Source organism: Peptostreptococcus faecalis, assembly GCF_900240845.1.
Taxonomy (GTDB): domain Bacteria; phylum Bacillota; class Clostridia; order Peptostreptococcales; family Peptostreptococcaceae; genus Peptostreptococcus; species Peptostreptococcus faecalis.
Window position 1 is genome coordinate 1 of record NZ_OERU01000003.1, and the last position, 106,300, is coordinate 106,300.

Sequence of the window (106,300 nt, forward strand, 5' to 3'; positions counted from 1 at the left end):
CTCTCATGCCTTTTTCTATTATCCCAATGAATTCAGAGACACTTTTTCTTCCATCATAAATCATATATTCAGGTATTGAATCTTCAATAAACCTGCAACCTGCATCAACTCTAGTATTTCCTCTAAAATAAAGTTTTCTGGCATCCTGTGTCGCAACACCATCTTGTATGTCTCTATCTATAACACCCGTTAAAACACAATCAAAAATGTCTGAGAATACAGATTCATAGTTCCCCTGCAAGTTTGAGGTTAATATCTGATATCCTTCTGTCCCCTCATTTCCTTTATCTATTACGGTTTTTAGTTTAGTATGTCCAATGACCATTATTCCTATTCCCATTCTATGTATATCGAAGAATAGCTTTTTAATGAGAGAACAGGCTTCTGCTTGTCCTCGCCCAAATCCCCCATATGCTTCATTTATGCTAGAACAAGGTTTTCTACTTTTTCTTTCCCAAGATTCGCAAACTTCTTTTTCCACTATAGGTATAAGTTCATCTACTGTATCTAAACATATCATTTTAACCTTTTTAGCATCTTCGTCCTCAGAAGTTAGCCAATCCATTAATTCTTTCAAGTCATTCCATTCTTGTATGTGAGATGAAAATAGGTTGTTTTGTAGACTATCCCCACTTTCCACTCCTGTTCCTAGATATAAAAATTCTCCTGGATTAGGAGCAACACTCTTCCCAACTCTTATACAAAGGTCTGTTTTTCCCCACTTTTTAACACCTCTGATATAAATTCTTAATTGTGTTATGTCAACTGCAACTTTCTTAATACTTGGTTTAAACGCCATTTAATTCCCCCTTTTTTATTTTAATTTATTAAAATGGTGTATCTTCACCGAAAATATCACGATCATCAAGTTCTGTTAGGTTAGAAGAATCGCTTTTAATTTCCTCTAAAGTAACTTCTTTCGCCCCCGTTATATCTTCTAATGTAAATACCATTTCTTTCGCACCTTCAGAGTAACCTCTTATATTACTTACGAATTTATACTTTTTAACAAACTCCCCTTTACCAATTCCTTTTTCTTTTTTTAATGCATCAAAAGTTGTAAAACCTATATCTATCAACTCTCTGTCTTGTTTACTTAGCATATCTTCGGTAAATTCAACTTCTGGAGACCCATTTATAACTTCAACATTCAACCCAACTAAACCAAGATTGTTTGTCTTTGGTGTGTACTTATCTTTTAATATTTCAAATACTCTATCTGGATTATCACCTAATTCTATCTCAACTGATACATCGCTTGCTTCATACAAATCCTGTCCATTTGGATCTTTTTCTCTTTTTTTAGTTAATGCTTTTCCTGATAAAATTCCTACATTATCTAACTTAAAGAACGAATCTTTTTCTGTATACATTTTTATGCTTGCAAAAGAAGATTCCCTCGGAGGTGTTCCATCCTCATTCATTGGTAGTACTTCTATTTTTTTGAAATTATAATTAGCATATGTTTTTTTGATTCCATCTTTAACATAATTGTTGTAATCTATAGAACCATTTATCTTAACAATATCATTGTTAGTTATAATCCCATCCTGTATTGCCTTGTAAAGGTCTATCATAAAATCGTATTCAGAAACATATCTTTGTTCATTTTCCCTTGTAGACAGCTTGCAATGAAGATGACTTAGCTTATCAACTTCTATTTCTTTTCTTTTTGAGAAAGCAATCTTTCTAGCCTCTTTTTCCTTGTCTACGAAATAAAATACATCCCTTGATTCATCTAACGGTTTGAAGAAAACTTTTTCTAAATTATGAATGTTATATCCACTTTTTAAAGAAAGTTTCATTTTGATCATTTCGCTTTTTGCTGTTTTCTTTTTTTCGACACTAACTTTATTAGTTAAGATTCTTCCAGTGAACACAAAAGTATTAAAGCTGTCAAAACTTGTTTTTTTATCTTCCATTCAATTCTCCTTTTTGTTATTCTATAATAACATAATTTTTTTGTTAAGTTCCAAGATGGACGCAAATATAGATAGTTGTTTTGTTACTATATGTACATTATATCATAATTGTAATGTTATGTCAATGAATTTAGTTGAAAATGTATAATAAAATTCAACTTTCATTATTGCTTTTTCATTTTCATTTTCTTTAAACCCACATCGAAAGCTCTGTCAATTATAATATCTCTCTTTTCTTTGTTTATTTCTCCTGTATGTTTTTCAAGTTCTACTAAGAAACCTGTGGTTTGTGCGACCATCATGTACCAGCTTGAAATTAACAAGATTATTGTTATTATATTTAAAATTATTAATAATGTTAAAGCCATTATCTCACCACCTTCCGTTAATTTCCCACAATCAATTCGTTCGCATATGGCAATGCTCTTATTTCATCCAACAATACACCCCATTCTTTGTCTAATCTGTGGTTCTTTCTTTGATGATAAATGTTTCTAAGTTCTTGATAATTTGTCACTATTGTTCTGGTCTGTAAAAATGATTCTGGTAACAGTTGTTTCGCCGCCCTTAGATATTTTGCATCTTTATTGTTTTCAAAATATTCCTGTTTTGCCATATTGATATCATGTGTTACATCTTTTAATGTATCCTTAATGTCCACATATGAACCATCTAAAAAATAATCTTCAATATAGAAATCATCTAAAGTTATATCTTTATCTTTCTGAAATAATTTATGCATAGTTGAGCAGCTATTCTTTTCAACAAATTTATATGTATCAAATTCACTCCACCAATAGCGTGGCATTGTTATGTCCATCCACACTGTTATAAATCTAAGGAATTTACAGTGTTCTGTCCCTGCTTTAATTAATTGCTGGGCTAACCTTAGATTATCTTCTCCAAAACTAAAATTATAACCTATGATATTCCTACTATCTACATCATATACTGGGTCAAGAGTGCTATCGTCTTTTCTCCAAGAGTTCATCGGATTACGCATACCTTTTATAGCCGGTTCAAATCCAGCCACTTCTAATGTTTCAGCTTTCATATTATTGTATTGTATCATTTATAATTTCCCTTCCTCTAACAACTTTGTCTTTTCTTCGTCTATATCTTCCTCATGTATAAAACAAATCATTGTTTCCTTTGTCTTTTCATTAACTTCAAAAAAAGAATACATTTCACATCCAGAAATAGATAACTTATAAGGTCTTATAATCTTGCCATTTTTTAGAACAACTTTTTCTACATCAGTATATTTGTGATTATACTCTGCTTTTACATTAATTTTCCCATTAATAAGCATTTTATCTTCTAATTGAACTTCTATTGCAGGGACTAATACTCCTAAGCTCCTAGCAAGTCTTGTCCTTTTAAACATAAATACTCCCTTATAACCATCTATACCAAATATCTTTCCATCTTCTACTTCACTGTTATTCTTAATTACCTCTATCTCTTTTTCTGTATACATCTTATACCTCCCTAATCTATTGTTCCTACAAAGCGTCCATCCTCTTGTTCTAAAAGCCAAATATCACTATTTTGTACCACTTTCAATTTTTCAATTAATTGATTTGTTTCTGCAATAGTCTTTAAATCATATAAGTCTATATCCAATTTTTCAGAAGAAAATGAATCATCAAAAGTATGTCCTATGTCGTCAAAGAACATATCGCCAATATCTATAAGTTGATCTTTCACATATATATCGGTTGAAGCCTCACTCCAGTAATCCGACTCTTCCATATCAGCTTTACTTATTGATAACAAACCTTGATTCCTATTTACACATTCTGTGTTTAAATATTTCTTGTCAATTTCTGGATACAACTCCATTAGTTTATCAATATCAGATTGTTTGTCTGTGAGGCCTCCATGGACTATTCTCTTGGAATTTTTAAAATTTGACTTCTCTTTTTTATTATTATGTAGATAATCCAAAGTATCGAGTATAATATCTTGACTACCATCTAAATACTTTAGTAATTTTATGCTCTCTATTATGCCTGGGATAGTAAACCCTTCCCAGTGATAATAAATATTACCCATTCTCTTTTTATCTTCTTTATTTTCATATATATTAATTACTAATCTCTGTCCCATTCTTATTCTCCTTAACCCATAAATTTAATTCTACTTCTTTGTTATTAGGAAACCAATTTTGCCATGGGTCTCTAACAGAAACATTATCATAGTCATAGTAATCTTTACTTTTTTCTTTTAAAGGTGTTAAAATTAGAGGATGTTTAGCTAAACATACAGTTTTATATCTGTGATCATTTAGAAGTAACTTTTTAATCTCTTTTATTTTATCTATCTCAACACCATAACTATATAGTACTCTTGTTATATTTTGATTTTCTCTTTTCATTTCTAGTAATTTTTCGTTAGACTCTAAAACTTCTTTTATAATTTCAGTTTGTTCATATCCCTTTAATGTTTTAATCATATACAGTGTATCTAGTTCCGAAGCTTTAGTAATACTGTTTGATAATCTTACCTCGTCACCTTCAATAATTTCGACATCCAATGTTTCATTATGAAAAACATCAATTGAAATACTTCTATATATCTCTTCTTTATCATTATATGAACAGTCTAAATATGTAGGAACATCCCTTTTTATATTTTCATTAAATATTTTTATGGTTTCATTTTTAGAGAGTTTCCCTCTAAGGTATTTAATCATTAATCCATGTAGTGCATGAATATCTATTAATGAATTTTTATAAATAAATCTCCCATAATCATCATGTTCTCTTAATATCAATGGGTTTTGCAAACTTAATATTTTTGCAAAGTTTTTATCTAGTGGCATTTTACAACTTTTCTTTAATTGTCTTCCGTTTGTTAGCAAAAAATTAAAACATCCCATTTAAATTGTCTCATCTATATTTATCTTAATTTCTTTTTTCCAATCCAACATTTCCTTTGGATCCATCTTGTAACATTCAAATTTTATTTTTGTTATCTCTTCTATTTTCTCAATATTCTCTTTTATTCTTTCGATATTCAAGAAATCTTCTAACTCATATTCCTTTATATGATTTTCTATATAAGAAATATAATCTTCTTTATTTTCCACTTCTAGCTTTAATATTTCTGAAATCAGAACATCACATTCATTTTTTAAGTGCTGAAGATTAAAAATATATTCTGGCAGCCTATCAAATAATAATGCTTGTTCTTTTTCTTCTGCATACGTCCATTCTTTTTTGAACGTTAAATTCATATTTGACATAATTTCACATCTTTCATCTCTTATTGCTTCAATTATTGTTTGTCTTAAATTCATATATTCTCCTTTATTATTTATTTTGATTTTCAATCATATGATTCATAATCTTGCATCTCAAATCTAAAGGAAACTCTTTTAGATTAATAGTTGTTGTAAGGTTATGTTTTTTATCAAACTCCATCATACCTTCTGCTAATTTAAATGCCAATGTATTCTCTCTCACTTCAATTTCATCGACTCTATTATTGGCATGGTAACACTTTTCGCCTAAACTAGCTATCTTTTCCAATAATAACTGGATTTCAAGTCTTCTAAACTTATCGTCCCCAGATATTTCAAATTCTTCGTTTTCTATATCTTCTTGTACATCTCTTGTTAAACCCATATATTCTCCTTTATTTTATTAATTATTTTGCTTTTTACTTGTTTTATTAAGTTTATATCGAATTAAATTTTATTTATTTAAGTGTACTCACAATAAAACATCTCTTTTATTGCACTATATGTTCACTCATTTTTCCACCTTTAAATCGAACATATTTTTTTATTTCATTTCCATTTCTTATCACAAATCCTTCCACGTGTCTATCCTTAGTCTTTATATATTCGCTGTATATTTCGTCTAATTCTGATAAACATGGATAATTTTCTAATTGTGCTACAATAGGAACAACTTCCATAAAGTTTGGTATCTCTTGATTTATAAAAACATATTTGATTAAGCCTAAATCATAATTTAATTTCGAAATCTCATATTCTTCATTTATATTTGCTTTTGCAAAAGGATTAAATCTACAGAATTCTTTTCCATATTTAATTCTTCCCATGGCTATCCATTCTCCAAATACGCAACTCTTTTCATTTATATTATTTCTAAGTTCTTCACCATGTTCTTGCAACCATTCATAAAGACCTTTGTATAATTCTTTATATAAATCTTCGTGTTGTTCCAATCTATCTATGTTATAAATTCTATTTCTTGTAGCAATATGTAATTCTCCATCTAATTTGAAAAACCCTAAGTTAGAACCATCTAATTTTTCTGTTAGAACTATTCCTTTACTTGTTCCTACTCTTTGTGTTTTTGGGTATAAGGACTTCTTTACCCAACCTTTATCTTTTATGTCTTCTCTCATTGTTCCCCTATACTTTCTCTATATCTTCTTTAAATACAAGCATTGCACCATATGTACTTTTAAATTCAATTGTGTAACATTCTGTGTTCATCTCAATATAAGCTTTTGTGATAACTGCTGTCTCACCATATTCACGAATCTTTTCATTGATTAATTTTACTTTATCACCTTTTTTGAATTTCATTCTGTTAATTATTCGATTAATTCTTTCGTTTTCAATTTCCAAATATTCAGCTACTTCTTCTAAACTTTTAAAGTATCTTCCACCATTTCTGTTAACCATTTCTCCCACTTGATTTAATGATCTGTATTTCCCTTTAGTCCAACCATTACCAGTGTTGCCTAATAGGCAAAAAATTGTTTTCTCAGGTTTTTTGTTACTATCATCTATAACTTCTGCTATAGAATAAACACCTGTCATTTCTGGTGTGATTACATACAAACAAAAATCACAAATTTCTCTTTGTTCCCTCTCTTCTTCCATACACTCCTCTGTCCAGTCACCTACAACTGGATTAAAGTAATTAATTGTAAGCATTGGCATTAAATCATCTCTCCATGTACTATTATTGCAAGTACCACCTAAGAATACTTTCATATATTACTCCTTTGTCTTATTATTAAAATATATATTCTTTTTAGTCTTTTCTATAAATTCCTCTGATTTTTTAATATTTTTCTCAAAATCTTCATTAAAAATCTTTTTATTATCTTTTTTAAAATCTTTGATTGCCCATATCATTATTCCAACCATAATTATAAATACTATAAATTGAAAGACTATCCACATTAATGCCACTATCCCTAATTGTTCCATTTATTTCTCCTTACATAAATTTATTTGTTATTAAATTCATTACTTCTGGTAATAGTTGCTCATCTATTGACTCTTCTTGGAATAGGCTTTGTAATGTATACTTAAATCGTTTACCACATTCTATTAAATTTTCTTCACTTAGATAAACTTCTTTTCGTAAACTTTCAGTTTTCGTTGTGGCTATTTTGTAAACATTATATTTTCTTCCACCAATTCTTATCTCAGTTATTTTGACATTTTCCATTTACTTCTCCCTAGATTTCTCAAGTTCTTTTTTTATACTTTTCTCTAATTTACTATAATTATCATCTATACATTCCCCTAACATCTTTATACGTTTGTCTAAACATTCAAGCATGATACCAACACTATATCTAAGTATTAAAATAGATATTATTTGGGTCGTTAAGACAAAGATAAATATTGATAATTTTATAAACACTTCCATTAAGAACTCACTCCAAATTCTCCAATTTTGTCATTTACTCTAATTAAACAGGGTTCTTCCATTGTATTCTGAATTAATATTGAAACTTCTTCATATGGATAAATATTTAAGTTGGATATTTTAATTGGACTAACCGAACATCCTTTAAGCTTAGAACTCACCCAGTGCCCTTCTCCAAAATCTAATATATGTCCTGTTCCACATATTATCGCTTCTAGTGGCTTTAGAATATAATGGTTATCTTTTAAATCAACTATCCTCCCTTTTTTATTTATAATTTTAAATTTTTTTACAAATAAGTCATTCCAACTCTCTGTTTCTTTTTCTTTTTTTGGAAATGTTGCTATATCTTTTATTTTTTTTATCATAATTTACCTCTTTCTATTTATTATTCTATTCTTCTACTCAATAAAAGAGTGATTTTAACCAACTTCTACTTCTTGCCAAAAGGACATTTTAGCAGCCCCTTCAATTAATTCGTCTAACTCTTTTATTTTTTCTTCCGTTTCTTCACAAAAATAATCTGCTAAAACATATAATTTTAAAACATCTGTAGCAAGAGAAAAACTTCTACCCGATAGTCTTGGATTTGGTGCTGTTCTTATCATCTCTTTTACTGCTTCTCTATCTATTACACCATTTTTTATTTTTCCGTCATCTTTCAGTTTTAATAAAATCTGAGCCACTCTATAATCTGGATTAGTCATTATTACTATGTTTTTATCCATTGATCTTTCCCCTCAATAATTCTTCAACTTTTCTAATTTCTTCTAAATACTGACTCTTTAATTTATCTAAATATTCTTCTTTTGTGTAAATAGAAAGTCTATACTCTATGGGTTCATCCCAATCACCATCAGACTCTAATGTAATGGTATTTATATTACCTTTAATGAACTCGAATATCTCCCCTTTTTCTTCTAGCGCCTCATTTTCATCTATGTTGATCCAATCACATATCACTTCTCTTCTGTTATCTTCACAATCACTTATTTTCTCTTTACCATAATTCTCTTCAAAGCTCCCGCCTCTATATTTATTTTCAATCACCAATATTTTTTTGTTCTTCATATCATTCTCCTTATCACAATCACTTAATGAGTTTATTAGATGGAAAAAGACGCTATTATTATAATTATTGTTATATATATCAACCATAGTAGGGATTTTTGAGCCTTGTTATATTCATTGTTTTTATCACTATTAACCTTACCATTATATTTTATGCATTCTAGCATGTTCTCCATATCTACCTTATACATTTTTTTCACTAACTCAAGGTTTTCTTCTCCATGTATTTTTTCTAATTCTTTATATTTTTCATAAACTCCCTTTGTTTGAATTTGTATATATTTTTCTCCTTTTAAGAATTTGTGTGTTTTGAAAATATAGTTTAAAAAAAATATTAAAAACAAAGTAATCACTATTGAATGTAATGGCAACTGATAAATATCAATTATTATATTAAGTCCTCCAAATCTTTGTATTATATTTTCAATAATGAAATTAATAATTATTGAAATACCTAAAAGAATGATAATATGACTTTGTTTCTTTTTTATCAAGTCATTTCTTTTTTCTTCTTCTTTTTTATAAAATTTTTCAATTAAATTATGCAATTCATTCATATATTAATCTCCCACTCCTATATTTCTACTCCTTTTCACAAATATCATATATTTTTATACTATCTAAGACTAAAGGTATAGTGGCTGCGTAGCCATACAAAAGACCGACATAGTAATATGTACTTGTATATTTAATAGATATAAAACTTATTAATATTGCTACTATGGAACTTACAAAAAATAACCTTATCCAGTAAAATCTTTTATAATATTCTTTCAAATAGTCATTTCTTTTTAACCTTGCAACTCTTGGTTTATCTGAATTGCATTTGAGTCTATCCTCATTTTTGTTTAAAGTCCAAAGTCCAAATATATATGCTATTATTAATACGATTCTTTCAAATGTTTCTATATTTCTAAACTCATCTTCTCTGAAATATGCAAGAACCATAAATAATAATGAACCAATTATAAAAGGGTGATATATCCTAATCTTTCTCTTAAACTCTTTTATGTTCACTATTTGTAACCAACTCCTTATTCCACTTTATTTTTTCTTTATTTTTTTACCTCAATAAAATATTGTTTTTAACTAAATTAATAAATACACTGTCATAAATATAGCCGCACCTATCAACAATAGCAATGCTTCTTGCACTTCATTGTATTTGTTATTTTTCATATCATTTATCTTAGCGTTACACTCTATACACTCCAGCATATCATTTATATTTGTTTCACACATATCTTTTGTTGTCTTGACTATATCTAGCTCATTGTACTTTTCTAATTCCTTATAATATCTATTATAGTCGCCACTGTTTATTTGCTTGTATGGATTCTTTCCCATAAAATCTACTGCGTTAAATCCATAGTTCAAAAAAAATGCGAGTTGTATTATCCCAAACAAAAAAACATTGTTACTATATTTAGAAATAATTTCTTTGAAGAAAATATAAGAAAGCACTGTCACTACCAACAAGATAATAATATTAATCTGCTTGTTTTTAATTAACTCTTTTCTCTTTTCATCCTCCTCAATATATAAATTATGGACTATTCTATACAATTCGTTCATTTTATGCTCCCTTACTCATCTATTAACTCAAATCTATATTTTTGTTCTGAATTAGGATATTTCTCTTTATCTACTTCTGACACAAACATATCGTATGGTCTTACATACCAGCCATAATCACCGTATAAGGCTTGATATACTACAAGTGTTTCACCGGTTTCTGTATGTTCAGCTACTGTTAAAACCCTATATTCCTTGTTCTTAAAATGCTTGTAAATTCCACCTTGTTTTATTATTCTCTTAGTCATAATTACTCTCCTATTTTAGTATTTAATAACTTTTTAATTTCTGTTGGTTCTTTGTCTTCTGCTTTAATTTCTTCAAACAAATCACTCCTTACCTCATGTTTTTGATAAAGTTCATATACATATTTTCTCCACTTTCCCTTTTTATAAATAGGTTTTTCATAAAATAATTCTAATTTCCCATTTTTATCTCTTGCAATCCATTTCTCTTGATTCCTAAATACTATAAAGTTTTCTCTTGAATCAAGTAACTCCTGAAATCTTTCAATATTTTTAATCTTTAGCTCTTCCATAACGTTCATTAAATCGTCAGGGTTGGAGTTTTTAATTAAATCTGTCTTATACTCGTCTACTTTTGGATAATAAATCATTTCATCTTTATCTAGTATATAGTCAGTAAAGTTATACCTATAATTATATAGAAGCCCTGTAACCACTCTCAATTTATCTTCAACTACAACAATATCACCTATCATATACTTCGGACGTCTACATGGAATCACATCATTAATTACATCTTCTAATTTTACCCATGTTTTTTTCCAACTCCAACTCATGCTATTAATCTGGGAATACTCCAAAACTCCATCATTTAATCTGAAAGTAGAGTATATTTCATCATTGCTTATACGAAATGGTTCTTTGTTCTTTATTCCGTATAACAGTAATAATTCACTCTCACTCATATTTTTTATTTTCTCTTTTTCCAATCCTAATTTAATCTTCTCTATTTCGTAATCCCTTATTCCAAATCCCATAATTATTCTCCTATTTTAGTTTAAATGTTTCTTTATTCTCTTTACCATCTGTCTTGACTTACCATGTCGCAGGCATATGATATATAACTTAATATGCTTTCTTTTAAGGGAAAGTCTGCTCTATCATTATTAAGTAGACTTTCTATATCAAAACTATCCCAATCATCTTCAAATTTTAGAATAATGTCTCTAGATATTTTTTGGGTTTCAGCAATCGTACTTGTGCATAATCTATCCCAATTCTTAATAATAAATTCTTCCGAGAAGTCTTGTTTCTCTCCCAACTCGTACCAATCTATCTTATCTTCAAATTCATATATGAATTTTTCTCCCATGTTTTGTGTTCTAGACAGTAGTTTCCAATCTAGGATAGATTCGTATTTTCTCATGAATGGTTCAGTTAAATTTACAACTTCATATAAAGTTACTGTTTTCATTTCATCTTCCATTTTAGAAATGAGGCTTAAGAAAAGTTCTTCCGATATCTTAGATTTTATATATTTCAATTCACAACAGTTTACTTTATGAATATATTTTTTTATAAAATCATCTGATAAGTTTTGATGTTTAAAAGCTAAATTTATATCTAAATATTCAATATTCTCTTCTATGAAGTTTTCTTCCAATTCTTCTTCTTTCACTAATCTACACCAATCCACATATTTATTTTTCATTATTTATCTCTCCTAGTCCAATCTTATTATTTTTTTATATACACATACGTGTTTTTCGTCATATTCTAAATCTTTATGGTAGTGTCCAAAGAACCACTTATCATATTTAACATTTATTTTAATATCGTTGAAATAATCTAATAGGTAATTGTCATATGCTCTATTAAATATGCTATTCTCAAAGTCTTTAATAAAGCAATGAGTTAATATATAATCTACTTTATTGTTGCATTCACTAAGACTTTCTAGCCCATTGGTTAATTCCCTGTAATTAGGCAGCTCTTCTTTCCACCAAGATATATTTTCTTTCCTATACACCTTATCTATTGATTCAGCTCCACCCATACAGAAGAAACTCTTTCCTTCTATCTCAAAAATTTCTCCTCTCATAAGGTGTAACACATTATCTCTTATCTTATGTACTTTACCACCTTTAAATTTTGCTATTGGATATTGGTTGAGAAGATTGAAATTTTCGTGGTTTCCATCTATAAATAAAGTAGTAAATGGTTTGTTATTCAACCAATCTAACCAATAATTATCTGCTTTATTACCATTCCAAACTACACCAAAATCACCTAATACTATTAAAAGATCATTTTCATTTAACTTTTCCCTTGTTTTGTTTTTGGAATAAGAAAGCCTAGTTCCTATTCCTTCCCATCCATGTATATCCCCAGTTATATAAATCATTGTTAAATTCGTCTTTCTTTAATGACATCTGGTAATAATGTGTGAGATATAATTTTATCTACATTCATGTGTATTTCAATCTTATCATCTAAAACACTTACTTTATATTTATGTTTTTTTATTTCTTCTAAAACCCCAAAAGAATGTTTTTCCCAATCTGACTGATTCATAACTATTACTAAAGTATATTCTTCCTTATACGAGCCTTCTACTATATATTCAACTTCTACGGACTTTAAATCCCTTAAGACATCCTCTAATACATATTTATGGTATAAATATATTTGATGTTTAGCCATCTTTTCTTGCACATAATTTAATTCACTTTCTAAAAACGCTTTATTCATATGATTGTCTAAAAACATAAAAAATATTATTATAAATAATACAGTGAATGTTACTATTACTCCTGTTTCAAATGACATATTAATCCTCCTTTAAATGAGTCACACTATTCTCCAGTTGTTCTTTAAAAATAATTATATCTTCCGCTGTAAGTCTTGGTACATCTTCACTAACAGCTATTCTTAAAATATCTTGTAATCTATTATTTGCTTTTATGAATAAGTAGATATCATATCCAAGTAAAACAGTTAAGCAACTTATCATAGGGACAAAGCTTTGTTTCCAACCTATGAGATCAAGGAATAACTCAAACCCTACTATAACCAATATACATACTGAATAACTAAAGCTTTTATCTATACACTTCTTCCTCTTTTTGATTATGCCTGTCCCATTTAGTTTTACCATTATCCCTGTTTTAGATATTAATAGTAAACCTTTCATTAAATCTGCTGAAAACTTACACAAGCATAAACCACTTAGGCAAAAGAATATTAAATAATCATAATAATTCTCTCTACTTGGTTGTATTATTAGCGATAGTACAGTTGCCAACAATATACCTAAAAATATTTCCTTATTTTTCTTTATAAACTTCATATATTACCTTTCTTAATTAAAATAAATAATTTATTGTTCCTTTTTTGTCTCAGTCAATATTTCTAAAAATTCTAATATATCGGAAAGATGATTATCATGTTTTATAAACTCCATTTCTTCATGTAGTATTCTATAAAACTTTTCTTTACTTATAAAAGAATCCTCTAAACATCCTTCTGCATCTATTCCATTCATATAAATATTTGCAATCTCTTCTAGATTTTTCTTTAATATTCCTGTGTAAAATCCATTTCCATAATCCTCATGGACATCTATATCTTCTATAATTTCACAAATATCTCTTGAACTATATCTATATTCATACAAAATCCAATCATATCTCAATTTTACATTTTCTATTTTAAACAGTGTATCCAAAGTCCATTCATCATCTCTATATCTTGCATCAGCTATTATGTTGCCTATATCTTCTAGCCTACTCAACTCTATCAATTGTATTATTTCGTCTTCCATTACTTACTCCTTATCATTAAACTAATATTTATAAAACTTATTTGTGCATTTTATCTGTAATGTGTTTTAAATTTCGTGTATATCTTCTAAGGTTCTTTTTTTCACCCTCATATGTTGTTGTCATCCTATCTAAGCGTCCATCCAGAGTCCAAATAGTCAAAGAATAACAACTTGGAGCTACCGATATAAAGTCAATAATTGCACCGAATCTTTCTCTGTTTTTATCTGTCAAATCTCCTGTAATTTCAATTAGATATCCTTTGGTACTCATAGATATATTTATCATCTCTAGTTCGGCATCTGAATACTCATTTAAATGTATTTCAAAACCTCGAGTCTTATCTATATCAATACTTACTGTTTCCGACCTCCTTCTTCTTGCACTCCCAATATTCGTTGCCTCTTTATCAGCATCTATACATGTTACTCTTTTTATCATTTTACTCCTCCTTTTTTTTAACATACCCAAACCCTTGCAATACACCACTTTGTTGACGTCAACAAAATGGGTAATTTAAATAAAATGCTGTTTTTATTCATCATTCCATATTTCTTTCATCTTGTTCCCCTCTTTTTCCTTAACTGATAATAATTCAGTTTCTCCATTTTCTTTTATCCGAATTACTGTTTTGTATTTTTTATCTTTGTCTCCTATCATTGCTGTTAAAATAAGATCTTTCTTATCTTTTGCCTTTTTCATATTAATCCTTTTTTAATAAAAATTACATTTTATGTAATAATACTTTTTCCTTACCATCTTCAACTATCCAAACTGCTTTTAAAAATAAATCTTCAGATGTTATAACTATAGAATGCTTATTTGATAATAAAGATATTTTTTGACAAAGTTCATGAAATATATTATTCGCAACATCCTCGTCTTGTTCGTTATTTACCTTTATCCTTACATTCAATTCATCGCCTTTTTTGTTTTTCAGAAACCACCAAAAAGTATCGCCACGTCCTATGCAAGTTTCCATGTTGAAATCTCCTATATTTTCCATATCAATATTTTCAACATAAGTTCCTTTTTCTCCCATAATTCCATCTACTTCTTCTCCAGCTATTCTATCTATCCATGTTATTCTTTTAATCATTATTTTTTCTCCTTATATGTCACTAATTCATTTTCCATAATATTTATAAGTTCTTTTAATCTTGAAAATTTTCCATAACTATCTTTAATCGCTCTTCTTATTACTAAAGGAATAATATTCTCATTTACACCTATTTCTTCCAGTATTTGAATTGTATGACGATAGCCTGCATTGTTACTATATAATTCAACTAAACCATCTATATCATTTAAATCAACTATACTCCCAATACATCCACCACTATCTCCACAAGTTTCGCATTGTAATTCTTCCCAACTTAATTCTTCACTATCTGTAAAAATCTCTCCGGTACAAGCTTCATATATATAAATCATCTACTTCCCTTTCTTATACTTTTTAATTCATTACCTACAATCCTTATTGTTTTTTTTGCATCTGCTATTTCTTCATATTTATCCCATATACATCTATTCAATATCATAACTATGGTATTTTTAGACACACCTATATTTAATAATTGTTGAAAAGCATTATTGCCACCACCCACAAAACGATAATATAGAGATAACAAATCATCTATGTCATTCAAATCCCTTATTATTCCTATAGGTGTATGACTGTCCCCACAGCCATCACAATCTTTAACCTTCAACTCATCCCAATTTAATTCTTTTTCACTCGTTATAAGTTCGCCAGTGCATTTTTCATATACATAAATCATCTTCTATACCTCTTTTTTTACTAAATTTATCTCTTACACCTCTCAATATAATTGTCATTTTATTGTTTATTATTGAATATTCCGATATTCTTTATATATTTTTTTACATTTTCTCTTCTTATTTCTTTATTTAATCGTTTTTTTTGATTAACTAATATCAATTTTCTATATTTATCAGGTTCTTCTTCCATTAAATATAATAATTTCCAAAATTTCACATTTATATGTCCTTCTCATCTTAATGAAACTAAACTTTCATTGATTTTCTTATTTCTTCTATATCATATAAAAGAGTTCTTTCTATTCCATTCAATAAGATATTAAATTGATTTTTTGTAATATCTAAAAATTTGAAACAGTTAACAATTTTTGCCATAGAACAACGTTCTGTATAATACAACCTATCAAATATTAGTGTTAAATCATTCAAATTATTAACATCATCTATTTGAGCAATAGTATCTCTAGTTTCCTCTAAAGAAAGAGAAATTCTTTCCCAAAATGAATTATAGTTAACAAATCCTTTTTCTCCCGCACTTATTCTTTCCCCTATTTCTATTTCTGGAATTTCTTCTCTTAATATTTGTTCAAACTCTTCATTTGACATATTATCTAATATTTCTTCTATTCTCTCCACTTGCTCTTTCATTGTCTTTTTCATATATCTCTCATTTCCCACTCATCACATTCATTCGGGACTTCTATTTCATATTCAATTTCATCGAAGTCTAATTCTGTTAATTCTTTTGAAATCGTTTTCCCTAATAAATATAATCCTTCACTATCAAGTTCACCATAATCATCTTCATCAACTTCATAGTAACAAGTCATATTTTTATGTATTATTATTTCTCTGCTCATCTACTCTCTTTCTTAAATATTCTCTAATCTCACTATTTTTACTGGTTCACTATTATACCATTGGATAGACTCAAAAGAATTATCTTCTAAAGGTAATTCTTTCTCTAATCCTACACTTTCCCACTCTTCACAATTGCAAGAATCACCACAAGAGGTTTTAGCAGGTTCTTTTTCAAATAAGATTAATGCTTCATTCCTACCTTCTCGTTCATTTTTGGCTATCCAGTTGTATTCTTTATCGATATATTTCATTATCCTTAACTCATCATCGCTACATTTTTGAACTGTTTTAGTCGCTTCGTGGTCTATACAACTATTCCCGACCATTTTGTTATCGCCTACATAATACCAAATTTTATCAAGACAATCTTTAGTTATACTGTTGATGTAATATATTTTGTATCCATGTTTAATATTTCCACAAACAACCTTATCTCTAACTTTATACATTACCTTTCGTTCGTTTTCAATTGAATGATCTATATCTGTTAAGTTCAGGCTTTCACACTCCTCCCAGATTACACCCCTAAGTATAAATAATTCTCCATTAAATATATTGTATTTCTCATTACTTATTCTAAAAATTTGTCCTTCTTCTAAATCGTAATGTTCTTTAATTAATTCTAATATTCTTCCACTTAATTTCATAAGACCTCCTATTCCTTAATAAAATGACTATTTTAACTTGTTTTTATACTCACTTAAAAGATTATATCTTTTTATCGGATTAAATTCTTTATAGTTAAACCTATAATTTAAATATCCTCTAGCGTCCAAATTAAAATTCGGTTCAAAATCTTGAATCCTACTGCTAGGATACGTATATCCTGTTCTTTTATTCACTAATACCATATCGGCTGTATCAGAGCTAATTTTAAATGTTAGTAAGTTCATTAAATATCACTCCTTTTTAATATAATCATACTTTTATCATAAATACGCATTTTATTACATTGCGTACATACCATTACTTAAATCTTTTTTATGCTGTTCTATGAAATCATTAATTTCTTCAAATATTTTTTTATATGATTTATCGCAAACATTACCTTCGATTTTTATACATGGAGTCACAAAATTGATTTTAGACTCATTCTTATATGTCTGATATTGTTTGTAATATCCATTTTCTAATACTATTATCAAAACTTCATCATTAGAATTTATTATTTTGTTCATAATCCTATCAGATATTTTTCTTACATCTTCTATTGTAAAATCTTCCGTAACTTTGAATTTTATTTTTACTGAAATTATCTCCTGTATTGGATTACACATCTGAATATCCAAACATGGTTCAGTATATAATTGTGTTTTTAACTCTCCACCTGAAAAATCATATTTTTCTAAATCATTATGAAACCACAATGTACTTTCTTCTTTCAAACTCTTAATAACCATTTTTTTTATCATATATTCTCCTTTAATTCACCCTATTTTTATATTTTTCTTATATAGTATAATTATGTTTTTTTATTATCCATCTATTAGCAAAGGTTCGATACACCTTTTATAGTAGTCTGGTATATATTCTTTTGTTACATCTAATAAACAAGATGGTTCAACGTCTAAACCCAAGTCGAAGTCTTTAGACATCTGTAATATATATTTCTTATCTTCTTTGTCTTCTCTCATGTAGTCATTCAATTTCTCTATTTCATATTCTGTAATCAATCTATTTGTTTCTATGAAATACATTCGTTCTTTCATAAACATTGACACTTCTAAATCCTCGCCTATCCCTTTCGGGAAAATATCATCAAACATTTCTTTTATAACATCCCTAGGTTCATTCAACAAAGACCCTACTATATCAACCTTTACTTTTTCAATTTCCGTCAATCTGTTGTAATCTAAGTTTATCAAGTCGACACCGATTCTTTCTCCACAGTAACTTAATAATGAGTTTAAATTCTTCCTTAAAATTTCTTGATATTCAAACGCATGAACAACTTTTAAATTACCTATTGCATAATAATATTTTTTCATATTCAATAAAACCTTCCTTTTATTTAAAATACTTCTTTTATTTAATCCTTTCACTCCATTTAAACTTTTTTATATCATCATATCTAATTAATATAGATTCAGAGTAAACCGACTTTAACTTACCACCATACTTAATTTCCACAATTTCTGATTTTACGTTAAATGGTATCATAAACTCAAAAAATGGGTCATTCCCTAAGAAAGATTCTATGCTAAATACTTCATCTAAATCTATTTCCCATATACTCACTGATTCTTCTAAATCTTCTTCTAAATAAAACATTCCTCTAACAAAATAATATTTCATCTCTACATCTAATTCATCTCGGATAGCTCCATATATTTCAACTAAATCATCTGAACGACCCTTTATAAATACTACTCCATCTCTCTCCATTTCATCTTGAAATTCATTAAAATTATATGATAAATCTAGTCCGTTTAATCTTTTCTTCCACTTATTTAATACATTTATTTCTTCTGAACGTTTACGATGTTCATTCTTTATTTCTATTACATCCTCCAGCATCGTTTTCACTTACTTCTCCTTATATGTCTAATAATAATGGTCTAATATGTTTGTCATAGTAGCTCGGATTATCCTCTTTCAACTTATCTAATAAGTATCCTCCGTTTAAATTATCTGGAATATCATCTAACTTCTCACAAAATAACAGTTCCATTTCATCTTCTGTTAATTCTCTATTTACTCCCAATACATATATACCACCACCATATTGTATTTCGATTGTTAAGTTTTCAATATCCATATCTAATTGATTAAAGTATTCTCTAGCTTTCAACTCAAAATAACCTGCATCTTTTGTCTTGTTGAAAATAAAATGAGTTTCTAACAACCTTATTAATTCCATTTCGCTAAGATTTTCTTCGTCTAGAGTATCTAGAGTTATTCCTGTTTTCCTTTCATAAAATTCAAACATTCTAGTTCTACTCATCCCTATTATTGCTTCTATCTCAAATGCTCTTATTAGTTCTTGATTTGTTGTTTTATATAAATATTCTATCATCCACTTCTCCTTCATTATGTAAAATTCACTAGCTTTTATTTGCCAACTTCTGCCGAATTAGTTAAATCCCAACTATTGTAGGAATTATTATAAACAGAATAAAACCGACAATAGCTATTACAATTGTTATATTTAATTTCCTTGATTTATCTTTATATAATGTTTTTTGTTCCTCAATAGTTTCTTTTGAGTAATTATATCGTTCGTATATCTCTAAAATCCTATAGGTTTCATTTTTTTTGATTGTATACTCAAATATAAAGCAAAAATTGAACACCCATGTAATAAATAAGAACGCAATTAGCGGCATAATTCCCCCCCAACTTAGATTTTTCTATAAATCCATAAGAATACCTATCTTTTATTTTCTCCTAATATTACTATTTATTTACTATTTTAAATTTCCCATATTTACCAAATAATTCAAGATCATATCTATGTACTAACTCTTTAATTTCCCTTGGACTGAATTCTGTCACTTCACAATTGAAATTTTGTATGTCTATTAAAGTTATTTTTTCTGAAGTTATATTTTTATTGGCAAACTTGTTATAAGATGTTATTTTAGCTATTCCTATAAAAAATTTATCTCCACGCATATTTTCTACAATATCTCCTGCATAAATATTGTAATATTCTGGTGTAATATTTATTTCCATTTCTACTTCTCCTTCATTATGTAAAATTCACTAGCTTTATTTAATCTACTTCCTTATAAGTTAAATATCCAATCCCTCATACCTCTATAATACTCATCTAACTCTTCAAGTAAGACCTTTTCAGTTGTCATTCTTATACTTATTGCTGAAACTCCGTCTTCTCTTTCTCCACTACATTCTATCCACACTGAATCTTCTTCCCCATTTAAAAATGCTTCTTTGTCGAATACAAAATCTTTGGGATTTGAATAGTAATTCAAGACAAGTTCTCTCATTGTCTCATTGTCTTCGTACTTTTTTAAATTTAACAAGTCACTGACATCATCACCTACTCCATAATGCCTTTTCATTTCAAAAATCTTTTTCATATAATTTCCTCTCAATAAAATAAGAATTTCATTCAATTAAAAACACCAAAATACTAACTTTACTATATATCTATTATAACATAATTTTTTTGTTATGTCAATTATTCTTATATATAGTATTAAATTATTTTTGGTGTCCCTTATAACTGTTTTTTTATTCGATTTTTACACGTAGTTTCGGATACTATGTCTGCATGTAACTATTTTACCTAAAATCACATGGGTAAAGAAGGGAGATTGACTCTCTTTTTTACTTAAAAGCATCTTTTTTGCAAGTTGCATCTATATAAAGTATTATAATATCCTCGCATATTAATATTTCTTGATCCATTTATATTACCTTTCTCTCTGGTAAGTTATCTATTAGAAATTTACACTTATCGACACAATCTTGACATGACAGGTTTTCACTTAATCTAAATCCTATGAATATACCATAATCATTTCCTTCAAATATATCCCAGTCTAATTCTGGTGTATCATCTAAATATTCGGCAAATTCTTTTTTTTCATATATAGAATAATCTTCTATTAGAAACACTACACTTTCATAGTATTTCTTTGAGATATAATCATAGTCTTCACCTTCAAAATATCTAATTCCTTTGTATATTCCTTTTTCAATTAAATTTCTCATTTGTTTATACCTATCTAGAAACTACAAACACTAAACATATTTACAACTCATTATACTTGTCTCAACTTTAAAGTGCTTATCTAGATTCCCCTCTGTATAATATTTTGTAATTTCTTTCATTAGATCATCAAACTCATTGAGACCTTCCCTACTATGTTCTTCAAGCGTTATAATTAAACATCTACCTTCATCCAAATAAATTTTTATTCGATAGCAATTGCTTTCATATGTTTTTTCTAAAAACTGTATTTTATAAAACGGAACTCTGAAAGAAGATTCCTTTCTCCCTATAATTGATGATACTATTAAACATGGATATTCTCCCCTTATTTCTTGCCACATAATTTTTCTCCTTTTTTTATATTAAAAACTTGATTTTATTTACTTTTAAAATAATTCTCTTATCTCTTCTTTAGTCATTTTCTCATATTCTACTTCAACCATTTTGCCACGTTCTTCACTTATTCTTTCAGCTTCTTTAAGTGCATTTACTTTATTTTCTAGATCAATCACTTGTGAAAAGTGATAATCTAAGTCCATATCCACATATACCAATGATTCATTTTCTTTTAATTTAAAATCTTTATCTAAAGTGGTTGAAGGATATTCTTCAATAGGTATATCATATAATAATAGCGATATTACTTCTTCTGCGTAGACTACAGCTTTACCATAAGTACTGGCATATGTTACCATCTCTCTATCTTCAAATGTTGGTAAAGTTACATAAAAAACGTTATCTTCTTTATTTTTTTCAATTACAACTGGATATACGATATTCATATTGTTCTCCTTTTCTTTCCCATTGCCTAATTATTAGAGCATTTCGTTTAAGCTCAACATTAGGATATTTTGCCAATAGTTTCCTTGTGTCAAATCCATGTGGAGTTACAACTGAAAACCCATTTGGGGTCTGATAAATTTCATATAAATCGTCACTCCCTAATATATTAACTAAATCATTTGTAAAGTCATGGCTATAATCATTATTCTTTATGTTATCCAAGTCAAACAGGAACTTCTTTGTAATAGCCATATTAGGTTTTCCTGCAATCTTCTTGATTTTTCTCATAATATTATCTAATCTTGTATCTTCAAAATCTATTAAATGATGGATCAACTCTTTTCGTATTTTTTCACCATCTCTTAAGTCTATGTATTCGTACCACCTAGACATTTCACCATCAACACCTTCTTCTATGAATTTAATCCATTGCTCTTCCAATATTTCCCAGTCTTGCATTGTTGGTATATCTGGCAATAATAGTGTTTTTCCTCTTTCTTTAAACCCCTCAAGTTCTCTATTATCCTTGTTTCTTGACTTGAAAAGTATAAGTTTATAATTATTTTCAAACATTTTATTCCTCCTCAATAAAATAACTATTTTAACTCGTTTTTTGCCTTATCTTCAAGAAAAAGCATGATTGATATTATTATTACTTTATAAATTGCAACACCTGCAAATACCGGTATCCAGTTTTTAAATTCATCCATACTAATCCTCCTCATTGACTTACTTTTTAATTTATGGCATCTTAATAAGACATAAGTATCCCACTTTTCTTATTAACTATAAGCATATTTTAACACAATTTATTCGTTATGTCAATGTCAGTTTATAAAGAAGGATTCTTTATCTCTATTATTTTTTTTTAGAATTATTTTCAATTCTGTCTTGTCTTATTATCGCTGTAATAATCTTACCCATAACCTTGTAGTCTATATGTTCGCTTCCATTGACTACTATGTCTATATATCTATCTTCCGCTGAGTTAGGTCTTAATACAACCTTATCACCATATAGTAAAACACGTCTAATCTCATATACACCTTCTAGTTTGACTAATACTAAATCTTTATTTTGTAATCTATTTACTCTAGAATATTCTTTGTCTATAACAATCCACGAACCATTAGGAATTTCTTTATTCATACTTTCGCTTGTATTTTTCAAGGTGGTTAAAGTTTTCTTTCCACCATATTCATCTAAAAATACATTTGGTAATTTTTTTTCATCAAGTTCTTTATTTTTAGGTATGTTTTCCTCATTAAGTTTTTCATGGAAAGTTTTTGTAGGTGCATTATATTCTAATGTATGTTCATATTCATCAAAAGCCAATAACCAATCCACTTCAACTTTAAATATATCTGAAAGTTTCTTTATTGTGCTTCTTTTCATATTTTCTACTTGTCCAGCCTCATATTTATTTATAGCGGCACGCTGTACCCCAACTATATTTCCTAGTTCTTCTTGAGTTAGTCCTAACTTTAACCTCATTTCCTTTATTCTATTTCCCATTAAATCTGTAGATTTCTTCATAAATACACCCCTTTCTATATTATGTATTGTATCATATTATTTAACATATAGTCAATAATTTTATTTTTTGTAATAAATTTAATACAAATCTCTTGACATATAATCTTAAAAAATATATGATATATGTATCTTAATAAGAACATATTATTTTTATATGTTTATTTTGTAGTACATTTAAGATATATAATAAAAAATAGGAGGTAATTATGCAAGAATTAATTAGGGTAGAAACAAATGAAAACATGGAACCAATTATAAGTGGTAGAGAATTACACGAAAGGTTAGAAGTTAAGAGCAAATATAATGACTGGATCAAAAGGATGTTAGAGTACGGATTTACTGAAGGCGTTGATTTTACACTATTTACTCAAAAAAAAGTAAGTAGTAACGCAAGTGGATTTAAAACAATAACAGACCACATTCTAAAACTAGATATGGCAAAAGAAATTGCGATGATACAAAGAAATGAAAAAGGAAAACAGATTAGAAAATATTTCATTGAGGTAGAAAAAGAGTTTAATAGTCCAGAAAGAATAATACAAAGAGCATTAGTATATGCAAATAATCAGATAGATACTTTGAAATTAGAAAGTAAAATAAAGGATCAGCAAATAGCAGAATTGAAACCTAAAGCTGATTATACTGATATCATATTGAAAAATAAAGGTTTAGTAACAGTCTCACAAATAGCTAAGGATTATGGTATGTCTGGAAATGCTTTGAATAAGATACTAAATGCCTTAAAGATACAATATAAGCAAAGTGGACAATGGTTGTTATACGCAAAATACCAAAATAATGGCTATACTCATTCAGAAACTATTCCATTGCTTGGGGTAAATGGATTTGACATAGTTAGTATGCATACGAAATGGACACAAAAAGGAAGATTATTTCTATATGAATTGCTAAAAGAAAACAATATATTACCAAAAATTGAACAAAACTAAGGAGAAAATAATGAAATCATTTGAAATAACTTACAAGAATGGAATTAAAAATACTATAACACCTTTAAATTTAAGAACTATTCAAGTCGATGGATTCACTTTCATGTTCCATGAACACATAAATCTTTGCCAAGTCTATTTAGGTTATGAATACCTTGAGTTATTAAGAGAATTTACTATATCAGAGTTTGATTTAGTATTTTGCATTAACTATCTTAAAAATTATGTCAATACTGGAATAAGAATGTAATATAAACACAAAAAACTAGCACAATTGTGCTAGTTTTATTTTTTACGCTAAACCATTTATCTCTCTTAACATTTTTTTTGAATTCTCATATACTATATTTATAGAACCATATTTGTATGATATCTCAAATGGCAAATCAGAATCTTTTTCTGAATCCTTTAAAAATAATAATATATGTGACTTAGAACCATATTTTGCTATTCTAAGGCTATATCTATCTGAGTCTAAACCTATTTTATTCATTATGTCTTTATAGTCATTAACTTCATAATCTTCTCCTAAATTTACCTTTATTGATTGGATTTCTCCATCTTCAAAAAAACCAAAAGTATAATCTAAACCATTTTTTTTATAATACAAGTAGTCAATCATCATTGTCCCATCATTTATTTCTTTATAAGGTTTTCCCCATTCCCCATTTTCTGATGTTAGGTCATTTCTTGTCATTGATATATATTCATTAGCATCAATGATTTTTTTATTATTTTCAAAAAATTCAAACAATCCTGCTGTAATAACAAAAAAAATAATTAATATGCAACCAATAGTATATTTAGTATTCTTATTTTTCTTGAGTTTAAATTTTTTATGAGATTTTATTCCTAAAAATTCTTTCTTTTTTAGATCAAATTCTTCTTGTGTGATAATTCCATCATCTAATAACTTCTTTAAATCAATTAAATCATCAGCATTTATTTTCTTCATAACATTCTCCCTTTAAAATTGTATAATTACTATAATAGGATAACGCTTTTTACTTATTTTATCAACCATATATTTAAAAATATGGTTAAATTATCTTAAAATCTTTACCAAATCAACTATGATTTTTAGTTTCTCTTCATCAAGTCCTACAATCTCACGTGCAATTATATCTATCTTATCAGTTAATGAATCTTTACCAGTAATTATATATTCCATAGAAACCCCTAACACATTGGCTACAGAATATAATTTATCTGCTGATGGCAAACTTTTATCCCAATTTCTTATTGTTCCATGTCCAACATTTGCCTTTCTTTCAAGTTCAGCAATGGTCATTCTTTTATTTTTTGTAATAATTTTCAAACGATCTAAAACACTTGATTTAATATTATTCATTTACCTATCTCCTTAAACCCACTTGAATTACTAGATTCACATTTTTGTGAAAGTAGTGTAAAATCAACGCCTTCAGCAAATACACATTCTTCATGTTAAAAGAAGTCTTTTATTAAGTTTTATCTAAATATACTATTTAGAAATTCTATAGCGTCAATTAATTCTAAGTAATTGTTTTCCTCTAATGTTAAAAAGTCTTTTATATCTAATCTTAGATAGTATTTTGTTGAAAAGAAAGATTGTTCATAATTTATGATTTTAAATTTTCTTTCTTTTATCATTATGAAATCTTCTTGATACATATTCTCTTTTAAATATTCTTTTTTTTCATCATTATTTAATATCATTATTATATTTAGTTCTTCAAGATCTACTTTTTCATCCAAACATTCTTGTAAATCAGTATTTTTCTCAATTTTGTTATCTCTTCCATTGTTTATTTTTTTTAAAATCATTATCAAACCTTTCTTTAATCCAAAATATATTTTCAAAAGAAATTTTAACTTAATTATAGTTAATTTGTTCTTTTATGTTTATCTTGTTTATATGATATAATAAAAGTATATGTATTGTCAATATGTATGTTAGTTTTTATTTTATTATATTGCAACATATATGTTGGGTAATTAGATAATTCAATGATTCAAGAAAGGATTTTTTTATGAACATAATTGAGAAGAGAAGATTAGAACTTGGATATAATAAAAAACTTTTTGCAAAATTGGTAGGAGTAAGTGAGATGACTGTAACTCGTTGGGAATCAGGTGATGTAGAAAATATGAAATCTAACAATATTATATCTGTAGCTAATGTCCTACAAATTTCACCTTTAGATATATTAAGTATAAATAACCAAGGACAAGAATTTAAGAAAGAAAGAGTTACAGAAGACATTAATTATGTCTATGATAAATTACCTATTTCGGTCGCAGCAGGTATTCCTTTAGATTATGAATCGGGATACAAATTTGAAAAAATGCATATTCCAGATGATATTTTAGGAAAAAGAGCTGGAAAAAAAGAAATCGGTATTGCAAGAGTAAATGGTGACTCAATGAATAAAGATATACCAGATGGTTCATGGATCATTATAGATAGATATTATAATGATTTAAGTAAGGTTAAAAATAATGACATTGTATTAGTAAAAGATACAGCTGGATATACTATTAAAAGAATCGTTAAGTTAGGAGATAGAGTTGTTTTAAAACCAAATTCAACAGATGATAGTTTTACAGATATAATTATCACAAAATACAATGTGGAAGATTTTAAACTAATTGGAAAAGTAATAACATATATAGTTAATCTATAATTATTTTAGAGAGTTATATTATATACTCTCTTTTTTGTTGTAAGAATTTAATCGAAATTATTTATCAAACTCTCTAATTCAAACATTTATGTATCAATTATAAGTTGATTTTTATACCATTCCGGAACTTGTTTGAAGGCATAATTTCACCCTTGTCAGGATGAAAAAAATAAGTATTCCGTATACTGCCATCGTCAATCTGTTCAGCAATCTAACTAAGTAACGCACTAGCATCTTCAATCGCTTTTTCACTTTCCCACCATAAAAATGGTCGCTACACCTCCAGCATAATTTATTCATCGGTCATGCAAACCCGACTGACGTATTACCTTGTGTCTACAGACATGGCACAGTGGTAACCGATTAGACTTTCTAGCATTGGCTCTAATTAACCTATCGTTTTTATACTGCTTTCGGCTTGCAGTGATATAACAAATAAATTATGCAATTTAACATCTATATTAACACTAATTCGATAGTTAAGTCAAGATATTATTTATATAAAAAATAAAATATATTTATATTTTTTAACATCATCAGTATAACCTAGTATTTTCAATATGTCAACAACATTTTTCGAGTGTTTACATGTTTACATGTTTACACGTTGTCATGTTTACGTGTGCATATGTTTACAAAACATGGTGTTTACGTGTTGTCATGTTTACGTGTTTACACGTTTACATGTTTATATGTTGTATTTTTATTTTTTTTTATAGCATTGATATTTCAATATTATTTTACATATAACTGTTTACGTGTTTATGTGTTTACGTGTTTACACGTTTACATGTTTATGCATTTACGTGTTGTCATGTTTACGTGTTTATGTGTTTACGTGTTTATGCGTTTATGTGTTGTCATGTTTACAAAAAATAAAAGTTATGATATAATTATATTATTAAAATATTAGGAGGACGTTATGGCTGAAAAAATATTATTTGCTAATTTTAAAGGTGGAACTGGGAAAACTACAAATGCTTGCATGATATCTCTTAGACTTGCAGAATTAGGTAATAAAACCTTACTAATAGACTTGGATCCTCAAGCAAATGCAACTGGAATGTTGTTATTAACGAAACAAAGAAATACAGGTGAAATAACCAAGTTTAATTCAACACTAATGACGGCACTAGATGATGGCAATTTAGAGAGTATCATTACAAGCATTAAGCAAAATCTAGATATAATCCCTACATTTGTAGACTTTGCGGGATATCCATATTATCTGATGGATAAATTTGAAGATGAAAGAGACAGGGTGTATTATTTGAAAACCTTAATTGATAAAATCGAAGATAAATATGATTATATTATTTTTGACGTACCACCTACTATCTCTATATTTACAGATTCAGCAGTAGTGGCATGTGACGCTGTTACTATAGTTCTTCAGACACAAGAACATTCATTCTTAGGTTCTCAAATGTTTATAGAATACCTACAAAAACTAGTTAATAAGTATTCGTTTGAAATAGATATATTGGGAATATTACCAGTTTTATTAAAAAACACATCTAAAGTAGATCAAGCTGTATTGGAGAACGCAAAAGAAGAGTTTGGTGAAGTTAATTTTTTTGAGAATGTTGTAAAAAACATGGAAAGAATAAAAAGATATAGCATGCAAGGCGTTCCTGATATGACAAATAGAAATGATTATGACATGCATGATGTTAAAGTATATGACATGTATAAACATGTCACGGATGAATTTTTAGAAAGGCTAAATAGAATTGAAGGTGAACAATAAATGAAATTACAACCAGAAAATAAAAAGAAAAAAGATATTTATGACTTAAAAAGTAACGGAATAATAAGACCAGAGAAACAATATGAAGAGTCAGAGCACTTAAAAATATCCCCAAAAAAAGAAGTAAAAAAAGAAATTATAAAACCTAAAAAAATAAAATACAAATACATTAGAGGTGAAGAAGATTCTGTCAATCTAGCAAACGCAGTTGTTCTTACGTCTTCATATAAAAGCGTAGGAGAATATGTTAAAATATTAATAGAAAATGACTTTCAAGAAAAAACAAAAGAGGAGCAAGAACAAATAAAAATAGCATTGCAAATGATAGAAAGTAAAAATAAATAATAATTTGTATACATTTACATTTTTACATATTTACATTTATGTTAATTTACATTTTTACATATTTTAAAGTTAAGATGCACGTAGTAGAATCATCATCATTTTGGTAGGATATATAGCATAAATTAATGATATTGCAAACAGGTATACCTGTTATACATATTATACCTGTTATACCATTAAAAATGCTTTTATCTTCGGAATATATAGACGAAACTATTTAAAGTAATATAGTAAAATCGTCATCAATTTGGATGGAGTAGAGTGGAATAGAGTAGTGAGTAATAATTATATTATATAGTATTTTAACCATCATTTTGGGAAGATTATAATATATATAATAAATCTATCATCATTTTGGATAGATTTATAAAAAAGGAAGGTCAATAACCTTCCTTTTTATTTCTTATATATTTTTTCATACCACTTCATCATATCTGTTACATTAAACTTCAATGGCAATCTAGGATTATCTTCTTTTAAACTCTTTGAATCCCAAGGGATACCAGTATCTTGTTCAATTACATACATTCTATATAATATACCACTTCTTTTTAAATCGGTTCTGGTTACAGCGTTATCAACTCCAAATAGAATTTCATTAGCTTCTCTAAGCATGAACCTTGCTTTTTCAAAAGAAATAGGATCGAACCCATCATTGTTATTTCTAAGTCTTCTAGCCTTTATTATATATTCAGATTCCATATTGTAGTCCATGAATACTTCTACAGGATTCATCCTTATAGGATCATCTCTAAATACTGTTTTTCCTCTAGTTTCATTACATTTTTTTGCTAATTCTATGAAATATTCATCTATTTCTATCTGGAAATTATGTTCGCCATCTGTAACATTTGCCACCATATTTACTTCATCAATATCACTCATTTTTAATAGCGTTAAAGGTTTATACTGAAGTTCACCAAAGCCTAAGAATGTAGCATACATCAAAAATGCTTGTTGTGGATCTTCTAATTCTTCACAATATGCAACTATTTCATCTCTTGAAGCATATTTCCTTGGCTCAATGAAGTTGACAAAGTATTCTGTTTTCACATTAAAGTCGACACCTAATAACAAGAATAATCTATTGTAACTTCTAACTTTTGTTGCCGCAAAGCCAACAGAGGATACTTTTAAATCTGTAAAATATTTTAGAAAATCTGAATTACTCAAGTTAAGAAAAATATTTTCATGATTTGATTCCACATCAAAACTATCACCTTTAAAATATCTAATGAAATGATTATAAACAGCCGTAATTTCGTTAAACGTTGGAATCGTATCATGTTTTAATTCTTCTTGAACAAATTGCAAAGTTCTAAAATTATACGCTTTTTTCTCATCAGAATTAAATGGATTCAATTCCAATAGCATTGGATTATATGCTATATTACTTTCCTCATCTTTATCATCATTTAATGCAATTACCATATTAGCTTTAAAAAATATTTGATCTGGTTTCAATGGGTTTATATCACTCCATTTATCTATGAACTCTGGATACTGCCTAGATATACTATATTGGCTGTTAAATCCATAATGTTTCCATATATCACACAGAGGAATTGATACAACTCTACCATCCTCGTAGAATACATCAATTGGCTTTGTATAAGATACAATATATCTAGTTGGAGTTTGCTCTTCATCAGCCCAATACTTGCGCATAAAGTAAGAATCAATATATCTAGTTAAATATTCTTCATATGTTTCTTTCATTTTATTACACCTACTTTCTATTAAAAAGCATTATCTTAACAATTTAATTATATTGTTAACAACATAATAACACTAACAAGTTGTTATGTCAATTAAAATCAACATTTTATTTATATAATTATTGCAAAAAGGCGAACATTAAGACTAATCTAATTAATTAGATATCTCAAGTCATCATATTTGACTCATATATATTAAATTAACAACCTTTAAATTGGTGTTCTAAGCAATTGTAAAACCTCTTTGATACTTATATATGGCAAAGTATCCATATACCTTAAAATCGATTTTAGAAGGTTATACAAGTTGTTTAAAGATACAGCATAAAGAGTATATTTGAGTTTTAAGAGGTGGAAGACGTGAAGGTACTACAATATTAAATATTAATTAAAACGCCTTAAAATCGATTTTAGAAGGTCATATTTTTAGTAGCATATACAAAAAAGACTTGTAGAAAATCCACAAGCCTAGTATTAATATATTTATCATTTTTGGGGATCCTCCTTTATATATTTTTAATCTTTAAAAAAGGAATAATCTTTTTTTATTTTTAATTAAAACACCTTTATTAGTCGGGTAGAATCCCTTGAATGATTTTACATTGTCAATATAATATTTTTCAAAATCTATATATCTTTTCATTTTTGGATCAGCTTTTTTATGAGTCAAATTAAACAGCAAGCGACCTGCACCACGCTTAGTAACAACGCCTTTTTTTAGTTGGTATTGACTGTATACATCGTCAAATACACCTGTTGCAATATCCCTCAAGGATATTTTACCTTTAACTAAACAGAAGGCAATTATTAAGTCAGTGTTGCCAAATAACCTAATATCATCAACTATATTTTTTAGCAAATATAAATTAAAATTTACACCATTTAAACTAAAATCAATATATTTATATTTTGTCATCATCCTTTTTGACACTTTTACATTGTCAATTGTCCAGCCTTCTTCGATTAGATCCACGATTGAATTATAATCCTTGTCTATATTATAAAATTTATCTTTTATTTTAATTAAAAACATCTTAACCACTCCTTATTATTATTTTTTACCTGATCCACCTAAAATTATACTTACTAAAAATACTATCATTGCTACAAAACCGGTAAAGAGTCCCCTGCCTACATCTGAAGCAACTTCTACAGCTTTTTCTTTGTATGCATTTTCTTGTACTTCTTCTTGTGGTGGATATTGTCCCCATGCAATTAATAATTGTCTTTCACTCATTTCTAAAAAAGTCAAATTATCATTAGCTATATAATACATCTCTTCATCTGTGTGTCCATAATCTAGAGAGTCTTGTATTATTTTTAATTGATCCGCATTAAAATTGCCCTTGATATTGTGTTGTTTTAACCATTCTTTTGCTACCTTTGGTTTAAAATCAAAATTATACATATTTTTACCATCCTTTTTAATAAATGTAACGTATATTGTACAAGTCAGTTACTGTATTATCATTGTTTGATATTCTCAAATAATTAAATTCAGTACATTCTATTGGTGTTGTCTCAACAAATTGTTGATATAATTCTTTTGGAGCATCTATATATATTTCCCTATCATTTTTGAATGAGTCATATATTTGAAAGTGCATATCACAATATACAATATCAACAGTTATATTATATTTTTTTATACGATCTTTTAAGATACTAGGTATTATTACTTTTTTTATCTGATGTGGTCTTACCTCATCAATGATATACTCATCATATTTACCTTTGTTATAATCTAAGTCACTTAAATTATTTAAGGTTGCATCTGTCACATCAATCTCTAATAATACAATTCCGTATTGCGTAAATGTATTAAGTTCGGTTTTTGGATTAAACAAGTATACAACTTCTTTAGAATTTTTTGCCCGCTTATTATAATCCCAACTATCATTACCACATCTAGATATAGGCAAAATACCATCTTTTAGTATGCTATTCAAATCTTTTATATCAACATTTTTATACAATTTCATTTTCAAAACCTCCATATATTATATTAAATCTTTGTATTTTTCGTTTAAATCATCAATTAAATTTAATATATCAGTCATATCAAAACCGTTGTAGCTTATTTCTTTCTTTTCTATATACTCTTTTTTCATTTCTTCAGGATAAAAATCTAGTTCCCTTTCAAAGTCTTCTATCTTTTCGTATGCATTAGCTAAATCATTCCACCAATTAAATGTATTTTCATTTTCCCAATAATAACCGTTTTCGTCTTCTTTTGCTTCTGTATATATTTCCTCATGTACTTCTACTAGCTCCAAGTTTTCTATATCTGATAAATAATATTTTTTCATTTTTTTACACTCCTTTTTAAAATTAATTGTTAAGATTATACTTTATATTATACTATATATTTAATGATTGTTGTTTTAAAATTTAACTATAATTCTTCAATTATACAATTATATTCTGTGTGAAAATCATGGTAAAAGCAATCTGATAAACTTGAAAATAAATTACTTAATTGACTGTTTAAAATTTCTATTTTTTCTATAAAATAAAGTTCATCATCATGCAGCCTATTGATTTTAAATTCACTATATTTTAACTTATCTATAATATCTTCAGCGGTATTTATTAATTCTTTGTAAAACAAAATTTTGTCTATGTTTGGATATCTTGTATTTTCTTTCAATGCAGTTTCTAAAGTTTTTTTAATTTCTATTTCTGTATTTTCTACAAGTGTATTTAATTCTTTTAATATATTTTCTTTATTCATTTTTCTACTCCTTATATACTGTATAAATATCCGTATTCTGTAAATTGTCCACCTTGTTCCATATTGCTAAAAACTTATTAAAATCATATTCGCTTAATTTTTCTACCTCCTCTACAAGTTCGTCCAATGTATATATATTTTCATATTCGCTAAATCCCTCAAATATTTCAGGATGATTACAATCATAATCAGATATGAAAATTTCTTCACTATCTTCACCAATTCCAATATTATTAAATACTTCTTGTATTTCTTCTGTTGTCGCTGGTAACGTCAACCACTCACCAACTAATTTACCATTATTGTATTCGTGCAAGTTTGTTATATATATTTTAAAATTTAAGTTTTTCATTGTTTATTTCCTCCTCTTATTTGATTTGTTAAATATTCCCAACCTTCATTATTTCACTAAAATAATATTTCTGCTTATATCTAACAACATATGAGTCGCCCTTACCGTCATAATGGACTTTGCTAGTATATTTGTTGGTGATTTTACCTCCAGAATAAAAAGCTGTTGTTACCTTTTCGCCTACATTCCCATCCTCATCATCTAAAACAACAAGGGCGTCAAAGGCTGTTAAATTATAAAATCCCACTATCTTATTTTTTTTCATTTTTTTGTACCTCCTAATATCTATACAGCGTATTGTTTTCTATAAATTCAACGCCCATTTTTTTTAAATCATTTATAATAAAAGATCTTTCTTCCGCGCTATGCTCATTTAAGTCTTTAAGTTCGGTTGTTTCATAATACATGCCTGTATCAGTTGGATGTATTACTTTTATTTCTTCCAATATGTTTTTAGCTATATTATTAATATTTTTCTTGTATCTTCTAAAGTCATGGATATTATTAATACCAACAACGCTTTTTGCATAATCCTGTATTTTCATTTTTTTGTTCCTCCTCTTATTTTATATCTGTAAATTAAATATATAGTTATTAATGATATTATAATTATGCTAAATATATTAATCGCTATATTATCGCTTATTACTGTTATTAACGCCAATATTGTAGATATTGTTGTTAATGTTGCTGTTGTTTTATTATTCATTTTATATTGTAAATATGCGTTATTTGTGGTATAATGGTTACATAATGTAAATATCTAGAGAGGTTTTGCAACCTCTCATCACTTAATTTAATAAGTGTAGTATCAATTTGATAATTACCGTTATCAAAGTATTGATACTTATCAAGAGATTTATTAGTTTAACACGCTTGTACTCTTGACGTTTAGGATACCTTTTAGGTGTCCTTTTTTTATGCAACTTTTTATTATTTACACGTCGCATATTTTCCCCCTTTCTCAATCAATTTTATATATTTTATTTCTTTGATTGCTATTTGTTAATTCAAGTATATCATTATTATTATGTTAAGTCAAGCAACTTTTTGATATATTTTTTAATTCTTTTTTTAATCCTATTTAAATATGCAACAATCGTATTTAATGTATATGTTGTAATATCAAGGATTGATGTATTTAATTAAGTTGCTTGTTTGATTTGTTAATTACATCTTACCGCTATATTTAAACAATGTCAACAGTTATTTTAAAATAATTTTAAATATATTTTTTGCTGGTTATCGCATATAATGTAAGTAATATATGTGGTGATTGATATCTGGCTGAGTCATTGCAATACATACACAAGTTAATTAGTACTTGATAAAATTAATAGTTGTGTGGTACTATTGAAGTAGTTGGTAACTAGCTGAGTGTAACCCTTGTGTGTTAAACAAGAGGAAGAAGAGAAGGATAAAAAAAGAACGATTGAAAGAAAAAGAAAAGAAGAGAGTTGAAAAGTTAGAAAATTCTAAAAATAAAGAAAAATATAAATTTAAAGAAAATTAAAAAATGAACGATTAAACAGAATGTTGAAATATTGTTCGTGTTCTGATAATTTTATAAAAGTCAATACTTGACAAATTAAGTTAAATGTGATTTGAGTTGTTGGACTGTGGATAGGTTAAAAGTGTTAAGCATTTTCAATTTTTATATAAACTTGTATATACAAGTTGGAACAAAAAACATCATTTTATAAATTAAACTTCTAAAAAGATTTTATAAAATAAATTGTGTCGTTACGATAAAAAATTCTGAAATTTATATCATTTTTATATCGTTTTATAACTTTTTCGCAACTTCACAAAAAGGAAACGCCTATACGCTAGTGTTTTCAATGCATATAGGTTTTATTTAAACAATGATATATTATATATTTGATAATGTGGGGGGATATTTTCTACAGTTATCAGAATATTCTGAAAATTATACATAACGTACCTCACGACTTACAACAAGAATTTTTTATAAATGTACGGATATTACCCACAAAATTGAGGTGTAAAAAATAGAGAGTACTTTTGAAGGTGATAGCCATATATTTTTTTGTAGGCATTATCCACAAATATTGAGCCTTAAATTTCAATTATTTTGAAGAAATCGTAAAAAACACCAATTATCCTATTAAAATTGTAGGTAACACCCACAAGTGAAGACGTATATAATTAAAAGAGGGAGGAAGAATTTCTATTTAACTAGTTAAAGATCTTTCCGAGACCAATGTTGTATATACAAGTAAAAAAATATTACAGGATAGAAAGTAAATAGATAATTTTGTAGATACCTTAGAATCGAAAATAAAACGTTTGCCTAGATAAGATTATTTGCACATATTGACATAACAGAGTAATTATGGTATAATATGTATATATCGAAGTTTTTACTTTAATATATGTATCGTGAGAAATCATAATATATAAAATAATTTAATTTAGGGGGATAAAATAATAGAAACAAAAGATTTAAAGAAAACAATAAAGGATAAGTTAAAAGAATTAATCAGTAAACTTGATTACAATATAAAGAGTTATAATGAGAGATTAACTTTAATAGAAGAAATACTGGGGATACAAATGAATAATGGAATAGAGTTTCCAGATGAGTTTTGGATAGATTTATTTGAACAAACAATAGATCCCATAACCAAAACAGATAATTCAAGTATTAAACTATGCCTAGACCAAAAGGATAAGATTTACTCAAATACAAATGTAGCAATATTCTTAGAAAAGATAGCAAGTTATTTGATAAATTGTCCTGAGGTAAAGGAAGAAGAGACTTTAACTTATAAAATATATCACAGTAAGGAAATGTTTGATAAAAGTATTAAAGATGAAAAAGAAGTAAGAAAGTTATCAATGACTACAGAGGATAAATTAACTATGTCTATATTTAAGAAAGAAAGAAACTTTAAGAAAGCTAAAGATGTAGTAATTAAACCAAGAGATATAAGACTCTGTAACCAATTAAGAGATTATGATTACTCATTAAATAAACTTAAAGATTTAAATAGAAACTCTAAGGTAATAAGAATAATGAGTGAAATTAAGAAAGATATGCTATTAGTATATGATTCATTCTTTAGGCCTATTAGGTTTAAAAGTCCATTAAGAGATGAAGGTGAACCAGATTGGTCTAAGTTAGATATGATGGATAAAGGTACTATGAAAGAATTAATAAAGTTAAAAAGAACAGATGAAATACACAAAGATATTAACTGTATATTATTAGATGTTGAATTATTAATAAATAGAACAAACTTAAAAGATAAACATAGAGAAATATTAACATTATATAGAGAAGGTTATAGCAATAAAGAGATTGCAGATAAGCTTGATACATCAAAACAGAATATAGGTAAATATATAGATAGATGTGTAGAGAACCTTACAGACCAATACCATAGTGAATATGAAGATTGGTACTATCTTAATATATCTAAAGGTAAATATCATAGATGTAAAGTATGTGGTGAAGTTAAGTTGGATACTAAATTTTATAAACATACTACAAGGAAGAGAAAGAATACTTGTAAAGAGTGTATCTAGTATTATCTTTTATCTATCTTAATCTATTTATCTTTAATGATTTTGACCTTGTATTAAAAGTATTAAAAGTATTAAAAGTATTAGGAGAGCTAAAAGCAAGTAGTTCCAAAGGTTAGAGGGGTGTAAGGGCGACTTTTTGTCACATTTTGGCGACTTTTTGTCACATTTTGGCGACTTCTTATCACATTTTGGCGACTTTTTGTCACATTTTAGATGTTATTTTACGAAAGGAGTGGTACGTATAAATATTGTTAGTGAAATGTAAAAAAATATTAAATGAACAAAATATATCTATGTTTACTAAAGTGGAAATGAATGTATTTTTTTCATTAATTTATGTGGTTACGGAGAATCCTGAAGTTAATGAAATAGAATTAAAAGCAATTAAAAAACTATCTAGAGATAGTAAAAATGGTTATAACGATTTAAAAAAACAAATATCTTCAATAAATTCAAAGTTACAGAAAATGACATTCGTAGGGGAAGATGGAAAAAAAACTCCGTTTCTATTATTTGAGACTTTACATGTATCCGACAAAGTTTTAGAAGTAAAAATATCCAAGCAGTTTGAGTATTTATTTATTGATTTGTTCAATGAAAAAAAATCTATAGCCATATTTGATCTTGAAGAACTTACTATGATAGAAAGTAAATACAGCAAAACTTTATATAGAAAATTAAGTTGTTTTAAGAGAAGTAAGTGGTTCAAGAAAGAGTTTGATGAATTGGTGACAGAATTAGGATTTAACTCTAAATACAAAAAAAAAGATATAAAGGTAAAATTAAAAGATGCCATCAAAAAGTTAGATGTATATTTTAGAGATATTTCTATTAGTTATGAGAAAAAAACAATAAGTGGGGAAAATTGTGTAATTAAATGGAAATAACTGAATATTTTATACAATTGGGAAAAAAGAGGTTTACTTTTCCGGTAGTTAGCATATATATATATAGAGGGGGTAATTAAGTAAATTAAAATGGAAGAAAATAAGAGATTATCAAACACAATGTTGACTCTTTACTTAACAGAATTGTTACAAAGAGAATACAATTTAAAATTCAGCGAAAGACAAATGAAAAAAATTCTGGATGGAATGGAATATGGGATAAAAACTTTAATAGAAGATGGCTATAGTTTTAAGTTATTAGATACCAATTATGAACCATATGTCAAGAAACCAGTTATCTATAAAGAAATAAGAAGTGGTGAAATTAAAAAGAGTGATGCTCGATTTGACGTTAGAACTTATATGTCTAGAAGTTATAGAAAAGAATTGGGAAAGAAAACAAAGCACAAAACCAATGAAGAACCTAGGGTCATAGGCTTATATGAATCTGAAGTTCCGAAAAATTTGAAATAAATAAATATATTTATAAAAAGATATTGACATAACAATTAGCTTATGTTATAATATGATTATGTCAAAGAAAGACTTAGCAAACTAGCTAAAAATATAAAGGTGTATTCGCACAGGATTTACTTTTTTTATTTTTTAACTAATTTGGCAGAAGTCGCCTATCCTCTATAGGTGGATGATGAATGCCTTGTTTTTTTTATTCAAAAAATGTTATAATCAGTCTATATTAGAAAAGAGTTGATATAACATGGAATTAGATACAAATAATCATTCAGTATTTCTTCTATATTATCACCTTGTGTTGGTAACTAAATATCGTAGACAGGTGATTGATGATGAAATATCTGATTACGCAAAAGCTACTTTTGAAAGAATTTCAGAATCTTATAACATTACTTTAGTTGAGTGGAATCACGATAAAGACCATATTCATATTATGTTCAAAGCTCAACCTAAAACAGAAATGACAAAATTCATAAACGCCTACAAGAGTGCTAGTTCACGTTTGATAAAACGGAACTTTCCAAGAGTTAAACAGTTTCTTTGGAAAGAGATGTTCTGGTCTAAAAGTTTTTGTCTTTTGACAACTGGTGGAGTTCCAATTGATGTGATTAAGAAATACATTCAAAGTCAAGGAAGTAATCATAAATAGAAAGTAGGTGAACCTCATGAAACAATTAAAAGCATATAAATTCAGAATATCTCCAACAGAAGAACAAGAAATATTCTTCGCTAAGTCTTTTGGTTGTGTTCGTAAGGTCTACAATCTAATGCTTGATGACCGAATGAAATCTTATGAAGAGACTAAGGATGATACATCTAAAAAAATGAAATTTCCAACACCTGCAAAATATAAGAAAGAATTTCCTTTCTTGAAAGAAGTAGATAGCCTTGCTTTAGCAAATGCTCAACTAAATCTAGATAAGGCTTATAGGAACTTCTTTCGAGATAAATCAATTGGATTTCCTCGTTTCAAAAGCAAAAAAAATCCTGTTCAAAGCTACACAACAAATAATCAAAATGGAACAATAACATTGGTTGACGGTAAGTTTATTAAGTTGCCTAAATTAAAGTCATTAGTTAGAATTAAACTGCATAGGCAAATTAAAGGAATTATCAAATCAGCAACAATATCACGTCTTGCAAGTGGCAAATACTTTGTGTCTATTCTATGCGAAGAAGATATACAAGAATTGCCAAAGACTAACTCTACTATTGGCATCGACTTAGGAATATCTCACTTTGCTATACTATCTGACGGTCAAAAGATAGATAACCATAAATTTACTTCTAAGATGGAACAAAAACTTAAACGTGAACAACGCAAACTATCCAAACGTTGCCTTATGGCTAAAAAGAAAGGCATTAAACTTTCTGATGCTAAAAACTACCAGAAACAAAAAAATAAAGTAGCTAAGCTACACGAAAAAGTAATGAACCAACGTGAAGATTTTCTGAACAAGTTAAGTACATCTATTGTCAAAAACCACGATACTATTTGTATAGAAGACTTAAATATCAAAGGAATGTTACGTAACCATAAATTAGCAAAATCTATATCTGATGTATCATGGTCTAGATTTGTAACTAAATTAGAATACAAAGCCAACTGGTACGGAAGAAAAGTTATAAAAGTAGATAAATGGTATCCGTCTAGTCAAATTTGTTCTAACTGTGGACACAATGATGGCAAGAAAGAGTTAACCATAAGAGAATGGACTTGCTCTAATTGCAACACGAATCATGATAGAGATATAAATGCAAGTATAAATATAAAAACCGAAGGAATTAGGTTACTAGAAATATCGTAGATAACATAAAAATCAAAGATTTTCGTGTCTAACATATGTGAGAACCATAGGAACTATGGGGATAGCTTGGTAAATAAGAGAAACCTCTGTAAGTAAAGAAATACGCTTACAAGTATGTTCTGTTCCCAAGAAGCTCCCACTTCTAGCGTTAGCTAAGAGGAGAGTAGTTCACGATGTGGCAAAAAGCTTAAATGCTTTCAAAGGGAGGGGCGTGCTCCTTCCCCAGATTTGGATTAGTAGCTCAGTTGGTAGAGCATTCGGCTGTTAACCGAAGGGTCACAGGTTCGAGTCCTGTCTTTTCCGCCAACAAGTTGAATTTTCCACCAAGTGAATTTAAATGTATCTATGATATTTAGACGCCCTCCTTTCATCATACGTTTTTATTCTTAGTCTATTACAAAGGGTATCGTAGATATGTTTAAGTTCACTTATGGTGAATTTATAATTAAATTTATTTTGCATATTATTTAACTGTTTGTTATAGGATGCATAAATGAAGATGGTAATGTTTAATTAATTATTAAACAAGTAGGTTCAATTCCTACACTTCATCTGTTCCAGCTTGGAACAAAGTTGTAAAAAAATACACAAAATTTTATGAGATTTTCTAGTGTCATTAAGGTACACAATTAAACCTTGCAATCTTCACGTTGTCAAGGAAATTACGACCCACTACGTCTGGGTACTAATGAATGTAGAGTCGTAAGACTCATCTAAGCCTTGCAGGTTTGACGACTGTCAAGGATATCATAATCCATTCTAGCCTCTTTATAGTGATGGATAAATGCTCATTAAGAATGGACTTTTGAGAGATGCGGTTAAGCTTCCTTGTTAATGTGACAAAAGCTAAAATTTACCGTACGAACACCACTACAACTTTGGTATTCATCACATTAAGGTTGTAGTTAAAAGACTGGCTAAATGTCTATAAAGAATAGCTGACACCTTGGGACTGATGGTATTCCAATTAAGCGTAATCTAAGTACGCCAGTGAGGTGGCTAGTAAATCTAGTTCTTCCCAAAAAAACAACGTGTTCGGGTATACTAGTTGTGAAACACCGAGGCACACTAACAGCAAAACCTTAGCAAGTACGCTCCCCAACATCAGGGTTCAGCCAAAAGCTAGGGTCACGAGACTAACTTTAGTCCTTACGTGGGGCTAAAGAAATATAAAAATCCTAGACATGATTTTAAACTGTCTATTTTTTTGTGGAGAAAATGGGAGAAATTATGGAGAAGAAAGAAAAAATTGACTTAATGTTGGGTAGACTCAACAGAGAAAATGATTATCCCTGGGAAGAGATATCTAAAATGGTTGGGTTGAATTTTTCAGGGGATCATGTTAGAAAAATGAGTTATGGCATGAAAATGCTAGACGACTATAACAAAGAAAATAGTTCAGAAAGATATAGTGGTCAAGATTTAAAAGAGATAAAAGAGAAAATCTTAGAATTAAAAAGAACTAGACAACAACTATCCGATGAAAGAACCTTTACCAATAAAAAGATAAGAGGTCTTGCAAGAATAGAGGACTTTATAAATTTACTAAGAGATGAATTAGAGCTTCTTGCGTATGAAAAACCAATGATAGTTAAATCTGAAGATTTAAACTCATTAGGGTTCAGTTGTCAAGATAATGTAGGGATACTATTATTGTCAGATATTCATTATGGCATAGAGAGTGACAATATAGCAAATAAGTACAACACTGAAATCGCAATAGAAAGAATGAATTCTTTAATAAATGATACTATAAAATATTCAAATCTACATGGTATTGACGAGATATATGTTTTTGAACTAGGGGATAGCATTTCAGGACATATACATAACAATTTAAGATTAGAGAATAGAATAGATGTAGCTCAACAAATAATAGGTATATCAGAATTGTTATCAAGTGCTATGTTTGAACTATCTAAGAGTATCAAGAAAGTCAACTTCTGTATGGTTGAAGGAAATCATGATAGAATTTTGCCTAAGAAGGATGATAATTTAAATAAAGACAGTTTTGCAGTGTTGGTGCAAGAACTTATCAAACAAAGAACTAAAAATATAGAAAACTTCAATTTTATTGACAGTATTGGGAAAACGTTTTCTAAAGTTGAGATAAAAAACAAAACGTGTTTTGCAGTTCATGGAGACAAAGATAGTTCAAAATCAGTCGAGGGGTTACAAGCAATATCTGGTATCAAGCCAGATTATGTATTTATGGGGCATTTTCATAATGCTAATGAATACACAATTAATCAATCGGAAATAATAGTAAATGGTGCGTTTAGTGGCGTTGATGAATATGCTTACAATATAAGAAAAAATTCACCACCTATTCAAAAGTTCATTATTATGAATGAGAATGGAAGATTATGTACGTATAATTTCAATTTAAGCAATTAGGGATTCGTCCCTTTTTGAAAAAAGGGCATTATATTTTATAGTGTCTTTTTTTCAGTTACTTAGGTAACTGGCATAATTTCCTCCATTCTCCTTATGATGTTGGGTGGTTAACGCCACCCGGTGTCATATTTTAGAAAGGAAAAATGGAGATGGAAGTAAATAAGAAAATAAAAAACTTAGGAACGGTTATAAAGTGCCACTCTTGTGGTAGTGGAAAAATTGTTTCTGAATACTACAAAACAAACAATAAATTCAATGCAGATGAAGGCTATCTTCCTATATGTAAAAAATGTTTATCAACTATGTTTTCAAAATTGATAAAGTTATATGAAAAAGATATTAGGAAGGCCTTTATGCATTTATGCATGATGATGGACTTTGAAATTAATCAAGATGCATTTGATAAAAATATAGATAAAGAAAATCCAGAAATTAGTATATTAGCGTACTTTGATCATATAACAAGAACAGCAGGAAGAAGAAAAATAACCTCTATGAATGAGGAAAGTATACATAGTATTATTGAACTTTCTAAGGGTCTAAAATTAGAAAATAATGATTATGAAATGATTATAGAAAGCTTTGAAGTCACCCCTGAAATGTATAAATTATGGGGAAAATCATACACTAAAGAAGAAATATATTTCTTAGAAGAGCAATTTGAAGAAATAAAAGAAACTCACTCTGGAAAAACGCCAATGGAATTTAACTGGTATAGAGATTATGCAGTCATGGAATTAAATAAAAGAAAAGCTCAAGACGCTGGAGAGCATAAGGAATACATGGCATATAATAAAGCACAATCAAGTTTGATGAAAGAGGCGGGATTAAATCCTTCTAAGAATGATATGGCAGAGAGCGATTCAGCTTTAGCAGGAATGATGGCAAAGGCACTAGAAAATGAGGCTCCTATAGGTGAGGTATCGGAAGATTTTAATGATGTAGATAAAATAGAAGAATATATGAATACTCTTTATTGTCCACCTCTAGCAAGATCCATAGGTGGTGTTTTAAAATAACGGAATTCAAATTATTTACTAAAACAAAAAAAAGAGAAAATGTGCCAAAGAATCCTATAGAGGCATATAAGAAGTCCATGAAAGAATGGATTCAGTTTTGGAGAGCTAACCCACATAGGTTTGCACAAGACTATTTACAGTTGAGGTTAAAACCATTTCAACAAGTAATGTTATATATGTTTAATAAGAATAAAACTAATATTTTAATAGCAACTAGAGGTATTGGGAAGTCATTTATGACAGCAGTTTACGCCTGTTGCATGGCTATACTTTATCCAAACTCAAAAATAGTAGTAGTTTGCAAGACTACATACCAATCAAAACTATTTATCAGTCAGAAGATAGAAAATGAGTTATATCAAATGTCTGTAATGCTAAGAAGAGAAATAAAAGAAATAAGATCTGAAAGTGAACAAAAAGTTGTTCATTTTAAAAACGGGTCTACTATAACAGCAGTCAACGCAGCCGAAAACAGGAGAGGTCTAAGAGCCACAATTTTAATAGTGGATGAGGCAGTAAAAATTGAACAAAGTATATTGGAATCTGTTTGTCTTCCATTTTTAAATGGGGCTGTAAGACAAAGAGGGTATAAGAAAAAGCCTGAGTATGCTAGTTATGTAGAAAAAGAGAATCAGACTATATATCTAACATCAGCATGGTTTAAGAATCATTATTTTTACAAAGAATATTACCTTAGAAGTATAAAAGAGATGCTTAATAAAGAAAGTTCCTTTGTGTTATGCTTTGACGAAAAAATGCCTCTAATGGAAAACTTAACAACAGAATCCGAAATAGCAGATTTAAAGAAAAAACTTAATCCAATGCGATATGACATGGAAATGAGATCTATATTCTGGGGCGAAGATATAGATGCATTTTTTAAGGTTGATTTATTTAATAAATGTAGGACTGGAGTAGATGTATATTATCCACCAAGCAATCTTGATTATGTAAGCGATGCTAGAAGTAAATATGAGATAGCCAAAAAAGATGGTGAGGCTAGAGTGCTGTCAGCCGATATAGCGGTAGCGGCAGGAAGAAAAAATGATAACTCTATATATTCTTTAATGAGAGTATTACCGATATCAGGAAGTGGATTTAGAACGCATTTAGCACATATGGAGTCACATAATGGATTAAAGCCTGAAAAACAAGCACTTCAAATTAAGAGGCTTTTTTATGATTTTAAATGTGACAGAGCTGTAATAGATGCTCATGGTGTAGGAATTTCTGTTTACAACGAACTAAAGAAAGAAACCTACGATCCCGAGAGAAATGAAAGATACCCTGAATGGGGTGCTTACAATGAAGATAGTATGGTTCCTGGAACAGTGGTTAATGATGTCCACTATGTTTTATATGCTATGAAAGCCAGTGCAGATTCAAACCATGAAATGGCTATGCATCTAAATGGTGATATCATGAGTGAAAAAATTGTTTTTCCTATGAGTGAGACAGAGGCGGAAGAAATATTGCAAGAGAGATATGGATATTCTTCTTTAATCGGTTCAATGCAAGCAAAATTATTAGAACCATTCATTCAAACAACATTATTAATGGGGGAAATGGTAAACCTAAAAGGCGAATGGCCTAATGGAAAAATAAAATTAAAAGAAAAGGCTGGAGCAAGAAAAGATAGATACTCAAGTTTGGCTTATGGTAATTTCATATGCCATCAGATAATAGAAGAAAGAACAAAGAAAGTTACGAAGAGCAAATTTATGTTCTTCACATAAAATATATAGAGAAAAGAGGTGAGAGTAATAGAAAATGAAAAAGTAAACACAGTTGAGACCATCACAAAGGAAGAGCGTGAAAAAAGAGAACAAAGCACAAAAATGTTCGCATCTAGAGCGGGACGTGACTCAAGGGGAATATCTTCTATAGAAGAAGTCTATAAGAAAATTTATTCAAATTCCACGATAACACCTGATATGTTGCAAAACTATTTAAGAAATCCTATAGCTAACACCTCTGGATTGCAAGATGTTTCTCAGAAAATGTTACTATCCAATGGTATTCTAAAAGAGTTTATAAATTATAAAGCTACGATTCTCACTCAAGATCATTATATTTATGCATCCGACTCTTTTCGATATAAGGATAAAGATTCAATTTTAAAAGATGAATTAAAAGTGGCTCTTCATCTAGAAAAATTCCATGTAAAAACACTTATTAGATGGATAACCGAGAGACTTTTAATAAATGGTGAAGTATATATTTATAAAAGAGAACTAAAAGATGGAATATTAATGCAAGAAATTCCACAAAAGTTCTGCAAGATTGTACAACTCGATGAGTTTGGTGTATTTAGGTATGGCATTGACTTGGGGAAAATAGATGATAAAGATATAGAATTTTATCCGGATGAAATTCAAAAAGCTAAAAAGTTGAAAAACAAAACCAATAAAAAGAAATTTAAAGGTAACTATTATATTGTAGGTGAAAACGGAATAGCTTTTCAAATGAACCAATGGGATTCCAAAGGTTTACCATATTATATGCATTTGTTCCCAGCTTTGATGAATTTATCGGAATCTGAAAATATAGATAATCTTAGTAATGAGTTGGATAACTACAAACTTTTACATCAGAAAATAGACACTGATAAAGATGGAAACATACTAGTTGAATCAGACACAGCGGAAATGTATCATGAGGCATTAAAGCAGAAAGCACCAGATGGGGTAGGGGCGATAACAACTCCATACACCATTAAACCAATAACGCTTGGTGATGGCAAATTAAAAAATTATGAACACACAAATAAGATTAAAGAAAGTATATATGACAACGCTGGTATCGCCAACGATTTATTTAATGGAAATTCAAAAACGAATGAAGCTACAATACTTAGTGCTATTATAGATACCTTAATTCCACTAAAGATCCAATCACTGGTAGAAACCTATTTAAACTATGAACTGAAATTAAAGTTTAAAAGGGGTGGATGGAAAGTACAATTTGTCTCAACAACTCATTATAATAGGTCAAAGATGATGCAAGAAGAAAGAGAAAATTCGGCAGTATATACTTCTAAAAAAAGATATTTAGCTATACAAGGACACACACCTTTACAAGCTTTAAATATATTATATTCTGAAAACTTAATGGGATTAGAAGAATGGATGAAACCAATGCAGACAGCCCATACATTAAGTGGTAAGGGTAGACCAACTAATTCGGAAAACCCAAATTCTGACAGCGTTGGTGAACAAGGAGATTAGGGGTGATAAAAATGAGTAAAGAAAATATCCCAGACCTTAGAGATTATTATTTGTACATTATTTCAGAAGTTAAAATTTTGGAACAAATGGGTTATAAATTGATATGTGAATACCCTCAATCAAATGGGAAAACATATTATGCATTTCACAACAATGGTAGTCATAGCAAGGTGTTGGATGAAATGAAAGAGAAGTTTTATTACACAAATGAGCTATTCTTATAGGCTAACGCCTATTTTTTTTATATTCAAAAACAAAGACAAAATACAAAAGTAGGAGGTGATACCTTGAAGAATAAAAAATTATTTATGCAATGTGACCTTTCCGAGGGGAAGAGTGAAGTAGTAAATGGAAATCTTGTCCCGGTTAAGATTGCACTAATGCATGATAATGTCAATAAGCATGATTTAAATATAGACCTTGAAGTTATAAAATCAGCTTCAGAATCTATTAAAAATAAACCAATTCTAGCTTATATAAGACAGAAGGAAGACGGATCGTATGATTTCGCCGGACATGAATTTAAGCTTCAAGAAGATTATTACAGTGGGGAAATTAAAAGAGAATTTTTTGAACACCCTATTGGGTTAATACCAGAGTCAACGGAAATTGACTATGTTGAACATGATGGAAAAACATATATGACTTGCACAGGTTATATATATGAAGGGTATTCTAATCAAGCGTTAGATATCATTAAAGAAACTGGATCAAAATGTGTGAGTGTTGAAATTGAACATTCAGCGGAAAAACCAAATTCTGAATACTCAGGGGTTTCAGATATAGAAGCATTTACTTTTTTAGGAGTGACTATACTTTCTGATGAAATTGAACCTGGTATGGATGATAACTGTAGAATATCTTTTTCAAAAGATTCAAGCAAATTTGAAAGCTTTATAGCAAATGCAAATAAAGAACTTAGCGAGTTTGAATTGAAAAAGAAAAAAGAGGATGAACATTCCGAAGATGAGGGTGAGAATGACGATTCTAAAAACGACCCAGATACAACAAATGAACCTGAAGATGAAAATGAGTCTAAGGGTGAAGATGCTGAGCCGGAAGAAGATTTTGCTTGTAAAAAGAAGAAGAAAAAGACTTATACAAAAGAAGATGTTATGGCTTTAAATGAAGCCTTGTTTACTTGCTATTCTACAGAGATGGATACAAGTATCGAGACAATCGAAGATTTAAAGGAAAAAATATTAAATTCTTTCTCTTCTTTGATTAATGAAAACAAAGAACTTTCTGAATACAAAAAGGAAAATGAAAATAAGAAAAATGCAGAAGCTGTAGGAAACTTGGTTTCAGAATTCCCACTTTCAGAAGACGAAACATCAAGCTTGAAAGAAAAGGCCTTAAATGGTGAGTTAAGTTTAGAGGACTTAGAGAAAGAACTATATGTTCTTGTAGGAAAGAAAAACTTAAAGAAAAACAGTGAAAAAGAATTTAGTGCAAATGGGATAATGATGCACGATTTCAATGAGCCAGAAGAAGAAAATGAAGTCGCACAATATGGGCCTTCATTAAGAAAATATTTAGGATTTTAGGAGGATTTAAAAATATGGCATTAATAAATGTAAATAGAGACACAAATGATAGACCTATTTCGGTCGAATTAAAGGATATAGCGAATAAAGAATGTGTGAATGGACAGTTTATATCAATATCACACCCAACTGATGAGGCAAATCAAGAATTATTTGAAGGTGTAAAGCTGGATGCGTCTTTACCAGTAGGTATAATTGATGAACCTTTTCATCCATATGAAAAGTCTGAACAATATAATGATATGGCTTTTCCTGTTGGGGCAAGAGTTAGAGTGCGTTATATCGAACCAGGTTTAGAAATGACAGTTTCTAAAGCAGACTCAATAAAAGGGCAAATCGCATTAGGGGATTTTGTAACAATAGTACCAGGGGATCACAAACTTACAAAAGTTGCAGCTCCAAAAGAAGGCGAAACAGCAGGTGTTGCTGTGGGAAGAATAACGAGAGTCTATAAATTTAATAGACAAGATTCAGTAAAAATAGAATTTTTATAAAATAGAGGAGAGTGGTATATAAATGAGTAATGAAATTACAGCTTTAGCGTTAGAAATATATGAAGGGAAGAAGACATATTTTACAAATGCTAAAAAAGAAAAAGTTGATGCGAATGAAACATTAAGAGGAATGATAATGGAACAATGTGGTGGAAAGTGGAACCACAGAAGTTTTGATTTAGTTAAGCATACATTTTTTGATTTAATAGAAGAGATAGTAACGGTAAGAGGTTCTGAACTAACTAGAGATCTTTTTTCAAATATAATGACGTTCAAAGATGTTTCTCCAGGACAAAAACCTCAGTTTAGAGTTACTAATCCAGATCTATTTGAGGTTTCAGTCGTAGCAAATGGAACTATGAACTTCAATAGACAGAGACTATTCGATAGTGTAGTTAATACTACAGCTTTTGACCTAGGGGTAGCAATATATGACGATTGGGATTCTTTCATGTTAGGGTTAATAGATTTTAATGAAGCTGTAGACAAAGTAATTAAATCGTTTAATCATAAGATTGCTGAGTTGATAGGGAAAACGTTTACAGAAGCTTATAACACTTTAAAGAACGGACAGTTCCATGAGGTAGGTCAGTTAGATGAGACAAAACTATTAGAACTTGTTGAAAAGGTTGGTAACGGTGCTGTAATTTATGGTTCTAAGTTAGCTCTATCAAAAATACCAGGGATACAAGGTTTTGTGACTGATGCAACTGATATCAGAAATGGTGGATACTTGAGAATGTTCAAGGGTGTAAAGTGTGTTGAACTTGAAAATAGTTATAACAAGGAAAAGGAAAAGTTCGTAATCCCAGATAACATACTATACATAATACCAGAAGGTGAACATGTGTTATATGGTGGTTTTGAAGGAGACGCATTTGTTTATGATAGAACAAATATAACGGAAAGAATGGATAAGCAGCTAGAATTCTTCTATACTAGAAGATTCCATCTAGGAGTAGCAGTGGCGAATAGATTTGGTGGTTACGAGATAACAGCTTAAACATAGAGGGCACAGATATCTGTGTCCTTTTTTTTAAACACAAATGGAGGTAATATGGGAAAGATAATCAGAAAAAACAAAGGTAATAATAATTTAAACGAAATGCAGATCAAACTAAAGTCAACACTAAGAGAGAGTCAAGATGAAATAAGTGTGGACTTAGTAAATCTAGGTGTAGGGGGAGTTTATTTTAAATGTCCTCTTACGAAAGAAGTATTTATGTGGAATGAAGGTGGAGATGTAAGAAATGTTCCTTTGAGGATAATATTTTCTATACAGAGTAATGCTAAGTCATTATTAGAAGATCTTCACTTAGGGATAATTGAAGCTTACGGTATAGGTTTTGAACTTGAAGATCTTATCTGTGCAATAGGATTAAAAGAATCTTATGAACCATTTAATTTTGACGTAGGAAGTATAGATGACATAATAATTGATTCTAATCAAGACGACTTTAGGAAGTTATGCGAAAAGTGTAGCAAAAAAATACTAGAAAGAATTGCAAAGAGATATTTATTTTTAAGAGAAGAAAATTTAATCAATGAGAGGTCAAAGGAGTTAGACTTAGAGCATTTTTTAGATGAGAGAAATATATTTATTGAGACTATATAAGAGGTATTAGATGACGAAAACTGAAGATATTTACGAAATTTTTCTTTCTCAAATTGATGATGAATTATTTGCGATGTTAAGCCCAAATACTATGAGAAAACAATTGCATAATTACCTTGTTGGTGCGACAGCCAAGTTCAAAAAATGCAAAAAAGATCTTACTATTTTAGATTACAAGAATAAAAAAATAACTATTGACACAGATTTTCTTGACTTTGATAAAGACGAAGTTAAAGAGTCTTTTATAAATGTTTTTGGTGAAGAAACAGGAATAGAATATAAAAAAGGAATAGATTGGGTAATGGAAGGTGAAAACAGAATCATCTTTGAAATACCCCCACAAGAACCTGTATCAGTAGTGTTTTACAATGATGGATATTTTGAAGATACTTTAAGCAATGAAGAAGTCTTTATATTAGTAAAAGGGATGATAATCTATTGGTTGCAGCCAAAGGTTAATCGTGAAGAAAATCTAAAGAACATGGTGACAGATGGTGATTATAAAAAGCTATCTGGAGCTAATATGTTAGATAAAATGATTAAATTATATAAGACTACTTTAAGAGAATTTGAACTTGCTGTTATAAATTATACTTATAATGATTTTAAAGGATTCAACTAATATGTCAGATTTTTTAAATGAATATAGATCAAGAGTCGCAAACAAGGCAAAAAACGCAAAAGAAGTTGAAAAAAAAAGGGCTGAACAAGCATTTAAATCTTATCTCGATAACACTCCTACTTCTCAAAAAGTACAAATAACAGATGTTGATGAACCATTTATCTCAAAGAAAACTAAGAAGGTTTTAGCCGCAATCACAGATGTGACAAATAATGATAAATCTGTTCTTGATGAAAAAAATTTATTTGTAGAGCGAAATGTGAATATGGATGTCGGATGTTATGTTAAATTTGATAATCAAACATGGTTAATTATCTTCGAGGAACATCAGCCACTTGGTGTTAAAAAACAATATATAATGAAAAAATGCAATAACTATATTACTTTGAAATATAGAGGCAATTTAGTTCAGATACCAGTGTCTATAGAAAACTTAACAATGTATTCAGATGGTATAGCTGATGATGTATATATGTCTTATATGGATTCAAAAAAGCAGATAGGATATGGAAATAACTATATAACAAGAACAATAGGTGAGGGTTTCAGAATCCTATTAACCCATGAAACAGCTTATAAAGTAACCCACATAAATGATTTTGAATACAAGGGACTTATAAAATCTTTAGTTCTACAAACACAAATCTTGGTTGGTGATGAAACAGACATCTTCTTAGCTAATAATATTGGTTATTTTAATAATCTTTCCCCGGAAAAAAGAGTAGAAGAACCCAAAGACATAAAAGGGGAAATACTTGGTGAAAATAAATTGCTTTTAGGTGAAGAATCAGAATTTATCTTTGAAACAAAAAACAAAGAACATGAATTTGAATGGATATTAGAAGAAGATTATATTTTTAATATAATAGAAAATAATGGAAACAAGGTTACTGTGGTGGCGACTACCAACCCAAAATATATAGGTAAAAAAGCAGTCCTAAAAATAAAAGAAAAAAAGACTGAAGAAATAATAGACAAAATAGAACTGATTTTGAGGGGGTAGTAAAATGGCACAAATAGGATATATGAATAGAATGGTAACTGAGGTTTACAATGTTTTAATTCAAGATGATTTAATTTCTAAATTCATGCATTATTATAAAGAAAAAGATATAGACATTCCATCTCAACCAAAGGTAAAGAATCCAGTGGGTGCTTTAAAAAAACAGTTTTTTAAAAATAGAAGAATAGAAACTTTGCAAAGGGATGCGAATGTAAATATAACTATAAATATATCTAGAAAGACAAACTGGCAAGATGGCACATCTAAATGGCATGGAAAGAATTCTTTTGAAAATATTCTTGAAATAGGGGTTTCTTGCCACAATGACTGTGACAGAACTTTAAATGGCTCAAGAACATATGCATTAATTGATTTGATAGTTAAAAAGCTATCGGGAAACTCTATAGATTCTTTAGGTGAAGTTAGGTTCATAGAAACAATAGGAATTAGAGACTTAAATCAAGAATACTCTGGATACCTTACATACTTCAGTGTATATGGGATGAAAGACGAGGGATTTGATGATTGAGAGTAAATTAATGACTGGACAAGATATAGACTTGTCTCAATATGGATTAGGAGTCATAAAACAGCCAAGCTTAAAAGAACTATTAGAATTGCCAATCAAAGAATCTGATATAACATCTACTTTCATAATGATTGAAACTTTCTACGAAAAAATGACTGGGTTATCACCGAGTGCAGACTTATATAAATTAGATTGTTTGAGTATGGTAAATGAAGCTGTGGCTCAAATGGATTCAGAGGAATACAAAAGAGAAGTCCAAACAAGGTATAATGATGTATTTTTTAAAAGAGAAATAAGGTACACTTTTTTAGAAAAATTATTCTTGCTACTAAGTTGTTTTTTTGATTGCAATATAAAGGACATAGATATCAAAGAAGATCCTTTTGAGGACAGAAAAGATTTCAAGGGAATAGTTATCCTAATAAATAAAGGGGACTCTGAAGATGATAAAATTCTTATAGATAAAGAAAATTTCAACATACTTTTAAAGGTTATTTTTAAAATATTAGATATAGATATCAAGTCTATACTAAGTAGAACAGAAGAAGATGATGAGTGGGTAGAAAACAATGGGAGTGCAAAAGAAAGAAAATATATAGAAATATTTAAAAGAAAAGAGCGAGAAAGAAAGAAAAAAGAAGTATTACATATATGTGATTATATCAATGTTGTAGTAAATGATTCAGGTAGAGATTATAAAGAAGTAGCCAATTGGACGTATTACCAATTGATTAATACGTTTAAAGCTAGTTTCTTGAAAGATAGACATGATATGGATGTTAAGATGTTTACTTCTGGGAATTACAAGATAGATCCAAAGGAAATGTTGGATTGGAAAAAAGAAATTAAGATAAATATAGATGAGACAATTTAGTCTTGTCTTTTTTTATATAAAAATAATGAAGGATAGGTGATTAATTAATGGCATTCGCAATAAAAGACGCTGCCGATATGGGAGTATTTAATAAAGAGACAGGAGTACCGTTGTTTTATACTGAAGCAGCGAACTCTTTTGAGTTAAAAATTGAATCAGAAGAAGTTTTTGCAAAGGCAAAAGGCGTAGATACAATAGGGTTTAACAGTGGTAAAAAAGTAAGTGGGAAAGCGGAGTTTGAAGTTATCCAGTTTCCACAGCTTTCTATAATTCTTGCAAGTGATGTTGCTGAAAAGAATAATTATGCAGTAGCAAAAAAACTTAAAGCAAAATTGGGAGCCGATAAGAAGGTAATACTAAAAGGAGAGTCTCCTTTAGAGGGTTCTATGATGGCTATGCTACTAAAAGATGATGGTGCCGAACTAGGAGAAAAAGTTGAGGTAACTGTTACAAAAGTAGGTGATGATACAGAAGTTGTGTTCCCAGATACTGTAAAAGAGGGTCAGTTTGTAATACTTTTTTATCAGAATGTAGCACAAAAAGTGAAGGTAATAAAGGTTACTTCAGAAGGAGATACACCAAACCTTAGAATTGAAGCAATAGTTTCAGCTAAAATGCAGAATGGTAAAAAGATGGCTTTAAATCTAGTTATAAATAATGCGAGAGCAAAGAATAATGCAGAACTTACATTCTCTACAGAGAATCCATCTAAGTTCCCAATGGAATTTGACTGTTTCCCAGATGAATTAGGAGAAATTTTTGAATTGACATTTATTGAAGATGATGGAACAACAGATTTAGAAGAAAAGGTGAAAAACCTAGATCCTTCTATAAAACTTGATAATGAAGCTGCTTAGTATTGATATACCCCACCAATTGGTGGGGTTATTTTTTTTAAGTCAATTTAAAATTTTATTTAAATTCAATAAGATTTATTGGCTTTAAATATTTTTTTAAAAGAAAGGAGACAATAAAATTGGTCTTTCATTCGGACAGATTTATATTCGATGGAGTCAATTCGGAGAGCATAGGGATAATGTTAGTGACTGTCGGTGAAAATGACGTGCTAATGGACTATGGGATTCCATTTGAATACAAGTTAAAAGTAGAAAGTAGTTTTGGAGATAATCCTTTTTATACCAAAGAGGAGTCTCCACCAGAACCAATCACTTTAGATTTTTGCTTAACAGAGAATAGACAAGCAATAAAGTGGAGTGATGAGTTGGAAAAAGAAATAATTAACTGGTTAACACAAGATAAATTTTGTGAATTCATTTCTTATGATAATCCAGAATTAGTTTACTATTTTAGAGCAACAAAGGTTACAAAGAAAATGACACATCAAAAAAAAGGTATTTTATCAGTAACCTTTCAACCATATTACAAACATCCAGTGAAAAAGATAAGAAAAGATTTGTTGGTCGAGGGAGAAAGATTTACAAATATAAACAATGAGTGTATTTCAAGAGAATATGTATATCCAATGCTAGAAATTGAGGCAAACGCAAGTGGAAACGTAGAAATTTTAAATGAATCAATAGAAGATTCTGAACCTCTTGTAGTAAAAGGGCTAGAGGACGGAGAAAAAATATTTATCGACAATCAACTGTTTATAGTAATAGATGAAAATGATGAAAATAAGTTCCATAAAGTAAACAGACATTGGTTGAAACTAAAAAAGGGAACAAACAAAATAAAAATCAACGGAAATGTAAATATAAAAATTAAATGTAATTTAGAGATAAAGATATAAGGAGAAAATTATGAGAACAATAAAATTAAGTGAACTGCCTAAGAAGGAAAAATATAGAGATATAATTTCGGTTACTATGGATGACGGTGAAATAGATTATATATACGTTTTGAATCCAACAGGCGAAATAGAAAAAGAACTTTTAGAGGTATGCTCTGAGGTTATATTTGAAAAATGTGAACTTGACGATTCTGAATTGATGAAATTATTCATAGAAAAACTTACAAATATAGAAGTTGAATACGGATTTCAGGAAGTTCCAGAGTCCGATGCTTTAGCAAGAGTATATACTACACTAAAAACTATTTACTTTGAAATGATAGATTTTTGCTACAGATTTTATATTTGCGAAGAATCAGCAATGAAGGCAGAAGAAAGTAGAGAAAAATTATTAAAAGAAATCAGTGCGAAAGAAGAAAAAGAAGATAAAGAAATTATAAACGCCATAAAAGAAGATAAATAGTTATGAGGTGAAAATATGGTCTTTGGATCGATTGAAGAGTGTGAAGCTTATATAAAGAGTTGTATGACACAAACAACCCCAGTTATGGCACAAAAAACTCAAGAAGAAGGAAAGAACATAATATCCGGACAGGTTGGTGGAATAACAGGAAGTTTGGCAAATTCAGTGTTTATATTGGGAACATCAGCAAATTCAATGGAGGTAGGAATAGAGGATAGAGGTGGTGGAAATGATTATTCATGGACATCACAGGTTTATAGAACTCATTTCTTTCCGATGTACGGATTAGAGAAAGGCCACACATGGAATAGAGGTGCCACAACAATTATAGGTTTTTCAAGCGAGAAAACCCACGATTTTAATCGTGTGGATGAAAGCTTGTCAAATACACTGTAAGCATATAGAGAAATCTGTATGTAGTGAATACATAAAACTCATGTATTCCAATTAAGAAACTGAATTGCTGGAAATTCGTAAAGCTAACTTAACTACAACGCAAAGATAATACAAAACTTAAACGTGAATGTGGCGAGAGCAGAAAAAATAAGTTAGATGGCATAAGGTTAAACCCTAAGTGCTTTAAAATTGAAAATCAGCATCCAAGCCTAGAAATAGGAAGGTTCAACGACTATTCCTCTTGAGGGAAGTACATCACAAGCCATTGGTGATGGAAGTGGTTTCGCCTTAGCACGTAATGGTGAAGGATAAGATATAGTCTGTGCTTGCACGAAAGTGTAAGAAGTTCATAAGAGAACTGTATAGATAGTAGCGAATCTATATGAACAAACTTCACACAAAAAAAAGAAAGTATAATAGTTTTAATATTGTGTATAAAACTATTGATTTCGTACACTAAATAGCATATAATAAAATTATGAATAATGAATACAGAGACTCAAAAACAACTGTTTCGTTAATCAATTATCATTTTGTTTTTTGTCCAAGATATCGAAGGAAAATATTTGAAGATTCCAAAGTAGATATTAGATTTAAATCAGTCATTCAAGAAATATGTATTGAGAATGATTGGGATATTATTGCAATAGAGACAGATAAAGAGCATTGCCATTTATTCATAAATGTACAACCTATATATTCTCCTTCTGAAATAATGAAGATAATAAAAGGTATTACATCACGAAAATTAAGGCAAGAATTTGAACATTTAAGCAAAATGCCAAGTGTTTGGACAAGGTCATTTTTTGTTTCAACTGCTGGTGATGTATCTAGTAAAATAATTAAAAGATATGTTGAAAATCAAAGAACAAGATACTGATTATACGTTAAGGAGGTGACAGAAATGAAAAAGGCACATAAGATACGTATTTACCCAAATACTAAACAACAGATACAATTTCAAAAAACATTTGGATGCGTAAGATTTTACTGGAATTTTATTTTAAACCAAACTCAAACAAATTATAAAATGAAACAAGAAGATGAAATGTATTTAGAAGACAAGACAACATATGCAATTCTTAAAAAACAAGAAGAATATTCATGGTTAAAAGAAGTTGAAGCTCAACCATTAAGCCAAGTGACTATGGATTTAAGAAAAGCATACAAAAATACATTTAAATCTAAGTTTGGGCTCCCTAAATTCAAGAGTAAAAAATACTCTAAAAAATCTTATAGGACAGCAGCTGGAATGAAGGTGAATGAAAACTACTGTTATATATCTAGAGTTGGGTGGGTAAAAATGGCGGAGAAGTTACGATTTAAAGGAAAATTAATGAATGTAACAATCAGTCAATCTAAATCTGGAAAATACTTTGCAGCATTCTTAGTAGAAACTGAAAATGTTGAACTAGAACCAGTCGAAAATAAAATTGGCTTAGATTTAGGTCTTTCTCATTTCTGTGTAGCTTCCACAGGAGAAAAAATAGATAACAAAAAATTCTATCATTCTCTTGAAAAGCGACTAATAATTGAACAAAGAAAACTTTCAAAACGTTTAGAGATAGCCAAAAAACATAATCGTAAATTAGATGATTGTAAAAACTATCAAAAACAAAAAAAGAAAGTTGCTTTAATACATGAAAAGATATTCAATCAAAGAAATAATTTTTTACATCAAATTTCTTCAAGAATAACTGATGAAAACCAAGTCATTTGTATAGAAGATTTAAACGTAAAAAACATGATTAAAGATCATAAATTAGCGAAATCAATAGCCGATGTATCGTGGAGTGAATTCGTAAGACAATTAGAGTACAAGTCTAAATGGAAAGGAAGAAAACTTGTTAAGGTAGATAGATTCTTCCCTAGTTCTCAAATTTGTTCTAAATGTGGACACAATGATGGCAAGAAAGAGTTAACCATAAGAGAATGGACTTGTTCTAATTGCAACACGAATCACGATAGAGATATCAATGCGAGCATAAATATTAAAACCGAAGGACTTTCGGGGTTAGCTTAGTAAATTTACTATCAATAGATGGTATTACCTAAGAACCCCACGATTTTAATCGTGTGGAGTGTCAGGATTACATGGGAATCATGGGCTTCTGGAAACTTAGATAAGATATTCTTAGAAACAATGAGTGGTCTAGGAGTACCTATAGGATAAGGAAGGAGTGATTTTTTGGCTGAGTTTAGAATAAAAAGTACATTAGATCTCAGTACAGATGAAGCAAAGAGCAAAATGAAAGCTCTTGAAAATGAAAAGATTAAAGCTAAATTAGAACTAGATGCCGAAAGTAGTAAGAAAGCCCTTAACAGTTTAGATAAAGCGTCAAAGCAATCTCAACAGAATAGGGTCAAAGATGCAAAGAAGGCAGAAAATGAATTAGCTGGGATAGATAGAAAAAAGCTAAATGAATATAAAAGATTAGGGCAGGAAAAAGCTTCTTTAAGTAATAAGTTTGCTAAAGCTGAAAGCGATAATGCTAGAAAGAATTTAGATAAAAATATTAGAGATAGACAACGACAGATGTCTGGACTATACAAACAAATGTCTAGTGAACAGCAAAAAATAGCAAAACAGATGGACACTCAAATGTTCGGTGCTAAATCAGGCAATGGCTTACTGAAGGCATTTGGACGAATAGATAAAGATGCTTTAAAGATAAAAAATACTATCAGAAGTCTAGATGGGGATATAACTAAAACCTTAGGGAATAAGCTATCTAAACAAATGGATGGATTTTATAAAGGATTAGATAAAAAACCTGTCAATAACGCTACGTATGAAAACGCTAGAAGGACGATGAATAGTTATCAACAAAGTGCTAAAGCTTTGAAAGAAATTTCCTCTCTAGAAAAATCATATGGAAGTAGACAAACGGCTGTAAACAATAGACTGGGTGGTTTAAGTAATCTAGTAACGCAAAAAGCTGGGGCTGAACTAAATAAAAATTTAAGCCAATCTTTTTCACAAATTAGAGGAAAAGATATAACTTCAACAGCTAGTAAAATGAAAGTTTTTGGAACTGAATTAAACAGGACAGCTACAGCAAGTAAACAATTACAAGGATTAGATAAGACAATAAATAGATTGTCTGGATTAGAAAGTGGTTTAAAACCTAAAACTATTAATGGTCTTAGACAAGGGATAGTCGATTTATCTAAATCACCTTCATTAGGAACAGCAAGTTTTGATTCCGAATTAAAAAAAGTAAATACGCAAATGACAGTAGCGAGCCGATATCAAGGCCGAATGGCAAAACTTAAAGATGATTTTAAGATGTCCATGTTCGGAACCTCAATGGGATATTTGGCTGGCTCTTTTTTACGTTCTCAAGTAACTGGAGCAATCCAAACTTTTAAAGATTTAGATGCTTCAATGACAGATATAAAGAAGGTAGCAAATCCTAGAGATGTAGCGACAGAATCTCAAACAAAAGCTATTAGAAAACAAGCTATCCAAATAGCGAAAGATGTTGGGATGGCTTCATCTGATGTCCAATCATCAATAGCTACAGCATTACAATCTGGTATGGGCGGTATGAAAGAGTCTATGGCAGTTGCAAGAAAATCTATGATATTAGCTAACGTTGGTGATATGGATAAAGTTGAGGCAACAAAAGCTGTCAATACCATAGTTAAATCTTTCAACTTAGACCCTTTAGGGAAACAAAGAGTTAACGTAAAGGGAATGTCAAAAGAAACAACACAATTAGCTAATGCAATGGACTTGCTTAACTATGCAGGTAATAATTATGCTATATCTTCAGCAGGTGTAGCCGAGGCATTACAGCGTGGTGGTGGAGTTATGAAAGCATATGGAATGAACTTAGCCGATTCTGTTGCAATGATTACAGCCACAAATGAACCAATACAGAATCCAGAAAAAGTTGGTAATGGTTTAAAATCTATTGCTATTAATATGGCTGGTATTACAACCAGTGCCAAAGATGGGACACTCCATGCGAATAAAACAGCTAAGGCACTTCAAGAAATTGCTGGCGTTGATATATATAAAGATAAGGCAAAAGGATCTCTTAAATCCCAAGTTGAACTTTTAGATGAAGTTCAGAAAAAATGGGGTGGATTAAACGATGCTCAAAGAGCCGGTCTATCTGAGTCTATAGCAGGTAAACATAGAGCGGATATATTCCAAGCTTTAATGGGGAATTACGAAACATTTAAGAAACTTCGTAATGAGTTTAGCCAAGGAGACCACTTTGGTTCAGCTGAAGCCGAAAACGAAAAATATGTAAACTCATTAGCTGGTAAGACAAACAAGCTAAAAGAGACCATGACTTCCATAGGAACTGGTCTTATAAATGGGAAGGCTGTTTATTAGGAACGTAGTGATATAAACGAGAATCCTCGTGATTTTAATCATGAGATGAATCGTAAAATAGATACGTAAATAGTAAGCATATAGAGAAATCTGTATGTAGAGGTGAGAGAAATTCATCCAATACTACTTGAATTGCTGGAAACCCCTAAAGCTAGTAAAACTACAACATAGAGATGAAATATACTCAAGTGTGAATGTTGCGAAAGCAGAAAAAAATTACTAGATAACATAAGGTTAAATCCTAAGTGTTCTACAATAATGGGCAATCAGCAGGTAAGCTCCGAATAGGAGAAACTTCAACGACTATTCCTCTTGAGGGAAGTACACACAAGCGTGTGGAAGTGGGTAGACCTTAACACGTAATGGTGAAGGATAAGATATAGTCTGTGCTTGCACGAAAGTGTAAGAAGTTCATAAGAGAACTGTATAGATAGTAGCGAATCTATATGAACGAGACCTCAAAAATGATAAAGTACAAGGTTCAAGGCATTAGTCCAGAAAACTTTTACAAAAATATGGGCTTATTCAGTAAAATGCGGTACAATTGCCTTATAGAAAAGAGGTGAGAAAATGTATTTAACTGTAAAGCAACAAGTAAAACAATTATCTAAGGAAGACTATAAAAATATAAGAGAACTATCTCATGTAGCTAAAAACTTAGCAAATGAAGCTATATATAATATTCGTCAGTATTATTTTCAAGAAGGAGAATATTTGAACTACGAAAAAAATTATGTATTACTAAAAGATAGTGAAAACTATAAAAAACTAAATTCTAATATGGCACAACAAATATTAAAAGAAGTAGATGGTTCTTTTAAGTCCTTTTTCAGTCTTATTAAATTAGCTAAGAAAGGAAAGTATTCATTTAGAAATATTAAATTGCCAAAATATCTTCCAAAAGATGGATTTACGACACTTATTATAGGATTTGTTAGATTAAAGGGAAATCTTTTAACTATACCATATTCTAATCAATTTAAAAAAGAACATTCAACTGTTACTATAAAAATCCCACAAATTCTTTTAGATAAAAAGATAAAGGAGATAAGAATTATACCTAAAGCTAAAGCTAGGTTCTTTGAGATTCAATATACTTATGAAGTTGAGAAAGAACAAAGAAATTTAGACAAAAACAAAGCACTAGCAATAGATTTAGGAATTAATAATTTAGCTACTTGTGTGGTATCAACAGGTGAATCCTTCATAGTTGATGGGAGAAGGTTAAAATCTATAAATCAAGGATATAATAAGCAAAATGCAATATTACAAAGCATTAAAGATAATCAAAAATATGGGAAAAGACCTACAAATAGACAATATAGAATTGCTGAAAAAAGAAATAATAAAGTCAATGATTATATGTCTAAAACAGCAAGGATAATAATTAATTATTGCCTTAAAAATAATATTGGAAAAATAGTTTGTGGGTATAATGAAACATTTCAAAGAAACAGTAAACTTGGCAGAATAAACAATCAAAACTTTACAAATATACCATTTGGTAAACTAAGAGAAAAGTTGGAGTATCTATGTGAATTATATGGTATAGAGTTTAAAAAACAAGAAGAAAGTTATACTTCTAAAGCAAGTTTCTTTGATAATGATGAAATCCCAACATATAACAATGATAATCCAAAAGAATATGTATTCTCTGGCAAAAGAGTAAAAAGAGGATTGTATAAAACAAAAAAAGGATTAATCTTAAATGCAGATGTAAATGGAGCGTTAAACATATTAAAGAAAAGTAACGTTGTACCCTTAGAAGGGTTATACACTAGAGGCGAACTGGACACGCCAATACGTATCAAAGTAGTTTAAGCTATGGAGAACGTAAATAGGTTTAATTAATAAACCTTAGAACCCTGTGATTTTAATCATAGGAGGTTCAGGGTGGGTTAGATGCTCTTAATGCTTTTGCTGGAGGTTTAGATAAATTAGTAGGTTTTGCAGAAAAATATAATCTTCAACTACCTGTTATGGCATCAGGGCTAGGGATGTTAAAAAGTTCATTTAATGGGTTTAAGACACCTATAAAAACGTGGGAAGAATTACTTGGGAACGATACTCCTAAGAAACATTCTAAAGCTACAAACAAACCGAAAATAACAGCAGATTCTTTCTCTAAACCTAGAGATATAAAAGAACAAACAAATGCAGTAAATACATTGACTAAAGCTAATGATAAAAATACTCAATCTATAAGATCTAATGTCAAGGCAAGTGAAAGAACACCAGAACAAGCAAAAGCTGTTAGAAAAGAATTAGCATCTCAATTTAAGACTGTTGATTCATTAGGTAAAGCAAAAGAGAAAGATTTAGATATAACTAAAAAAGGGATTTCAGCTAATATTAAGGCAGCCGAAAGTGCTAAACAACACAGAAAAGGGATATCTGGACAAGTCCAAGAACTTAAGTCTTTAAATAAAGTTAGTTCACAATCGTCCAAAATAGGTATAGGAGATAAAATCAGTGGAGTAACAAAAGGAATAGGTGGGGTAGCTAAAAATCTATTATCTGGTGTTGGAGGAATGTTAGCAACAGGTGCTTTATATGGTGGAGCTACTTTAGCTATATCTAAAGGATTAGAATATGGGTATAAAGGATACCAAAAGTTAACTAATGGTGTGAACATGTCTAGGCAAGCCCACATAGATAGAAGAAATGCCTTAGTAGGTGAGAACAAAGCTATTTCTTCAAATATAAACTTTTTACAAAACAATAAAAAAGAATATGATTCTTTAAGAAATAAACAAAAGCAGTTATCAAACACGCCATATGAGAATATGTCAGAATCGCAAAAGGCTGATATGGACAAATTAAAGGCATATAATGAAAAAATTGCCGATATGTTCCCTAATATGGTTAAAGGTTATGATAAAGATGGAAACCCAATTGTGTCCATGAGTGCTAACGCAGATGGTCTGATTAAAAGACTAAAAGTGGCACAAGAGTCAAAAGAAAGATTAATAAAACAAGAAAATCAAAGCATAGCAGACAAGAACTTAACTGAAATGACTAGGGGCGAGTCTATAGGTGATAGCATAATCGGTCGCATAAACAATAAAAACAAAAGCGTTTCAGATTATTACAAAAATCTAGCAAAACAAAGCATGAAAGATTATGCTTTTACAGATATGTCTAAGTTTTTACCAAAAAACAAAACACACAGCGATGCTTTGTTAGGTGATGATTCTTGGAAAAAAAGACAGGCAAAATGGAAAGAGGGCTACAATAGTTACAAAAAAGAAGTAGACAAAACCTATGGGGAACTAGCTAATGACATAGCTAAATATGACAAAGCTAACGCCCATAATGCATCAGTAGGGCAACAAAGCTTACTCGATTCTGGGAGATTTAAAAACTTAAAAAATTCTGCAAAAGAAGCAATCTCCGAAATGGGCTCTATGCTTACATGGGGTAAAATAAGCACGACAGATGGTGTAAGCTTTTTAAATAAATTAGGAGAAAATGCCGACCCGTCAAAAATACAAAATTGGACAAAACAATTAAATAAATTAAACGAAGCGTATAAGATGGATAAAGATAGGCAAACTTATCAGGCTGGCATAAAGAGCTTGGCTGATGAAATGGCTAAATCTACAAACGGAAGAGCAAAAGACTATATCAAAATGCTTGAAGATGTTGATAGGGGATACGCTAATTTAGAAGAAAAAAGAACCGCAGATTATATGAAGAAGAAAGGTACTAAGTTTAGTGACTTAATGGAAGGTGGATCTAAAGGATCTTATGCTGACAAAGTTCAACAAGAAATAAGGGACATAATGTCAGCTGAACAACTTCTTATGAATGCAAGAACAACCGCCCAAAAGAAAAATGCTTTAAGTGAAATTGCTTCATATGATGGTTTAGGTTCTGGCGTTCAAAATTGGGCAAAAGCACTAAGTAATCAAAATGGTATTTCAGATGCTAGTATGTCCGCTTTCTCTAAGGTGCTAGGAGCGATAGAGAATTATGACCCTAAAAATAAAAATGCCGCAAAAGACCTAAGTAATATAAAGAAAGCACTTAATACTGGTGATATAAAAAATGGAATGAGTATCGCTGACGTACTCTCTCTCACTAAGGACGAATTAGAAGCGATAAGGAATATTGACCCTAATGGAAATGCCGGTAATATATTTGAAAAAATGTTAACGGGTGGAGAACAGCTTAAAAATAGCTTGAAAAATGTTCAAGATTTTTATTCTAAAGGTGATAATAAGATTGAACTAGAGGCTGAGGTTGCATTAAAGATAGCGGATGCTAACTTAAATACAAAGGAACTTGAAGGTCTAGAAAAAGCTGTCCAAAAAATAGAAGATAGTAAAAAGAATATGTTTCGAGGTGAAGGAGCAAAATATTTTTCAGGAACAAATGGGGATGTGAATAAGGCATATGAGAATATGTCTAAGACTGATGAGGGTGTTAAGTTTGCTATCCGCTCTGGTGCAAGTGAAGAAGTTAATAAGTATCGTGAGGGGGTTTCACGTTTAAGCGATAGCTATAACCAACTTAATAGTGAAATGAAAAAAAGCATAGATTCTTTAAGTGGAAAGGAATTTAGTTCATATTTAGATACTTTTTCTAAACTTGACGATAAAATGAAATCGTTTGTAAAGAATAATAATATAGTTTCAGAAAGTGGTATCAAGGCTGCAAGTGGTCTTTATGATATTGGTAAAAGTACCGGTCTTTCAGATATTCAATCTGAAACAATGGTAAAAGTAGTGATAAGTACAGTGGGGGAAGAAGGGGCGTCTAGAGTTAAATCATATTTAGACAGTTTGCCAGCTGAAAAAAGAGTAAATGTAACAGCACAGCTAAGTGGTGAAAATGGTGAAGGATTCGCACAAGGGTATGACGCTTTAATGCAACATTTCAATGGTGACACTAAACTTGTCCAAAAAGTAGCTTTTGAATTAGAAAATCAAGGACAAGGGGATCTTATTTCACAACTGAGACCGGACAATTTAAAGGAAACTTTAAAGGTAAAAGCTGAGATAGATATAGATAATATGGATGGTTTTTCGGGAAAAGAACTTCCTCCAAAAAAACAAAGAGTAGAGATTGAAGAAAGCGAAACAAGTGGTTCAAAAGAATTACCACCAAAGAAACAGAAGGTTACACCCGAAATTGCAACAGACGCTTTAAATGGTGGATTTGCAGGACTAAACGCTCACTTGCCACCTATTAAACAAAAGGTAGAAATTGAACAACCAGCACCACCAGCTCCAATTGAGGCTGCACCATACATATTCCAAAAACCAGTAATTCCTCAACCAGACCCACCTCAAGTCGGGCCTATAGCGGCACCACAAGTTGAAACGCCAGTTACACCTGAACCAACTCTGCCGGCAATGCCAGCTTTACCGGCGCCACAAATGCAGGCACCTACAATGCCAGTACCAATTATGCCAGTCTTACCTGTGTTCCCCGCTCCGATAGTAGGAACACCAATCATTCCAAAACCTACATTACCTAGTATGGGGACAATACCTGCACCAAAAATAGGTATGCCAACTGTGCCTAAACCATCTTTACCAAAGATGGATACTATAGCTGCACCAAAGGTTAATACACCTAAGGTTCCAGCACCAACAATGCCTAAAGTCGAACCAATAAAAATAAGTATTCCTTCGGTAAAAGTCCCAGATGTAAAAGGGCAATTAGCTAAGATACCTAAAAGCACAACGGCTACAGTTAGGGTAATAGACAATGCATCGGGGCCGGCAAGAGCAGCTGCGGGTGCTGTTAGATCATTCCCTACTGGAACAAGAGTAGCGACATTAATTACAAAATATGTAACTCAAGGTTCACCAGGTGGTGGTGGAGGGAAAGGTGGAGGAAAGTCTCTTGATATTAAAAGAGATGAAATAGACTCTAAATTAGAAAAACTTAAAAAGTTAAAGAACTCTAATTATTTCAATCTTAAAGATCTTTCCATCTTTAGAAAAAAGAATACTCAACTTAATCCTCTAGCAACAGCACCAGTAATGGGAGCAGTAGCAACAAGTGATGGTTCTATGTCTACACCAATTGGTGGTTATATAGGTGGAACAGCTTCACCTATGGATGAAGACATCGTGTCTTTAGTTAATGAATTCAAGAATAGAACTCTCAAAGGATTTGACTATAAAGGAATTACAGCTTTAGATAGACTGAGTTATTCCTTAAAGGAAATACAATTTGGATTAAAAGAAGATATTAATCTTCTTCATGAAATGGAAAGAGCAGTTAATAGAGTAAATAATTCTATTAAAAGAATAGACTTAAATATGCAAAGAGCTCGTGGCTCTGAAAAAGTGTCTATGCTTTTCCTTCAGAACGACCAAATAAGAGAATCAATAAGACGTTCTCAAGCACATCGAGCGGCATTAGTAGTAGAAAGAGATGCATATAGAAATATGTTGAGGACTGAAGGGTTCAAATTTACACCAGACGGAACTCTGACAGCAAACTATTACGCTCAAATGGCTAAATATAAAGAGCGTGATTTAGCTATCGAAAAAGAATTAGAGAAGTTAAAAGATGGCAAAGGCGCTGATAGCAAGAGAAAGAAACTTGAAGAAGAAAAGAAAGAAATTGAAAGAAAAAGAAAAACACTTGATGAATACGAGAAAACAGTAGATAAAATTGTTGATGTGGATTATGGAATTAAAGAACATGAAGTGAAGATAGATAATAATGTTGATGAGGTTGAAAAATTAAGGATTTCTGCATGGAAAGAAAATTATGAGGCCGCAACAAAAATTATGGATTCTGCTATAAAAGCAATAAATAATTCACTAGATATATATTCTATTAAGTTTAAATATGCTTTTGGTATGGATAGATTAAATATCTTAGACGCACAAACATCCAAATATAGAGAGATGAATACAGTTATCGAAAGTAATATTAATACCTTAAATAACTTAAAATCAAATCTACAAGGACGTTTAGAAAAACATGGGTTTACTTTTAATGGAGATAACATCTCAAATTATCAGACACACATGGCACAGCTTAAAGATACTTCCACTCTATATGAAGATATTAAAAGTTTAGCATCTCAATATTTCGACATTGTTGAAAGCAAAATTCCAGATTATAATAAGAAAATGGAAGAAATGAACCAAAAGGTTAAAGACAATGCGAAACAAAAGCTTGAAGACACTAAAACGATAGAAGATAAAATTACTAGCATGTTAAAGAAACAGGCTGATGAAAGAATAAAAGCTATCGAGAAGGAAAGTAAAGCTAGAGAAGATGCTATAAAGAAAAAGAAAGATGAATATAATGAGGCTAGAAAAGAAGCTGATTATCAAGATGATTACCAAAAGAAATTAAAGGAAATTGAAAAACTTGAGAAAAAGCGTGATATATATACAAAAGATACTAGCCAAAAAGGGCAAAAAGAACTTCAAAAAATAAATGAAGAACTAGAAAAGAAAGTAGAAGAACTTCAGAAAAGCGTTGAAAAACACGTGGATGATAAAGTAAATAAGATATATGATGATGAGTCTAAAAGATTAGCTGATGAATTGAAAGAACTTAAAGAAAAAAGAGATGAGGAATATACTGACGCTGAATTATTGAAAAAAGCTCAAGAGGCTATACAATCGGGGCAATTTACTGATTGGGATGGTAATGTGAAAGATCTTCAAACAGCGTTGATAGATTATATGAATGAGTTTGAAGGCGGATTATCAGCAACAGGAGCTTTAATTCAAGCAGAACTAATCGCCAAATTAAAGGTGGCTAATGATACAATAGCAAGTTTTAAGGAAAATCTCGACATACTTGGAGTAGGTGATTATAATTTAGGTGGTTACATACAGCATTCTAAATATAATGAGTTAGAAGATAGAAGAAAAGAATCTACCAACAACATTACCTATAACAAGTCTTTAGTAGAAATCCAAGGCAATGTAGATACTGGAACATATGAGAAGATACTTGCTGAAGTTCAAAAATATATAAAACAGCACGAAAGAGATTTAAGAAGCAATATAAGATAACTCAATAGTAAAAAATAGAGCGAGGGTTAATGCCTTCGCTTTTTCTATTGGAAAGGAGGAACGATTATAAAAAGAAATATCTACCTAGACTCAGCAAAAAATAAATATACCGTTCATTTATCAACCATAAGCGGAAGATATTTAGGGCAAATTCCTTCAAATGCAATTACTGAGATATCTAGAAATGTGGGTGAACATTCTGTAATACAATTAAAGATACCTAAGTATTATTTAGATATTTTTAGTCAAACAGAGAAAATATATCCTCTTTTTAAAGAAATAAAAAATGAAAGAAGAATAATCTTGAATGAAAATGAAGTCTTTCTGATAAAATCGATTGAGACGCAAAATGAACAAGTCTTAGAATTAGAAGCAAAAACAAGTGAAATAAGACTTGCTGAAATAGATGTAGAATTAGAAGATTGTGGGCTATCTTTTTTTCAAGAAGATGAAGAAAGTGAAATATTAAGTTTAGATAAATACCTATATCAAGAATCTGGTTGGAAATTAGGCGAAGTCACAGACTTGGTTAAATATGAACCAGGCACCGAAACCGAAAGAGTTAGATGGATAGAGAATGTAGAAAAGAAATGGTATGACTTTATCACAAAAGACTTATGTGAAAGTTTCGATTGCATGGTTTCTTTTGATTCGTGGAACAAGACAATTGACTTTTTTAAGGAAGAAGAATTGGTAGATGAAATAGGTTTATATCTTTCAAAAGACAATTACATAAAATCATTGGAAAGAGAATATGATTCAGACAAAATTGTTACACGTTTAAAAGTTGTAGGAAATGATGAAATGGATATAATAGGTTCTGTTTGTACAGGTGAACCATACATAGAAGATTATACATATTTCCTTGAAAATGATGAGATGACGGAAGAATTAATAGAAGCTTTAAAAAAATACTATGAGATTGTAATTGAAAGAGAAAAGATATGGAAAAGATATGTTGATGAAAGAGTGAAAAAACTTGAAGAAAAAAGAATACTTGGTTCAGAACATATTGATCTAGAGGCTCAAATCACAGCATTAGAAGATATATTAGAAGAGTATGAAAGACCACCTGGTGAAGATAAAGTAAGGGCGGCTGAAATAATATCTAAGATAACAAAACTTAGAGATAGAAAATCTCTTGTAATAAGTTCCATAGAGTTCTTAGAGGAAGAACTAAAAGCTCTAGAAGGGTCTATAAATAATATAATAACTCTCTGCAAGAAACCAACAGCGACTGACAATGAAGGAAACCTTATTTTTACAAAAGAACTTTTAGAAGAATTAATGAACTATAACTACACAGAAATCTATAAAAATGATTCCTTTTTAACTGAAAATGTAGGTGAATTAATTGAATTAGCAAAGCGTAAGTTGAGAGAAAAAAGCTATCCAACGAGAAAGTGGGATATAGATGTTGTTAATTTTTTAGAAAGATTGAATCCTTTAAATAGATTAAATTGGAATGGACAGATGTCTTTAGGTGATTTAGTCATTCTGTATGATAGGGAAAATGATACTGAAGAGTTTATATATTTTACTGGATATTCTCATAAAGTTAGGTCAAACGAGTTATCTATAAAATTATCTAATAAAAAAACAGTAAAAGAAGATGGTATAACTATAGCTGATTACTTAACTCAGGCTAAAAACGCAATGAGGGCAATAGATGCTAAAAAATATTTATTTATTCAACAAAAATATAATAGGTTAAATCTTCCAAAGGAATATATACCTAAGTATAAAGAAAAAGAAAGAGATAGACCAGAGGGAATAATAATTGACTAAAGGAGGTGTTTTGAATGATATCAGATAACTCACCTTCCTTAGGTTGGATAAGAGTTACAGGAACAGTTGTTACTTATAGAAACAAAATTTATTACGTTCCAGATGATTTTACTGAAAAAAAGTATATTTACTGGGATGCTGAACAACCGGGAAGATTTATTTTTTCAAATACGATTTTGAATGAAAGCACAACTAGATTCCTTGTTTTAATTAACAAAGATGGACAACACACGATTACACATTCAAAGAATGAGTATTTTAATATATCTTTTGGCGCTAGCAAATTAGCTACAGTGGAAAAGAAAATTTATGGAATGTATGAAGAATTTCAAGAAGAGAATGGAAAAAATACAACAAAATTTTCAAACATAACCCAAACGTTAGATAAAATCAATCAAACTGTTGGGTCTATAACTACACAAACTACTAGTATAGAAGAAAGCATTTCACAAATTAATCAGACAGCGAATGATATTATTTTAGAAGTTAAAAATACAAAGAAAACTTTTTCTAATAACATATTAAAGGATAACATTAATCAAGGTTTTATGGATCTTATGTCTGGAATAGGTGTTTTCCAAATGGCAATGGAAAGAATTATGGCTGATGAGAAGAAAGATTTTGGTGGAGGGACTGAAGAACAAGATGAAATAGATGCCCATATATCGAAATTGACAGAATTAAAAGAAGAACTTTTTACATTTCTTAGGGAAGTCGCAAAAAGTGAGGACTTGTCTGATGATATATTAAAAAAATTAGAGAAAATAGAAAATCCAATTATACCAGAAATCAATATAGCAGAAAAAAATCTAAAAGATATTATAGAAGGTGCTGGGCAAGATAGAAACTATAGTCCTTCAGATAGAAAAAGTATATATGAATTTTTCGCAAAATATATCTCTGTTTTAAATCAACATAAGAATTATTTAGATGAAGTTTTAATCCTTGGAACTGGTGGAAAGATATCAGAAATTATAGGAAAAATGTTTTTAGACAGTTCTAAAGGTGGTTTTAGTTTTTCCGAAAAAATTAATGGTATAGTAGATAAACAATCTGAATTCAAGGTTTCGTTAGATGGGATAGAGACAAAGCTAAGCGATAAGGTTAGTAGTACTGAAATTTCTATATTAAGAGGTGAAATAAGATCTAAAGTAAGTGACTCAGATTTTCAGACTGAAATAAAACAGCTAGGGGATAAAATCACTTCAAAAGTAAGTTCTAGTGAAGTCACGTCTATAATTGAACAAAACCCAAAATCTATAAAGTTAGCATTTAACAAAATTGATTCAGCGTCTGCTGTATTTGATGATAAAGGTTTAACTATTAATAAGGGATTTGTAGCTGTAGACTGTTTAACCGTTCCAAATAATCATGAACCTATTATAAATCTGTTTACGGATCAATATGCTGGAGATGGTTTTGATCCAAAAATAGATGCTAGAAAAACTGGAAATGGGAAAGCGATAAGACTTCAATATTCATCTTATCATTATATATACGTAGGTAATAATACTTTTGATGTTTATTTAAATGGTGGTGATAGAGGTAAGTTTAGTGTTAAAGAACTATCCACTCAAGACAGTTGGGACGGAACTACTTATGCAGCAAGAGTTAATAATGAACATTTAGCTACAAGAAAGTATGTAAATAATTACATTGGTGGAACGCTTAGGCGAAATAGTGATTGTATTTATATAGAAGTTGATGGAAAAAGGGTTCGATTTTACCCAAACAAGACATGGGATATAGATGGGTTTTAAGGAGGATAATTTGGAATTTAATAAAGATATGTATATAGAAGTTTTGCAAAGTCAAGTAAATTCATTTCTTGATGAAAAGTTAAAACTTATAACTATGTATGAAGCAGAAAAAAGAAAAAGATTGGAATTAGAAGAGATAATAGAAAACAACAAAAAAATTGAACAGGAGGCTTAAATGACAGAAAGTATTAATAAAGACTACCCCCTAATAATTGACTTGCTTAAAAGTGATGATAGAGGATTAAACAAGGGGATTATGTTTAATGAATCTGATAAAAATACAGCTTTCGTAAATGCACAAATAGTTAGGGATGAAGTTCCTGTTAACTTGGTCGGTGCAATTATATACCTAAATGTAGACAAGCCAAATAGAACAAAATTACAGGTAGAAGTAGAGATAGAGAATCCAGAGGAGGGGAAGGTTAAACTTCCCTTTTCAGAAAATACTTTGAATTTTGCTGGACTTGCGTCATTTCAACTTCAGATTGAAGTAGGAGATAAGACATCAATAACACCAAAATATTATTTCACAATAGAAACTGGGAATATAACTGATGAAGATATTATGGATAGTAACGAATACCCTATACTTACGAAAGAAAGAGAACGAGTAGAGCAAGCTTTAAATAACTCAAAAATTGCTATGGAACGTGCTGACAACTTATTATTAACTCAAATTGAAGCTAATAATAAAATGAATAACGCAGAATTAATTAGAAAAGAAAACGAGTTAAAAAGAAGGAATGCTGAAACTCAAAGAGGTGTTGAGTTTGAGGATATGAAAATAACTATTTCTCAAGAATTGGCATCCATAGAGAAGATAGTCGAACAAGCTACTGAGTTAAAAAAAGTAGCACTAAGAAACGAATTAAATAAAGACTTTGAAGAAAAATTTAATGAAACACAGATTTTATTTGACGGAATAACTAATAAAAAGGTGCTTGAACTCAAAGAATATTCCGATTCTCAAATTGAACCAGTTAAAAATGAAATTAGAGAAAAACTAAAGACAATACCACCAGTAGAAGAATTAAAAGGTAGAGATGGAACTTCTATAACATTAAAAGGAAAAGTAGACAATATAGATGAACTTCCGACTTTAGAGAAATCTTCTTTGGGGGACATATATGTTGTTGGTGAAACCTTATATATGAACAATATAACCGAGTGGGTTGATATAGGAGGATTTAGAGCGGGGCCTCAAGGTCTAAGAGGTGAACCGGGCAAAGATGGTGTCAATGGTAAAGATGGGGTAGATGGCAAAGACGGAATTGATGGTAAAGATGGATATTCTATTTATGTAAAAGGAACTTTAACAAGTGAGGAAAATCTTCCTTCTATTGACGATAGTAGAAACGGTGATATGTATGTTATAAATGGAGAATTATATTTATTTACCGGTGAAAATAGTTGGTCTAATTTAGGTAAATTTGTTGGGCCTCAAGGTCTAAGAGGTGAACCGGGCAAAGATGGTGTCAATGGTAAAGATGGGGTAGATGGCAAAGACGGATTGACTCAAGATTTAACCCCAATTACAACAAGAATGGACGAAATAGAACAAAAGGTAGAAGAAAATAAAATAGAAATAGAAATCGTAGACAACTTAACTACTGGGGGTTCTAATAAAGTTCTTTCAGCAGAACAAGGTAAAGTTTTGTTCGCGCAAGTCTCCGATATAGAAGAAAGGACAGGGGTTGTAAATAACTTAGAAGATGGTGGAATAGACAAACCACTATCCGCTGAAATGGGTAAACAACTTTTTCAATCTGTCAGTGATGGTAAGACAAAGATAGCTAGTGCAATCACTGACAAAGGGATAAGCACTAGCCCTACAGATACTTTTGATGTAATGAGTGGAAATATAAAAGATATAAAAACTGGGTATGGCGTGGGGGATGTATTAGAGTTGGATTCTGTAGATTTTGAATATAAATTGGACTATTCACCAGAATTTTTACATAAAATACAATTCAGTGGGAATAGTGTTTCAAGTCTATCACTTGATGTAAAGGATAGCGTGTTATACCTTTATTCAAACCCTCACATTACATATTATAATTTGACTGAAAATGGATTGATTCAAAAGTCTGCTGATGTAACAAAAAATGAACATACCCGTATTATTCCATGTCCATCTAATAAAACCATTTATGCTACAACAATAGGGGGAAAACCTTTGGTTACTTCATATGACTATTCTTTTAATAAAAAATATACTTATGAAGGCGAACTTCTATATAACTCTTGGATTAGAGGTATGGCTATTTCTGATGAAGATAAAATTGATATATATGTAACAAACTATACTCCTGATTCTGGCAAACTTATTTCCTTGTCAGAATATTTAATTAAAAATTGGGAATTAGATTTAAATGGAGCAAGAGACGTAACAGTTCTCAATAAAGACACTATAATATTTTCAAATTCATCTGTGATAAAGTCTGTAAATAGTAAAGGTGTATTGAAAAAGAGTCTGGAGACTTTAGGTGCTATTCAATTATTTTCTGATAAAGATAATGGTTATATAAATGGATATAATGACAAAAAGATATTTCAGTTAAACACCAACTTAGAAATTATTTGGGAAAAAACATTAGAAAATGAAATCCTTAGTTCTTATTATAATTCTGAAGAAAAAGTATATATTATCTTATCTAAAGCAAAAGGGGGGTATTTATCAGTAATAGATGGATTTAATGAATATGGTGAAAATGTTTTTAATGTAGAAAGTCAGGCATTTTATGATGAAAATCAAAAAATATTTTCTATAGAAAATATCATTCTACATACAGGGTCAAACAAAGGTATAGTTTATACGATTAAGAACCCAAAAATTAATAGAATAAAAATAAAATAAAGGAGTGAAGTGCATTGTATTTAATATTTGACAAAAAAGAATTAGAAGAAAAGAAAATTTTAGAGGTGAGCCTGATATATTACATAGAACCACCAAAAGAATTTACTTACATTGAAATTAAAGAGGAAGATTTTCCAAAAGATAAAGATGGTTACAGCAAGAAGGTTTTTTATAATAAAGAAAACAATGAAGTTTATGCAGAGTATGAAGAAGTTATAAATGAAGAAAATCCATTAAAAAAAGAAATAGAACAACTTAAAACAGCGAATGTCAACTTAGCTGAGTCAATAGCACAGATTTATGAGACAGTCTTAGACATTCCAAAAGAAATATAATGATTAAGAACTTTTTTAATAAAATAAGGTTCTTTTTTTTATGCTTAAATTTAACTTTGAAAGGAGGTGAAGAAGATATGGTATATGTATATGTAACATTAATCGTTGCTGGTAGACGTACATTTAAACAAGTTCCTACCACTGTAAAGGAAGAAGTTAAAAATGAACTAATAGCTATGGAACTTAGCAAGTTAGTAGAAGAGTAGGGTTTAATGCCAGCCTTTTGGCTGGCTAATACCTAATTTAATAGTGAAAGAAGTGAATAATATGATAGATTTTTTGCATTTATTTAAATTTGATTTAAGAAAAGAAGCTGATGAATGTTTCACTATGATAGTGGATGGGGAGGTTGTCACAAATATTCCTACTTTACATGCTGGTGAAACATCTAGAGGAATAAGAATATCCGTAGTAAACTTCAAATATGATGAAAAGATGTCTTGCTATGCTTATTTCAAGTCTAAACAAGATAATGAGTTAATAAGAGTTAAACCTTTTTCTAGGACAAAGAATTTATTTGATATATATTACCCAAGACTTCCAGTAGGGGAATATGAGTGTGAGATAATTCTTTGTTATGATGGAAAGACAATTTCATCTGGAATTTTTACTGGGGTATGTGAAGAAACTTTAGCTAATGAATTTGCAACAGATGTAGAGATATCTACTACAGTTCAAGACATAATAAATACTTATGATACGTATTCTGAATTATATAAGAAAAGGCTTATAGAAGTTGGAACCCTTAGTGAAAAATCAACGAGTATCATTAATAACTTAAATGATAAAGAAAAACAACTTGAAGAACTAATAGAAAATATCCCTAGCGTAGAAACAGACAAGGGTTTTATTTTTGTGCAAAAAAAAACGACACCTATTTGGGAAGTTACACATAATCTAGGGAAATATCCAAGTGTAGTAATAACAGATAATGGTGGAAACACAGTATATGGAGACATTTCATATATTAGTGAAAACAAATTAATCATAAGTTTCTCTATTGGATTTAGTGGGAAAGCTTATTTGAATTAAATAGGAGGTAATGAATATATGAAATTTCTTAATAATATAGATCTTGGGAAAAATCAAATAGAAAATGTAGTTTTACATTCATTGATTAAAGAACCAGATTCCCCTGAAATAGGGCAATTGTATTTCAATATGAACGAAAAGCGAGCTTATATTTATATCGGGAATAGGTGGTTGGCTTTGGACGCCAAAGACGCAAGTCCAACAGCTGTTTCTATAGTGAATACTATCAATGAAGGGTCTGCATTGATTAATATTGGAAAAGTAGAAGGGCTAGAGAGCAAATTAGCGCCACTAGAGACGAAAGAAGGTTCTCAAAATAAAGCAAATACAGCTCTAAATCAAGCAAAAGAATTTACGCGAACTGAAATTGCAAAAGTGATAGGTGGGGCAAGTGAGCAGTACGACACTTTGAAAGAAATAGAAGATTTGTTGAAAAATAACTCCGATATAACAGAAATAATCAATATATTGAATTCAAAGACAACTAAATATGTAGAAGTCATAGGGGATGGAATTGCGACAGAGTTTGATGTAAGACATATGTTGAATTCTCAAGATGTAATCGTTCAGTTAAGAGAAAACATATCACCTTTCGAGACTGTTTACACAGATATAGAAATTATAGATGAAAACTCAGTGAGAGTTAAGTTTGCGAAAGCACCTAATACCAATGAATACAAAGTGATTACTATAGGGTAGGTGATGAAATGAAAATTTTATCTGAAATAAAAAATGAAGATTTAGATAAAAAAATTAATGGTAAAATCGATAAAAAAGATGTTATACAAGATATTTCAATCGGTGGAATAGATAAAGTTATATCCGCTGAAGCTGCTAAACAACTTTTTCAATCTGTCAGTGATGGTAAGACAAAGATAGCTAGTGCAATCACTGACAAAGGGATAAGCACTAGCCCTACAGATACTTTTGATGTAATGAGTGGGAATATAAAGGATATAAAAACTGGCTATGGTGTTGGGGATATTGTTTTACCAAAAAATATAAAAGAAATACAAGAATATACACCAAATAATACTATATGGAAAACAGGTCGAATTGATTGGGGTTTGAGCATAGTCGTTGATAAAGAAACGGATGTTTACCTTGGCGGGACACAAGGTATAATTTACAAACTTGACAAATATGGGAAAAAAATGTGGGAATATAAAGGACACACCGATTGGATATATTCATTGGTTATAGACAACCAAGCTAATATCTACAGTGGATCTAAAGATACAACAGTTCACAAAGTAGACAAAAATGGAAATTGTATATGGAAATATATAGAGGGAATATCATATATCGAAGATTTAACTGTAGATGGAGATAATAATATTTATATCGCTGACCATGGTAGGGTGTTACATAAAATCAATAAGGATGGAAAAAAGATATGGCAATATAAAGGCTATAATATAAGATTGTCTGCTGTAACGGTAGACTTAGAATTTAATGTATATTGCGGAGGAGCCTCTTATGGAGTTCACAAACTTGATAAAAATGGAAACAAGATATGGGCATATGTTCCTGATTCAACAAATGTTGTAACACTGATTGTTGACGAAGAATCCAATATATATATTGGATATGAAAGTGGGAATGTTCATAAAATAGATAAAGAAGGGAACAAAATATGGGAATATGCCGAACATCGTAAAAAAATATCCTCATTAGCTATAGATAGTCGATCTAATATCTATAGTGGATCTGAAGACACAACGGTTCATAAAATAGATAAGAGTGGGAAAAAAATTTGGAGATACACTGATTATAACAGTAAAGTACTTAGCATTTGTGTGGATTCAAATAATGAAATTTACTGTTGTGGAAATGGTTATACCGTTCATAAGTTTTCTAATGGGGAAAGTTATGAAACTACAGGGTATAAAATTCTAAATTAACATAAAAGAAGGTGATTATTTGAGTGAACAAGAGGTTTACTTCATAATATTAAAGATAGTTACAGTAGCAATTCCAATAATAATAGGAATCGTAACAATAACAGAAAAACTCACAAAACCAATAAATCAATTAGATAAAACTATTTCTAATCTTAATGCAACGATATCAAGCCTTCAAGAGAGTAATAAGGTTCAAGATAAAAGGTTGGATAGACATGGGCGTGAAATAGACGAAACAAAACATAAGATTATAGAACATAATACTAGAATTGGGAATGTAGAGAAAGATATAGAAGAATTGAAAGGTGGTAGATAATATGATAAATTTTACTGATTATATAAATGTAACAACATTGGTGTTTTGTTTAGCATTGGGATATGCTTTAAAAAATTGGGTGACTAAATATAACAACAACTTTGTACCTATTGGATTAGCTCTAATAGGTGCTGTAGCATGCTGTTTTACAGTAGGTGAAATCAATATTGAGGTAATTACAGCTGGAATGATAAGTGGTTTAATAAGTACAGGGCTACATCAAACTTTTACAAGATTCATTGAAGGGATATCAGAAGTTGCGGAAAACAAAAGAGGTGATATTTAATGAAGATAGCCTTAACAGTAGGACATAGTATACTTAAAGGTGGACAAAGAACTTCAGCTAGTGGATATATAAATGAATATAGATACAACAAAGCTTTAGCCCCTTATGTAAAAGAAGAGCTTGAACTCTTAGGTCATAAATGCGATTTATTCATATGTCCTGAGTATACTTTTACAAATGCATCTCAAGAAAGAACCTATAAGCTGCCTAAAATTAATAATGGTGGATATGATAGATGTTGTGAACTTCACCTTAATGCTTTTAATGGTACGGCTAAAGGTGAAGAAGTCTATTACTACAGTGGTGATAGCACTGGTGGATCAATTGCAACAATAATGTCAAAGAATATAGCAAGCCTTGGTTTCGATAACAGGGGTGCTAAGGGAACAAGAAACTTATATATGATAACTCAGACAAAGCCTACAGCTATTTTAGTTGAGGCTTTTTTTTGTGACAACAAAAAGGACAGTGATCTAGCTAACAGTGTTGGTTATAGAAAAATGGCGAAAGCAATAGCATATGGATTAGTCCAAAAAACTTATGATGGAAAGAGTGGGGGGGGTGGGGTAGTCAATCCTGAACCACCAAAAGAAAACAATACTTCACCTCAAACATCTAATGCAGGATATTATGTAAAAACATCTACAAAAGGTGATGTTTTAAATGTAAGAGATTCAGTAGGTAATAATGGTAAAATAATGTCCACTCTACAAGATGGTTCTATTATATATGTGGAATCTATACATAAAAATACAAGTGGAACTTGGTATAAAATAAGAAATAGAGGATATGTTCATAGTAATTATTGTGTAGGCATATCTAAACCAATGATTGTATTATACCAATCTGGGGCAAATGATTACAATAAAAAGATTGCTGATATTATAGGTGAAAGACATAATAAACCTGTATATGTAGAAGATAAAACCAAAACTAGTAAGGATTATGAAATCATGTATGTAGGTGGTGGAAAAGACAGATACCATACAGCCGCAATTGCAGCCGACAAGTATCTTAATTAATAAGTATAGGGTGGGTTATCCCACCCTTATTAAGTAAAGGAGTAATAAAAGTGAAGAATGATATACTCTTTAAAAAAGGATTTAATAAGCAAGATTATTTATTCCCAACAAGTGGAAGAATAAAAAGTTCAAAGAATAGAATAAATATTTATTTCATACAAGATGGTAATGTTAGAGGGAGATATAAGGAGTGTTTGAATAATAATAGGTTAGTAGCACATTATGTGGTAGACGATACTTATTGCTTAAGATTGCTGATGGAAGATTGTTCTACTTATCATAGTTGGGCTAAGACAAATGATGTCACTATAGAGGTTTTAAACTCTAAATATGGTGATAAGACTCAAATAGAAAGAAATTTAGGTTCACTATTAAGAACCCTGTATGATAAATTCGGATTCCATCAAGGTAAGGTAACATATCATGGTAGATTGGGAAATGTTAATTTCAACAATGTAAAAATAATAGCAAATGCAAAACCATATGATATAACTACAAATTTAATAACACATAGCAACAACTTAAAACCATTAGCAGAAATATTGAAAATATGTAAGTTTAAAAAAGTAAAACATATTGAAAGAGATGGTGAAAAGTTAAATCATGACCAGGTTACAGATATGTGTTTCTATTGGGATGCATATTATGTCAATCATATAGGATCTAATGACAAACAGTCAACTTTAGGATACATTAGACGTTTCATAAATAGTAAGGCGTATTCATTAAGCAGATTAAATAAAGTTAAGTATGTTTGTTATTTCAATGATGCGGATGAACCAATAGCTAGATTATTAGCCTTTTTAGCTGGTGCAAGTTGTTTTAAGGACAATGGAAGTACTATGGAAGGGTCAAAGATAAGACAATTAAAAGCTAAAGGGTGGTTAATCTACATAAGTGGCATTGGTTCCAATCAGGAAGACACTGCAAGGCAATATATTCAGAAATATTTGGTGTAAAATAATAGTCAATAAAAGGCTGATTTTAATACGATTTTAGGGTATAAAACAGCTAAAATTTGCGTATAATGTTGCATTTCAGAAACAAATAGTGTTATAATAAGTATAAATAATTGTTAATGCTATATAAATCCAAAATGTTTATGGATACAAAAAAGGAGAGCTGGCGGGCTCTCCTTTTTGCATTATCTGTCCTTTTTTTCAATATATCTCTTAAAAAGAAATACTAAAATCTCTTTTATCGTGGGACATATAATAATTGTTATTGCTATAATCACTAAATCCAAAATGTTCACCTCCTTTCGGAGTGGACTAGTTATATTATACTACATATAGTTATATATTTTTATATTTATTACAAATAATTTCACAATACAATATGTAGTTGTTTAATAATGCAAAAACACTATATATAGAAACATCATAGTTATATTATAATTTAGATTCAAAAATAAAACAAGTTCTATTTTATAAATAAAATACTTGACTAGATTAATAGATTAAAAATATTAAAATCAAACTACAATAATCTATATATGTGTGCTATAATTATGTTAATTAGCATACGAAATCCTTATTTTTTTTAGGGATCAATGGGAGGAGATTGGTACCTCCTTCTTTTTTTTGCAAAATAAATTTTAAAAATTTGCATAATTAGAGTAAATAGTGGTATAATTAGATTACAAATAGGTTGTTAAAAAAGAACTGCGTTCATAGTTCTAACAAAGAAAAAGAGGAGAGCGGCTACTCTCCTCTTTTTTTGTTACTTGTACTTATCATCTAGTACTTTTTTGGCTAATATAAGTACTATACCAACAATAATTGGATATATTAGGTTATTAAAAACTGGTTCCATTGTCTAACCTCCTTTCGGAGAAATTGCCTTTTAGTGAGAAGGCTTCTTTAATTATATCATAAATAAAATTGTTTCAATTTACTAAATAAAATTATACTAGACACTATTAAGTGTCTTTTTTTTTATATAAAATTAGAAAGATGGTGATAAACATCAGTAAGAAAGTATACAATAATTTCCAGACACCAGAAAAATGGGATAATGTTAATAAACACAATAAGGAATTAATAAAAGATTATGAATTAGAACTCAAGGCTAGAGCTTTATCGGAAAAAACGATAGAACAATATAAAAATGATTTAAAGATATTTGCATGCTATACACATGATGAACTTGAAAATAAGCCATTTTACAAGGTCACAAAGAAAGAAATTAGAAACTTTGTTATAGATTTACAAGAAAAAAACGTATCACCGGCAAGAATCAATAGATTGCTTTCAGCGATACGAACAATGTTAGATTATGCTACAGAAGATGATGATTATGAAGATCAGTATGCAACTAATGTAGCAAGTAAAATAAAGGGATTAAAGAAAGATTCAGTAAGAGAAATAGTATTCTTAACTAGAAAAGAAGTAGACACTTTATATGACATATTAGTCTCTAAAAAAAGATATCAAGAGGCATTACTTTTAGCATTACTTATAGATACAGCCGCAAGAAAAAATGAAATATTCCAAATCAAAAAGAGTAGCATAACAAAAAAGGGGAAACTAACAAATAAAGTTACTGGAAAAGGTAATAAAAGATTTAGCTTGTCTTATAATATGCTTACTAAAAAAACATTCCCTCTATATTTAGAGCAAAGAGGTGAGGATGATAAAGATTTTCTATGGTATAAGAAAGATACTGTAAATGGTATTGTTGAATTAACACCACACAGATTCTATTCATGGATAAAGAGTTGGAATAAGTTGCTTGAAAAAGAGACCGGTATACATAAAAATTTCAATATACATAGTTTTAGACATACAGCTCTTGAGTTATTAAGCACTGGAGAACATTATATATGTGAGTTAATGGGAGTAAAGAAGTTTGAATTAAGCGACTTACAGATCTTAGCAAATCACAATGATATATCTATAACCAATTCTTATTTAAAAGATAAGACTGAAGACGAACTTGTCAATAAATTCCACGTGGAGGATGATGAGGATGGTGATGATGAGTGGTAGAGAAAAGAAAATACAACGACTTGAAACATGGTGAGTTTTTTTTACCAGAAGAATTGGATAATATTGATTTTCCAGATATACCACCTCATATAAAATTACTAAACCCTCAAGTTATGTGGGAAAAGGGTATCACTGGTGAAGGGGTTAAAGTTGCCATAATTGACTCTGGATGTGATATAAATAACCCTCTATTGAAAGGGAAGATATCTCATATATGCAACTTAACTAGAGATGATGATGGTGACAGGGCTAATGTTACAGACTATTCGGGGCATGGAACCCATGTTGCATCAATAATAGCATCAGACAATTATAACGACTTAGTTGTAGGAATAGCACCAAATGTAAAGCTTATGATATATAAAGTAATAGAAAAAGATGGACAAGCTAGATATGAAAACATAGCTAGAGCCATATATGCGGCAATACAATCTGGTGCTGACATTCTTAATATCAGTTTAGGGGGGAGTCAAGAGGCACCCCAAATTCACGAGGCTATTAAAAGTGCAATTAAGATGAATGTTTGTGTTGTAGTTGCGGCAGGAAATGGGGGCAATGGTGAAAGTGATTTATCAGGCTTATGGTTTCCGTCTTGTTATCCAGAATCAATCCAGGTAGGGTCTATAGGTTCTAATAAAAAGGCTTCCAAATTTACAACAACAAATCACTTTACTGACTGTGTTGCAGTGGGGGAGAAGGTGCTTGGTTTATCTCAAGAGGGTGGATTTGAAGTACTTAATGGTACATCTCAGGCTGCACCCATAGTATCAGCTTCTCTTGCCTTGCTAAAAGAGTGGGCTAAGAAAGAGTTCAAAAGAGACCCTAGTGAATCAGAGCTATATTCTCTACTCATCAAAAACACTAAGACTATCAAGGGTGTGTCTAGAAACGCTCAAGGAAAAGGATACGTAGTATTTAATAAAAATACACTATAAAAGCCATGCGTTAGCATGGCTTCCTTTTTTTGTTTACATATTTATTTTCTTATTTACAGCGCTCACACTTGCTTTATTGACATCTTTAAATAAATGTACATAAATGTCTTTTGTTGTCCTAATGTTTTTGTGATTTAAGAGTTTGCTTATTTCCTTGATAGATAAACCATCTTCATTAAGCATTGTGGCATATGAGTGCCTTAATCCATGGAAAGTCACACCTTCTATTCCATTTTCATTCATAATTTTTTTAAATTTTATACTTAAAGAAGATGGATTTGTTAGCTCGAACTTTCTATTTAAGAACAGTAGGTTTTCTATATTTTTTGCACCTGGTGTGGACATTTTTTTATCCCAAATTAACTTATACTCCATTAAATTTTCCTTTAAAGCATCAGGTATAGCAAGATATAATGGTTCTTTATTTTTAGTATATGGTTGAAGAGTAGGTTTTTTATTCTCATCCCTAACTATTATTTGATTTATTGTAATAATATTTTCATCTAGGTCTATATTGTCCCAACTTAATCCTAATATTTCTGATTCTCTAAGACCTAGTGACGCACCTAATAACATTTGGAGACCTATATCAGTGCCCTTTGTCTTTTTTAATATCTCATTTAAAACGTCATAGTCTAAAACATTATCTTTTGCTTTTTTAGGATTTCTTCCCCATATTTTTAGACCTACAGTTATATCTCTATCTATAAAATTATTTTGTAAAGCATAATGAACACCTTTTCTTATTACAGCAACTATTATATTTACAGTAGATTTTGACAATGTTTCAGCTTTCTTGTCTATAAAATCTTGCAAGTCCTTCGTTGTCATTCTAGAAACTATATAATCAGAGATACCATTTTTCTCGTCATTTATATGACTGTTATATGCCCCCATATATGCATTGTAAGTGTTTCCAGATTTATATTCTCCACGTTCTCTTTCTTTTTTAAAAGCTTCTTCTATGCATTCACCAAATCTTTTCTTATGGTTTATCTCACCGATTGTCTTTATCTCACCAGTATTAATTTTTCTTTGTATCTCTTCTCTGTTTATTTCTGCAGCTTCTCTTGTTTCAAAAACTTTAATTCTCTTGTATTTTATTTTATCTGTTAATTTGTCTCTATAACTAATCGCTGTTTCTAATTTTCCTTTATTTTTTCTAATAACTGCCCTCATGATATACCTCCTTGTTTATTATTATGATTATATTATATCATTAAGTTTAACTAATATCAACAGTTATTTAAGATTAAATAAAAAATAGCCTTATGGCTACTTTTTATCTCCATTAAAGAATTTAAAATCCATAGAGTTACCATTTACTACCATGTCAAAAGCCTCTCTAAGGCATTGCATATAGTATATTTTATCCTCATCTGTGGCTTCCAAATCCTTTATTACTTCCTTTACAAATGATGTGTGAGTCATATATTGCTTGATTATCTCATCTAACTCTCTTTCATCACAATATATTTCTTGACTGCCATCTACTTTATTATTTGTTATTGTTAACATTCCGCCTCTCTTCCTACTGCGATTGCTATGCCTATAGCATCATATATATCGCTTGTTTTTTTCTTGCCAGTCTTGTCGCTATATTCACCAATGTCAATGCAATTTTCTTGAATATATTTAGCAACCTCATCTTTTTTTGCTCTACCACTTCCTGTAATTATCTTTTTAACTGTGGTTGGTGCTAGGTATACAGTTTTAATAGAACATTCTTTATAGACCATTCTACAAACAGCACCTAAAAGTTTCCTCAATACCATAATAGTAGCTGTTCTGCTGGATATGAACTGATTTTCTATTCCCACAAGTTCAATTTTGTTTTCATATTTCTTAATTATATTTTTAATTTCATCTACTATATAGTTGATCCTTTCATCTTCGCTTTCAAACTTATCTTTTTTTGTTTCTATTTTACCACTTAAAATAACGTTTTCTTTATTATCTACAACACTATATCCTGTTGATGTCATAGATAAATCTAATCCCAATATTAACAGTTTACCACCCCTTAATATAATTCATAATGTTTTATATGTGTTCTCATAGCTTTTTCTAATTCTTCACCAATTATAGAAGATAGAATCACACTTTCATTGCTATCCAACCCTTCATATTGCTTGGCAAAGAATATCTTTATTTCTTTTCTTATTTCATTTTGTCTACTTAAAAAATATTCTTTTTTATTTTCCATGTTATCACCTTAATTCAGTGGTTCTTTTTCAGCCATAATCATTTTTTGGTATATTTTTTTACCATCTTCAAAAAGGTTATCAAAAGCCTCATCAGCTTGTTTACCCCTACCATACTGTGTTCTCATGTTTGCAATTAAAACTAAAAACTCTGCGGTTAAGGTTGTTATATCACCTTTTATAGTTCCTTTATTATTTTTACTTAAATCTATATGTATCATTTATATGCTCTCCCATTTCAATATTTTATTACAACTTACTTCATATTCATCACTTTTTGATAAAATTGTTATTCTATTTGATCTCGCAATTAGGTTTTCTTCATATTCATTGACTATTTCGCTTATTAGTGATTTTATATCCTCTTGATAATAAACCTTTTTATTTTCAATTTTAAAAAATCTAAGTTGAACCACATATGTTATTATTATCAGCTTTGTACCATTTTCACGAGAATCCAATAAGAAGTTCAATAATTGTCTTCTTTTACTCATACTATTCATATTATATATTCTCCAATCGCACTATTTTGGTTGGTTCTTCATCTTCCCATTTTATTGAAGGAAATTTACACTTAAGCCCTTCTAATTTTTTTGCATCTATAGACTTCCAATATCCCCATTCTTTAAGTTTTATTGGCACTTCTTTTTCACCATATACCCTTCCGTTTTCGTCTTTAGAAATCCAGTTACATTCTTCATCAATATACTTCATTGCTTTTAACTCTTCATCACTACACTTTTGAACTGTCTTGGTAGCCACGTGGTCTACGTCGTCTTCATCAATACATTGTTCATATTGATTGTATACTCTGTCTACTGTATGATATACAATCGTTATTTCGTCATCGTAATAATCAAGAAACTGTATATCTTCAATCTCATATATAAATTTACCTTCCACAATCTTGTCACCAATTTTATACATTGGCCTTGGGTTTAATCCAAATTCTTTTCTAATTATATCTATAATTACTTCAGGATTTTTCACTTCAAGTGTAAATTTAATTCTTTTGTTTAATTCCATTTGTATTTTCTCCATTTTATCTCTATTTTTTTAATTTTCACATAATAAAAGGACGATTTTATTGCTACACTCTATATATTGTGACATTCTGTTCCCCTTTATCTATCTCTAATTCAACCAATGAACCTGTGATTTCTGACCTCTCAATACCTTTAGAAATAGTATATGTGGCTTTAGTCTCATTTAATAATATTAATTTATCTATAATGTACTGCTTAGAATACTTATATCCCATTTTTTCCATTTCTTGATTTAATAGATCTACATATATCGTTGTAGATCTAACTTTATTATCATGCGTTTTAGTTAACAATACATATAAATCTATTTCTGACTTTCTCAACTCTGATAATATTATTTCTTTAATTAATTCTTTTTTCATTTTTAATTCTCCTTAAATTTTATTTATTAATTTTCTTATTCCTTCTATTATGCATAGAAACACCTCTATAATTAGCATTGCTATAAATATCATCGTTCCTATACATAATAATGGTACTGCTACTACTATCCATAATGGCATGAGTAATATGACAGCTAAGATGTCATAACCATTAGACATTTGTTTCATTTTTATCATCCCTTATTCTATGGTTGTAGCTTGCAAATCCTAAGGCATAGCCTAGTCCCGACTCATTCTGTGTTATTTTTTGGTATTTAACTTCTATAATTTTATTTAAATAATATTCTTTATTATTCCAAATATCATATCTTTCATCTTCTGTAAATCCAGAACCCACATTACATCTATTAGGAATGCCGTCATATCTAAACTCAACTACTAACGAACCTAGTACCCCTTTATTCTTTCCATTACCTTCTATAAAGTCAACTATCCTAACATCAGCAATTAAATCCTTCTTTAGTTTCAATATAGCATCTGTTCTCATTCCTTTATAAGGGGCATCAGCAAGGTTTATCATTATTCCTTCTTTCCCCATGTCATCACATTCCTCAAGCATTTCCATTAGCTGAAAGTGACTGACTTTCCCAACCCTATAGAAGTCCATATCCTCTGTTGTGAAGACTATATTGCTATCAAGTGTACTTAATGTGTTTATTAAGTCATTATGTCTATCTATATATGGAGCATCTGAATAACCTTCAAAGAAGTCTTCTACATCCACTTTATCAAAAGCTATAAATGAAATATCTTTTTTATCAGATAATTTTAAATTTATAACAGAACAAGTTTTTTGAAATCTTTCTTCTTCAGTATCAAAAACTCCCATATGAAGCAGTTCACCGTCATAAACAGCACTAGGAACTTTGTCTGATTTAAATATTTCTTTTAATTCATCCAACCCAAATATTTCTTTTCCTTGTCTTGAGAACATTGATACATTGCCATCTTTATCTTTAATTATGGCACATCTCACACCATCTATTTTTTCAGAAACAACGTATTCCTTATCATAATCAAAGAATCCCTTCTCAACCCTTTCCATGTACCCTTTAGCTCTCATAAACTCTAGTATGGTGATAGACTCAGGGATTACTTTATTTAAGGTTTTTGCAGTAAGGCCTATCTTCAAAGTCTTAGTTATTAACCCTATTATAGTTTCTCTATACTGTTCTGGGTATAAATATAGAAATGACTTTACTATAGCTAAATCTTCTTTTCTTCCTGTATTATTTTTCTTTAAATACTCCAATAAGTCCATTAGACACATATTTGGATGTTCATCATATTTAATTCTTTTTCCTATTTTTTTCCTATCTATTCCAGTAGTTATTGCTGGATCTAGAAGAAACTTAACAACTTCTATGGTTGGTGATTCTTTATCCGATAACTCTTTAATGTATGCTTGTTTATCATTAACACTTTTTATATCTTTTAATTTTGTTAGTTCTTCAAATATTAATGTATCTTTATGCATTATTTATCTCCTTTGTATGCGTATGTATAAGCTATTTCATTTTCCATATCTCTAGCTATTGTTAATAAACATTCTTCGTTCTCTTCTATTTTTATATTATAGTAATCTTCCATTATCCCATAATATTTTTTATTTATAACAACTTCTGCTATATCATATAATGGAGAATTAAAACACTCTTCAGTCTCTTGATTTATTTGGTTTAGAACACAATTGAATACATTCCTATTGAAAAGTTCACCACCATAGAACATCTTTTCTACACCCACAGAGTATAATTCTTTCGATAGTTCTCTTAGTAGTTTTGTTACCTTTAATATGTAATCTATATCTAAGTCATGTTCTTTCTTCTTAATATAGTTCAAGTCGCCCTTTTCTATGCTAATCTCACAAAAAGAACCTTCTAAAAGTTCATCTATTAATTGTTTTGCCTCAAGTGCCTTTCCTTCAAAATCATAATTACAAAGTGCTAAATTCTGCATTTTAATTCTCCTTATATTTTAATTTAATTCATTTATTCTATACATTGTATCTTTTGCTATTCTGTTGACTTTTGCAGCCCAGTTACCGCCTACACAATATTTTGAACCTATTTTAGAAACTGATATTCTGTCCTTTTTTGTGTTACCTGTATATATGTATCCTTTACTCAAAAAATCTTGCATATATAATAATGATTGTTTTTTATCAGAAAATCCCAAATATCCATATGTTTTTCTTGTTTTTCCATTCTTGTCCGTTGTGAGATATGCTCCTTTGATTCCTCCCACATTATTTTTAACCCTATATAGATAGCTTGATCCGTTCCAGCTTTCTAATCTTATTACCGATATTAGGAATAATGCGTTTATAGGTTTTTCACTATGTTCTATTTGATATAGGGTTGGTGCAAGTTCTTTCATTCTAGCTGGGAGAAGCTGTTTAATCTCATCTTGAGACAAACAAGATATTACTCTAACATCATTCTGACTGTAACCACCCACTCTTTTCTTCTTAGCTGTCTTAGTCTCTTCTAATTTTGTATATGTTTCAAGCTCTAACTCTGGTTCTTCCATCTCTATTAGTTGTTCTTCAATTGCCATGGAATCATATTCCTCAATATTATTTTCGATATCATTAGCAAAAATCGGATTGATCGTTCCTACTAGTAGTATTGTGGTCGCTAGGCTTAGCGCCATTCTCTTCTTAAAACTCAAATTAATTCTCCATTCTCTTTTTATTTTTTTAACTTTTAAATTATGTTATGTCACTGCTATTTAAACTGCTATTTTTTCACATTTATAGACAATGTTTAACATAGACTCTGGAATCTCTTTTATAATTTCTTCTAGCACATTTACAACTATGCTGTTACCAGCTTGCTTGTACAGTTGTGAATTACTATTTACTTTTTCTGCTTTTTTAAAATCTTCTACATCAAACCCCATTAATTTCCAGTATTCACATGGGGTTAACTTTCTAATATGTGTTTTACTATCTACAACCCCTATTGATGGTTGGGTAGTTAATGTTTGAGACTTTTGTTCACCTACTCTTCCACGTCTAGTCTTGCTGTCTGGATAAGCTAAATTCACACTATCACCTACGTTTGCAACTTGGTATCCCTTCTTTGTAGCATTTTTTATGTACAAAGGCCCACTAGATACACTTTTTGTTAATTGGTTTTTTGTGACTAAAGTGGGACATATATTGTTTTTTCTTACTCTTAACCCCTCATCATATCTAAAGTCTGCTACACATTTTGGGCCTTTATAATCTCTTGCACATAGAGTCCCTACTACTTCTGTCGACATTCTAGCCCTATTGGAACTATATGTAGAATAAAGTATTTTATCAACTTGTTCTTGAGTTAAATAAAATTTTTCATCAACTTCTTCATCTAGTAAATCATACAATGTTAATTCCAATGGTTTCTTTTTAGGGAATTGATATTTTTCTTCACCTAAAAAACTTATCACAAAAATTCGTTCTCTACTTTGAGGTATTCCATAATCTGTTGCTGACAGAACTTCATAGTTACTTGTGTATCCTAAATTTTCTAAGGATTCTATGTAGTTATCAAAGTTATGTTTATGTCTTTTAGAAATAACATTTTTTACGTTTTCCCAAACAACAACTTTAGGTCTTATTTTCTCTATAATCCTCACACTTTCATGCATAAGGCTTGAACGTGTCCCACTTCCTTTGTCACCACCTTTGTTGCTACCAGCTATGCTATAATCCTGGCATGGACTTCCATGTATTATAACGTCCACATTATCAAAATTCTTGTCCCATTGTGTTATGTCTTGTGGTTCAAATGAAGTTCCATTTAATGCATTGTATGATGCTACAGCATATTTATCTATTTCTACATAATCCAAGACTTCATGCTCTATCTCAAGTCTATTTAATGCTTTTGTAAATGCACCAATTCCACCAAATAATTCTATAATTCTCAAATTTTCCTCCTTATAATTGACTTAACATAAAATTTATGCTAACATAAAAGGGCATAGAAATCCCTTTGTTTATGCTTTCGCACAACATATTTTGTTTTTCTACTACCCTTTCATGATACTATAATTTAATTGTTATGTCAATACTTTTTCTTCTTTTTTATCTTTAAATCTTTTTAAATACCATATCGCCTTATCTAGATCTTGATATCCACCCTTATCATTACATCTCCATATATACTTAATTGCATTAGATAAAGATACCGATTCTTTGGATGTGAAGTCACTACAGATATATTCCATAGCGTCTATACACTCTATATCACCTCTATTATATCTGGCAGGGTGATTTATTTCTTCTTTTATTATGTTTTTTTGTTTTTTATTATCTTTTTTTATGTCAAAATCACTCCATTCTGTATTAAAATCGTGGTTTTATTGTTTGTGTCTCCACCTACATATATTGTTAATTTTCATAAGCTTTAAAGGTTCTTTTTCTAAATCTAAATTTTTAAAATAATGGGCTATATGTGAACAAGAAAATGCATCTGTATAATGTATATACCTTTTCCCCCTTGCACTTGTAGACAATAAATTTCCTGAATCACCTACATATAAATAATTATATGAATCCGCCATTTTATCCACCCAACTCAATTGTTCCAAATTGCATCTTTTTAATGTTTCATTCTCTTCTTCGTACTTAATGTTATAGAAAAACTTACTGTAAAGTTCCTCTGAATTTGTTATATTATAACCTTGAAATACTCCAATATCATTATAAATCAATGATTCTATTTCTCCTATACCTTCTTCAAAATACACTTTGTCACCTACTTTGAATTTCGGTATCTCTAGAGGGATTATATTCCTCATAATACCTAATATGGACTTCTTGTATTTCACCCAAGCTCCATAAATATGTTCGTTCTCATAAAAACACTCTAAATCCCCATCTTTTATCTTAAAATATCTACTACAATTTTCATTACTAAGATAGGCCTCAAATATTTGTTCTTCCTCTAAATTGTAGTATTCCATCGCAAATTCTATTAATTTTAACTCTAACTTATCTTTTTTATTATTTTTATCCATTATTTTTCACTCCACGATTTTGTTCTTTACTTTTAACCATTTCATATCTAAGATTCAATATATTAAAGTATGGCATCATTGCATCATGCTGTAATGTAAGTAATAACTTGTCGGTATCATCTAATTCACTATCTTCTTCTAACAATATCTCGGTTATTTTTACCATTCTTTCGTCTAATTCTTTTAATTCTCTTCTCATCCTACTTATATAATTCATTTTTTTCTCCATATAAAATTATTTTATTTTCTTTTAAACTTTTTTGAACATCAATTACCCTTTGATTTGTAGAACCAGCATATTTATAATTCAAATCTGCTTTTTCTTGTTCAAACTTTCCGTCTACCAATACGTCTATATACTTTAACAAATCAGGTGTCCTCATTAATTCCTCATATCTGTATCCAGTATATACCCATATCGTTTTGTTAGGATTAGTTTCTTTGAAGAACTTAATTATCTCTGAAACTTCTTTTCTATTTCCTAGGTGAAATGGATCTCCCCCACTTAATGTTAAGCCAGATATATAAGATTTCTTCACCTTATACATAAGTTCAACCATTGCATTAGCATCAAACTCTATTCCACTATTTGTATCCCAAGTTTCCTTGTTATGGCAAGATGGACAACCATGAGAACATCCAGCTACCCATAATACAGTTCTTAATCCTTCTCCGTTTAGCATGTCATCCGTTGTTATGTTATGATAATTCAATTTATCACCTCTTACATGCTTATTCTGTCTTTTATTTCTGCCATTTTACCAGCATTTAATCTTGTGTCACCTTTTACTCTACTATAAGATAGATAACCATTCATCCTATCTATCTTTGTTAGATTTCTGCTTCCACACTTTGGACAAGTATCCATGTTTAGTTCTTCATGCCCACATTCTTCGCAATAAGAAAGAGAGAGATTTATCCCTTCATAAAAACCTAAGTCCATTGCTCTTCTAACTAGGTCTTTAATTGCTTTTTTATTATATGATATTGGGTATTTACAGTATTGTATTTTTCCACCATTACACAAATCCCAAAATCTTTTCTCATAATCCTGTTTTTCTATAGGGCTTATATTCTCAGATACATGGCAGTGAAATGAATTTGAAACGTATTCCTTATCGGAAACATTCTCTACTATTCCATATTTCTTTCTAAATTGTTGAACTTGTTTCATAGTTAATGATTCGGCAGGAGTACCGTATAGGGCGTACAATAAGCCATCTTCTTCTTTGAATTTTTGGGCCTTTCTATTAATATAACTCATGACTTCCAATGCAAAATTACCATCTTCAACTAAGGATTTCTGATTATAAAGTTGTTGCAACTCATTTAACGCTGTTATTCCGAAACTCAAAGTGAAAGATTTTATTACAGATTTAATTTTTTCCTCTGGGTCTAAGTTTCCACCATAGAATCCTCCTTCACAAAAACCTAAAGGGTTTGTTTTAGCTTTCATTTCACCTAAATAGTTAAAAGTTCTAATATGTATTCCTCTTATTAGTTCTAAATAATAATCTAAAACATCATAAAAGTTTTTATTCTCTTGCTTTGATTTAGCTAAAATCATAGGTAAATTTAAAGATATTGCCCCTAAATTTGCTCTACCTATAAAAATAGGTTCATCTTCATTATTTAAAGGTTCTATTCCACCTTCTTGATACCAAGGAGAAAGAAAGGCTCTACATCCCATTGGGCTAACTGCTTTTCCGTATTTTTTATACATATCTGATACATAGCCTTCGCCAGTTAAACTTAAAAAGTCTGGATACATAGCAACTGAGGAACAGTCTATAGCCAAGTCGAATATATCTTCTGATTCCTTGCCCTCACCATGTAATTCTTCATCATATAAAAATATTAATTTGGGGAATAAAACTGGTTTTTTATAACCCTTTTTCCCCTGCCCTTCTTTTCTTACCTTTAAACATGCCTCCGATATCATTTTTCCAAAAGTATCGTCTTGTAATCCAAATGTAATCGAAGTAAAGGGGTAGTCTCCCCTGCTACTACCAACAGTGTTTAACTTGTATTCTAAGCCTTGGAATCCTTGTTCTAAATCTCTTTGCACTTTTCTCATAGTATATCTGTCTCTTTTTTTCTTATATCTTTCACTTTGCAAAAGAGAATCTATTTCCATATTTAACGATTCACAAGTAGCCTTATTAACTTCATCATATTCTTTTGAATACTTATTATAAGACTTTATAACATACTTATGTAGTACTTTGTCTATTTCTGGGACTGTGAGCCCACCGTATTGTTGACTAGACGCACTTGTTATTATATCCCCCAATACGTCAAATGCTGTATCTATAGTTTTTGGTTCATTATACCAAATGTTACCCATTTCAAATCCATCAGATAATATTTTTTCTACATCTAATAAACAACAATTTAAACAGTCTCTTCGAGCATTCATATCATGGATATAGATATATCCATCCTTTATAGCTTCTAATTCTGGTATGGATAAGAAGAATCTTTTATATAATTCTTTATTTAATTCACCATAAATCAAGCTTCTCTTTGTTGATACAAGCGTTGAATCTGCATTGCTATTTTCTTTGTCGCCTATATACATTATCTTCTGTGCTTCCTTGTAGACATCATCAAGCATTGCTACAAAATCAGTCTTATAATTACGATAATCCTTGTAAGACTTTGCAACATCTGGATTCACGTCATCTAAGGCCTTTTCTACAATTCTATGCATATCTAAGACAGAAACTATTTCTTTATTTTTTTCATCAATATATTTTTTTACAGCCTCATAAATATTAATTAAATCTTCATCTTTTAAATCTACCAAAACTCTGTTCGCTGATTTTCTGACCGCATTATATACTTTGTCTATATCGAAGTCTTCTAATATTCCATTCTTTTTTTCTACTTCTATTGTCAATTAACCACCTATTCTTTCTATTAATGTGGGATACTCATTAGACCACTTCACTGAACTAAACACTTTATCCTTAATTCCAAATTCTTTGCCTAAATCTTCTTTAGTTCTCCAAACAGAAAAATAAGTATCTTTATAAGGTTTTGTCTTATATAGATATAATCTTCCATCCTGGTCTTTTGCTATCCACTTATATTCTTTCGGTATATCCCAAATTTTTATTTTAGGTTGAGATTCTGAATATTCAGCCTCGTCTTTCCCTATAATTATATTTCCTTGATATTCTATATTAGGAAAGTCAAAAACTTTCTTTACTTTTCCTAATATTTTTTCATCGAAACTTTGGCATACTACCTTATCGTTCTTTTTCAATTGGATACAACTTATATTCTTAGCATAAAATAATTCATGTCCATTGTATGGTTTTATTAACACATAAGAATCTCTTATATCTCTTTTTTCCGTTCTTAGTATTATTTTTTCACCATGTGATAACTTCTTTACAGTCTTTCTATTTTTAGTTATTGAAAACTCTTCAATAGTTATACTTATAGTTTCTCCTTCACTTAGTTCCTTGTGAAGTGTTAAAGGATTACTTTCCAACATGTTAAAACCATTTTCCAATAACTCTGTAACATATAGATCTCTCAGCATATTTTCTTTCAATAAATCATTCCTTTCTTATGAGACGGATTCAAAACTAGATAACCAATAATTATATTCGGTTCTAGACTTAACCCACTCACCATTTATTTTTATATTTCGTGGTTTTCTTTCAATTCTATTTATTTTTATAAAATTGCTATTCCCTCTTGAAACAATTCCTTTTATATTTCCATTTGTTCTTAAAGTACTTCTTTTCCCATCTGATATATTTACCAAAGACACTTTATAACTCTCCACCTCATCTATTATATAAATAGCCTTATCGAAACTTTCTATGGGGGTAACTAACCCTGTATATTCAAATTCATTTTGAACCTTCTCTAAATCAGATATATCTTTATTGGGATAAGTTTCCATTATCATAGATATTAATTTCTTATTATTTATTTCTTTAAAAAGAGATGTCGTTTCTTTTGTAGAGCATTCCTTCAATATAGATAATTTAATTCCACAATCATTCTTTTTAATTTGTTTTGACTTAAAATACTTTTTATATATTTCATAATATCTAAGTAAATATTTTATTTTTCCAAATTCTGAAAAGAAGTCTAATTTTATTAAAACTTCCATTTGTCTTTTATCTAAAGTTCCTTCTACTTCACTTAATAGATCGAAGAAGGTCAAGTCTTTATTTCTAAGCGAATATAAGAACTCCCCACTTTTTTGATTTAGATATTTTATGCTTTTAATACCTTTATATATAGTGTTGGTTTCTCTGTCAAAGAAGTATTCTGACTTTGAATATCTGAATTTTGCTTTTTCTAGTTTTATTCCAAAATACTTAAGTTCATTTGTTAGCTTTGCTGTTCTTGTAATATCTTCTTCATATATATTTAAAGCTACTGAATAATATTCTAGAGGATAATGAGATTTTAAATACGCTCCATATAGACTGTCGTACGCATAGCAAAGTGAATGGGATGAGTTAAAACTATACTTAGCTGAATCCTCAACTACTTGCCATGTTTCCTCAAATCCTTCTTCTTTACCAACTTCTCTTATCCAACCCTCATGAAGTTTCTTTTTTAGTTTTTCCAACTCAGTTCCGTTTAATGTTTTTTTACTTATTTTTTTAAGTATGGTATATGAATCTGCTTCATCCACCCCTAACCAAATTAAATACTTCATTATAGATTCTTGATACATCATATAATGGAATGAGTCTTTTAGTATGTTATCTAATTCTTGTACGCCAGTAGTATAAGGCTTTCTTTGAATGAAATTCTCTAATAGTGATTTAAACCCTGGTCTTATCGCAGCCACGAATGCACATAATTCTGATACATTCTTAGGTTTATATCTTGAGACTAACTCCGTAGCATAATCTGAATCTGCTTGGTTTATTGTGCAAGTTAATCCATTTTCATATATTTTGAAAGTCTTCTCATCGAGCATTTTATCCAGTTCTTCCACTGTAGGGATATTGATTCCAGCTAACTTACAAGTATCTTCAATTATCTTTAGTACAGTAACAGCTAAGTAATCATTTTTTAAATATTTATATTTATCACAATCAGCACCGTCTAAATTACAACAGTAAATAGGATTACCTTCCTTGTCATTTTTTAACCGAACATAACCTAAATGTTTATCTATTGGTTCAGTTCCTAGAATCATTGAACAAGGTGAAGGCGAAAGACCTTCTATGACACCTACAAATCTTTTACTATCTACTAAAGCATCGCCCCACTCAGGATTTTCTTCTTCTTCCTCTATTTTTTTCCAATCTTCTCTTTTTTCGAGGTCTTTAATATATTTTGCGAACTCATTGTAATCGTTATGTTCGTATCCCTTAGATTTACAATATAATCTAAAAGAACTTGATATTTGAAGAGTTTTATATACTATCAACCATCCACAATTGTCTTTTCCTATAATATCTTCACTTGCTTTAATTAACGCACTTTGATTAGAAGTATTTATATCTATATCCGGCAAGGATCTAGAATCGAGTATTCTACTTATACTCATGAATCTAGTCGGGTAAAGAGTAACGGGTGATTTAAGTCTATCTATATCAGTTAATTTTAATAATTTATTTATATAGAAGGAAGGCGCAGACCCCCTACCTGTTTTAGTTACATAGCAACCATATTTAGAACGTGCATGTTCTGTAATTTTGTTTGTAAGCAAGAAGTATTCTTCCATATTAGTTTTCTCTACTATTTCAACTTCATCTCTTATAGCTTTTAGATACTCATTATTTCTACCAATAACATCTGATTTTTTCTTTTCTTCTAACCATGTTTCATTCATGAGGGTTTTTAATTCTTTATTTGGGTTATTAGAAATTTTAGGCATTTTTATTTCTTTATTATAAATTGTTATTTCTTCACATTTATTAAAAATCAAGGTATTCTTTAAAGCTTTTATTATTTCACTTTTACTAAAAACACCTTGTTCTTCATATCTATTTAATATAGTTTTAACATTAGGAAAATCTAATATAAATCCTTCTTCCTCTGGATAATAGATTCCTTTGCCCTTCAAAAATAAATCTCTATATTCTAAATCTTCCGGGTGAATGTAATGTGAGTCATTAGCATGGATTAAATTTATCCCATACTTATTAGCCATAGTTTTTATGAACTCATTATGTTTAACTTGTTTATCGTTGGTGTGTGCTTGTATTTCTAAGAAAAAATGTTCCTTAAAATAGTCCTTAAACCACCTTATAAATTCTTCAGACTTATCGTTCCATAACGCACCTATACCTGCAACACACGCTGATGTGACTACAACGTCTTTTGGATTTATTATTTTTTCTATCATTCTAAAATCTATTCTAGGTTTATAGTAAAATCCATTCTTATTAGCTTGAGTCATAAGGAAGTTAATTTGTTCAACTCCTTTGTTGTTCAATGCGACTAAAACTATATGGTAATTACTTCTGTCTTTTTCATTAGCATCTTCAACAAAATAAGCTTCACAACCCATTACCATTTTTATTTTTCTATCTTCTGATAAATCCTTGTTATACTTTTCTATAATATTTAAAGTCTTAAAAGGTGAACCTTGATATCCATGTTCCGTTGTAAAATAATGAGTATGCCCTAACTCAATCATTCTTTCTATGTAATCTTCTATTTTTGTGATAGAGTCTATCGTTGACATATTTGAGTAATGAGTATGTTTATGATAATTGTGGTAAATCATTTCATCTTCATTTATTTGTATCTTAATTCAGTTCACCTACTTTCTTCTTATACAGTTGTATCTCCTTAATTCCCAGTAGAACCAAAACCACTGGTTCTTGCTGTCTCTAAATTTTCCTCATCATCAACTGTAAGATAATTCATAAATATACCTTGGAATACCCTTTCACCTGCTGATATCCTCACAGTTTTATCAGACAAGTTTCTCAACTTAAATCCAATATTTCCATCATTATCTTCATTTTCATAATAATCACTATCTATAACACCTGTAGTGTTTGCAAGCACTAGGTTCTGTTTAATTCCCAATGAACTTCTTATATGTAGTAATAAAACCTCGTTTTTATTCATGCAGGCCTTTACGTCAGTAAATATCAGTTCTGAAGTGCCATAGGGTTCTATTTCTATATCTACTGGTGTACAAAAATCATAGCCAGCTGAATAGTTTGTCCCTCTCTTAGGAAGTCTTATTTTTGTGTTTTTATTTTTTCTTTTATTATCTTTTACTATTTCAAATTTCCTCATTCATTCTCCTTATGCTTTAAAGTTATATATTGGTTTAATATGCTTTAAAATATTAACTGTATCTCCTATATTTGATATTATTTCTTCCTTATTTTTATATGCAAAAGGTGCTTCGTCTAGAGTTGATTCCTTTACAGAGGTTGTATATATTCCTCTCATAGATTCTTCAAAATCACTCAATTTAATGATTTCTTTAGCTTGAGTTCTACTTAGGGTTCTGCCTGCACCATGTGGTGCTGATTCATTCCAATTATTATTTCCTTTTCCAATACAGATTAAAGAACCATCTCTCATGTTAAGTGGAATGATTACTTTCTCATTTCTCTTTGCTGAGATAGCACCTTTTCTCACCATATTTGTCTCTGGGTCTATATAGTTATGTACGGTCTGCCAAATATTTTTAGGTACAAGATTAAGTTCTTCTAAAATTGTATTTAACATAGTCTCTCTATTTTTAACTGCATATTCTTGACATATCTTCATGTCATGTAAATAATCATACGCAGTTTCCCCAGATAGATAAGATAACTCTTTAGGTGTTTTTAATGTATTTTCTTTAAGTTGCTGTATATTCTTTTTTATTTCATACGCTTCCCATTTAGGACTATTTTCTTCAATCTTTTTTGAAACATATTCTCTTTGTTTAGTCTTTATGTTCTGCATATGTTCTATTGCTTTTTTTTGATAATATTTAGCAACTTGATTTCCAATATGTCTACTTCCAGAGTGAATCACTAGGTATATATTGTCTTCATCGTCTTTATTTACCTCAATGAAATGATTACCCCCACCCAATGTTCCTATTGATAGCTTTGAACGTCCTATATCTACGTGTTCTTTGCAAATTAAATCCTCTATCCTATTAAATTTCCTTTTAGGTTTTAAATGTACATTTGTTCCAAAAGGTATTTTTTTTCTAATAATATCATCTAATTCCTTTAAGTCAATTTCAACCTTCCCTAATTCAGCAACAGCAAGTCCACACCCAATGTCTACTCCTACTAGATTGGGGATAGCTATGTCTTTGAAATTAGCTGTAAATCCAATAACACACCCTTTACCAGCATGGCAATCTGGCATTATTTTAATACTAACATCTTTGCTAAAAGGTTGATTCAACAGTGTTATAATTTGTTTTATCGTCTCGTTATCAATGTTATCTGTAAATACTTCAGCTGTATTGTACTTCCCTACTAAATGCATTTTATTCTCCTTTTTTGAACTTATCTGCCATTGCAACTTTATATGTTTCATAATCTTCCTTTAACTCATTAATAGTTACATCAGGATTTATCTTTATTAATTTCTTTACTTCTTTTATTTTTTTATCTAACTCCTCCATTGTCGCTGAAGGTTTAGTTTTTAAATGATGTCTTGCCAACCCATCCAGTAATCCACTTAATGTTCTGTAATATCCCAAAACATCAAAATAATGGTCTTCCTTTTCAAAGAAGTTGTTGCTCTTTGGTTTAGCTTTAGACTTTTTAACCAATATGAAATTGTGGCTATCTATATCGATTAAATAGTTTTTACCTAGTTCTACCATAATGTTTTTTTGCTCCTATCTTTTCCCTAGCTGTTGGACATATATCTAGATTACTGCATAGATTCTCACAGAAAAATATATTAACGTTTGGTTTCCAATCTTTTTCTATCCTAGGATCTTTTTCTTTTATGGACTCATATATTTCCTTTACAAAATCTTTAGCCTTCTGTATATTCTCCTCATTGAACTTAACTTTAACTAATCCTTTTTTATCTTGATTCTCCACTGTATTTCTTTCTTTTAGTGTTCCTCTTTCATTTTTAGTATATTTACACATGTCGAAATATAGGTTTCTAACTTCTAATTCTGGATATTTTTCCTGTAAAGCTAGTCCGTAGATTATCAACTGTATCTTTTTTTCCTCTAATTCTTTTTTAGAAAACTTTGAAGATGACTTGTAGTCATATATATCTATATATTTGCCATTTATAGTATATAGGTCTATATATCCTCTCATCATTACATGAGATACTTTTACCTCAAAATATTCTTCTATTTTGAATTCATCGGCATCTATTTTGTTGTAATTACTAAAATATAGCAAATTACATTCTTTAAAGTTCTTCTTTGAATTAGGCGTAGGAAACTTATAATCTAATATTTCTGTACTATCTAATGCATCCAAGAATTTTTTTTGTGCATCTTCTTTAGTAATATTTTCTTGTTGAAGTTCTTCTAGTAATCCATGTATCGTAGAACCCATAAATGAATATACATTATCTTTCCTTTCTGCATCTTTAATATACGTTAGATAATATGCATAAGGACAAGTTTTAAATGTCGTTAATTTACTATAACTAAATAACTCTCTCTCTATGATGTCCCTACTCTCTTTCTATATTTGTAATTCCACCCAATTGAGTTATATTTACTTCCTCGAACTCAATCGTTGCATTTTCTATTAAAAAATTTCTTTTTTCTGAAGTGTTCATGTTTTCCCATTTTTCTTCTTCTATTTCAGCTTGGCAATAACCGTATATATCAGCTTTTATATTTGCCAAATCGCCATAAACCGTAATTTTTTTTGTCATAATTAATTTATAATTTCGCAACAGTTGTCTTTTAATTTCTCCCAAACTTCCAATCCATTATCTGTTGGCGAATCTTTACTACCTTCCTTTAAATATAAATTTTCTCTATCTATCATTATCTTTATTTTAATATTCATTCTTTCAGTAAACATAGCTAATTTATTAGCATTTCTCAGAATAACTTCTTCATCAACACCTTCATCAAAACAAATTGTCACACTTTTTGGTGTAAGTTTCGCTATTTCTTTGCATTGTTCCGTTGAAATCATAGACCCGGATAAAGCTAATGCATTATTATATCCCATAGAATCTAATTGCATCACAAATTTTTCAGCCTCACCAATATAAATATTTTCAGCACAATATAATTCATTATAATTATTTGAATATCCGTACAGAATATTGCTCTTTTTAAAAGGGATTAATGGCAAGTATTTGTATTTTTTATACTCTTCACCATTTCTATTTAGCCTCCCAATTATTCCACATAACTCTCCTTCTGGTGTCCTATGTGGTATAGTTATCCTATTTGTTTCTTCATCATAGCCTATGTCGAATTTTCGTTGTGTTTCTATACTAATTCCATCTTTTAGAAATTTTGTATTCCAATAATTAGAATACTGTTCTAATATTTCTTCATCATATACATTTATTTCTATTTTTTCCTTGAATACAATTCCTTCAAAAACTCTAGATACACTCTCATTATTATATTTTTTTAAAAAATCTACTTTTATATCTAAGAGTTTCTTTATGTCACTTATGATGTTTGAAAATCTAATGTTTTTATGTTTACTTATTAAAGTGAATATGTCCCCTTTTATGGATCTTGAAAAATCTATCGCACCTAAACGTTCGTCTAAATATATTACAATCGCTCTAGGGTTAGATTTTTCTTTCAATCCACATCTAATTTCTTTTCCTTCTTTTTTTATATTGAAGTAATTGTAGAACTCCAATACCTTTATTATGTTATCATCTTGAAGTAATGTTTCCTTAATTTGCATTTATATTTTTTCTTTGAGGTTTGCAGAGACAAACTTCTCTTAATGTTCCGTTATCTCCCTCAGCTTCTAAAATTACTGCATAATTACCCTGGTGAGAGTTTTTCCCTTCTCTTAATTTGTCTAAGAATAGAACTTTATAATTCTTATTTGGATCTAAGTAATATGGGTCGGAGTTATAAACCTCTATTCCTTTCTCATTTACTTCTTTTCTTGCTGTATATGGATTGCAATAGTATTTTTTATTATCTTCTTGCATTTCTTCTTCATATATATCTCTTATTAAGAATAAGTTTTGACATACTTCTTTAACCTGTTTTGAATTAGATAAAGCATTTTCATCTAAAAATAATCTACCTTTTGTATGTGGAGCACACTGCATTGTCGCAAACACCTTAACATTGCTAGATTCATATTTATTTGCAAAATCGGCTAATCTTCTAGAGTCTTCTATTAATCCTATCCAAGCACTTTCTCTCTTGTTGTCGAAATCCATTTTAAATGTGTCATATATAAAAAAAGTACATCCATGTTTTAAATGATATTCTCTGAATTTCTTTTCTACGTATTCCATTTTTGCTGTTGGTAAAGCTATGAAGTGTATTTTCCCTTTATACTCTTCATCCCAAATTTTTCTAGCCTTTTCAAGCATTTCAATATCTTTATCTGTTAATGCAGACCTACCTTCTTTAAGTTTTTTCTTATTTATATTTTTATATTTCAACTTTTCATGTAAAGTCCACATTAAGAAATTATCTAAGAATGGTTTAACACTCTGTTCATTGGAACATATAACTACTTTTTCACCTCTATAGACCATAGCCATAGTCAGTGGTACAACTAACATAGATTTTCCTACACTTGAGTATCCTGCTAAAACAGAAAATGAACCTTCTATTAATCCGTTAGCCTCATAACTAGTTTTAGGAAAAGCAATTATATCATTCCCATTTATATCTATCCCACTTATGTCAAAGTGTGTTCCTGTTTCTTGACCTGAAAGTGTACTTTCTATATATTCTTCTGTAAAGTCAATTACAGTCTCTTTTATTCCTTTATCTATATCAACTATTCCAAAATTATTTACATGATACTCATAAAATTCCTTAATTTCTTGAGAACTCATTTTTTTAAAAAACTCAAATGGAACTATTTTTGTTCCCTCAAAATCATATTCCTTAAAAAGATCCATCCCCATATCACATAAGGTAAGGTATATATCATTCTTACATATCTTATCTATATAATTTAAAAAATTTTGAGTATTTGCAATATCTTCATAGTTTGATAAAACTCTCCACACTTCATTATCTAGAAAATAAGTTCTTTCTTCCTCTGAAAGTCTACCTTTAACTTCTAATTGGGTGGCAGAGTTATAATTTTCTTTTTTTAATTGTTTCGCTATTCTCCACAAAATGCTATACTCTATCGACTTAAAATAAGAGTCCGGTATAGTATAGTCATCGAGCAATGTCAAATCTTTAAATATGCAACATATTGCTTGAGTCTCTGGGAATTCTCTTTCCATTAATATCTTTATTGGGTATTTACTTTTTAAACCTTCACTAAATATTTTTTTCCCTCCATTCTTTTAATGTGTCAAATATCGTCTTCTTTTTTTTAAGAGTTTTTTTATTAATTCCTCCTAAAAAACTATTTGGTATGTATAAATTTTTGTCTGTTTTTATAATTTCTTTCTTTTTTTTAATTAATTCCATCACATAATAATGTAATTTTTCTTGATTCTTCTTTATGTTTGGCATTAATAATATAATGTCAAAAGAATATTTTTCTATTATTTCTTCAATTTGTTTTAAAGTGAGTTCTTCTTTTAGGATTTCCAATTCATGTTCCCAATCGTACTTACTAATTCTTTTAATATCTAACTCACTAAGTATTTTCATTTTTACCTTTTCTTCATTTATCAATTTATTCTCCTTTTGCAAGGTACATAAGGGGGGTACCCCCTTAGTTTTGCAAAAAAATATTGGATTTATTATGCTATCCCAATATTTAATTCTTCAACAGCATATTTGATTATTTCTATAGTACGTTCTAATTTTAATCCTGTTAAATTCTTAGTGCCATCTGCATCTAATACTTCCCTTACTTTATTTTTAAAGTCTTCATTTTTCAAATAATGTTCTTTTATAAATTCAAATCCGTTTTCTTTTGCGAAGATTTCATATTTATCTTTAGCCCTTATTTTTTCCTTTTCTTTTAATTTTTTTTCTTCATTTTCTTTTAAAGCTTCTTTTTTGTATTTTTCATATTCTTCATCAGAATACTCATCTTCTAAAGAGGCTCTCATGCCTTTTTCTATTATCCCAATGAATTCAGAGACACTTTTTCTTCCATCATAAATCATATATTCAGGTATTGAATCTTCAATAAACCTGCAACCTGCATCAACTCTAGTATTTCCTCTAAA

The 106,300-nt window shown here is 29.7% G+C and carries 138 protein-coding genes and 1 tRNA gene; 49 read left to right on the forward strand and 90 right to left on the reverse strand.

Annotated elements, in window-relative coordinates; genetic code table 11:
- From C0982_RS06580 to C0982_RS06810, 48 genes are all read right to left on the reverse strand, one after another.
- A partial coding sequence (locus tag C0982_RS06580; RefSeq protein ID WP_145994505.1) for an AAA family ATPase occupies positions 1 to 799 on the reverse strand: 799 nt, incomplete at its 3' end.
- 28 nt (positions 800 to 827) lie between these two features.
- Positions 828 to 1,922 (reverse strand): hypothetical protein, encoded by a 1,095-nt coding sequence (locus tag C0982_RS06585; protein WP_101773438.1) that lies wholly within the window; start codon positions 1,920 to 1,922, stop codon positions 828 to 830.
- 164 nt (positions 1,923 to 2,086) lie between these two features.
- Positions 2,087 to 2,290, reverse strand: a complete 204-nt coding sequence (locus C0982_RS06590; protein ID WP_101773439.1) for a hypothetical protein — start codon at positions 2,288 to 2,290, stop codon at positions 2,087 to 2,089.
- Between the two features lie 17 nt (positions 2,291 to 2,307).
- Positions 2,308 to 2,976, reverse strand: a complete 669-nt coding sequence (locus C0982_RS06595) for a hypothetical protein (RefSeq protein WP_101773566.1) — start codon at positions 2,974 to 2,976, stop codon at positions 2,308 to 2,310.
- Positions 2,977 to 2,994: 18 nt separating this feature from the next.
- On the reverse strand, positions 2,995 to 3,402 hold the full coding sequence (locus C0982_RS06600) for a hypothetical protein (protein ID WP_101773440.1): 408 nt from the start codon (positions 3,400 to 3,402) through the stop codon (positions 2,995 to 2,997).
- 11 nt (positions 3,403 to 3,413) lie between these two features.
- A complete protein-coding gene (locus tag C0982_RS06605; RefSeq protein ID WP_101773441.1) occupies positions 3,414 to 4,034 on the reverse strand; it encodes a hypothetical protein in 621 nt (206 codons plus the stop codon).
- A complete protein-coding gene (locus C0982_RS06610; RefSeq protein ID WP_101773442.1) occupies positions 4,012 to 4,806 on the reverse strand; it encodes a hypothetical protein in 795 nt (264 codons plus the stop codon). Before C0982_RS06610 ends, C0982_RS06605 begins: the two co-directional genes overlap by 23 nt.
- The gene (locus C0982_RS06615; protein WP_101773443.1) at positions 4,807 to 5,226 is read right to left on the reverse strand and encodes a hypothetical protein; all 420 of its coding nucleotides are present in this window, start codon (positions 5,224 to 5,226) and stop codon (positions 4,807 to 4,809) included.
- 13 nt (positions 5,227 to 5,239) lie between these two features.
- On the reverse strand, positions 5,240 to 5,554 hold the full coding sequence (locus C0982_RS06620; protein WP_101773444.1) for a hypothetical protein: 315 nt from the start codon (positions 5,552 to 5,554) through the stop codon (positions 5,240 to 5,242).
- Positions 5,555 to 5,660: 106 nt separating this feature from the next.
- On the reverse strand, positions 5,661 to 6,305 hold the full coding sequence (locus C0982_RS06625) for an RNA ligase family protein (RefSeq protein ID WP_101773445.1): 645 nt from the start codon (positions 6,303 to 6,305) through the stop codon (positions 5,661 to 5,663).
- A 7-nt stretch (positions 6,306 to 6,312) separates the two neighbouring features.
- The gene (locus C0982_RS06630; protein ID WP_101773446.1) at positions 6,313 to 6,903 is read right to left on the reverse strand and encodes a nucleoside 2-deoxyribosyltransferase domain-containing protein; all 591 of its coding nucleotides are present in this window, start codon (positions 6,901 to 6,903) and stop codon (positions 6,313 to 6,315) included.
- Between the two features lie 3 nt (positions 6,904 to 6,906).
- The gene (locus C0982_RS06635; RefSeq protein WP_101773447.1) at positions 6,907 to 7,122 is read right to left on the reverse strand and encodes a hypothetical protein; all 216 of its coding nucleotides are present in this window, start codon (positions 7,120 to 7,122) and stop codon (positions 6,907 to 6,909) included.
- A 10-nt stretch (positions 7,123 to 7,132) separates the two neighbouring features.
- The gene (locus C0982_RS06640) at positions 7,133 to 7,366 is read right to left on the reverse strand and encodes a hypothetical protein (protein WP_101773448.1); all 234 of its coding nucleotides are present in this window, start codon (positions 7,364 to 7,366) and stop codon (positions 7,133 to 7,135) included.
- A 203-nt stretch (positions 7,367 to 7,569) separates the two neighbouring features.
- Complete coding sequence (locus C0982_RS06650; RefSeq protein ID WP_101773450.1) at positions 7,570 to 7,938, reverse strand: hypothetical protein; 369 nt, start codon at positions 7,936 to 7,938, stop codon at positions 7,570 to 7,572.
- A 54-nt stretch (positions 7,939 to 7,992) separates the two neighbouring features.
- Positions 7,993 to 8,298 carry a hypothetical protein gene (locus tag C0982_RS06655; RefSeq protein WP_101773451.1) on the reverse strand — a complete coding sequence of 102 codons (306 nt, stop codon included), beginning with the start codon at positions 8,296 to 8,298 and terminating at the stop codon, positions 7,993 to 7,995.
- Positions 8,291 to 8,641 carry a hypothetical protein gene (locus tag C0982_RS06660; RefSeq protein ID WP_101773452.1) on the reverse strand — a complete coding sequence of 117 codons (351 nt, stop codon included), beginning with the start codon at positions 8,639 to 8,641 and terminating at the stop codon, positions 8,291 to 8,293. Before C0982_RS06660 ends, C0982_RS06655 begins: the two co-directional genes overlap by 8 nt.
- 35 nt (positions 8,642 to 8,676) lie before the next feature.
- On the reverse strand, positions 8,677 to 9,198 hold the full coding sequence (locus C0982_RS06665; protein ID WP_101773453.1) for a hypothetical protein: 522 nt from the start codon (positions 9,196 to 9,198) through the stop codon (positions 8,677 to 8,679).
- A gap of 25 nt (positions 9,199 to 9,223) precedes the next feature.
- Positions 9,224 to 9,658, reverse strand: a complete 435-nt coding sequence (locus C0982_RS06670; RefSeq protein WP_101773454.1) for a hypothetical protein — start codon at positions 9,656 to 9,658, stop codon at positions 9,224 to 9,226.
- A 72-nt stretch (positions 9,659 to 9,730) separates the two neighbouring features.
- Positions 9,731 to 10,216, reverse strand: a complete 486-nt coding sequence (locus tag C0982_RS06675; RefSeq protein WP_101773455.1) for a hypothetical protein — start codon at positions 10,214 to 10,216, stop codon at positions 9,731 to 9,733.
- An 11-nt stretch (positions 10,217 to 10,227) separates the two neighbouring features.
- Positions 10,228 to 10,464, reverse strand: coding sequence for a DUF1653 domain-containing protein (locus C0982_RS06680; RefSeq protein ID WP_101773456.1), 237 nt, complete (start codon positions 10,462 to 10,464; stop codon positions 10,228 to 10,230).
- Between the two features lie 2 nt (positions 10,465 to 10,466).
- Positions 10,467 to 11,219, reverse strand: a complete 753-nt coding sequence (locus C0982_RS06685) for a hypothetical protein (RefSeq protein ID WP_101773457.1) — start codon at positions 11,217 to 11,219, stop codon at positions 10,467 to 10,469.
- A gap of 41 nt (positions 11,220 to 11,260) precedes the next feature.
- Positions 11,261 to 11,893, reverse strand: coding sequence for a hypothetical protein (locus tag C0982_RS06690; protein ID WP_101773458.1), 633 nt, complete (start codon positions 11,891 to 11,893; stop codon positions 11,261 to 11,263).
- A 12-nt stretch (positions 11,894 to 11,905) separates the two neighbouring features.
- Entirely contained in the window at positions 11,906 to 12,586 is a 681-nt protein-coding gene (locus C0982_RS06695; RefSeq protein ID WP_101773459.1) for a metallophosphoesterase, read from the reverse strand.
- Positions 12,587 to 12,588: 2 nt separating this feature from the next.
- Positions 12,589 to 13,011 (reverse strand): hypothetical protein, encoded by a 423-nt coding sequence (locus C0982_RS06700; RefSeq protein ID WP_101773460.1) that lies wholly within the window; start codon positions 13,009 to 13,011, stop codon positions 12,589 to 12,591.
- A 1-nt stretch (position 13,012) separates the two neighbouring features.
- Positions 13,013 to 13,531, reverse strand: a complete 519-nt coding sequence (locus C0982_RS06705) for a hypothetical protein (protein WP_101773461.1) — start codon at positions 13,529 to 13,531, stop codon at positions 13,013 to 13,015.
- 30 nt (positions 13,532 to 13,561) lie between these two features.
- Entirely contained in the window at positions 13,562 to 14,005 is a 444-nt protein-coding gene (locus C0982_RS06710; protein WP_101773462.1) for a hypothetical protein, read from the reverse strand.
- Positions 14,006 to 14,042: 37 nt separating this feature from the next.
- Positions 14,043 to 14,444 carry a hypothetical protein gene (locus C0982_RS06715; RefSeq protein ID WP_101773463.1) on the reverse strand — a complete coding sequence of 134 codons (402 nt, stop codon included), beginning with the start codon at positions 14,442 to 14,444 and terminating at the stop codon, positions 14,043 to 14,045.
- A 93-nt stretch (positions 14,445 to 14,537) separates the two neighbouring features.
- Positions 14,538 to 14,705: a hypothetical protein gene (locus tag C0982_RS10540; protein WP_180946899.1), complete on the reverse strand. Its 168-nt coding sequence runs from the start codon at positions 14,703 to 14,705 to the stop codon at positions 14,538 to 14,540.
- A 22-nt stretch (positions 14,706 to 14,727) separates the two neighbouring features.
- The gene (locus tag C0982_RS06720) at positions 14,728 to 15,102 is read right to left on the reverse strand and encodes a hypothetical protein (RefSeq protein WP_101773464.1); all 375 of its coding nucleotides are present in this window, start codon (positions 15,100 to 15,102) and stop codon (positions 14,728 to 14,730) included.
- The gene (locus C0982_RS06725; RefSeq protein WP_101773465.1) at positions 15,102 to 15,437 is read right to left on the reverse strand and encodes a hypothetical protein; all 336 of its coding nucleotides are present in this window, start codon (positions 15,435 to 15,437) and stop codon (positions 15,102 to 15,104) included. The genes C0982_RS06720 and C0982_RS06725 overlap by 1 nt, the downstream gene beginning before the upstream one ends.
- Complete coding sequence (locus tag C0982_RS06730) at positions 15,434 to 15,784, reverse strand: hypothetical protein (RefSeq protein WP_101773466.1); 351 nt, start codon at positions 15,782 to 15,784, stop codon at positions 15,434 to 15,436. The genes C0982_RS06725 and C0982_RS06730 overlap by 4 nt, the downstream gene beginning before the upstream one ends.
- 59 nt (positions 15,785 to 15,843) lie before the next feature.
- A complete protein-coding gene (locus C0982_RS10545) occupies positions 15,844 to 16,002 on the reverse strand; it encodes a hypothetical protein (RefSeq protein ID WP_180946900.1) in 159 nt (52 codons plus the stop codon).
- Positions 16,003 to 16,031: 29 nt separating this feature from the next.
- Complete coding sequence (locus C0982_RS06735) at positions 16,032 to 16,445, reverse strand: hypothetical protein (RefSeq protein ID WP_101773467.1); 414 nt, start codon at positions 16,443 to 16,445, stop codon at positions 16,032 to 16,034.
- A complete protein-coding gene (locus C0982_RS06740; protein ID WP_101773468.1) occupies positions 16,442 to 16,645 on the reverse strand; it encodes a hypothetical protein in 204 nt (67 codons plus the stop codon). The genes C0982_RS06735 and C0982_RS06740 overlap by 4 nt, the downstream gene beginning before the upstream one ends.
- Before the next feature lie 12 nt (positions 16,646 to 16,657).
- On the reverse strand, positions 16,658 to 17,293 hold the full coding sequence (locus C0982_RS06745; RefSeq protein ID WP_101773469.1) for a hypothetical protein: 636 nt from the start codon (positions 17,291 to 17,293) through the stop codon (positions 16,658 to 16,660).
- 27 nt (positions 17,294 to 17,320) lie between these two features.
- Entirely contained in the window at positions 17,321 to 17,539 is a 219-nt protein-coding gene (locus C0982_RS06750; protein ID WP_101773470.1) for a hypothetical protein, read from the reverse strand.
- Positions 17,540 to 17,593: 54 nt separating this feature from the next.
- Positions 17,594 to 18,058 (reverse strand): hypothetical protein, encoded by a 465-nt coding sequence (locus C0982_RS06755; protein ID WP_101773471.1) that lies wholly within the window; start codon positions 18,056 to 18,058, stop codon positions 17,594 to 17,596.
- A gap of 63 nt (positions 18,059 to 18,121) precedes the next feature.
- Complete coding sequence (locus tag C0982_RS06760) at positions 18,122 to 18,634, reverse strand: hypothetical protein (protein WP_145994506.1); 513 nt, start codon at positions 18,632 to 18,634, stop codon at positions 18,122 to 18,124.
- A 37-nt stretch (positions 18,635 to 18,671) separates the two neighbouring features.
- The gene (locus C0982_RS06765) at positions 18,672 to 19,172 is read right to left on the reverse strand and encodes a hypothetical protein (RefSeq protein ID WP_101773473.1); all 501 of its coding nucleotides are present in this window, start codon (positions 19,170 to 19,172) and stop codon (positions 18,672 to 18,674) included.
- A 10-nt stretch (positions 19,173 to 19,182) separates the two neighbouring features.
- Positions 19,183 to 19,662, reverse strand: a complete 480-nt coding sequence (locus C0982_RS06770) for a hypothetical protein (protein ID WP_101773474.1) — start codon at positions 19,660 to 19,662, stop codon at positions 19,183 to 19,185.
- Between the two features lie 61 nt (positions 19,663 to 19,723).
- On the reverse strand, positions 19,724 to 19,972 hold the full coding sequence (locus C0982_RS06775; RefSeq protein WP_101773475.1) for a hypothetical protein: 249 nt from the start codon (positions 19,970 to 19,972) through the stop codon (positions 19,724 to 19,726).
- A 70-nt stretch (positions 19,973 to 20,042) separates the two neighbouring features.
- Positions 20,043 to 20,321 (reverse strand): hypothetical protein, encoded by a 279-nt coding sequence (locus C0982_RS06780; protein ID WP_101773476.1) that lies wholly within the window; start codon positions 20,319 to 20,321, stop codon positions 20,043 to 20,045.
- A gap of 53 nt (positions 20,322 to 20,374) precedes the next feature.
- Positions 20,375 to 20,689, reverse strand: coding sequence for a hypothetical protein (locus C0982_RS06785; protein ID WP_101773477.1), 315 nt, complete (start codon positions 20,687 to 20,689; stop codon positions 20,375 to 20,377).
- A 331-nt stretch (positions 20,690 to 21,020) separates the two neighbouring features.
- Complete coding sequence (locus C0982_RS06790; protein ID WP_101773478.1) at positions 21,021 to 21,326, reverse strand: hypothetical protein; 306 nt, start codon at positions 21,324 to 21,326, stop codon at positions 21,021 to 21,023.
- A 30-nt stretch (positions 21,327 to 21,356) separates the two neighbouring features.
- The gene (locus C0982_RS06795) at positions 21,357 to 21,668 is read right to left on the reverse strand and encodes a hypothetical protein (RefSeq protein WP_101773479.1); all 312 of its coding nucleotides are present in this window, start codon (positions 21,666 to 21,668) and stop codon (positions 21,357 to 21,359) included.
- 45 nt (positions 21,669 to 21,713) lie between these two features.
- On the reverse strand, positions 21,714 to 22,109 hold the full coding sequence (locus C0982_RS06800; RefSeq protein WP_101773480.1) for a hypothetical protein: 396 nt from the start codon (positions 22,107 to 22,109) through the stop codon (positions 21,714 to 21,716).
- Complete coding sequence (locus tag C0982_RS06805) at positions 22,081 to 22,683, reverse strand: hypothetical protein (RefSeq protein WP_101773481.1); 603 nt, start codon at positions 22,681 to 22,683, stop codon at positions 22,081 to 22,083. Before C0982_RS06805 ends, C0982_RS06800 begins: the two co-directional genes overlap by 29 nt.
- A 285-nt stretch (positions 22,684 to 22,968) precedes the next feature.
- On the reverse strand, positions 22,969 to 23,646 hold the full coding sequence (locus tag C0982_RS06810; protein WP_101773482.1) for a helix-turn-helix domain-containing protein: 678 nt from the start codon (positions 23,644 to 23,646) through the stop codon (positions 22,969 to 22,971).
- A 206-nt stretch (positions 23,647 to 23,852) separates the two neighbouring features.
- Between C0982_RS06810 and C0982_RS06815 the strand changes: the two genes are divergently transcribed.
- A complete protein-coding gene (locus tag C0982_RS06815; protein ID WP_101773483.1) occupies positions 23,853 to 24,596 on the forward strand; it encodes a phage antirepressor KilAC domain-containing protein in 744 nt (247 codons plus the stop codon).
- Between the two features lie 10 nt (positions 24,597 to 24,606).
- Entirely contained in the window at positions 24,607 to 24,846 is a 240-nt protein-coding gene (locus C0982_RS06820; protein ID WP_101773484.1) for a hypothetical protein, read from the forward strand.
- Between the two features lie 42 nt (positions 24,847 to 24,888).
- Here the strand turns inward: C0982_RS06820 and C0982_RS06825 are convergent, their stop codons facing one another.
- From C0982_RS06825 to C0982_RS06835, 3 genes are all read right to left on the reverse strand, one after another.
- Positions 24,889 to 25,551, reverse strand: coding sequence for an SHOCT domain-containing protein (locus C0982_RS06825; protein WP_101773485.1), 663 nt, complete (start codon positions 25,549 to 25,551; stop codon positions 24,889 to 24,891).
- Positions 25,552 to 25,641: 90 nt separating this feature from the next.
- The gene (locus tag C0982_RS06830; protein ID WP_101773486.1) at positions 25,642 to 25,947 is read right to left on the reverse strand and encodes a helix-turn-helix domain-containing protein; all 306 of its coding nucleotides are present in this window, start codon (positions 25,945 to 25,947) and stop codon (positions 25,642 to 25,644) included.
- Positions 25,948 to 26,066: 119 nt separating this feature from the next.
- The gene (locus C0982_RS06835; RefSeq protein WP_101773487.1) at positions 26,067 to 26,402 is read right to left on the reverse strand and encodes a hypothetical protein; all 336 of its coding nucleotides are present in this window, start codon (positions 26,400 to 26,402) and stop codon (positions 26,067 to 26,069) included.
- A gap of 206 nt (positions 26,403 to 26,608) precedes the next feature.
- On the opposite strand from C0982_RS06835, the gene C0982_RS06840 reads away from it, so the two are divergent.
- Positions 26,609 to 27,262, forward strand: a complete 654-nt coding sequence (locus C0982_RS06840) for a S24 family peptidase (protein ID WP_101773488.1) — start codon at positions 26,609 to 26,611, stop codon at positions 27,260 to 27,262.
- Positions 27,263 to 27,373: 111 nt separating this feature from the next.
- On the opposite strand, the gene C0982_RS10625 is transcribed toward C0982_RS06840, so the two are convergent.
- On the reverse strand, positions 27,374 to 27,514 hold the full coding sequence (locus tag C0982_RS10625) for a hypothetical protein (protein ID WP_207653238.1): 141 nt from the start codon (positions 27,512 to 27,514) through the stop codon (positions 27,374 to 27,376).
- Between the two features lie 670 nt (positions 27,515 to 28,184).
- Here C0982_RS10625 and C0982_RS06845 point away from each other — a divergent pair.
- Both C0982_RS06845 and C0982_RS06850 read left to right on the forward strand, forming a co-directional pair.
- Positions 28,185 to 29,012 carry an AAA family ATPase gene (locus C0982_RS06845; RefSeq protein ID WP_101773489.1) on the forward strand — a complete coding sequence of 276 codons (828 nt, stop codon included), beginning with the start codon at positions 28,185 to 28,187 and terminating at the stop codon, positions 29,010 to 29,012.
- Positions 29,013 to 29,357 carry a hypothetical protein gene (locus tag C0982_RS06850; protein WP_101773490.1) on the forward strand — a complete coding sequence of 115 codons (345 nt, stop codon included), beginning with the start codon at positions 29,013 to 29,015 and terminating at the stop codon, positions 29,355 to 29,357. It begins immediately after the preceding gene.
- Between the two features lie 396 nt (positions 29,358 to 29,753).
- Here C0982_RS06850 and C0982_RS06855 read toward each other — a convergent pair whose 3' ends face one another.
- The 9 genes from C0982_RS06855 to C0982_RS06895 all read right to left on the reverse strand — a co-directional run bounded on the left by C0982_RS06855 (position 29,754) and on the right by C0982_RS06895 (position 34,706).
- Positions 29,754 to 31,076, reverse strand: coding sequence for a hypothetical protein (locus C0982_RS06855; protein WP_101773491.1), 1,323 nt, complete (start codon positions 31,074 to 31,076; stop codon positions 29,754 to 29,756).
- 522 nt (positions 31,077 to 31,598) lie between these two features.
- Positions 31,599 to 32,108, reverse strand: a complete 510-nt coding sequence (locus tag C0982_RS06860) for a hypothetical protein (RefSeq protein WP_101773492.1) — start codon at positions 32,106 to 32,108, stop codon at positions 31,599 to 31,601.
- Between the two features lie 18 nt (positions 32,109 to 32,126).
- Positions 32,127 to 32,483, reverse strand: coding sequence for a hypothetical protein (locus tag C0982_RS06865; protein WP_101773493.1), 357 nt, complete (start codon positions 32,481 to 32,483; stop codon positions 32,127 to 32,129).
- 16 nt (positions 32,484 to 32,499) lie between these two features.
- Entirely contained in the window at positions 32,500 to 33,057 is a 558-nt protein-coding gene (locus tag C0982_RS06870; RefSeq protein ID WP_101773494.1) for a hypothetical protein, read from the reverse strand.
- A gap of 18 nt (positions 33,058 to 33,075) precedes the next feature.
- Positions 33,076 to 33,384 carry a hypothetical protein gene (locus C0982_RS06875; RefSeq protein ID WP_101773495.1) on the reverse strand — a complete coding sequence of 103 codons (309 nt, stop codon included), beginning with the start codon at positions 33,382 to 33,384 and terminating at the stop codon, positions 33,076 to 33,078.
- Between the two features lie 86 nt (positions 33,385 to 33,470).
- On the reverse strand, positions 33,471 to 33,809 hold the full coding sequence (locus C0982_RS06880) for a hypothetical protein (protein ID WP_101773496.1): 339 nt from the start codon (positions 33,807 to 33,809) through the stop codon (positions 33,471 to 33,473).
- 4 nt (positions 33,810 to 33,813) lie between these two features.
- Positions 33,814 to 34,161 carry an antirestriction protein ArdA gene (locus C0982_RS06885; RefSeq protein ID WP_101773497.1) on the reverse strand — a complete coding sequence of 116 codons (348 nt, stop codon included), beginning with the start codon at positions 34,159 to 34,161 and terminating at the stop codon, positions 33,814 to 33,816.
- 28 nt (positions 34,162 to 34,189) lie between these two features.
- On the reverse strand, positions 34,190 to 34,426 hold the full coding sequence (locus tag C0982_RS06890) for a hypothetical protein (protein ID WP_101773498.1): 237 nt from the start codon (positions 34,424 to 34,426) through the stop codon (positions 34,190 to 34,192).
- 13 nt (positions 34,427 to 34,439) lie between these two features.
- The gene (locus C0982_RS06895; RefSeq protein WP_101773499.1) at positions 34,440 to 34,706 is read right to left on the reverse strand and encodes a hypothetical protein; all 267 of its coding nucleotides are present in this window, start codon (positions 34,704 to 34,706) and stop codon (positions 34,440 to 34,442) included.
- Between the two features lie 845 nt (positions 34,707 to 35,551).
- Between C0982_RS06895 and C0982_RS10800 the strand changes: the two genes are divergently transcribed.
- The 44 genes from C0982_RS10800 (at position 35,552) to C0982_RS07110 (ending at position 84,400) form a co-directional block, all read left to right on the forward strand.
- On the forward strand, positions 35,552 to 35,674 hold the full coding sequence (locus tag C0982_RS10800; RefSeq protein WP_278336042.1) for a hypothetical protein: 123 nt from the start codon (positions 35,552 to 35,554) through the stop codon (positions 35,672 to 35,674).
- 1,064 nt (positions 35,675 to 36,738) lie between these two features.
- Positions 36,739 to 37,713 carry an RNA polymerase sigma factor gene (locus C0982_RS06900; protein ID WP_101773500.1) on the forward strand — a complete coding sequence of 325 codons (975 nt, stop codon included), beginning with the start codon at positions 36,739 to 36,741 and terminating at the stop codon, positions 37,711 to 37,713.
- Between the two features lie 254 nt (positions 37,714 to 37,967).
- Positions 37,968 to 38,600, forward strand: a complete 633-nt coding sequence (locus C0982_RS06905) for a replication initiation protein (protein ID WP_145994507.1) — start codon at positions 37,968 to 37,970, stop codon at positions 38,598 to 38,600.
- Between the two features lie 120 nt (positions 38,601 to 38,720).
- Entirely contained in the window at positions 38,721 to 39,074 is a 354-nt protein-coding gene (locus C0982_RS06910) for a hypothetical protein (protein ID WP_145994508.1), read from the forward strand.
- A 244-nt stretch (positions 39,075 to 39,318) separates the two neighbouring features.
- Positions 39,319 to 39,723: an IS200/IS605 family transposase gene (gene tnpA / locus C0982_RS06915; protein WP_101773503.1), complete on the forward strand. Its 405-nt coding sequence runs from the start codon at positions 39,319 to 39,321 to the stop codon at positions 39,721 to 39,723.
- A 16-nt stretch (positions 39,724 to 39,739) separates the two neighbouring features.
- Complete coding sequence (gene tnpB, locus C0982_RS06920) at positions 39,740 to 40,882, forward strand: IS200/IS605 family element RNA-guided endonuclease TnpB (RefSeq protein WP_101773504.1); 1,143 nt, start codon at positions 39,740 to 39,742, stop codon at positions 40,880 to 40,882.
- 230 nt (positions 40,883 to 41,112) lie between these two features.
- Positions 41,113 to 41,188: transfer RNA gene (locus C0982_RS06925), tRNA-Asn, on the forward strand.
- Between the two features lie 924 nt (positions 41,189 to 42,112).
- The gene (locus C0982_RS06930) at positions 42,113 to 43,279 is read left to right on the forward strand and encodes a metallophosphoesterase family protein (RefSeq protein ID WP_101773505.1); all 1,167 of its coding nucleotides are present in this window, start codon (positions 42,113 to 42,115) and stop codon (positions 43,277 to 43,279) included.
- A 149-nt stretch (positions 43,280 to 43,428) separates the two neighbouring features.
- Positions 43,429 to 44,298: a hypothetical protein gene (locus tag C0982_RS06935; RefSeq protein ID WP_101773506.1), complete on the forward strand. Its 870-nt coding sequence runs from the start codon at positions 43,429 to 43,431 to the stop codon at positions 44,296 to 44,298.
- A 41-nt stretch (positions 44,299 to 44,339) separates the two neighbouring features.
- A complete protein-coding gene (locus tag C0982_RS06940) occupies positions 44,340 to 46,034 on the forward strand; it encodes a terminase large subunit domain-containing protein (protein WP_101773507.1) in 1,695 nt (564 codons plus the stop codon).
- Between the two features lie 18 nt (positions 46,035 to 46,052).
- Entirely contained in the window at positions 46,053 to 47,525 is a 1,473-nt protein-coding gene (locus C0982_RS06945; RefSeq protein ID WP_101773508.1) for a hypothetical protein, read from the forward strand.
- A gap of 2 nt (positions 47,526 to 47,527) precedes the next feature.
- A complete protein-coding gene (locus tag C0982_RS06950; RefSeq protein ID WP_101773509.1) occupies positions 47,528 to 47,749 on the forward strand; it encodes a hypothetical protein in 222 nt (73 codons plus the stop codon).
- Between the two features lie 63 nt (positions 47,750 to 47,812).
- On the forward strand, positions 47,813 to 49,072 hold the full coding sequence (locus C0982_RS06955; RefSeq protein ID WP_101773510.1) for a hypothetical protein: 1,260 nt from the start codon (positions 47,813 to 47,815) through the stop codon (positions 49,070 to 49,072).
- A gap of 14 nt (positions 49,073 to 49,086) precedes the next feature.
- Entirely contained in the window at positions 49,087 to 49,566 is a 480-nt protein-coding gene (locus C0982_RS06960) for a hypothetical protein (protein WP_101773511.1), read from the forward strand.
- Positions 49,567 to 49,588: 22 nt separating this feature from the next.
- Positions 49,589 to 50,569, forward strand: a complete 981-nt coding sequence (locus C0982_RS06965; RefSeq protein WP_101773512.1) for a hypothetical protein — start codon at positions 49,589 to 49,591, stop codon at positions 50,567 to 50,569.
- Between the two features lie 54 nt (positions 50,570 to 50,623).
- Complete coding sequence (locus C0982_RS06970; protein ID WP_101773513.1) at positions 50,624 to 51,181, forward strand: hypothetical protein; 558 nt, start codon at positions 50,624 to 50,626, stop codon at positions 51,179 to 51,181.
- A gap of 10 nt (positions 51,182 to 51,191) precedes the next feature.
- The gene (locus C0982_RS06975; RefSeq protein WP_101773514.1) at positions 51,192 to 51,803 is read left to right on the forward strand and encodes a hypothetical protein; all 612 of its coding nucleotides are present in this window, start codon (positions 51,192 to 51,194) and stop codon (positions 51,801 to 51,803) included.
- Complete coding sequence (locus C0982_RS06980; RefSeq protein WP_101773515.1) at positions 51,781 to 52,806, forward strand: hypothetical protein; 1,026 nt, start codon at positions 51,781 to 51,783, stop codon at positions 52,804 to 52,806. The genes C0982_RS06975 and C0982_RS06980 overlap by 23 nt, the downstream gene beginning before the upstream one ends.
- Before the next feature lie 4 nt (positions 52,807 to 52,810).
- A complete protein-coding gene (locus C0982_RS06985) occupies positions 52,811 to 53,335 on the forward strand; it encodes a hypothetical protein (RefSeq protein WP_101773516.1) in 525 nt (174 codons plus the stop codon).
- Positions 53,328 to 54,209, forward strand: coding sequence for a hypothetical protein (locus C0982_RS06990; RefSeq protein WP_101773517.1), 882 nt, complete (start codon positions 53,328 to 53,330; stop codon positions 54,207 to 54,209). Before C0982_RS06985 ends, C0982_RS06990 begins: the two co-directional genes overlap by 8 nt.
- Positions 54,210 to 54,256: 47 nt before the next feature.
- Complete coding sequence (locus tag C0982_RS06995; RefSeq protein WP_101773518.1) at positions 54,257 to 55,066, forward strand: hypothetical protein; 810 nt, start codon at positions 54,257 to 54,259, stop codon at positions 55,064 to 55,066.
- A 119-nt stretch (positions 55,067 to 55,185) separates the two neighbouring features.
- The gene (locus tag C0982_RS07000; protein WP_101773519.1) at positions 55,186 to 55,962 is read left to right on the forward strand and encodes a phage tail domain-containing protein; all 777 of its coding nucleotides are present in this window, start codon (positions 55,186 to 55,188) and stop codon (positions 55,960 to 55,962) included.
- Between the two features lie 10 nt (positions 55,963 to 55,972).
- Complete coding sequence (locus tag C0982_RS07005; protein WP_101773520.1) at positions 55,973 to 56,425, forward strand: hypothetical protein; 453 nt, start codon at positions 55,973 to 55,975, stop codon at positions 56,423 to 56,425.
- 15 nt (positions 56,426 to 56,440) lie between these two features.
- Positions 56,441 to 56,821, forward strand: coding sequence for a hypothetical protein (locus tag C0982_RS07010; protein ID WP_101773521.1), 381 nt, complete (start codon positions 56,441 to 56,443; stop codon positions 56,819 to 56,821).
- Positions 56,822 to 57,299: 478 nt separating this feature from the next.
- Positions 57,300 to 57,701: an IS200/IS605 family transposase gene (gene tnpA / locus C0982_RS07015; protein WP_101773522.1), complete on the forward strand. Its 402-nt coding sequence runs from the start codon at positions 57,300 to 57,302 to the stop codon at positions 57,699 to 57,701.
- 24 nt (positions 57,702 to 57,725) lie between these two features.
- A complete protein-coding gene (locus tag C0982_RS07020) occupies positions 57,726 to 58,844 on the forward strand; it encodes an RNA-guided endonuclease TnpB family protein (RefSeq protein WP_101773523.1) in 1,119 nt (372 codons plus the stop codon).
- A gap of 165 nt (positions 58,845 to 59,009) precedes the next feature.
- Complete coding sequence (locus C0982_RS07025; protein ID WP_101773524.1) at positions 59,010 to 61,172, forward strand: phage tail tape measure protein; 2,163 nt, start codon at positions 59,010 to 59,012, stop codon at positions 61,170 to 61,172.
- Between the two features lie 570 nt (positions 61,173 to 61,742).
- The gene (locus C0982_RS07035) at positions 61,743 to 62,993 is read left to right on the forward strand and encodes an RNA-guided endonuclease InsQ/TnpB family protein (protein WP_101773525.1); all 1,251 of its coding nucleotides are present in this window, start codon (positions 61,743 to 61,745) and stop codon (positions 62,991 to 62,993) included.
- A 158-nt stretch (positions 62,994 to 63,151) separates the two neighbouring features.
- Positions 63,152 to 69,175 (forward strand): hypothetical protein, encoded by a 6,024-nt coding sequence (locus tag C0982_RS07040; RefSeq protein ID WP_101773526.1) that lies wholly within the window; start codon positions 63,152 to 63,154, stop codon positions 69,173 to 69,175.
- A gap of 186 nt (positions 69,176 to 69,361) precedes the next feature.
- Positions 69,362 to 70,963, forward strand: a complete 1,602-nt coding sequence (locus tag C0982_RS07045; protein WP_101773527.1) for a phage tail protein — start codon at positions 69,362 to 69,364, stop codon at positions 70,961 to 70,963.
- 14 nt (positions 70,964 to 70,977) lie between these two features.
- Positions 70,978 to 72,723: a coiled-coil domain-containing protein gene (locus C0982_RS07050; RefSeq protein ID WP_101773528.1), complete on the forward strand. Its 1,746-nt coding sequence runs from the start codon at positions 70,978 to 70,980 to the stop codon at positions 72,721 to 72,723.
- Positions 72,724 to 72,733: 10 nt separating this feature from the next.
- Positions 72,734 to 72,898 (forward strand): hypothetical protein, encoded by a 165-nt coding sequence (locus tag C0982_RS10550; protein ID WP_180946903.1) that lies wholly within the window; start codon positions 72,734 to 72,736, stop codon positions 72,896 to 72,898.
- Positions 72,899 to 75,580 (forward strand): BppU family phage baseplate upper protein, encoded by a 2,682-nt coding sequence (locus C0982_RS07055; RefSeq protein ID WP_101773529.1) that lies wholly within the window; start codon positions 72,899 to 72,901, stop codon positions 75,578 to 75,580.
- A gap of 14 nt (positions 75,581 to 75,594) precedes the next feature.
- Positions 75,595 to 75,915, forward strand: coding sequence for a hypothetical protein (locus C0982_RS07060; RefSeq protein WP_101773530.1), 321 nt, complete (start codon positions 75,595 to 75,597; stop codon positions 75,913 to 75,915).
- Positions 75,916 to 75,992: 77 nt separating this feature from the next.
- Positions 75,993 to 76,121 (forward strand): CD1375 family protein, encoded by a 129-nt coding sequence (locus C0982_RS10805; RefSeq protein ID WP_278336043.1) that lies wholly within the window; start codon positions 75,993 to 75,995, stop codon positions 76,119 to 76,121.
- A 61-nt stretch (positions 76,122 to 76,182) separates the two neighbouring features.
- Positions 76,183 to 76,947 carry a hypothetical protein gene (locus C0982_RS07070; RefSeq protein ID WP_101773532.1) on the forward strand — a complete coding sequence of 255 codons (765 nt, stop codon included), beginning with the start codon at positions 76,183 to 76,185 and terminating at the stop codon, positions 76,945 to 76,947.
- Between the two features lie 18 nt (positions 76,948 to 76,965).
- Entirely contained in the window at positions 76,966 to 77,646 is a 681-nt protein-coding gene (locus tag C0982_RS07075; protein WP_101773533.1) for a hypothetical protein, read from the forward strand.
- Positions 77,647 to 77,654: 8 nt separating this feature from the next.
- Positions 77,655 to 78,851, forward strand: a complete 1,197-nt coding sequence (locus C0982_RS07080; protein WP_101773534.1) for an outer membrane protein assembly factor BamB family protein — start codon at positions 77,655 to 77,657, stop codon at positions 78,849 to 78,851.
- 19 nt (positions 78,852 to 78,870) lie between these two features.
- Entirely contained in the window at positions 78,871 to 79,167 is a 297-nt protein-coding gene (locus C0982_RS07085) for a DUF7365 family protein (RefSeq protein WP_101773535.1), read from the forward strand.
- 1 nt (position 79,168) lies between these two features.
- The gene (locus C0982_RS07090; RefSeq protein ID WP_101773536.1) at positions 79,169 to 79,453 is read left to right on the forward strand and encodes a phage holin family protein; all 285 of its coding nucleotides are present in this window, start codon (positions 79,169 to 79,171) and stop codon (positions 79,451 to 79,453) included.
- Positions 79,453 to 80,475 (forward strand): N-acetylmuramoyl-L-alanine amidase, encoded by a 1,023-nt coding sequence (locus C0982_RS07095; protein ID WP_101773537.1) that lies wholly within the window; start codon positions 79,453 to 79,455, stop codon positions 80,473 to 80,475. The genes C0982_RS07090 and C0982_RS07095 overlap by 1 nt, the downstream gene beginning before the upstream one ends.
- Before the next feature lie 50 nt (positions 80,476 to 80,525).
- A complete protein-coding gene (locus C0982_RS07100; protein ID WP_101773538.1) occupies positions 80,526 to 81,434 on the forward strand; it encodes a hypothetical protein in 909 nt (302 codons plus the stop codon).
- Between the two features lie 999 nt (positions 81,435 to 82,433).
- Positions 82,434 to 83,465 carry a tyrosine-type recombinase/integrase gene (locus C0982_RS07105; RefSeq protein WP_207653239.1) on the forward strand — a complete coding sequence of 344 codons (1,032 nt, stop codon included), beginning with the start codon at positions 82,434 to 82,436 and terminating at the stop codon, positions 83,463 to 83,465.
- Positions 83,459 to 84,400 carry a S8 family peptidase gene (locus tag C0982_RS07110; protein ID WP_101773540.1) on the forward strand — a complete coding sequence of 314 codons (942 nt, stop codon included), beginning with the start codon at positions 83,459 to 83,461 and terminating at the stop codon, positions 84,398 to 84,400. Before C0982_RS07105 ends, C0982_RS07110 begins: the two co-directional genes overlap by 7 nt.
- Before the next feature lie 33 nt (positions 84,401 to 84,433).
- Here C0982_RS07110 and C0982_RS07115 read toward each other — a convergent pair whose 3' ends face one another.
- From C0982_RS07115 to C0982_RS10560, 29 genes are all read right to left on the reverse strand, one after another.
- A complete protein-coding gene (locus tag C0982_RS07115; RefSeq protein ID WP_101773541.1) occupies positions 84,434 to 85,579 on the reverse strand; it encodes a tyrosine-type recombinase/integrase in 1,146 nt (381 codons plus the stop codon).
- Positions 85,580 to 85,675: 96 nt separating this feature from the next.
- A complete protein-coding gene (locus tag C0982_RS07120; RefSeq protein WP_101773542.1) occupies positions 85,676 to 85,918 on the reverse strand; it encodes a hypothetical protein in 243 nt (80 codons plus the stop codon).
- A complete protein-coding gene (locus C0982_RS07125) occupies positions 85,912 to 86,403 on the reverse strand; it encodes a crossover junction endodeoxyribonuclease RuvC (protein ID WP_242961526.1) in 492 nt (163 codons plus the stop codon). Before C0982_RS07125 ends, C0982_RS07120 begins: the two co-directional genes overlap by 7 nt.
- Positions 86,404 to 86,423: 20 nt before the next feature.
- Positions 86,424 to 86,606, reverse strand: coding sequence for a hypothetical protein (locus C0982_RS07130; RefSeq protein WP_101773543.1), 183 nt, complete (start codon positions 86,604 to 86,606; stop codon positions 86,424 to 86,426).
- Between the two features lie 9 nt (positions 86,607 to 86,615).
- Positions 86,616 to 86,825, reverse strand: coding sequence for a hypothetical protein (locus C0982_RS07135; protein ID WP_101773544.1), 210 nt, complete (start codon positions 86,823 to 86,825; stop codon positions 86,616 to 86,618).
- The gene (locus tag C0982_RS07140; protein ID WP_101773545.1) at positions 86,826 to 87,107 is read right to left on the reverse strand and encodes a hypothetical protein; all 282 of its coding nucleotides are present in this window, start codon (positions 87,105 to 87,107) and stop codon (positions 86,826 to 86,828) included.
- 1 nt (position 87,108) lies between these two features.
- On the reverse strand, positions 87,109 to 87,630 hold the full coding sequence (locus C0982_RS07145) for a hypothetical protein (RefSeq protein WP_101773546.1): 522 nt from the start codon (positions 87,628 to 87,630) through the stop codon (positions 87,109 to 87,111).
- A 64-nt stretch (positions 87,631 to 87,694) separates the two neighbouring features.
- Positions 87,695 to 88,012 (reverse strand): hypothetical protein, encoded by a 318-nt coding sequence (locus C0982_RS07150; RefSeq protein WP_101773547.1) that lies wholly within the window; start codon positions 88,010 to 88,012, stop codon positions 87,695 to 87,697.
- 12 nt (positions 88,013 to 88,024) lie between these two features.
- Complete coding sequence (locus C0982_RS10555; protein WP_180946904.1) at positions 88,025 to 88,201, reverse strand: hypothetical protein; 177 nt, start codon at positions 88,199 to 88,201, stop codon at positions 88,025 to 88,027.
- Complete coding sequence (locus tag C0982_RS07155; protein ID WP_101773548.1) at positions 88,185 to 89,510, reverse strand: ATP-dependent DNA ligase; 1,326 nt, start codon at positions 89,508 to 89,510, stop codon at positions 88,185 to 88,187. The genes C0982_RS10555 and C0982_RS07155 overlap by 17 nt, the downstream gene beginning before the upstream one ends.
- Positions 89,510 to 89,992, reverse strand: coding sequence for a hypothetical protein (locus C0982_RS07160; protein WP_101773549.1), 483 nt, complete (start codon positions 89,990 to 89,992; stop codon positions 89,510 to 89,512). The genes C0982_RS07155 and C0982_RS07160 overlap by 1 nt, the downstream gene beginning before the upstream one ends.
- An 18-nt stretch (positions 89,993 to 90,010) precedes the next feature.
- On the reverse strand, positions 90,011 to 90,706 hold the full coding sequence (locus C0982_RS07165) for a glucosaminidase domain-containing protein (RefSeq protein WP_101773550.1): 696 nt from the start codon (positions 90,704 to 90,706) through the stop codon (positions 90,011 to 90,013).
- A gap of 60 nt (positions 90,707 to 90,766) precedes the next feature.
- Positions 90,767 to 91,951: a DNA (cytosine-5-)-methyltransferase gene (gene dcm / locus C0982_RS07170; RefSeq protein ID WP_101773551.1), complete on the reverse strand. Its 1,185-nt coding sequence runs from the start codon at positions 91,949 to 91,951 to the stop codon at positions 90,767 to 90,769.
- A 132-nt stretch (positions 91,952 to 92,083) separates the two neighbouring features.
- Positions 92,084 to 92,347, reverse strand: coding sequence for a DUF3310 domain-containing protein (locus C0982_RS10685; protein ID WP_207653241.1), 264 nt, complete (start codon positions 92,345 to 92,347; stop codon positions 92,084 to 92,086).
- 36 nt (positions 92,348 to 92,383) lie between these two features.
- Complete coding sequence (locus tag C0982_RS07180; protein ID WP_101773553.1) at positions 92,384 to 93,043, reverse strand: hypothetical protein; 660 nt, start codon at positions 93,041 to 93,043, stop codon at positions 92,384 to 92,386.
- Positions 93,036 to 93,260 (reverse strand): crAss001_48 related protein, encoded by a 225-nt coding sequence (locus C0982_RS07185; RefSeq protein WP_101773554.1) that lies wholly within the window; start codon positions 93,258 to 93,260, stop codon positions 93,036 to 93,038. The genes C0982_RS07180 and C0982_RS07185 overlap by 8 nt, the downstream gene beginning before the upstream one ends.
- Positions 93,244 to 93,756, reverse strand: coding sequence for an anaerobic ribonucleoside-triphosphate reductase activating protein (nrdG, locus tag C0982_RS07190; RefSeq protein WP_101773555.1), 513 nt, complete (start codon positions 93,754 to 93,756; stop codon positions 93,244 to 93,246). Before nrdG ends, C0982_RS07185 begins: the two co-directional genes overlap by 17 nt.
- Before the next feature lie 11 nt (positions 93,757 to 93,767).
- On the reverse strand, positions 93,768 to 95,945 hold the full coding sequence (gene nrdD, locus C0982_RS07195) for an anaerobic ribonucleoside-triphosphate reductase (protein ID WP_330399813.1): 2,178 nt from the start codon (positions 95,943 to 95,945) through the stop codon (positions 93,768 to 93,770).
- Positions 95,946 to 96,596 carry a hypothetical protein gene (locus C0982_RS07200; RefSeq protein WP_145994510.1) on the reverse strand — a complete coding sequence of 217 codons (651 nt, stop codon included), beginning with the start codon at positions 96,594 to 96,596 and terminating at the stop codon, positions 95,946 to 95,948.
- 27 nt (positions 96,597 to 96,623) lie between these two features.
- Entirely contained in the window at positions 96,624 to 99,764 is a 3,141-nt protein-coding gene (locus tag C0982_RS07205) for a PHP domain-containing protein (protein ID WP_101773557.1), read from the reverse strand.
- A 65-nt stretch (positions 99,765 to 99,829) separates the two neighbouring features.
- Positions 99,830 to 100,288: a dCTP deaminase/dUTPase family protein gene (locus C0982_RS07210; RefSeq protein WP_101773558.1), complete on the reverse strand. Its 459-nt coding sequence runs from the start codon at positions 100,286 to 100,288 to the stop codon at positions 99,830 to 99,832.
- Between the two features lie 9 nt (positions 100,289 to 100,297).
- The gene (locus C0982_RS07215; RefSeq protein WP_101773559.1) at positions 100,298 to 101,491 is read right to left on the reverse strand and encodes an RtcB family protein; all 1,194 of its coding nucleotides are present in this window, start codon (positions 101,489 to 101,491) and stop codon (positions 100,298 to 100,300) included.
- Between the two features lies 1 nt (position 101,492).
- Positions 101,493 to 101,834, reverse strand: a complete 342-nt coding sequence (locus C0982_RS07220) for a hypothetical protein (RefSeq protein WP_101773560.1) — start codon at positions 101,832 to 101,834, stop codon at positions 101,493 to 101,495.
- A complete protein-coding gene (locus tag C0982_RS07225) occupies positions 101,818 to 102,654 on the reverse strand; it encodes a PD-(D/E)XK nuclease family protein (protein ID WP_101773561.1) in 837 nt (278 codons plus the stop codon). The genes C0982_RS07220 and C0982_RS07225 overlap by 17 nt, the downstream gene beginning before the upstream one ends.
- Before the next feature lie 4 nt (positions 102,655 to 102,658).
- Complete coding sequence (locus C0982_RS07230; protein WP_145994511.1) at positions 102,659 to 102,865, reverse strand: hypothetical protein; 207 nt, start codon at positions 102,863 to 102,865, stop codon at positions 102,659 to 102,661.
- A 2-nt stretch (positions 102,866 to 102,867) separates the two neighbouring features.
- On the reverse strand, positions 102,868 to 103,872 hold the full coding sequence (locus tag C0982_RS07235) for a hypothetical protein (RefSeq protein ID WP_101773563.1): 1,005 nt from the start codon (positions 103,870 to 103,872) through the stop codon (positions 102,868 to 102,870).
- The gene (locus tag C0982_RS07240; RefSeq protein ID WP_101773564.1) at positions 103,862 to 105,397 is read right to left on the reverse strand and encodes a DnaB-like helicase C-terminal domain-containing protein; all 1,536 of its coding nucleotides are present in this window, start codon (positions 105,395 to 105,397) and stop codon (positions 103,862 to 103,864) included. The genes C0982_RS07235 and C0982_RS07240 overlap by 11 nt, the downstream gene beginning before the upstream one ends.
- A gap of 37 nt (positions 105,398 to 105,434) precedes the next feature.
- On the reverse strand, positions 105,435 to 105,797 hold the full coding sequence (locus C0982_RS07245) for a hypothetical protein (protein WP_101773565.1): 363 nt from the start codon (positions 105,795 to 105,797) through the stop codon (positions 105,435 to 105,437).
- Positions 105,798 to 105,865: 68 nt separating this feature from the next.
- Positions 105,866 to 106,300 (reverse strand): hypothetical protein (locus C0982_RS10560; RefSeq protein ID WP_180946905.1); only part of this gene is annotated, 435 nt, incomplete at its 5' end.

Excerpts from the sequence above, each read along its gene's own strand:
- C0982_RS06585 (WP_101773438.1), bottom strand. The coding sequence starts at position 1,922 with ATGGAAGATAAAAAAACAAGTTTTGACAGCTTTAATACTTTTGTGTTC.
- C0982_RS06590 (WP_101773439.1), bottom strand. The coding sequence starts at position 2,290 with ATGGCTTTAACATTATTAATAATTTTAAATATAATAACAATAATCTTG.
- C0982_RS06595 (WP_101773566.1), bottom strand. The coding sequence starts at position 2,976 with ATGAAAGCTGAAACATTAGAAGTGGCTGGATTTGAACCGGCTATAAAA.
- C0982_RS06600 (WP_101773440.1), bottom strand. The coding sequence starts at position 3,402 with ATGTATACAGAAAAAGAGATAGAGGTAATTAAGAATAACAGTGAAGTA.
- C0982_RS06605 (WP_101773441.1), bottom strand. The coding sequence starts at position 4,034 with ATGGGACAGAGATTAGTAATTAATATATATGAAAATAAAGAAGATAAA.
- C0982_RS06610 (WP_101773442.1), bottom strand. The coding sequence starts at position 4,806 with ATGGGATGTTTTAATTTTTTGCTAACAAACGGAAGACAATTAAAGAAA.
- C0982_RS06615 (WP_101773443.1), bottom strand. The coding sequence starts at position 5,226 with ATGAATTTAAGACAAACAATAATTGAAGCAATAAGAGATGAAAGATGT.
- C0982_RS06620 (WP_101773444.1), bottom strand. The coding sequence starts at position 5,554 with ATGGGTTTAACAAGAGATGTACAAGAAGATATAGAAAACGAAGAATTT.
- C0982_RS06625 (WP_101773445.1), bottom strand. The coding sequence starts at position 6,305 with ATGAGAGAAGACATAAAAGATAAAGGTTGGGTAAAGAAGTCCTTATAC.
- C0982_RS06630 (WP_101773446.1), bottom strand. The coding sequence starts at position 6,903 with ATGAAAGTATTCTTAGGTGGTACTTGCAATAATAGTACATGGAGAGAT.
- C0982_RS06635 (WP_101773447.1), bottom strand. The coding sequence starts at position 7,122 with ATGGAACAATTAGGGATAGTGGCATTAATGTGGATAGTCTTTCAATTT.
- C0982_RS06640 (WP_101773448.1), bottom strand. The coding sequence starts at position 7,366 with ATGGAAAATGTCAAAATAACTGAGATAAGAATTGGTGGAAGAAAATAT.
- C0982_RS06650 (WP_101773450.1), bottom strand. The coding sequence starts at position 7,938 with ATGATAAAAAAAATAAAAGATATAGCAACATTTCCAAAAAAAGAAAAA.
- C0982_RS06655 (WP_101773451.1), bottom strand. The coding sequence starts at position 8,298 with ATGGATAAAAACATAGTAATAATGACTAATCCAGATTATAGAGTGGCT.
- C0982_RS06660 (WP_101773452.1), bottom strand. The coding sequence starts at position 8,641 with ATGAAGAACAAAAAAATATTGGTGATTGAAAATAAATATAGAGGCGGG.
- C0982_RS06665 (WP_101773453.1), bottom strand. The coding sequence starts at position 9,198 with ATGAATGAATTGCATAATTTAATTGAAAAATTTTATAAAAAAGAAGAA.
- C0982_RS06675 (WP_101773455.1), bottom strand. The coding sequence starts at position 10,216 with ATGAACGAATTGTATAGAATAGTCCATAATTTATATATTGAGGAGGAT.
- C0982_RS06680 (WP_101773456.1), bottom strand. The coding sequence starts at position 10,464 with ATGACTAAGAGAATAATAAAACAAGGTGGAATTTACAAGCATTTTAAG.
- C0982_RS06685 (WP_101773457.1), bottom strand. The coding sequence starts at position 11,219 with ATGGGATTTGGAATAAGGGATTACGAAATAGAGAAGATTAAATTAGGA.
- C0982_RS06690 (WP_101773458.1), bottom strand. The coding sequence starts at position 11,893 with ATGAAAAATAAATATGTGGATTGGTGTAGATTAGTGAAAGAAGAAGAA.
- C0982_RS06695 (WP_101773459.1), bottom strand. The coding sequence starts at position 12,586 with ATGATTTATATAACTGGGGATATACATGGATGGGAAGGAATAGGAACT.
- C0982_RS06700 (WP_101773460.1), bottom strand. The coding sequence starts at position 13,011 with ATGTCATTTGAAACAGGAGTAATAGTAACATTCACTGTATTATTTATA.
- C0982_RS06705 (WP_101773461.1), bottom strand. The coding sequence starts at position 13,531 with ATGAAGTTTATAAAGAAAAATAAGGAAATATTTTTAGGTATATTGTTG.
- C0982_RS06710 (WP_101773462.1), bottom strand. The coding sequence starts at position 14,005 with ATGGAAGACGAAATAATACAATTGATAGAGTTGAGTAGGCTAGAAGAT.
- C0982_RS06715 (WP_101773463.1), bottom strand. The coding sequence starts at position 14,444 with ATGATAAAAAGAGTAACATGTATAGATGCTGATAAAGAGGCAACGAAT.
- C0982_RS10540 (WP_180946899.1), bottom strand. The coding sequence starts at position 14,705 with ATGAAAAAGGCAAAAGATAAGAAAGATCTTATTTTAACAGCAATGATA.
- C0982_RS06720 (WP_101773464.1), bottom strand. The coding sequence starts at position 15,102 with ATGATTAAAAGAATAACATGGATAGATAGAATAGCTGGAGAAGAAGTA.
- C0982_RS06725 (WP_101773465.1), bottom strand. The coding sequence starts at position 15,437 with ATGATTTATATATATGAAGCTTGTACCGGAGAGATTTTTACAGATAGT.
- C0982_RS06730 (WP_101773466.1), bottom strand. The coding sequence starts at position 15,784 with ATGATTTATGTATATGAAAAATGCACTGGCGAACTTATAACGAGTGAA.
- C0982_RS06735 (WP_101773467.1), bottom strand. The coding sequence starts at position 16,445 with ATGAAAAAGACAATGAAAGAGCAAGTGGAGAGAATAGAAGAAATATTA.
- C0982_RS06740 (WP_101773468.1), bottom strand. The coding sequence starts at position 16,645 with ATGAGCAGAGAAATAATAATACATAAAAATATGACTTGTTACTATGAA.
- C0982_RS06745 (WP_101773469.1), bottom strand. The coding sequence starts at position 17,293 with ATGAAATTAAGTGGAAGAATATTAGAATTAATTAAAGAACATTACGAT.
- C0982_RS06750 (WP_101773470.1), bottom strand. The coding sequence starts at position 17,539 with ATGAACTTACTAACATTTAAAATTAGCTCTGATACAGCCGATATGGTA.
- C0982_RS06755 (WP_101773471.1), bottom strand. The coding sequence starts at position 18,058 with ATGATAAAAAAAATGGTTATTAAGAGTTTGAAAGAAGAAAGTACATTG.
- C0982_RS06760 (WP_145994506.1), bottom strand. The coding sequence starts at position 18,634 with ATGAAAAAATATTATTATGCAATAGGTAATTTAAAAGTTGTTCATGCG.
- C0982_RS06770 (WP_101773474.1), bottom strand. The coding sequence starts at position 19,662 with ATGATAGAATATTTATATAAAACAACAAATCAAGAACTAATAAGAGCA.
- C0982_RS06775 (WP_101773475.1), bottom strand. The coding sequence starts at position 19,972 with ATGCCGCTAATTGCGTTCTTATTTATTACATGGGTGTTCAATTTTTGC.
- C0982_RS06780 (WP_101773476.1), bottom strand. The coding sequence starts at position 20,321 with ATGGAAATAAATATTACACCAGAATATTACAATATTTATGCAGGAGAT.
- C0982_RS06785 (WP_101773477.1), bottom strand. The coding sequence starts at position 20,689 with ATGAAAAAGATTTTTGAAATGAAAAGGCATTATGGAGTAGGTGATGAT.
- C0982_RS06790 (WP_101773478.1), bottom strand. The coding sequence starts at position 21,326 with ATGAGAAATTTAATTGAAAAAGGAATATACAAAGGAATTAGATATTTT.
- C0982_RS06795 (WP_101773479.1), bottom strand. The coding sequence starts at position 21,668 with ATGTGGCAAGAAATAAGGGGAGAATATCCATGTTTAATAGTATCATCA.
- C0982_RS06800 (WP_101773480.1), bottom strand. The coding sequence starts at position 22,109 with ATGAATATCGTATATCCAGTTGTAATTGAAAAAAATAAAGAAGATAAC.
- C0982_RS06805 (WP_101773481.1), bottom strand. The coding sequence starts at position 22,683 with ATGTTTGAAAATAATTATAAACTTATACTTTTCAAGTCAAGAAACAAG.
- C0982_RS06810 (WP_101773482.1), bottom strand. The coding sequence starts at position 23,646 with ATGAAGAAATCTACAGATTTAATGGGAAATAGAATAAAGGAAATGAGG.
- C0982_RS06815 (WP_101773483.1), top strand. The coding sequence starts at position 23,853 with ATGCAAGAATTAATTAGGGTAGAAACAAATGAAAACATGGAACCAATT.
- C0982_RS06820 (WP_101773484.1), top strand. The coding sequence starts at position 24,607 with ATGAAATCATTTGAAATAACTTACAAGAATGGAATTAAAAATACTATA.
- C0982_RS06825 (WP_101773485.1), bottom strand. The coding sequence starts at position 25,551 with ATGAAGAAAATAAATGCTGATGATTTAATTGATTTAAAGAAGTTATTA.
- C0982_RS06830 (WP_101773486.1), bottom strand. The coding sequence starts at position 25,947 with ATGAATAATATTAAATCAAGTGTTTTAGATCGTTTGAAAATTATTACA.
- C0982_RS06835 (WP_101773487.1), bottom strand. The coding sequence starts at position 26,402 with ATGATTTTAAAAAAAATAAACAATGGAAGAGATAACAAAATTGAGAAA.
- C0982_RS06840 (WP_101773488.1), top strand. The coding sequence starts at position 26,609 with ATGAACATAATTGAGAAGAGAAGATTAGAACTTGGATATAATAAAAAA.
- C0982_RS06845 (WP_101773489.1), top strand. The coding sequence starts at position 28,185 with ATGGCTGAAAAAATATTATTTGCTAATTTTAAAGGTGGAACTGGGAAA.
- C0982_RS06850 (WP_101773490.1), top strand. The coding sequence starts at position 29,013 with ATGAAATTACAACCAGAAAATAAAAAGAAAAAAGATATTTATGACTTA.
- C0982_RS06855 (WP_101773491.1), bottom strand. The coding sequence starts at position 31,076 with ATGAAAGAAACATATGAAGAATATTTAACTAGATATATTGATTCTTAC.
- C0982_RS06860 (WP_101773492.1), bottom strand. The coding sequence starts at position 32,108 with ATGTTTTTAATTAAAATAAAAGATAAATTTTATAATATAGACAAGGAT.
- C0982_RS06865 (WP_101773493.1), bottom strand. The coding sequence starts at position 32,483 with ATGTATAATTTTGATTTTAAACCAAAGGTAGCAAAAGAATGGTTAAAA.
- C0982_RS06870 (WP_101773494.1), bottom strand. The coding sequence starts at position 33,057 with ATGAAATTGTATAAAAATGTTGATATAAAAGATTTGAATAGCATACTA.
- C0982_RS06875 (WP_101773495.1), bottom strand. The coding sequence starts at position 33,384 with ATGAAAAAATATTATTTATCAGATATAGAAAACTTGGAGCTAGTAGAA.
- C0982_RS06880 (WP_101773496.1), bottom strand. The coding sequence starts at position 33,809 with ATGAATAAAGAAAATATATTAAAAGAATTAAATACACTTGTAGAAAAT.
- C0982_RS06885 (WP_101773497.1), bottom strand. The coding sequence starts at position 34,161 with ATGAAAAACTTAAATTTTAAAATATATATAACAAACTTGCACGAATAC.
- C0982_RS06890 (WP_101773498.1), bottom strand. The coding sequence starts at position 34,426 with ATGAAAAAAAATAAGATAGTGGGATTTTATAATTTAACAGCCTTTGAC.
- C0982_RS06895 (WP_101773499.1), bottom strand. The coding sequence starts at position 34,706 with ATGAAAATACAGGATTATGCAAAAAGCGTTGTTGGTATTAATAATATC.
- C0982_RS06900 (WP_101773500.1), top strand. The coding sequence starts at position 36,739 with ATGAATAATGGAATAGAGTTTCCAGATGAGTTTTGGATAGATTTATTT.
- C0982_RS06910 (WP_145994508.1), top strand. The coding sequence starts at position 38,721 with ATGTTGACTCTTTACTTAACAGAATTGTTACAAAGAGAATACAATTTA.
- tnpA (WP_101773503.1), top strand. The coding sequence starts at position 39,319 with ATGGAATTAGATACAAATAATCATTCAGTATTTCTTCTATATTATCAC.
- tnpB (WP_101773504.1), top strand. The coding sequence starts at position 39,740 with ATGAAACAATTAAAAGCATATAAATTCAGAATATCTCCAACAGAAGAA.
- C0982_RS06930 (WP_101773505.1), top strand. The coding sequence starts at position 42,113 with ATGGAGAAGAAAGAAAAAATTGACTTAATGTTGGGTAGACTCAACAGA.
- C0982_RS06935 (WP_101773506.1), top strand. The coding sequence starts at position 43,429 with ATGGAAGTAAATAAGAAAATAAAAAACTTAGGAACGGTTATAAAGTGC.
- C0982_RS06960 (WP_101773511.1), top strand. The coding sequence starts at position 49,087 with ATGGCATTAATAAATGTAAATAGAGACACAAATGATAGACCTATTTCG.
- C0982_RS06965 (WP_101773512.1), top strand. The coding sequence starts at position 49,589 with ATGAGTAATGAAATTACAGCTTTAGCGTTAGAAATATATGAAGGGAAG.
- C0982_RS06970 (WP_101773513.1), top strand. The coding sequence starts at position 50,624 with ATGGGAAAGATAATCAGAAAAAACAAAGGTAATAATAATTTAAACGAA.
- C0982_RS06975 (WP_101773514.1), top strand. The coding sequence starts at position 51,192 with ATGACGAAAACTGAAGATATTTACGAAATTTTTCTTTCTCAAATTGAT.
- C0982_RS06980 (WP_101773515.1), top strand. The coding sequence starts at position 51,781 with ATGATTTTAAAGGATTCAACTAATATGTCAGATTTTTTAAATGAATAT.
- C0982_RS06985 (WP_101773516.1), top strand. The coding sequence starts at position 52,811 with ATGGCACAAATAGGATATATGAATAGAATGGTAACTGAGGTTTACAAT.
- C0982_RS06990 (WP_101773517.1), top strand. The coding sequence starts at position 53,328 with ATGATTGAGAGTAAATTAATGACTGGACAAGATATAGACTTGTCTCAA.
- C0982_RS06995 (WP_101773518.1), top strand. The coding sequence starts at position 54,257 with ATGGCATTCGCAATAAAAGACGCTGCCGATATGGGAGTATTTAATAAA.
- C0982_RS07005 (WP_101773520.1), top strand. The coding sequence starts at position 55,973 with ATGAGAACAATAAAATTAAGTGAACTGCCTAAGAAGGAAAAATATAGA.
- C0982_RS07010 (WP_101773521.1), top strand. The coding sequence starts at position 56,441 with ATGGTCTTTGGATCGATTGAAGAGTGTGAAGCTTATATAAAGAGTTGT.
- tnpA (WP_101773522.1), top strand. The coding sequence starts at position 57,300 with ATGAATAATGAATACAGAGACTCAAAAACAACTGTTTCGTTAATCAAT.
- C0982_RS07020 (WP_101773523.1), top strand. The coding sequence starts at position 57,726 with ATGAAAAAGGCACATAAGATACGTATTTACCCAAATACTAAACAACAG.
- C0982_RS07035 (WP_101773525.1), top strand. The coding sequence starts at position 61,743 with ATGTATTTAACTGTAAAGCAACAAGTAAAACAATTATCTAAGGAAGAC.
- C0982_RS07040 (WP_101773526.1), top strand. The coding sequence starts at position 63,152 with ATGGCATCAGGGCTAGGGATGTTAAAAAGTTCATTTAATGGGTTTAAG.
- C0982_RS07050 (WP_101773528.1), top strand. The coding sequence starts at position 70,978 with ATGATATCAGATAACTCACCTTCCTTAGGTTGGATAAGAGTTACAGGA.
- C0982_RS07055 (WP_101773529.1), top strand. The coding sequence starts at position 72,899 with ATGACAGAAAGTATTAATAAAGACTACCCCCTAATAATTGACTTGCTT.
- C0982_RS10805 (WP_278336043.1), top strand. The coding sequence starts at position 75,993 with ATGGTATATGTATATGTAACATTAATCGTTGCTGGTAGACGTACATTT.
- C0982_RS07070 (WP_101773532.1), top strand. The coding sequence starts at position 76,183 with ATGATAGATTTTTTGCATTTATTTAAATTTGATTTAAGAAAAGAAGCT.
- C0982_RS07075 (WP_101773533.1), top strand. The coding sequence starts at position 76,966 with ATGAAATTTCTTAATAATATAGATCTTGGGAAAAATCAAATAGAAAAT.
- C0982_RS07080 (WP_101773534.1), top strand. The coding sequence starts at position 77,655 with ATGAAAATTTTATCTGAAATAAAAAATGAAGATTTAGATAAAAAAATT.
- C0982_RS07090 (WP_101773536.1), top strand. The coding sequence starts at position 79,169 with ATGATAAATTTTACTGATTATATAAATGTAACAACATTGGTGTTTTGT.
- C0982_RS07095 (WP_101773537.1), top strand. The coding sequence starts at position 79,453 with ATGAAGATAGCCTTAACAGTAGGACATAGTATACTTAAAGGTGGACAA.
- C0982_RS07115 (WP_101773541.1), bottom strand. The coding sequence starts at position 85,579 with ATGAGGGCAGTTATTAGAAAAAATAAAGGAAAATTAGAAACAGCGATT.
- C0982_RS07120 (WP_101773542.1), bottom strand. The coding sequence starts at position 85,918 with ATGTTAACAATAACAAATAATAAAGTAGATGGCAGTCAAGAAATATAT.
- C0982_RS07130 (WP_101773543.1), bottom strand. The coding sequence starts at position 86,606 with ATGGAAAATAAAAAAGAATATTTTTTAAGTAGACAAAATGAAATAAGA.
- C0982_RS07135 (WP_101773544.1), bottom strand. The coding sequence starts at position 86,825 with ATGATACATATAGATTTAAGTAAAAATAATAAAGGAACTATAAAAGGT.
- C0982_RS07140 (WP_101773545.1), bottom strand. The coding sequence starts at position 87,107 with ATGAATAGTATGAGTAAAAGAAGACAATTATTGAACTTCTTATTGGAT.
- C0982_RS07145 (WP_101773546.1), bottom strand. The coding sequence starts at position 87,630 with ATGGAATTAAACAAAAGAATTAAATTTACACTTGAAGTGAAAAATCCT.
- C0982_RS07150 (WP_101773547.1), bottom strand. The coding sequence starts at position 88,012 with ATGAAAAAAGAATTAATTAAAGAAATAATATTATCAGAGTTGAGAAAG.
- C0982_RS10555 (WP_180946904.1), bottom strand. The coding sequence starts at position 88,201 with ATGAAACAAATGTCTAATGGTTATGACATCTTAGCTGTCATATTACTC.
- C0982_RS07155 (WP_101773548.1), bottom strand. The coding sequence starts at position 89,510 with ATGCATAAAGATACATTAATATTTGAAGAACTAACAAAATTAAAAGAT.
- C0982_RS07160 (WP_101773549.1), bottom strand. The coding sequence starts at position 89,992 with ATGCAGAATTTAGCACTTTGTAATTATGATTTTGAAGGAAAGGCACTT.
- C0982_RS07180 (WP_101773553.1), bottom strand. The coding sequence starts at position 93,043 with ATGGATAAAAATAATAAAAAAGATAAGTTAGAGTTAAAATTAATAGAA.
- C0982_RS07185 (WP_101773554.1), bottom strand. The coding sequence starts at position 93,260 with ATGAATTATATAAGTAGGATGAGAAGAGAATTAAAAGAATTAGACGAA.
- C0982_RS07200 (WP_145994510.1), bottom strand. The coding sequence starts at position 96,596 with ATGCTGAGAGATCTATATGTTACAGAGTTATTGGAAAATGGTTTTAAC.
- C0982_RS07205 (WP_101773557.1), bottom strand. The coding sequence starts at position 99,764 with ATGATTTACCACAATTATCATAAACATACTCATTACTCAAATATGTCA.
- C0982_RS07210 (WP_101773558.1), bottom strand. The coding sequence starts at position 100,288 with ATGAGGAAATTTGAAATAGTAAAAGATAATAAAAGAAAAAATAAAAAC.
- C0982_RS07215 (WP_101773559.1), bottom strand. The coding sequence starts at position 101,491 with ATGCATTTAGTAGGGAAGTACAATACAGCTGAAGTATTTACAGATAAC.
- C0982_RS07220 (WP_101773560.1), bottom strand. The coding sequence starts at position 101,834 with ATGGTAGAACTAGGTAAAAACTATTTAATCGATATAGATAGCCACAAT.
- C0982_RS07230 (WP_145994511.1), bottom strand. The coding sequence starts at position 102,865 with ATGACAAAAAAAATTACGGTTTATGGCGATTTGGCAAATATAAAAGCT.
- C0982_RS07235 (WP_101773563.1), bottom strand. The coding sequence starts at position 103,872 with ATGCAAATTAAGGAAACATTACTTCAAGATGATAACATAATAAAGGTA.
- C0982_RS07240 (WP_101773564.1), bottom strand. The coding sequence starts at position 105,397 with ATGGAAAGAGAATTCCCAGAGACTCAAGCAATATGTTGCATATTTAAA.